We start from the raw sequence: 115,343 nt of genomic DNA on the forward strand, positions 1-115,343 counted from the left end.
CATCCACAATAAGGGTCGCGTCCGGCACCGCCCCGCGAATGGCCACCATCCGCTCGGTAATAAAGGTGTCGTCGAGTTTGATTTTCAGCAGCCTTGCGCCCTTCTCCCACAGCAGCGCGGCGTTACCCGCCATCTGCTCCGGCGCGCCTAACACCACGGTCTGGGCGGTGGTGTGCTGGTCCGGCAGCGTGACCTGTAAAAACGACTCCAGCGTCTCGCCCGCGCGGCGCGCGTCGAGATCCCAGAGAGCGCAGTCGATGGCGTTGCGCGCGGCACCCGCCGGCAGCAATTTCTGCAATCCGGCGCGATCGAGCCCGGCTTCGAGCTGCGGCACGACGGTCATGATTTGCGCCATCACCGAGGCCACGCTTTCGCCGTAGCGCGGATACGGCGTGCATTCGCCCACCGCCCGGACGCCCTCTTCTTCCAGCTCCACCACGACCACCACCGCCTCACTGCGGCTGCCACGGGCGATCACAAACGGCGAATGGAGCGGCCAGGCTTCCTGATACACTTTTACGCTTCTCATTATTTTCCTCGCAACGGGCTTTGCCTCAGTATAGCGACTGGAAAGTTAGCCTGCCGGGACAGTTTTTTATATTCATCCCCTGCGGGATCACATACACTAGCGGCGACGTTAACTATATGTAAACAGGAAGATAACTATGTCACAAATCGTCTATTTCCAGGGCAATCCGGTTTCCGTGGTGGGTCAGATCCCGCAGGCAGGCAGCAAAGCGGCGCCGTTCAGCCTGGTGGCAAAAGATCTGTCTGACGTGTCGCTGAGCCAGTTTGCCGGTAAGCGTAAAGTACTGAACATTTTCCCGAGCATCGACACCGGCGTTTGCGCGGCGTCCGTGCGCAAATTCAACCAGCTGGCGACCAGCATGGAAAACACCGTCGTGCTGTGCGTTTCCGCCGATCTGCCGTTCGCGCAGTCCCGCTTCTGCGGCGCGGAAGGCCTGAGCAATGTCATCACGCTCTCCACCCTACGTAACCCGGAATTCGCCAAAGAATACGGCGTGGGCATCGAAGAAGGCGCGCTGAAAGGTCTGACCGCTCGCGCGGTGCTGGTTCTGAACGAAAACGACGACGTGGTCTTCAGCGAGCTGGTGAATGAAATCACCCACGAGCCGAACTACGACGCGGCGCTCGACGCGCTGAAAGCGTAAATCGCTTCTTAAAAAAAGCCTCCGCATGCGGAGGCTTTTTTGTTTGCGGCGTTACTCTTCGCCCTTGCGCTGGCTTAAGCCATATTCGCGAAGCTTATTGGCGATGGCGGTATGCGAGACGCCCAGTCGCTTCGCGAGCTTGCGGGTACTCGGATAGCTGCGATAAAGCTGGGTCAGCACCGAACGTTCGAAACGGCGGGTGATATCGTCGAGCGAGCCTTCCATCGCCTCTTCGCCCACTGGCAGCGCGGCGGCGTCGAAATCCGGCAGCAGGATGTCCTGCGGGCGCAGTTCATAGCCGTCAAGCTGCGTGAGCGCGCGGTAGATGGCGTTCTTCAGCTGACGCACGTTGCCCGGCCAGCCGTAGCGGGTCAGCACCTGGCCGAGATCGCTGGCGAGTTTCGGGCGCGGCACGCCCTGTTCATCGGCAAAGCGCGCCACGAACATCTCCGTCAGCGGCATGATGTCCTGCGGGCGGTCGCGCAGCGGCGGCAGATTCAGCGTCAGCACATTGAGCCGGTAATAAAGATCTTCGCGAAACGCCCCTTTTTGCACCAGCTCCACAAGATTTTTCTGCGTCGCGCAGATCACACGCACATCCACATGCACCTCGTGTTCTTCGCCGACCCGACGGAATGTGCCGTCGTTAAGAAAGCGCAGCAGCTTGGCCTGCATGCGCGGCGACATCTCGCCGATTTCATCCAGCAGCACCGAGCCGCCACTGGCCTGTTCGAAGAAGCCTTTTTTCCCCTCATGGGCGTTGGCGTAAGCGCCCGGCGCGTGGCCGAACAGCTCGCTCTCCACCACATCTTCCGGGATCGACGCGCAGTTGAGCGCCAGATAGGGTTTATCGGCGCGCGGGCTGGCCAGGTGGCAGGCGTGCGCCAGCAAGTCTTTACCGGTGCCGGTGTCGCCGGTGATGAGCAGCGGCGCGTTCAGCATCGCCAGTTTGCGCGCCTGATCCACCACCTGTTTCATGCGCGGGCTGACCGCGATGATATGGCTGAACGCGTGGAGATCGAGGCTGGTCAGGTTCTGAAGCTGGCGGCCCATGCGCACGGTTGAACGCAGCATCGCGACGGCGCCGGTCAGCACGCTGGCGCCGCTCTCTTCTTCCAGATGCACCGGCGTGATTTCGAGTACAAAATCCTGGCCGTTAATCACCACATGCTCGGTATGCGACTCTGCAGGACTGCTCTCCAGCCAGCGCTGAAAGTTGAAACCGCTGATAAGACTTGCGGCGTTATGGTTGCGCAGGCGCGCTTCATTCTGGCCGAACAGCGCGCAGCTCGCCGGGTTGGCCAGCTCGATTTTGCTTTTCATATCCACCGAGAACACCGGCTCCGGCAGCGCTTCCAGCAGGGCGCTCAGCGAACGGTGTTCGCGCTCGGACGGCATCCACGGCACGGTGCGCACGTCGGTGACGCCGGGAATGCGACGGATTTCCGCCATCAGGCTGCTGAAGGCGTCAAATTCCAGCGTAGAGAAATTGAGATAAATTCGCCCGATCGGGTCGATTTCGATACCGCGTAAATCGATACTGCGCAGCACCAGGAGATCGAGCAACTCACGGGTCAGACCGAGGCGGTCTTCACAAAACACTTCAAGACGCATGGCAGCACCTTCACGCATTGATCCAACGAATGGCGAGATGATACTTCAGTTGCCGCAACCGGGGGAGTGGTCTGTCAACAAAAATTGACAGAGTGCGGAAAAATGCGGCGCCATGCTGTAAACCTGAGCAGGCATGACGCCGTTGGGGTTACTCTTCGCGCTCGCGCTTCTGTTTTTGCAGCGTGGCTTTAACTTCACTTAACAGCTGGCGGCGGAAATCGCCCAGGCGCGGCTTGTCGTCTTCCGTCCAGGGCAGCGGGCGGCACAGCTCCATCGCCTTCACGCCAAGACGCGCGGTCAGCAGCCCGGCGCCCAGCCCCTGCGCCACGCGCGCGGAGACGCGCGCGGCAAGATCCTGTGACATCCAGTCGAGCCCCACTTCGCGCACCATCTCGCTCGCGCCCGCAAAGGCCATATTCAGCAGCACCAGACGAAACAGACGAATACGACTGTAATAGCCAAGCTCAATGCCGTAGATCGCCGCGATGCGGTTGACCAGGCGCAGGTTGCGCCAGGCGATAAACGCCATATCCACCAGCGCCAGCGGGCTGACCGCAATCATCAGCGTCGATTCCGCCGCCGAGCGGCTGATGGCGCTGCGGGCCTGGCTATCCAGCACCGGCTGGACGATATGCGCGTAGAGCGTTACCACTTCGCGATCGCTGTGGGTTTCATGAATCGCGGCGCGCCAGCGCGCCAGCGCCGGGTGCCCCTGCGTCAGCCCCGCCTGGCTCGCCAGCTTTTCGCAAAACGCGCGCGCCTTGCCGCTGCCGTGGCTCGCCAGCAGTTCGCGCGCCTCGTCGCGCTCCTCCGCGCGTTCGCGCAGGCGATACAACCTTCGCCATTCGCTCGCAAGCGCCCCGACGCCTGCCGCCACAATCAACCCACCGGCGACGCAGCCGCCGAGCGCTATCCAGTCGCGCGTGTACCAGGCGTTTGCCGCCCACTGGACGCCCTGCGCCACGACGCTCACCCCAAACAGGCCAAGCCCCGCGACAACCATACGCCGCCACAGGCTGCGCCGGGGTTTCAGCGCGTTCTCCACGACGCGCTCGGGCGCGTCTATGGTCAACGCCTCTTCCTCCATGGCCGGCACAAACGCCTGCGCCTCGTCAAAGGCCTGGGTGGAACGAAGCGTCGGGCCCTCTTCCAGGCGCAGCGGTTCGTCAAATTCGCGGCGCGGTTTTATCTCGCTCATCGCAGCTTATCTCCTGTTAAAAATTCCAGCACCGCGTCGAGACGGATATGCGGCAGCGGCCGGTCGACGTCCATGACGCGCGGGCGAAACGCTTCAAACTGAAAGCCCTGCTGCTCCCAGAATGCGCTGCCCGGCAGCCGCGCCGGTACATCGCCGGGGTAAATAGTCAGGGGCGCGCCGTCGCTTAAGCGGTTGCCGCGCAGCGCCGGCACGCTTTCGCCGCGGCTCTCCACCATGCCGCTTTCCGTCGCCTGTATCGAGGCGATGCCCATGCAGTCCATCTCAATGCCTTCAAACGCGGCGTTCTGCCACGCCTCCTGCACCAATTGCGAGAGCAGCGATACCAGATTCGCATGCTGATCGTGCGTGACGTGATCCGCTTTGGTGGCGGCGAACAGCAGTTTGTCGATCACCGGGGAAAAGAGACGGCGGAACAGCGTCCGCTGACCGTAATGAAAGCTTTGCATCAGTTGCGTCAGCGCGAGACGCATATCATTAAACGCCTGCGGCCCGCTATTGAGCGGCTGAAGACAATCCACCAGCACAATCTGACGATCGAAACGCACGAAGTGCTCCCGGTAGAAGCCTTTCACGACGTTTTCGCAGTAGTAGCGGTAGCGCTCGCGCAGCATCCCGATATTGGTCTGTTTACCCGCCTGCGCCAGTTTTGTCTCGCCTACCTCATCGACGCCGGACCACGGGAAGAACTGCAACACTGGCGCGCCGGCCAGATCGCCCGGCAGCACAAAACGGCCCGGCTGGATAAAGTGCAGCCCTTCGCGTTTGCACTGCATCAGGTAGTCGGTCCACGCCTCCGCTATCTCCGCCAGCCTTTTTTCATCGCCCGGCGCCAGCGGATCGAGCCCTTCGCACAAACTGCGCCAGCGCTGCGCCCAGACCGCTCTGTCGCCCTGCAGCAGGCCCGTCATCTGGCGCGACCAGCTCAGGTAGTCCTGCGCCAGCATCGGCAGGTCGAGCAACCATTCGCCAGGGTAATCGACAATATCGAGATAGAGCGTGGAGGTATCTTTGAAGTGGCGCAGCAGCGATTCGCGCGAACGATAGCGCAGCGCGAGGCGGATTTCACTCACGCCGCGCGTCGGCGTCGGCCAGGCGGGCGGCGTGCCATAGAGCTGGGCCAGCCCTTCGTCATAGGTAAAGCGGGCGACGCCCATATCCTGCTGCGGCACGCGACGCACGCCGAGCAGGCGCTCTTCGCGCACCGGCGAAAAGAGCGGCAGCCGCGCTCCGCTGTTCACAGAAAGCAGCTGATTCACCAGCGCGGTGATAAACGCGGTTTTCCCGCTGCGGCTAAGCCCCGTTACGGCGAGGCGCAAATGCCTGTCGACGCTGCGGTTCATCAGCGCCTGCATTTCATTCTGAAGCTGTTTAATCATTTCCCTGCCCGATGCGTTGATATTCTCTGATGATAACAGTAAGGCCCAACGGCGGCGATTCAAGCGCCGCTGACGCCGATTTACAAAAACGTGGCGCATGGACAGTGCGTCGGGGCTTCAGTAAGATAATTTTGTTGAAGCGATGTGATGGAGCACGGGAATGTCCCCGACCATTTACGATATTGCCCGCGCGGCGAATGTGTCCAAATCGACGGTGTCGCGCGTGCTGAATCATCAGACCAATATTTCCGACGCCGCGCGCGAGCGGGTGTTAAAAGCCATCGAAGAGTTAAATTATCAGCCGAATAAAATGGCGCGCGCGCTCACCTCTTCCGGTTTCGACGCCATTATGGTGATTTCCACGCGCTCGACGAAAACCACGGCGGGTAATCCTTTTTTCTCTGAAGTGCTGCACGCGATAATGGCGCGCGCGGAAGAGACAGGCTTCGACGTTATTCTCCAGACCTCCCGGAATAGCGACGATGATTTACAGAAGTGTTTAACGCGCATTCGTCAGAAAATGATTAAAGGGATTATTATGCTGAGCGCGCCGGCGGATGAAACTTTTTTCGCGAAGCTCGATGAATGCGGAATTCCGGTGGTGGTCATCGGTAATGTCGCGGGGAATTACCGGCATATCGCGTCGGTCGATACCGATAATTATCACGACAGCATCGCGCTGACCGATTCGCTTATCGGAAGAGGCTGTCAGCGCATCGCCTGCCTGCACGCGCCGCTGGATTATCACGTCTCGGTCGACCGGCTGGCCGGGTTTCGCGCAAGCCTCGCCAGGCATCAGCGGCCTGACGACGCCGCGCTTATCGTGGACGGCGGTTATACCCAGGAGAGCGCGCTGGATGCGGCGCGCCGCCTGCTGGCGCTTCCCGAACCGCCCGATGCGGTCTTCGCTACCGACAGCCTGAAATTAATGAGCGTCTACCGCGCCGCCGCCGAGCGCGGCATCGCTATCCCGGATGCGCTGACGGTCGTCGGCTACAGCAACGAAACGCTCTCTTTCCTGCTCGCTCCGCCGCCCGGCGGTATTAACGTCCCCACGCGGCAACTGGGGGACGTCAGCAGCGCGTTGCTATTCTCCCGTATCGCCGGTGAGCCTGTTCCGGCCCGCACGTTAATTCCTACAACGATAAACTGAAATAATAAGCTCCGCCTGACGCGGAGCTTATTTTTCACCGGTATAACACTCAGGCTATCGCGGCTTCCGTCTCGCTGTCGAAGACGTGGCATTTATCCATATCAAAAGCAATATTAATACGCTGGTCGGCCTGATAATCTTTATCCGCGCCTGCGCGCACCACCATTTCATGACCGCCCACGGTGGCATAAAGCATAAATTCCGCGCCGGTTAATTCCGCGACGGTAATTTTCGCTTCGATGGCGTCATCGCCAGTGGCGCCAGGAAAAATATCCTCCGGGCGAATGCCTAATACCACCGCTTTACGCTGGTAGCCGCTGTCATTAAGCCGCGCGAGTTTATTTACCGGCAGCGGCAGTTTCAGCGTTTCCGTCACGAAATACTCGCCGTCGATCGCGCCACGAATAAAATTCATCGCGGGCGAGCCGATAAAACCGGCCACAAACATATTCGCCGGATGGTTATAGACCTCTTTCGGCGCGCCGACCTGCTGCACAATGCCGTCTTTCATAATGACAATCCGCGTCGCCATCGTCATCGCTTCGGTCTGATCGTGAGTCACGTATATCATGGTGGTGTTGAGCTTCTGGTGCAGCTTGCTGATCTCGGCGCGCATCTGGACGCGCAGTTTAGCGTCGAGATTCGAGAGCGGTTCATCCATCAGGAAGACGCCCGCCTCGCGGACAATCGCGCGTCCCAGCGCCACGCGCTGGCGCTGGCCGCCGGAAAGCGCGCCCGGTTTGCGCTTCAGGTACTCTTTCAGCCCGAGGATCTGCGCCGCCCAGGCGACGCGCTCTTCAATAATCGCAGGCGCCACCTTTTGCATTTTCAGCCCGAACGCCATGTTGTCATAGACAGTCATATGCGGATACAGCGCGTAGTTCTGGAACACCATTGCGATATTGCGCGCTTTAGCGGGCACGTCGTTCATCCGCACGCCGTCAATCAGCAAATCGCCGCCGCTGATGGCCTCAAGGCCCGCGATCATGCGCAGCGTGGTGGATTTGCCGCAGCCTGACGGCCCGACGAAAACAATAAACTCTTTATCGGCAATCTCCAGATTGAAGTCTTTAACGACGTGAACCTGGTTGTCATAAATCTTCTGAATGTGTTGAAGAGAGAGCTGAGCCATAATCTGTCCTTGTTGTCAGCACGCCGCGGCGCGCTGTTGTTGATTCCAGAGCGCGTGTAGCCGCGGCCAGGTGAGCTGCGCGGTGTTATCCAGCCGCAACTGCGCGCCGCAAAGCCCTTCGCCGATGCCCACGGCTGTCATGCCGCAGGCATTGATAGCATCAATGCCCGCCTGCGCATCCTCCACGCCGATACAGCGCGCCGCCGCCACACCCAGGCCCGCGCAGGCGGCGAGAAAAATCTCCGGGTCGGGCTTGGAGCGCGTCAGCCTTGCAGCGTCGGCGCAGAAGTCGAACTGTGCGGCAAGGCCCAGCGCCTGCAAAATCGCCGGCGCGTTGAGCGACACCGAGGCCAGCCCGATGCCGATGCCCCGCTCGCGAAGCGACGCCAGCAGCGAGGCGATGCCCGGCAAGATCGACTGCGGCGTCAGCGTGCGTAATGACGCCACGTAAAGCGCGTTTTTGCGCGCCGCGAGCGCCGCTTTCTCCGCCTCGCTGAATACTCCCGCCTTTCCGCCCCGGGCGAGAATGCGCTCCAGCGAGCCCATCCGGCTGATGCCCTTAAGCTGCTGATTAAACTGCTCGTCGATAGCGATCCCCACCTCTGCCGCCACCTGCCGCCAGGCGACAAAGTGCAGGTGGGCGGTGTCGGTAATCACGCCATCGAGATCGAAAATCACCGCGTCCGGTTTCATGTTGCCTCCCTGCATGGGCTGTCAGACAGGCTGAACGTCCGTTCGCCGTTGATGTCCACCGCCGTATCGTTGATAAACAGCCTTACCGCGTGATCGCTGCTGACCGTCAGCGCGTCGTGAGTTATGACCAAATGAAGCTGCCGCCCCTGCCAGCAGAAGGGAAACGCCAGCCGGCGCCACTGCGGTGGAAGTGACGGCGTCACATGAAGTTCGGCCGCTTTGACGCTGATGCCGGCGAACCCCTGCACCGCGCCGAGCCAGATGGCGCCGGTCGCTGCCGCATGAATGCCGTCGTCGCTGCTGTGCGGCGCGTCGCCGAGATCGATGTCGCAACCCGCGCGCCAGAAACGATACGCCTCATCGCGTCGCCCACAGCGGGCCGCCACGATGCCGTGAATGGCTTTACTGAGCGAGGAGTCATGAATGGTGCGCGGCTCGTAGTAGTCGAGATTCGCAGCCGCCGTCGCGTTATCGAACCGCCACGGCAGCATGTAGAGCAGCATCACGACATCCGCCTGCTTAAGGATCTGCATCTCGTTCACTTCCGCCCGCGAGTAATCGAGCAGCACCGACTGGCTGCCCGCGCTCGCGCGGTAGCGCGTAAGATCGATAGTCGGCTTACTGAAGAACGTGTCGTCCTGCGGGATCACGCCGTCCGCGCGCGCGCCGGGCAGATACAGCCGCGCGAGAAAATCGTCGCACTGCGCGGTAAACGCGTCGTCGGGCACGCCGAGGCGACGGCGGACACCCTGCGCCAGCGCGACGTTGTGGTGCGCCAGATAGCTGGTGTAAGCGTTGTTATTTACGTGCTCGGTGTATTCATCCGGGCCGATGACATCGTGCAGCTCCAGCCGCCCGTTAACGTCCCGCGTGCGGCTCAGCCAGAAGCGCGCGGTCTCCTCCAGCAGTTCGCGGCCTTCCTGCGCCATAAAGGCGTCGTCGCCCGTCGCCTGCCAGTACGCCGCTACCGCCCAGGCGATATCCGCCACCAGATGATGCTCGGCAAGGGCAGACGCCACCTTCTGGCGCAGGCCGGTGCGGATGTTGATCGCCGCGAATTCGGGCGTCTCTTCCTCGCCGCTGCGCGCGCTCTCCCACGGGAACAGCGCCCCCTGCCAGCCGCCGCGCGCGGCTTTGCGCCTGGCGCCCGCGAGATTCAGCCAGCGGTAGCGCAGCAGCTGGCGCGCGACAGCGGGCGCGGTATGCAGATGAAACGGCAGGAGGAAGACTTCGGTATCCCAGAACACGTGCCCTTTATAGCCTTCGCCGGTTAAACCTTTGGCGGCGATGCTGCTGCGCTCGTCGTGGCGCGGCGTCATGGCGCGCAAGTGATAGAGCGCGAAATCGAGCGCCTGCTGATCCTGCCTGCAATCGCTTTCGACCTCGACGCGCGCCTGTCGCCACCAGAGACGACGGGCCGCTGAAGACTCCGCCATCAGCGCGTCGTAACCCAATGTGGCGCATTCACGCAGCGTTGCCAGCGCCGCTGCCGCCGCATTATCATCCGGCGCGTCAGGCGACGCGCTGACCCAGGCGCACTTCTCAAGCGTAAAGCATTCGCCTTTCGCGAGCGTCTGCTGGCTGTGCTGCAACAGCCGACGGTTTTTGGCCGAAAAGCTCACCTGCGCCTGCGGGCTCACCCGACAGGCGCAGCCCAGCGTTACATCCGAGACGTTATCGAGCGTGCGGTACCGCGCCTGAAGGTAGCTGTTCTCAAATACACGCAGCTCTCGCTCCGCCAGGTGCTGACGCCCGCTGTTGGTCTGGGTGGCGTCGATGCCGGTCGCCACGCGCACCGTGGCCGGGCCGTCGTGCGGCGTAATGGCGAGCCGCAGGCAGAACAGCCCGGGTCGCGTATCCGAGACAAAACGCTCGCTTTTCAACGTAAAACGCTGGCCGTGTGGCGAACGCCACTCGACGATGCGCGCAAGCTCCCCGCTCGCAAAGCTAAGTTCACGGCGGTAGCTCAGGATCTCGCCACTCAGCAGACTAAAAATGTCGCCGTTAAGCTCAATCTCCATACCCACCAGATCCGGCAGATTGACCAGCTCCGTGGTTTCGCCCTCGCCTGCCCGGTGGTAAAGCCCGGCGAAAAACATACCGCGCGTCTGGGTGGTATAGGCCTCTTCATGGGTGGCGCGTATACCCAGCGCGCCGTTGCCGGCGGCCATCAGCGTGGCGTATTTATTGTGGTAATGCGGATCGAAGCGCGCCTCGACCAGCGTGGTTAATGAATTCATAGCTCAACACACTTCCCTGTTTCTGCCGCCTGATAGATGGCCGCCACCAGCCGCTGGATCTGCCAGCCCTGCTCGCCGTCGGCAATGGGTGTGCGTTTGCCCTGCACACGGTCAAGAAACGCTTCCATGCTGCGCTGGTGACGCCGGTCATCCGCCTTTTCGCGCTGCATTAACGTCAGCAGCTCGCCATCGCAGTCCTGATAAATGTGCGCCGGAAAGAGCGTCGCGCCCGCTTTATCGCCGCAAAATTCGACGTTCATCAGCGACTGCGGCGCGATGTTGAGCGCAAACGAGGTTTCCAGCCGCAGAATATTGCCGCTGGCGAATTCCATCGTGGCGAACAGCGCGTCCTCCACCGTGTACTGCTGCGGGTCCCAGCGGCCAAACTGACCGCTGCTTTTGGTCGTGCCGAGTTTCTGAAACGTGTGCGCCGTCACGCGCGATACCCGCGGAAACCCGAGCACAAACAGCGCGGCATCCAGCATATGAATGCCGATGTCGATAAGCGGCCCGCCGCCCTGCAGCGCTTTGTTGGTAAACACGCCCCAGCCCGGCACGCCGCAGCGCCGCAGCGCCCGCGCGTTGGTGACATACACGTCGCCGAGCGTGCCGCTTGCTACCTGTTCGCGCAGCAGTTGGGTATCGCGCGCGAAACGATGATGAAAATCGTAGGCCAGCACTTTACCGGCCCGCCGGGCGGCCAGACGCATCTCGTCCGCCTGTTCGGGCGTCATGGCGGGCGGTTTTTCACACATCACATGACACCCCGCCGCCAGCGCCTGCATCACATGCTCATGATGAAAGCGATTCGGCGAACAGACGCTGACGATATCGGGACGCGCCTCTGACAGCAGCGTGGCGACATCCGTGAAAACGTGCCTGATGGCGTGGCGTTCTGCGAACGCCTGCGCCTGTTCAGGGCGGCTGTCACAGACAGCCGCCAGTTGCACCTCTTCACGCGTGCGGTAAAACGAGGCATGAACGGTATCCGCCACCTGACCGGCGCCGATAATGGCGACCTTCAGCGGCGAGGATTGATGAGCACTCATTTCGCACGCCGCCTCTTAACACTGACGCAGGAAGTCGAGCGACTGCCGGTAGGCCTGCGCCGGGTCATCGGCCCGGATGCGGCACTCATAGACGACGTAGCCGTTATAGCCGTCGGCGCGCAGCTGGTCGAACGCGCTGCGAAAATCGATCGCCCCGCTGCCCGGCTGGTAGCGGTGATTGTCCGCAATATGGACGTGGCCTAAGAGATCGCGGTTATTGTGGAACGCCTTGCAGAGGTTATCTTCCTCGATATTCATGTGGTAAAAATCGCCGATGATGTTGACGTGCTTCAGGCCGCCGTCAACGATATAGCGCCGCGCGTCGGCGAGCGTGTTGATCATGTGATCCTGATAGCGGTTGAGCGGCTCAAGGAAAACCGTGGTGCCGGTACGCGCCGCCACCTCGTCGAGATAGCGCAGCGAATCGCTGACCGCTTTTCTGTCGCCCGCCAGGCTTCGCGGCGATGTCATCGGCGGCAGGCGGAAGGTGAACATCCCCCAGGCCGCAGGCACCACAATCCCTTTGCCGCCCACCTCCGCCAGCGCCTCCAGAATGCGGGCGATCTGTGAAAGCCCGTTCAGACGGCGCTCCTCGATAAAGTCGCCAATCCAGCCGTCGTAGCCGCCGCAGGCGCTCGTCACCGGCAGGCCGGTCTCCTGAATCGCGGCTTTAACCTCCGCGAGGTTATCCACCAGCAGCTTGCCGTCGATCTCATAGCCGTCAAAGCCCATCGCTTTGATGTAACGGAATTTCTCCAGAATATTTTCCGGGAAAAAGGCCTGATTTTGCGTTGCGATTTTCATTGTTGTTTCATCCGTGAATTAAAAAGTGACGCCCATTTTGATGCTCAGTTCCGGGTGCTGGTCGACATACTTCATGTAGCTCTCCGCGCTCTGCGCGAAAGGCACGACCGGGTCAATCAGATCCTCGCAGTTGAGATAGCCGTTCATCAGCAGTTCCCAGCAGGTCTCTTCGATACGCTTGCGGCTCCAGCGCGGGTAGTCCGGGTTCGGCTCGCTACAGGCGCGCGAGAAGACAATTTTGGCGTTGTTGAAGTGCGCTTCGCGCCCGAAGTTGAGGCTGGTAAACGGCTTGGCGAACGCCACATAAGAAATCGTGCCGCCGTAGGCGATACCGCGCAGCGCGGCCTGGAGCGCGTCGGCGTTGCCGCTGGTTTCGATAATGACGTCCGCGCCCTGTTTGCCGGTGAGCTTTTTAATTTCCAGCCCGATGTCCGCGCCAATGGGATTAAAGGTGGTGTCCGCGCCGTGACGGCGCGCGATGGCGCAGCGGTGCTCGATAGGATCGACGCCGATGACCACCGACGCGCCCGCTTTTTTCGCCAGCTGTACGGCGATCTGCCCGATGGCGCCAAGCCCCACTACCACCACGAAATCGCCGACCCGCACGTTACCGTCGCGCACGCCGCTCATGGCGAACTGCGCCGGGTCATAGCAGACGGCGTTTTTCCAGCTACCGCCCTGCGGCATTTTGCGAAGCTTATAGTTATCCACGGCGTTGACGATGACCGTTTCCATCAGCGGGCCATAGGTGCAGACCATATCGCCCACGGCATAACCGGCGACGCTTGCGCCGCGCTCGATAATCTCGCCCACCACCATATTGCCGAGCTGGAATTTGCCGAACTCAATGCCGCGCGGCGCGCCCTCCGGGCGCGGCGTAAAGAGCTGCCATTCGCTGGAAAACGCTTCATCGATAAACGGACTGGCCGCGCGAAAATCCACCACTTCGGTGCCGTGTTTCGGCGCGCCGAAGCGCACGCGGATTTTTACTTCGTTATCCGCGACTGCACGGTCCTGATACTCCACCAGCGCCGCCACGCGCGGCGCCTGAGCCACTAATTTTTTCATTACTATCTCCCTGAAAATGACCCGGTCAGCCCTTAACGCCGCCGTCGGTCAAGCCACTTTTTATGAAACGTTCGGAAAGCGCGTACATCACGACCACCGGCAGCGCCGTCACCAGCGAGGCCGCCATCATGCGTCCCCAGATATAGTCCGGCGTGCTGAAGAGCGTGTTCAGCCCGACCGGCAGCGTGAAGTTCGAGGCGCTGGAAAGGAAAATCGAGGCGAAGAGGTAGTCGTTCCACGCCACCATAAAGCAGTAGACGAACACCGAGACCAGACCGGAAACCGCCAGCGGCACGGTGATGCGAAAGATGATTTGCAGACGGTTTAAGCCATCCATCATCGCCGCCTCTTCGATTTCATCAGGAATCGTGTCGAAGTAGCTTTTCAGCATGAACACGGCGGTCGGCAGCGTCTGGGTCACCATCGTCACGATAATGGCGAGCTGCGTGTCGTAGATGCCAAGCGCGGTGATGATTTTGAACAGCGGCACCACCAGCAGAATGCCGGAGAACATATAGACCGTGTAAAAGCTGGCGTTGATGGTCATGCGGCCCTTAAAGCGCAGCTTTGACAGCGCATAGGCCCCGAGAATCCCGATAAACACCGCGACGCCGGAGGACACCACCGACACCACCAGGCTGTTGCGAAAATAGGTGACGAACGGAAAGATCAGCGGGTTGAAGATGTCGACATAGTGCTCCAGCGTCCAGTGCTGCGGGAATAGCGTCGGATGCAGCGAAATCGCCTCTTTCGGGCTTTTGAACGAGGTCATCAGCATCACAAAGAAAGGCAGCAGCGTGACAATCAGAAACAGCGCCAGCCCGAGATAAAACCCGGCGCGCCGTGCAAAGCGTTTATTTGTTGCCATGGAGATTCACCCGTTTTCTGGTAATCAGGATCACTGCGAAAATGATGATGAACAGCACGACGGAGATCGCCGCCGCTTTACCGAGGTCATTGAACGCAAAGGCGGTTTTGTAGAGGTAGACGCCCAGGATATCGACTTTGGTGGTCAGCAGATAAACGTCGGCGAACATGTAGAACATCCAGATCGTGCGCAGCGTCACGACGGTCGCCAGTACCGGCATGATGGCGGGCAGCGTCACGATACGAAACCGCTGCCAGGCGCTCGCGCCGTCCATCTCCGCCGCCTCGTAGAGCGATTTGTCGATAGTCTGCAAAATCGCCAGAAACGAGATAAAGGCGTAGGGGAAGTAGCGCCAGACGGCGAACAGCACCACCAGCGCGAAGCTGCTGGAAGGGTTGTCGAACCACAGCGGCGCCTGGTCGTAAAGATGCAGCAGATCGCCCGCGACCCAGTTCACAACGCCATAGCCGTTGTTGAACATATATTTCCAGGCGAACACCAGCGAAATAGATGGCGTAACGTAGGAGAGGATCACCAGCGAGCGCGCGGTTTTGCGAAAGTGGAATTCGCGGTTAAAGAAAATCGCCACCGCCAGCCCCAGCGCGGTGCTGCCCGCCACCACCAGCGCCGTGTACCAGCAGGTCATCCACAACGAATGCCAGAAGCCCGGATCGCTGAGAATTTTGAGGTAGTTCTCAAGCCCGATGAATTGCGACGGCAGGCGCGGGTTGAGCGGCAGACGTAAAAAACTGATTTCGATATTCGACAGCATCGGCCAGGCCACCAGGCCGCCCAGCAACAGTAGGCTGGGGGCCAGGAGGAGCATGGCGAATGGCATATCAGAACCACCTGAAGTTAACTTCTTCATGAGAGCCATTTCCTGCGTCGGGTTTACGGTCTGGCGACCAGTTCATCAAGGCGTTTTTGCCCGTTCACGAGCGCCGCCTCCGGCGACTTGCCGCCGACCGTGACGCTGTTGACCATTTCGTTGATGACGCCAGAGCCGGTCACGTCACCCATACGGGTGAAGTTTTTGTCGCCGACCGAGCCGAAAACCTGCACGTTGGGGAATTGCGCGATAAGCTCGCGGGTGAGCCCGCCAAACGCTTTAATCACCGGGTTCTGTTGATAGACGGGCGTTTCCACCACCGCCTTGTTGACCGGCAGCGCCGCGCCCGGCGACATCAGCACCCAGTCAGCGGCGTTTTCCGCCTGCTCCATAAAGACCACGAATTTCTTCGCCGCTTCGGTCTCTTCTTCGCGCTGCCCGGCCGTGAGGGTGAGCGAGGTCAGCATCCCGTAGGCGGCGGCGGATTTTTTGGTCGGCACGACAAACCCGAGATCCTGCGGGTCGCCTTCTTTAAACACCGCAGGAAGAATGTAAGTGGAATAGATAGCCATCGGCGCGGTGCCGTTCATGAACGCGTCTTTGATTTCCATGACGTCGTTTGAGCCTGGCATGGAGAGCGAGGCGAGTTCCCGATAGTACTCCAGCGCCTCGCGCATTTCGGGCGTGTTGAGTGTGATGTTGCCGCTGGCGTCAAAGGCGTTCGCGCCGTTGGAGAGCGCGAACTGCGAAAACGCCTGTTCGGTCATGACGCTTTCGGCGGTCGGCAGCGCGATGCCATATTTTTTCTCGGACGGTTTATTCAAAAGCGTCGCGGCGTTCAGCAGCGACTGCCAGTCCTGCGGCGCGCCGAGGCCCACCTCCGCCAGACGCGATTTGTGATACCAGACGCCGCCAAGCCAGGCGCTGATGGGCACACCGGTCCAGGCCGTGCCGTCTTCAGTGCGCACAATACGCAGCACGCCGTCAAAGAACTGGTTCTCACCCACCTGCGCCACGGCGGCTTTGATGGCTTCGCGATCGAGCAATTGCTCTTTATCCATGACTTTGGCGTAGTCGTGACTGATTTCAATCACCTCCGGCAGCGCGCCGGAGCGCGCGAGCGTGGTGACTTTGGTGTTGTACGCGTCTTCTTCGACCGGCACCTGTTTCACGGTGATCCCCGGATTCGCTTTTTCAAAGCGCTCGATAAGCCGCGTAATCACCGCCTGGCGCTCCTGCTCCACCGACGAATGCATAAATTCGATGGCGACATTCTCTTTTTTCTTGTCGTCACAGCCTGACATCAGGGCGCAGGCAACCAGTGCTGAAACCAGCACAATATTATTGTTTCGCATATTCAGTCCTTTCAGGCTTTACTAAGCCACATTGCTTGCCACGGGGCGAGAGTGAGCGAGGCGGTATTTATCGTCGCGCCGGTGATTAATTCACGACAGCCGCAGGCGTCATAAGCAATAACCTGCGTTTTATCGCTGATATTAAAAAGCGCAATTATTGTCGAGCCATTTTCCGCGGAACGAATAATTTCCAGCACCGCATCATTAATACAATCAGCGACAAAGGCGCTGTCGGGATGAAACGCGGCGTGCTGGCGGCGCAGCGTAATAAGTTCGCCGAGCTGTTTCCAGGTGTCGTGACGTAAATTTCCTTCGGCCTGTAACGCCGCGTTTATTTCCGCTTCGGTATATTTTTGACGATTAATAGCACGATTATAGCCAAGACGCGCGACGCCCTCTTCGTCATTACGCGAGCCGAGAATACTTTGAATATAGATCGCCGGGACGCCGGGAAAGGTTAATAGCAGCGCGTGGGCCAGCAGAAAACGCGCGAGGCGCGTCGCGTCGTCGTCATGTCGCGCGCTGAGCGCATCCATATAGGTGACGTTGACTTCATAGGGGCTGCGGGTGCCGTCCGGGTTATTTTTCCAGTTAACGCGCGCGCCTTCGGCCTGAAGACCGTCCACCAGCCGTAAAATATCGGCTTCGGGGAGAATGCCGCGCAGCGGATTAAGACCGATGCCGTCATGCGAGGCCAGGAAATTAAACCAGGTGGTTTCACCGATACGCGCTTCACTTAATCCCTGCGCCCACCGGCAAAGCGTGCGGGCATTTTGGGTATGAATGGCGTGCAGCACCAGCGGCGGCAGCGGGAACTGATAGACCATCTGCGCCTCATCGAAACCGTTGCCAAGGTACGCGATATTATCTTTATGCGGCACGTTGGTTTCGGTGATGATCACGGTACCCGGCGCCACCACATCGGCGATAGCGCGAAACAGCTTCACTAACAGGTGTGTTTTTTCCAGATGGATGCAGCTCGTTCCGGGTGTTTTCCACATAAACCCGACGGCGTCGAGGCGGACATACTGCGCGCCTTCACGCAGGTAATGCAGCAGGACATCCACCATCGCCAGCAGTACGACCGGATTCGCGAAATTGAGGTCAATCTGATCTTCGCTAAAGGTGGTCCAGAGATGGCACACGCGTCCGTTCTGCATCGTAAACGGCGTTAATAGCGGCAGCGCCCGCGGCCGGGTGACGGCGGATAAATCGGTGCCGGGATCGACATTGATAAAGAAATCTTCATAGCCCGGTTTTTGCGCCAGATAATCCGCAAACCATTCGCTTTGCGCGGAAATATGGTTGCAAACGAAGTCAAACATAAGCCGCGCATGGGCACTAAGCCTGGCGATATCGGGCCAGTCGCCGCACTGCGGGTCAACGCGGTGGTAATCCACCACGGAAAACCCGTCGTCGGACGACCAGGGATAAAACGGTAAAAGATGAATATGTGAGAAATACGGCTGTAGCCAGGTTTCAAAAAAACGCTGAAAGGTCGCGAGGCGTTTTTCACCCGGCGCGCTGAACTGATCGGCATAGGTAATTAATACCACGTCCGTTTCATCCCACCCTTTTTTACGTTGCGCGGTAATTTCATTGCGCGTTTGTAAAATATGATTTTCAAGCGCGCTCAAATGCGCCTGATTAAATGCATCGCCATAAATTCGCGTAACCAGGTTTTTAATTACGCCGAAATTTATCGCGGAGGTTGTTATTTTTTCCATTGATAACATTTCCATGGTAGCGGTCCCACGGAGAAAGGCTACCCCTGGCAAATAGAGGTGTCAACGCGCGAAAAATTTGGTTTTAGGAATAAAACCCGGTTTCCGGAAATCAGTGTGAGTAATTGTGAAGTAGCGCAAAAAAAGCCAGAAATAAAAAAGCCCGAGAGGCTCGGGCTATTTACGGGAGGGTTTAGTGATATAACGCGCCGAGACGCGTTTCGCGAGCCGGTTTAACAGCGGCTCAAGCGCAAACGCCAGCGCGATTTTAAGCGGTCGGCGGGCGACGGATTTCACCGCCCAACCGGCAAACCCTGCCGGGCCGTAACGCAGCGCGGTCATCAGCGCCAGTTTGCCGGCGATTTTCAGGCCGGGCTTCGCACGGCGGGAGACTCGTTGCCAACGGGTGGTGGAATTCATGGCGGCTCCTTTATAACCGGGGGCGCGGCCCCCTGATAAATACATTATAGCTGGCGGAAACGGCTGCGCAGCGAGAAGGCGTCCGACGTGACGTAACGCTCCATCGCCCGCAAACGCTGCTCGCCCGCGGCAAGCTCGGCGTCCACCGCATTCAGCAAGTCGCTGCTGGTCGGCGCGGCCTCCCCTTCCTGCGTCTCATCCAGCGGATCGAGCGCGAAGGTCAGCACGATATAGGCGACGATCGTGATAAAAAACAGCCCGAAGAGCATCGACAGCACGGTTATCAGACGGACCAGTTTGACCGGCACATCAAGATAGTGCGCGATACCGGCGCAAACGCCCTTCACCATCCCTTCGCGGGGAAGACGTCCCAGCTTTTTGCCGCTAAACGTACGCGTCATTATTGGTTTCTCCAGTTCGGGTGTTCGGCATCGAGAATTTGCTCCAGCGCGTGGATGCGTTCGCGCATACGCTGCGCTTCTTCATTTAACTGCGCCAGGCGCTGCTGCTCGCTCTGGGAGAGCGCGTCGCGCCCGCCGCGGTTGGTGTAGTGAAGCCAGAGCCAGACCGGCAACACAAACAGCACAAACAGCGTTAACGGAATAGCCAGAAACAGTGCACTCATGGGTTCTCCTTACGGGTCAATATTGCGACGGCAAGCTGCCGCCGCGCTCCTTGTCAACGCGGGCGATTATTCGCCGTCGCGCTGCTGCACTTTCGCTTTCAGCGCCGCCAGCTGTACGCTGATGTCATCATCGGCTTTCAGTTCGGCGAACTGCTGATCCAGCGATTTCTGCTTACCAAAACCGTGGCTTTCCGCTTCGGCTTCCATCTGATCGATACGACGCTCGAACGACTCGAAACGCGCCATCGCCTCATCGATTTTGCCGCTGTCGAGCTGACGGCGCACATCGCGCGAGGAAGACGCCGCCTGGTGGCGCAGGGTCAGCGCATGCTGACGCACGCGGGTTTCGCTGAGTTTGTTCTCAAGCTCGCCGATTTCCTGTTTCATCCGCGCCAGCGTTTCATCAAGCTGCGTCGCTTCTTCTTCCAGCACACGGATAATGTCGGTCAGTTTCTGTTTTTCGATAAGCGCCGCGCGGGCCAGATCGTCTTTATCTTTACGCAGCGCCAGTTCCGCTTTTTCCTGCCATTCGGCCTGCTGCGCGTTGGCCTGCTCAATGCGGCGCGCGATCTGTTTCTTTTCCGCCAGCGCGCGGGCTGAGGTTGAGCGTACTTCCACCAGCGTGTCTTCCATCTCCTGAATCATCAGGCGAACCAGTTTTTGCGGATCTTCCGCCTTCTCCAGCAGGGCGTTGATGTTGGCGTTCACGATGTCGGCAAAACGAGAAAAAATACCCATAATTTCATCCTCTACATGGTAAGACGGGCTAAGCCCTTGCTGTATGGCTTAATACAAACTCCGTGCCAGTTTTTTAATGCCTTGATTATAAAGGATAATGAAAATTTTGCCGTTAGTGCCTTCCAGGCTAGAGTAGTGATATACGCTACTAAGTGGTGAATTTCATCATGACAGAATACAAAGATAACCTGATTGGCGAGGCGAACCGGTTTCTTGAGGTGCTGGAACAAGTCTCACGAGTCGCGCCGCTCGATAAACCCGTGCTGATTATTGGCGAGCGCGGCACCGGCAAGGAACTTATCGCCCACCGCCTGCACTACCTGTCGCGCCGCTGGCAGGGGCCGTTTATCTCGCTCAACTGCGCGGCGCTGAATGAAAATCTGCTCGATTCCGAGCTGTTCGGCCATGAGGCCGGGGCGTTTACCGGCGCGCAGAAGCGCCACCCCGGCCGCTTTGAGCGCGCCGACGGCGGCACGCTGTTTCTGGATGAACTCGCCACCGCGCCGATGCTGGTGCAGGAAAAACTGCTAAGGGTGATTGAATATGGCGAGCTGGAGCGCGTCGGCGGTAGCCAGCCCTTGCAGGTGAACGTGCGTCTTATCTGCGCCACCAATGCCGATCTGCCGCAACTCGTCGAGGAAGAGAAGTTTCGCGCCGACCTGCTCGACCGGCTCGCCTTTGATGTGGTGTTGCTCCCCGCCCTTCGCGAGCGCGACAGCGATATCATGCTGCTGGCGGAGCAGTTCGCCATCCAGATGTGCCGCGAGCTGGGCCTGCCGCTCTTTCCGGGCTTTACCGAACGGGCGCGCGAGACGCTGCTCGGCTACCGGTGGCCCGGGAATATCCGCGAGCTGAAAAATGTGGTGGAGCGCTCGGTGTACCGTCACGCCAGCAGCGACGAGCCGGTGGATAATATTATTCTCGATCCGTTTCGCCGCGAGCAGGCGGAGATGCCGCCTGCGACGACGATCGATGCACAGACCAGCGGCCCGTCGCTGCCGCTGAACCTGCGCAAATGGCAGCATGACGAAGAAAAACGGCTGCTGGAAGCGAGCCTGCAGGCGGCGAAATATAACCAGAAACAGGCCGCGGAACTGCTGGGTTTAACCTATCACCAGCTGCGCGCGCTGCTGAAAAAACATGAAATTCGCTAAGGGCGGATACTTTTAACCCAAACGCCCGCAGAGTTTTTTACGCAGGGCGCGTAAGTGCGATACACTTTGCCTGGTGACTAAAACAACTCAAAAACTTATGCGCGGAATTCTCTCCTCCTTTTTAGCGACGCTCGGGCTACTGAGCGTACCGGCTTTTGCTGCGCTTCCCGCCGAATCGCCCGGCGATATTCGCCAGAGCGGATTTGTCTATTGCGTTAATGGCCAGGTTAATACCTTTAATCCCCAAAAAGTGGGGAGCGGGCTGACGGTCGATACGCTCGCCGCCCAGCTTTATGACCGGCTGCTGGATGTCGATCCTTATACCTATCGGCTGGTGCCGGAGCTTGCCGAAAGCTGGGAGACGCCGGATGACGGTATCACCTGGCGTTTTCGCCTGCGCCCGAACGTGCAGTTTCAGCACACCCGCTGGTTTACGCCCACGCGCGCGCTGAACGCCGACGACGTGGTGTTCAGCTTTCAGCGTATTATCGACCCGAAACACCCGTGGCATAACGTCAACGGCGGCAGCTATCCCTATTTCGACAGTCTCCAGTTCGCCGATAACGTCCGCAGCGTGCGCAAGCTGGATAACCGCACCGTGGAGTTTCGCTTACGCCAGCCGGACGCTTCCTTCTTATGGCATCTCGCCACGCATTACGCGTCGGTGATGTCGGCGGAGTATGCGGCGGCGCTTGAGCGCAGCGGCAATCAGGAGGAGCTGGATCGCGAGCCTGTCGGCACCGGGCCGTTCCGTCTCGGCGAGTATCGCGCCGGGCAGTACATTCGCCTGCTGCGCCACGACGCTTACTGGCGCGGCAAACCGCAGATGCCGCAGGTGGTTATCGATCTCGGCTCCGGCGGCACGGGGCGTCTGTCCAAGCTGCTGACCGGCGAGTGCGACGTGCTGGCCTGGCCTGCCGCGAGTCAGCTCACCAGCCTCAGGGACGATCCGCGCCTGCGCCTGACGCTGCGCCCCGGTATGAATATCGCCTATCTGGCGTTTAATACCCATAAAGCGCCGCTCGATAACCCGAAAGTGCGCCACGCCCTGGCGCTGGCCATTAATAACCAGCGTCTGATGCAGTCTATCTATTACGGCACGGCGGAAACCGCCGCGTCGATTCTGCCGCGCGCCTCCTGGGCGTATGACAACAACGCGAAAATCACCGAATACAACCCGGATAAAGCGCGCGCGCAGCTGAAAGCGCTGGGGCTTGAAAACCTGACGCTGAAGCTGTGGGTGCCCACCAGCTCCCAGGCCTGGAACCCGAGCCCGCTCAAAACGGCCGAACTGTTGCAGGCGGATCTGGCGCAGGTGGGCGTGACGGTGGATATCGTCCCGGTGGAGGGCCGTTTTCAGGAGGCCCGTCTGATGGACATGAACCACGATTTAACGCTCGCTGGCTGGTCGACGGACAGTAACGATCCGGACAGTTTCTTCCGGCCGCTGCTAAGCTGCGCGGCTATTCGGTCGCAAACCAACTACGCCCACTGGTGCGATCGCGATTTTGACGGCGTGCTGCAGTCGGCCCTCTCCTCGCAGCAGCTGGCGTACCGGATTGAAGCCTATACCCGCGCGCAGACGATCCTGGCGGAACAGTTGCCGGTGCTGCCGCTGGCGTCATCGCTGCGGCTGCAGGCGTATCGTTACGATATGAAAGGCCTGGTATTGAGCCCGTTCGGCAACGCCTCGTTCGCGGGCGTCTCGCGCGAACCCACTGAGGACAAACAGCCATGATTATCTTTACCCTGCGTCGTCTGGTGCTGCTGGTTATCACGCTGTTTTTCCTGACCATCGTCGGCTTCTGCCTGAGCTATTTCACGCCGCACGCGCCGCTCCAGGGCGCCTCGCTCTGGAATGCCTGGCTGTTCTGGTGTGACAGCGTGCTGCACTGGGATTTCGGCGTCTCCAGCATTAACGGCCAGTTGATCTCCACGCAGCTGCGTGAGGTGTTCCCGGCCACGATGGAGCTCTGCGTGCTGGCGTTCGGCCTGGCGCTGCTGGTGGGCATTCCGGTCGGCATGGCGGCGGGCATTCTGCGCGGTAAATGGCAGGATAAGCTTATCAGCGCCGTGGCCCTGCTCGGTTTTTCGATTCCGGTGTTCTGGCTGGCGCTGCTTTTCACCCTCTTCTTTTCACTGACGCTCGGCTGGTTCCCGGTCTCCGGGCGCTTCGATCTGCTGTATGAAGTGAAAACGGTGACCGGTTTCGCGCTGATTGACGCCTGGCTTTCTGACTCGCCGTGGCGTCACGAGATGATTTTAAGCGCGCTGCGCCACATGGTGCTGCCGGTGCTGACGCTCGCCGTCGCGCCGACCACCGAAGTGATCCGTCTGGTGCGCGTCAGCACCGTGGAGATCCTGGAGCGCAACTACATCAAAGCGGCATCCACGCGCGGGCTGTCACGCCTGACGATTCTGCGCCGCCATGTGCTGCATAACGCCCTGCCGCCGGTGATCCCGCGTCTGGGGCTGCAATTCTCCACCATGCTGACCCTCGCGATGATCACCGAAATGGTCTTTAGCTGGCCAGGGCTTGGCCGCTGGCTGATTAACGCCATTCGCCAGCAGGACTACGCCGCGATCTCCGCAGGCGTGATGGTTGTCGGGTCGCTGGTGATTCTGGTGAACGTGATTTCGGATATTCTGGGCGCGCTGGCGAACCCGCTGAAACATAAGGAATGGTATGCCTTACGATAGCGTCTATCGCGAAAAACGCCCGCCGGGCGCGCTGCGCACCGTCTGGCGCAAATTCTACGGCGACACCGTCGCGATGGTGGGCCTGTACGGCTGTGCGGGTCTGGTGCTGTTATGCGTGTTCGGCAGGCTGTTCGCGCCCTACGGCATCGATCAACAATTTCTCGGTTACCAGCTGCTGCCGCCGTCATGGTCGCGCTATGGCGAAGTTTCGTTCTTCCTCGGCACCGACGATTTAGGGCGCGATCTGTTAAGCCGTCTTCTGAGCGGCGCGGCCCCAACCATCGGCGGCGCGTTCGTGGTGACGCTCGCCGCGACCGTCTGCGGGCTGGTGCTGGGCGTACTGGCGGGCGCCACCCACGGGCTGCGCTCGGCGGTGCTCAATCATGTGCTCGACACGCTGCTCTCTATTCCGTCCCTGCTGCTGGCGATTATTGTGGTCGCCTTCGCGGGGCCGCAGCTCAGCCATGCGATGCTGGCCGTCTGGCTGGCGCTGGTGCCGCGCATGGTGCGCTCGGTATACAGCATGGTGCATGACGAACTGGAAAAAGAGTATGTCATCGCCGCGCGGCTGGATGGCGCGACCACCTTTAATATTCTGTGGTTCGCCGTGCTGCCTAACACCGCTTCGGTGCTGGTCGGCGAAATCACCCGCGCGCTGTCGATTGCCATTCTCGATATCGCGGCGCTCGGTTTTCTCGATCTCGGCGCGCAGCTCCCTTCGCCCGAATGGGGCGCGATGCTCGGCGACGCGCTGGAACTGATATATGTCGCCCCCTGGACGGTGATGCTGCCGGGCGCTGCCATCATGATTAGCGTATTGCTGGTGAATTTACTGGGCGACGGTATTCGTCGCGCCATCGACGCGGGGGTGGAATAATGCCGCTGCTGGATATCCGTAATCTGACGATTGAATTTAAAACCAGCGAAGGCTGGGTGAAAGCCGTGGACCGCGTGAGCCTGAGTCTGCCGGAAGGCGACATTCGCGGGCTGGTGGGCGAATCGGGCTCCGGTAAGAGCCTGATTGCGAAAGCGATCTGCGGAGTGACGAAAGACAACTGGCGCATCACCGCCGACCGTATGCGCTTTGACGATATCGACCTGCTGCGCCTCTCGCCGCGCGAGCGCCGCCGTCTGGTGGGCCATAACGTGTCGATGATTTTTCAGGAGCCGCAATCCTGTCTCGATCCGTCCGAGAAAATTGGCCGCCAGCTGATGCAAAACATCCCCGGCTGGACGTACAAAGGCCGCTGGTGGCAGCGTTTTGGCTGGCGCAAGCGCCGGGCCATCGAGCTGCTGCATCGCGTCGGGATCAAAGATCACAAAGACGCCATGCGCAGCTTCCCCTATGAGCTGACGGAAGGCGAATGCCAGAAGGTGATGATCGCGATTGCGCTCGCCAACCAGCCGCGTCTGTTGATTGCCGATGAGCCGACCAACGCGATGGAGCCGACCACCCAGGCGCAGATTTTCCGCTTGCTCTCGCGGCTGAATCAGAATAACAACACGACGATTCTGCTTATCAGCCACGATTTGCAGATGCTGAGCCAGTGGGCCGACCGCATCGACGTGCTTTACTGCGGGCAGACGGTGGAGACCGCGCCGAGCGAGGAGCTGATCTCCACCCCGCACCACCCTTACACCCAGGCGCTGATCCGCGCGATCCCGGATTTCGGCAGCGCGATGCCGCATAAAAGCCGTCTCAATACGCTGCCGGGCGCGATCCCGCTGCTTGAGCATCTACCGATTGGCTGCCGCCTCGGGCCGCGCTGCCCGTATGCCCAGCGCAAGTGCATCGAAACCCCGCGTCTCGACGGGCCGAAAAATCATCTTTTCGCCTGCCATTTCCCGCTGAACATGGAGAGAGAGTGAAATGGTGGAAACGCTGTTGCAGGTTCGCAACCTGAGTAAAACCTATCGCTACCGCACCGGCTGGTTTCGCCGCCAGACCGTCGAGGCGGTGAAGCCGCTGAGCTTTACCCTGCGCGAACGCCAGACGCTGGCTATCATCGGCGAGAATGGCTCCGGCAAATCCACGCTCGCCAAAATGCTGGCCGGCATGGTCGCGCCGACCACAGGCGATCTGGTGATTGACGATCACCCCCTGACGTTTGGCGATTATTCGTTTCGCAGCCAGCGGATCCGCATGATTTTTCAGGACCCGTCGACGTCGCTCAACCCGCGCCAGCGTATTTCGCAGATTCTCGACTTCCCGCTGCGGCTCAATACCGATCTGGAGCCGGAAGCCCGCGCGAAACGCATTAAAGAGACGCTGCGCATGGTCGGCCTGCTGCCCGATCACGTCAGCTACTATCCGCATATGCTGGCGCCGGGTCAGAAGCAGCGCCTGGGCCTCGCGCGCGCGCTGATCCTGCGCCCGAAGGTGATTATCGCCGACGAAGCGCTGGCGTCGCTCGATATGTCGATGCGTTCGCAGTTAATCAACCTGATGCTGGAATTACAGGAAAAACAGGGTATCTCTTATATTTATGTGACCCAGCACATCGGCATGATGAAACACATCAGCGATCAGGTGATGGTGATGCATCAGGGCGAAGTGGTGGAGCGCGGCAGCACGGCCGATGTCCTCGCCTCGCCGCTGCACGATTTAACCAAACGGCTTATCGCCAGTCATTTCGGCGAAGCCTTAACCGCCGACGCCTGGCGGAAAGACCGCTAATCCGCCATCTGTAGTGGTCGGATTAACTCCTCCGGCGAGTCATGCTAGAATCGCCGCGTTTTAACGACGGCTGGCGTTTTCGGCCTGCCGCCATAACAATGACGATAAGGATTAAAAGCTATGGGTTTTCTTACCGGTAAGCGCATTCTGGTGACTGGCGTAGCCAGCAAACTGTCCATCGCGTACGGTATCGCACAGGCAATGCACCGTGAAGGGGCTGAACTGGCGTTCACCTACCAGAACGACAAGCTGAAAGGCCGCGTGGAAGAGTTTGCCGCTCAACTGGACTCCAGCATCGTGCTGCCGTGTGACGTTGCGGAAGATGAAAGCATCGACGCGCTGTTCACCGAGCTTGCCAAAGTCTGGCCGAAATTTGACGGTTTCGTACACTCCATCGGTTTCGCGCCGGCCGATCAGCTGGACGGCGACTACGTTAACGCCGTGACCCGTGAAGGCTTCAAAATCGCGCACGACATCAGCGCATACAGCTTTGTGGCAATGGCGAAAGCGTGCCGTTCTATGCTGAACCCGAACGCGGCGCTGCTGACCCTCTCCTACCTGGGCGCAGAGCGTGCTATCCCGAACTACAACGTGATGGGTCTGGCGAAAGCGTCTCTGGAAGCCAACGTACGCTACATGGCGAACGCGATGGGTCCGGAAGGCGTGCGCGTTAACGCCATCTCCGCAGGCCCGATCCGCACGCTGGCGGCTTCCGGCATTAAAGATTTCCGTAAGATGCTGGCGCACTGCGAAGCGGTCACCCCGATCCGCCGCACCGTCACCATCGAAGACGTGGGTAACTCCGCGGCGTTCCTGTGTTCCGATCTCTCCGGCGGTATCACCGGCGAAGTGGTTCACGTTGACGGCGGTTTCAGCATCGCTGCGATGAATGAGCTGGAACTGAAATAATCTTCCGGTTTCTCGCCAAAGGGCAGGTTTTCAACCTGCCCTTTTTATTTATGCCTTTCTGATATTTGTTATCACCGAACAATCTTTTATCGCCGTGACGTGTTACGCCAGGATAGTCGTGCGTGACCTGCCCGGCGCCGCGTATTGTTTCCGCCGTTCCGGGCGCTCATTTTCAGACAAGGAACGACCATGGAACAACGCCGCCTTACCGGCAAAAGCCACTGGTATCATGAAACCCAGTCCAGCCTCTGTCCGGCAGATCCGCTGCCGTTAGTTCCCGAAGCCGCAAAGGTGGAGGACCGTTTTCTGCTCGACCTGCCGCTGGACGACATGAACATCGCCGCCCATGCGCCCTGGTGCGACGCCGCGCGTGCGCTTATCCCTTCCCTGCTGCCTGATAAACACGACGTCACCCGCCTTCATACGCTCAGCGTCTATGACCGCCTCAGCGCCGCGCTGACCGTGGCTCAGGTCTGCGGCGTGCAGCGGCTGTGCAACCATTACGCCGCCCGTCTGGCGCCGGAGCCGGGGCCGGATTCCTCGCGGGAAAGCAACCGTCGCCTGACGCTGCTCACACAGACGGCTCGCCAGCTCGCCAGCCAGCCGACGCTGATTGACAGCGCGGCGCGCACGCAGCTGGAAGACGCCGGGCTCTCGGTGTATGACATCGTCACCTTTACGCAGATTATCGGTTTCGTGGGCTTTCAGGCCCGCGCGGTGGCGCTGTTACAGGCGCAGCCCGGCCAGCCGGCGCGCTGGCTGCCGGGCATCGACATGCAACAGGACGCGCCCGCCTCGCTTTTCACCGCGTCCGAATCGCGCTGGCAGCCCGATCTCCCGGCGCTCGAAATGGGCTGGGCCAGTCCCGAACAACAGGCCGCCTATAACGCGGCGCTTGACGAACCGTTGCTGCAACCGCTGCTCTCTCTGCTGGCCCATGACGCAAGCGCGTTACAGGGCCTCGCCGCCCTGCTCGCCACGCTGCAAAGGCCGGAGGACGCGGCTGACGCGGCGCTGGCGGCGCTGGTATCCGCGCGCATTAACGGCAGCGCCAGCTGTTTTGACGAGGCCGCGCTGCGCCTGCGCGCCGAGCCAGGCCTTGCGGATGCGGCGCGCAACGGCGAACGGGCGCTGCTCGCCTGGAGCCATAATCACCCGAGAGCGCGCGCCATTATCCAGGCGATGCAGATGCTGACCCGCGCGCCCGCGCGGTTTGGTCACGCGCAGCTTGAGCCGCTGATTGAGGCTGGTTTCGCTCCGCAGACGGCGCTACGCCTGCTCGCTTTCGGCAGCGCCTGCGGCTGGGTAAACCGTCTGCGGCTCGGTCTTGGCGTCGCCGCGTAGCCCGCGGCGGCCTAAAGAGCGCTTGCCGGGAGGCGCGCAATCGCGTAAAACTGTCAGCCGCTCTTTTGGCCACGAAAATTCGACACTATGTTTCAGGATAACCCGCTGCTTGCGCAGCTTAAACAGCAACTGCATTCCCAGACGCCGCGCGCCGAAGGGGTAGTAAAAGCCACGGAAAAAGGTTTTGGTTTCCTTGAGGTTGACGCGCAGAAAAGTTACTTCATTCCGCCTCCGCAGATGAAGAAAGTGATGCACGGCGATCGCGTCATTGCCGTTATCCATACGGAAAAGGAAAAAGAATCCGCCGAGCCCGAAGAGCTTATCGAACCCTTCCTGACCCGCTTTGTGGGCCGGGTGCAAAAGAAAGACGATCGTCTCTCTATCGTTCCCGATCATCCGCTGCTGAAAGACGCCATCCCGTGCCGCGCTGAACGCGGCGTCAGCCATGATTTTCAGAATGGCGACTGGGCGGTGGCGGAGATGCGCCGTCATCCGCTGAAAGGCGATCGCGGCTTCTACGCGGAACTGACCCAGTTTATTACCTTCGGCGACGACCATTTCGTGCCGTGGTGGGTGACGCTTGCCCGCCACAATCTTGAGCGCGAAGCGCCGGACGGCGTGGCGACCGAAATGCTGGATGAAAACCTGACGCGTGAAGATTTAACCGCGCTCGATTTCGTCACTATCGACAGCGCCAGCACCGAAGATATGGACGATGCGCTGTATGTCGAAGCGCTGGAGGGCGACCGCCTGCAGCTGACCGTCGCGATTGCCGATCCGACCGCGTGGATCGCCGAAGGCAGCAAGCTCGACAACATCGCCAAAGTGCGCGCGTTCACCAACTACCTGCCGGGCTTTAACATCCCGATGCTGCCGCGCGAGCTTTCCGACGATCTCTGCTCGCTGCGCGAAGGCGAACAGCGCCCGGCGCTGGTCTGCCGCATGATTATCGACGCCGACGGCGCTATCAGCGACGACATTCACTTCTTCGCAGCGACCATCGAATCGAAAGCCAAACTGGCGTATGACGATGTCTCTGACTGGCTGGAAGAAAAAGGCGACTGGCAGCCGGGCAGCGAGGCGATTGCCGCGCAGATCCGCCTGCTGCAGCAGATTTGCCAGCGCCGCAGCGCCTGGCGTACCGAACATGCGCTGGTGTTTAAAGACCGCCCGGATTACCGCTTTGTGCTTGGCGAAAAAGGCGAAGTGCTGGATATCGTGGCCGAGCCGCGCCGTATCGCTAACCGTATCGTTGAAGAATCGATGATTGCCGCGAACATCTGCGCCGCGCGCGTGCTGCGCGACAAGCTGGGCTTCGGCGTGTATAACGTGCACGCAGGCTTCGACCCGGCCAGCACCGAACAGCTGGCGACGCTGCTGCAAAGCCACGGCATGCATGTGGATGCGAACGACGTGCTGACCCTGCCAGGCTTCTGCAAGCTGCGCCGCGAACTCGACGCGCAGCCGTCCGGCTTCCTCGACAGCCGCATCCGCCGTTTCCAGTCGTTTGCGGAAATCAGCACCGAGCCGGGCCCGCACTTCGGCCTGGGCCTCGAAGCATACGCGACCTGGACTTCGCCGATCCGTAAATATGGCGATATGGTTAACCACCGTCTGCTGAAAGCCATCATTAAAGGCGAAAGCGCGTCACGTCCGCAGGAAGCGTCCACCGTACAGATGGCCGAGCGCCGTCGTCTCAACCGCATGGCGGAGCGAGACGTGGGCGACTGGTTGTATGCCCGTTTCCTGAAAGACAAAGCCGGCACCGATACCCGCTTCGCGGCGGAAATTATCGATGTCAGCCGCGGCGGCATGCGCGTGCGTCTGGTGGATAACGGCGCGGTCGCCTTTATTCCTGCGCCGTTCCTGCACGCGGTGCGCGATGAGCTGGTCTGCAGCCAGGAAAACGGCACCGTACAGATCAAAGGCGAAACCGTCTATAAAGTGACCGATGTTATCGACGTGACCATCGCCGAAGTGCGTATGGAAACCCGCAGCGTGATCGCACGCCCGGTCGCCTGACCCTCCACTCCCCGGCCCCGCCGGGGAGTGCTTCTTCTCCCCCGTCTCGTCTTCCCCTCTGTGTGAGCGCGCACAATTTTCCCGTCTCACTTGGGCATTTTTCTAAAAAACGATCACACTAACAGAGTGCGTCGTAATTTAACGCTTTGAGAATTAAGCGAAATGGCCGTGGCCGCACCGGGTTTGCCGCCTTCGCCAACAATATATTCCCGTAAAAACAAACGTTTTGCCTGTTATTGCCGGCAGAGTCCGGCTGTGCCGTTTGCGCAGCGCCTGGTGTGGGTTCGGGAGAGAGCATGAAAGACGACCTGGAGAATAATCTGCTGTACCGCTACTGCGGCGCCACCAGCCCTTTCTGGCGCCTGCCGCTGGACAGCAACGCGTTGCAGCTTGCCGCCAGCGAAGAGGCCGTCACCAGCCATGTGGTGCCGCTGACGCCGGAACAGGCCGCGCAGATCCGTACCATGAGTGTGATTACCTCAAGCGTCACGCTGTCGTTATCGCTGTTTGGCGAACCGGTGCCGGTGCATCTGGTGGGGCGCAAAGTCTCCCGCAAAGAGTGGGCGGGCACGGCGTCGGCGTGGCACGACACCACCTCGGTGGCGCGCGATCTGGTGCAAGGACTCTCCTTCGCCGAACAGGTGGTGTCTGAAGCCAATTCGGTCATCGTGATCCTCGATCGCCACGGCAATATCCAGCGCTTCAACCGGCTGAGCGAAGAATATACGGGCCTGAAAGAGCAGGAAGTGATCGGGCAGAATGTCTTTAAGCTGTTTATGACGCCCGCCGAAGCATCTGCCTCGCGGCGCAATATCACCGGTTTTTTCCGCAACGGCAGCTCCTATGAAGTCGAACGCTGGATCAAGACGCGCAAAGGCCAGCGGCTGTTTCTGTTTCGCAATAAGTTTGTCCACAGCGGCAGCGGGCGCAACGAAATTTTCCTGATTTGCTCCGGCACCGATATCACCGAGGAGCGCCGCGCGCAGGAGCGCCTGCGCGTGCTTGCCAATACCGACGCCATTACCGGCCTGCCCAACCGCAACGCTATCCATGAAATGATCAGCGACGCCATCGCTAAACGCGGCGACACGCAGGTGGGCATCGTTTATCTCGATCTCGATAATTTTAAAAAGGTTAACGATGCCTACGGGCATATGTTTGGCGACCAGTTACTCCAGGCGGTGTCGCTCGCCATTCTGAGCTGTCTTGAGAAAGATCAGGTGCTGGCGCGCCTCGGCGGCGATGAGTTTATCGTGATGGCGACCGATACGTCGCAGGCGGCGCTGGAGGCGATGTCGTCGCGGATCATCTCCCGACTAAAGCATCCGTTTCGTATCGGGCTGATTGAAGTCTATACCGGTTGCTCACTCGGCATTGCCCTCGCGCCTCAGCATGGCGACGACCGCGAGAGCGTCATCCGCAACGCCGACACGGCGATGTATAACGCCAAAGAGAATGGGCGCGGCAAATTCTGCGTCTTTTGTCCGGAGATGAACCAGCGGGTGTTTGAGTATCTCTGGCTTGATACCAACCTGCGCAAGGCGCTGGAGAAGAATCAGCTGGTGATTCACTATCAGCCGAAAATAGCGGCGGATGGCGTGGTGGATAGCCTGGAAGCGCTGGTGCGCTGGCAGTCGCCGGAGCGGGGGCTGATCCCGCCGCTCGATTTTATCTCTTATGCCGAAGAGTCCGGACTCATCGTGCCGCTCGGGCGCTGGGTGATGCTGGACGTGGTGCGCCAGGTGGCGAAGTGGCGCGATGCGGGCATACTGTTGCGGGTCGCGGTGAATGTGTCGGCGCGCCAGCTTGCCGACCAGACGCTGATAAGCGATCTGCGCCAGGCGCTTGCCGATATGCATTTTACTTGCAGCCCTATTGACGTAGAGATCACCGAAAGCTGCCTGATTGAAAACGCCGAGCTGGCGCTGTCGGTGATCAACGAGTTCAGCGCGCTGGGCGCGCAGGTGCATCTGGACGATTTCGGCACCGGGTATTCATCCCTCTCGCAGCTGGCGCGTTTCCCGCTGGATGCCATTAAACTCGATCAAAGCTTCGTGCGCGATATTCATAAGCAGCCGGTATCGCAGTCGCTCGTGCACGCCATCGTCGCGGTGGCGAAAGCGCTCGATTTGCAGGTGATCGCTGAGGGCGTCGAAAGCGAAGAGGAAGATGCGTTTCTGACGCAAAACGGCGTCGATCAGCGCCAGGGGTTTCTGTTCGCCCGCCCGATGACCGCCAGCGATCTTGAACGCTGGTATCAACGCTATCGCGCCGGGAAACAGACGCCGTAAACGGCGTCTGAGGTGATGGCCGTTAGCCTGCTTTACGCAGCGCCGCGGCGGTATGGCGGTTTTGTAGCTGGATCAGGCGCTCCATATAGCCCACATCTTTCGGCTCCAGGCTGAACGCTGCGTCCACCCAGTCTTCGGTGATTTCCATCAGCTCGTTACGCGAGAGGCGCAGCACGCGCTGGCGCGCCCGGAGCATCGCCCTCACCCCGTTCAGCCGCGGTTTGAGGGTGTCGATAAACGTCCTCGTCGCCACAAACCCCTGGCCTGGCTCAAAGAGCTGATCCACCAGCCCCTGTGGCTGATACCACTCGGCGGTGTGAGATTCGCCCTGCCAGATAAGCTCCTCGGCAAGGCGCATCCCGGCGCGGCGCGTCACCAGCGAATAGCCGCCCATGCCGGGGAAGAGATTAAACGCAATCTCCGGGAACCCCATGCGGGCGTCGCGCTGGGCCAGAACAAAATGGTGCGCCAGCGCCGCTTCGAAACCGCCGCCGAGCGCGCTGCCTTCTACCATCGCAAGGCTAATGGCGCCGCAGTCAAATCCGCGCGAGGCGGCGTGTACGCAGTCCACGCAGGCGCGGGCATAGGCGCGCAGCGCTTCGCGTTTGCCGTTGCGAATGCAGTCGACGAAAAACTGTAAATCGCCGCCGGTGTTATACATGCCGGGGACCAGCGAGCCGGTGACCCAGAAATCCACCTCCAGCCTGGCCTCCTGCACCAGATAGCTGAGGTTCATGATCTCTTCGATAAGAACATGGTTAAAACACGGACGCGGCTGGGCCCGCAGCATCATCCAGATAATGCGGCGTTCTTCCTCGTAAAACCCGGAAAGCTGAGTAAAACGCGCTGTATCGGTAAAGAGTTTGCAGGTCGATTGGTTGAATACTGACATAGTCTTTCCTCATGTAAGTTAACGCGTTATGCGCAGGATCAGACTAATTCACAGCCGCGTTTCGCACGGGAAGCCGGCCTGTTTTATAACCATAATTTATCTTTTAAAGCGAAATGATTGATTCTGGCGGCGTATTAAGAGAGCCGCCCGCTTCTCTTTGACGCCGCTTTTCTGCATCATGGGCCTGTACCAACCGTAAAAAGGAAGCATTATGCCGACAGTAAATCCGCAGCAGCTGGCTGACCGTATCGATACCGTTCTGGATATTCTGGTGGCGGGCGATTACCACTCCGCCATCCATAACCTGGAAATTCTGAAGGCGGAACTGCTGGCGCAGGGCCAGCAGGGAGAGGAGCCGGGGGAGAAAAAAGAGAAGGCGCCCTGGGAGATCTGACGCCTTAAGCGCTTACAGGCTGAGCGTGCCGAACGCCTGCTGCCATTCGCGCCCGAAACCCTCAACCGCCGCCGCGACCGCGGGCGTATTGAGCAACTGATCGGCGACATCCACGGGCAGCGTAATCGACTGGCACCCGGCGAGCAGACAGCCAAGCGCCTGCTGCGGCGTGCGAAAGCTCGCCGCCAGCACTTTTGACTGCGACGCGTGCAGCGTCAGCAGTTCCTGCAATTCACTGACCGTCGCCACACCGTCACCGCCCTGCGCATCCAGGCGATTGACATAAGGCGCGATATATTCCGCCCCCGCCAGCGCCGCCATCAGCCCCTGCATCGCGCCGTACACCGCCGTGCCAAGCAGCGGAATCCCGGACGGTTTAAGGATTTTCATCGCCGCGAGCCCCGCAGGCGTGACCGGAATTTTCACCACCAGCCCCGGCGCCCGCTGCGCCAGCAGTTCCGCCTCCCGAACCATCTGCGCCGTGTCTGACGCCACGACCTGCGCAAAAAGTTTGCCTTCACCGTTCAGCGCCTCCTGCAACGCGGGAAGCAGATCCCAGAGTTTCACGCCCGCGCGCGCCACAATGGAAGGGTTCGTGGTGACGCCCTGTAGCGGCAGAATATTCGCCAGACGTTTAACAGCCGCGACATCCGCGGTGTCGAGATACAGTTCCATAACGACTCCTGTTTTGAGCAAGTTAACATTGCCGCCATCTTAAATCAGCCGGTGCGGATAAAGCTGATCGCCGTCAATAAAACTTTCATTCGAAAGTAAGATCATTTTCTAATGAAACAACACGAGCATAACGACGATGATCTTTAACCTGCAACGCTATTCCACGCATGACGGGCCGGGCATTCGAACCGTCGTCTTCCTGAAAGGCTGTTCGCTCGGCTGCCGCTGGTGCCAGAACCCGGAAAGCCGTCGCCGCCAGCGCGACGTACTGTTTGACGAGCGGCTGTGCCTGAGCGGCTGCGATCTCTGCGAGCGCACCTGCCCGCAGGCGATTCATCGCAATGGCGAGACCGTCGTGATTGACCGTGCGGCGCTGGATGACGCCGCGCTCGATGCGCTCACCGACTGCTGCCCCACGCAGGCGCTGAGCGTCTGTGGCGAATCCCGAAGCCTCGAGACGATCATGGACACCGTGCTGCGCGATCGTCCCTTCTACGCCCGCAGCGGCGGCGGTATCACGCTTTCCGGCGGCGAGCCGTTCATGCAGCCGGAGATGGCGAAAATGCTGTTACAGCGCAGCCGTGAAGCGGGCATCCATACGGCGGTGGAATCGTGTTTGCATGTGCCGTGGAAGCATATCGCCCCGTCGCTGCCGTTTCTTGATCTTCTTTTGGCTGACTTAAAGCATGTCGACCCTGAGCGTTTTCACGCCTGGACCGACGGCAGCGCTGAACGTGTGCTGGATAATTTCCGGCGGCTGGCCGCGGCGGGCGTGAAGATGACGATCCGCGTCCCGCTGATCCCCGGTTTTAACGCTGATAAAGCTTCCATTCGCGCTATCACGGATTTCGCGGCCGATGAAACCGGCGCCCGCGACATTCATTTTCTGCCCTACCACACCCTTGGCATCAATAAGTACCGCCTGCTGGACTGGCCCTATCTGGCACCCGCAACGCCGCTCGACGAACCGGCGCTGCTGGCGTTTGCCGAAGATTACGCCCGCCAGAAAGGGCTCACCGCATGGATAAGAGGATAACCATCATGACTGAACTCAATCTCGCTTTTCTCCCCGAGCGCATCAAAGCCCACAAAGCGGCGCTGGTGCAAATCGTGCGTCCGCCGGTCTGTACTGAGCGCGCGCAGCACTACACCGCAATGTACCAGCAGCATCAGGATAAACCGCTGCCGGTACGCCGCGCGCTGGCGCTGGCGCATCACCTGGCGAACCGCACTATCTGGATCAAACATGACGAGCTGATCGTCGGCAATCAGGCAAGTCAGGTGCGCGCGGCTCCGTTTTTCCCGGAATATACCGTCAGCTGGATTGAGAAAGAGATTGACGATCTCGCCGACCGCCCCGGCGCCGGGTTCTCCGTCAGCCCGCAGGATAAAACCGTGATGCATGAAATCTGCCCGTGGTGGCGCGGCCAGACGGTGCAGGATCGCTGCTACGGCATGTTTACCGATGAGCAAAAAGAACTGCTGGCGTCGGGCATTATCAAAGCGGAAGGCAATATGACCTCCGGCGACGCGCATCTGGCGGTGAATTTCCCGCTGCTGCTGGAAAAAGGTCTCGACGGCCTGCGAGCCAAAGTGGCGGAGCGCCGCGCGCGTCTGCTGCTGACCGATCAGGGCGATCTGCATAAAGAGCAGTTCCTGAAAGCGATCGACATTACTTTTAGCGCGCTCAGCGAGCATATCCGGCGCTTCGCGGCGCTCGCTTCACAAATGGCGCAGGAGGAAAAACGCCCGGCGCGTCGCGATGAGTTGCTCGCCATTGCCGCTAACTGCGCGCATATCGCGCACCAGCCGCCTGCGTCTTTCTGGCAGGCGTTACAGCTCTGCTATTTTGTGCAGCTGGTGTTGCAGATTGAGTCCAATGGACATTCCGTATCGTTTGGCCGCCTCGATCAATATCTCTATCCCTGGTATCGCCGCGATGTCGAACTTGAACAGACGCTGGAGCGCGAGCGCGCCATCGAACTGTTGCAGAGCTGCTGGCTGAAGCTGCTGGAGGTCAACAAAATCCGTTCCGGATCGCATTCAAAAGCCTCTGCAGGCAGCCCGCTCTACCAGAACGTCACGATTGGCGGACAACGTCTGCTTAACGGCGAGCCGGTGGACGCGGTCAACCCGCTCTCGTGGGCGGTGCTGGAATCGTGCGGTCGGCTGCGCTCCACCCAGCCGAACCTCAGCGTGCGTTACCACGCCGGAATGAGTAATGAATTCCTCGACGCCTGCGTCCAGGTGATCCGCTGCGGCTTCGGGATGCCTGCGTTTAACAACGATGAAATAGTCATCGACGAATTTATTAAGCTTGGGGTCAGCCGCGAAGACGCCTATGACTACGCGGCCATTGGCTGCATTGAAACGGCGGTCGGCGGGAAATGGGGTTATCGCTGCACCGGCATGAGCTTTATTAACTTCGCCCGCGTGATGCTGGCGGCGCTGGAAGGCGGTCGCGACGCGACGACCGGTAAAGTTTTCCTGCCGCAGGAAAAGGCGCTCTCCGCCGGCAATTTCAGCCACTTCAGCGAAGTGATGGACGCCTGGGATAACCAGATCCGCTACTACACCCGCAAATCGATTGAAATTGAATGCGTGGTGGATACTGTTCTTGAAGAGAACGCGCACGATATTCTCTGCTCGGCGCTGGTCGATGACTGCATTGAGCGCGGCAAGAGCATTAAGCAAGGCGGCGCGAAATATGACTGGGTATCCGGGTTGCAGGTGGGGATCGCCAACCTCGGCAACAGTCTCGCCGCGGTGCGCAGGCTGGTGTTCGAACAGAGCGTGGTGACGCAGCCGCAGCTGGCGCAGGCGCTGAATAACGATTTTGAAGGGCTGACCGGCGAACAGCTGCGCCAGCGACTGATCAACAGCGCCCCGAAATATGGCAATGACGATGACGATGTCGATCTGTTGCTGGCGCGCGCGTACCAGACGTACATCGACGAGCTGAAGCAGTATCACAATACCCGCTTCGGGCACGGCCCGATCGGCGGCACTTACTACGCGGGTACGTCGTCTATCTCCGCGAACGTGCCTTTTGGCGCGGCGACGATGGCGACGCCGGACGGACGCAAGGCCAGAACGCCGCTGGCGGAAGGCGCAAGCCCGGCGTCAGGCACTGACCGTCTGGGGCCAACGGCGGTGATTAACTCGGTCGGAAAACTGCCGGTGGCGAAAATACTTGGCGGCGTGCTGTTGAATCAGAAGCTTAACCCGTCCACACTGGATAACTTACGCGATCGCCAGAAACTGATGCAGATGCTGCGCACTTTCTTTGAAGTGCATAAGGGATGGCACGTTCAGTACAACATTGTCTCGCGTGAAACCCTGCTGGACGCCAAAGCACACCCGGATAAGTATCGCGATCTGGTCGTGCGCGTGGCGGGTTACTCCGCGTTCTTTACGGCCTTATCCCCTGATGCGCAGGATGATATTATCGCCCGTACCGAACATACGCTTTAAATGAAACCGCGGTGGCGTCACGCCACCGCGCATAACGATGCAGATATGAACTCCCGACAACAAATCATTTTACAGATGGTGATTGACCGCGGCCGCATGAGCGTGGCGGATCTATCAAAAATCACCGGCGTTTCTGAAGTCACCATTCGTCAGGATCTGAACCTCCTTGAAAAGCAGAGCTATCTGCGCCGCACCCACGGGTTCGCCGTGCCGCTCGACAGCGACGATGTAGAAACCCGGATGATGAACAATTTCGCGCTCAAGCGCAGGCTCGCGGATTTCGCCTGCTCGCTCGTGAATGACGGCGAAACGGTGTTTATCGAAAACGGCAGTACCAACGCCCTGCTGGCGCGGGCGCTGGCTGAACAAAAGAAGGTGACGCTTATCACCGTAAGCAGCTTTATCGCCCATCTGCTGAAAGAAACCTCGTGTGAAATTATTCTGCTCGGCGGTATCTACCAGAAGAAAAGCGAAACCATGGTCGGCCCGCTGACGCGCCAGTACATTTCGCAGGTGCACTTCAGTAAAGCGTTTATCGGGATTGACGGCTGGTCGCCTGAGACGGGCTTTACCGGTCGCGACATGATGCGCGCCGACGTGGTGAACGCGGTGCTGGAAAAAGGCAGCGAGGCCATTATTCTCACCGACAGCAGTAAGTTCGGCGCGGTACATCCCTATACGCTCGGCCCGGTTTCGCGCTTTAACCGGGTGATTACCGATGACGGCCTGAATGGCGCCGCCCGTGACGTCCTCGCCGCCTCCGGCCTGACGCTGGATATTATTTCGCCCTTTCCTGCCTGAAGCTTTGCTGGCGCGTCGACACGGCGCGCCTTCGCTTGAGACTATTCTCAGCCTCAATTAAGACTTTTTACCTGTCTGAATTCGCTGAAGAAATTAAAATTAACCTCAGCGATATTACTGAGTGTTGATTGTCACCTGCGTGATTCTTTATTCCGTATCGCTGCACCGTTTCACGAACTGGCGCTTTAAGCGGCGATTTAGCCACTATACTTAAAGTGAACAGCCTTTCCGTGAATCAATTATTCAGGAGAAAGTATTATGTCATTAAATTACAAAAAAGTAGCCGCGGCAGTGCTGGCCGTTACTCTGGTAGCTTCTCTGAGCGCATGCTCTAACTGGTCTAAACGTGACCGCAATACCGCTATCGGCGCGGGTGCAGGTGCAATCGGCGGCTCCGTGCTGACTGACGGCAGCGCGCTCGGCACCCTCGGCGGCGCAGCGGTAGGCGGTATTATCGGTCATCAGGTTGATTAATCTGCGGCCCGCAAAAGCATAACGCTTTGACGTATTACTCGCATCACCGAATAATTACAGGTCTGGCTATACCGCAGTAAACATAACAAAATAGCCACGGCGTTTTCGCCGTGGCTAACAATTACCCGCCCGCCAGTTTAACTTTCATTCCTTTCGCTTCCAGCAGACTTTTTATTAAGTCCCTTTTATCGCCCTGTATTTCTATTACGCCATCTTTGACCGCGCCGCCACAGCCGCATTTTTTCTTAAGCTCGGCCGCGAGACTATTTAACGTCGCGTCGTCAGCGTCAATGCCGGTGATAAGGCATACGCCTTTCCCTTTGCGGCCGCTGGTCTGGCGCTGGATACGCACCACACCGTCGCCTTTCGGGCGCGCGGGCGCAGCTTTGGGCTCGTCGATGCGCCCGGTTTCCGTCGAATAGACCAGACGGCTGTTATTATCGTTCATTATCCCTCCTGCTTCAGAGACGCCAGAATATCCCGCAACGCCTGCGCCGGGTTAGCCGCGCGGGTGATGGGACGTCCGATAACCATATAGTCGACGCCCGCCTCTTGCGCCTCGGCAGGCGTCATAATACGGCGCTGATCGCCCGCGTCGCTGCCGGCCGGACGAATGCCGGGGGTGACCAGTTTAAATTCGCGCCCGAACGTCGCTTTAAAACGCACGGCCTCATGGGCGGAACAGACCACGCCGTCAAGACCGCACTGCCGGGTGAGGCGCGCGAGACGCTCCGCCTGCTCTGCCGGGCTGAGAGTAATGCCGAGCCCCTGTAAATCTTCCGCTTCCATACTGGTCAGCACCGTCACCGCAATCAGTAACGGCGCGTCGTTGCCAAACGAGGCCAGCGCCTCTTTCGCCGCCGTCATCATGCGCGCGCCGCCGCCCGCGTGCACATTCACCATCCAGACGCCAAGCTCCGCCGCCGCCGCAACGGCGCGCGCGGTAGTATTCGGGATATCGTGAAATTTCAGATCCAGAAAGACGTCAAAGCCGCGCGAAATCAGATCGCGCACCAGCTGCGGCCCGAAGAGCGTGAACATCTCTTTGCCGACTTTCAGACGGCAATCGCGCGGATCGATGCCATCCACAAAGGCCAGCGCGCTGTCGCGGTTGTCGTAATCGAGCGCGACGACGACGGGGGAATGAGTTACAGAATGAGAGGATGAGGCAAATGATGTCATGACCAGACCTTCTGACAGGCGCACCGGCGTGGCGCGGGATTGATAAACGGCAAGCATTCTACCCGCCGTCCGCCGAAATTTACAGGCAAGATCGCCCTGCCAGGCGGCCTTCTGGCCGTTAACGCGCTGTCGCCACGGCAGATGAACATAAATTCAAAAGTATGTTGTAACTAAATTGCGCGTTAAGCATAGCCGCGATGGTATGTGCGGCAGGGACTGAGAATAAATTACTGGCCGTCAAGGCCGCGGATAGGCTTAATCGTCGACCAGGCGCGGCACGACGGGCAGTGCCAGTAGAGCGTGAAAGCGGTAAAGCCGCACTTCTGGCAGCGATAGCGCGGCTTGGTGCGCACCTGTTCGCCCACCATATCGCGCAGCACCATCAGGCTCTCTTTCGCGCGCCCTTCTTCCGCCTCGTGCAGATGGTAATCCATCAGCCGGTGAAAGACGCGCATGGTCGGGTGGCGCTGTAGCTGGCGCGTGATATAGACCTGCGCGCTGTCCGCGCCTTCGCGTTGCTCAAGCACCTGCGCAAGCATCAGTTCCGCTTCGGCGCCGGTGTTTTCTTCCACGCAGCGTTTAAGGAATTCGGCCCATTCGTCGGGTTTACCGAGCTGCTGATAGCAGACCTGGAGCATCTCCAGCGTTTCGCTCACCAGTTCGCGATCCTGGCTGATGACTTTCTCCAGCGTCTCGACGGCGTGCGCATAATCGCCGCGCGTCATAAAAATGCGCCCCATCATAATGGAGACGCGCGCGCTGTTGCGATCCGCCGACGCGCCCTTTTTCAGGAGCGACATGGCGCGATCCATATCTTCATTGCTCATCGCCTGGAGCGCCAGCTCGCAGTAAAAATGGGCGATTTCGACGCGCTGATGCTCTTTGCCGAGCTTAACCAGCCGTTCGGCGGCATCGATGGCTTTCTGCCAGTCGCTGGTGGCCTGATAGATTTGCAGCAGTTGCTGAAGCGCGCCGATGCGGAAATCGGTTTCGTCCACCAACTGGTTGAACATGTCTTCGGCGCGATCGTAGAGCCCGGCGGCCATGTAATCGCGGCCGAGCTGCTGAACGGCGAGCAGGCGCTGATCGTAGGTGAGCGACGCGCTTTCCATCAGCGACTGGTGAATGCGGATAGCCCGGTCCACCTCGCCGCGCGAGCGGAAGAGGTTACCAAGCGTCAGGTGGGCTTCAACGGTGCCGGTATCTTCCTTGAGCATTTCAAGGAACAGATCCACCGCTTTATCCTGCTGATTGGACAGCAGAAAGTTCACGCCTGCGACGTAATCGCGTGACAGACGGTTCGCTTCCTGCTCTTTGTCCTGTTGCGCACTTCTGCGGCCCATGTACCAGCCATACGCAGCGGCGACAGGCAACAGCAGAAACAACAACTCCAGCATAGAGGGTTAATCCTTAACAGCAGGCGCGGCGGCGTTTGCCGGAACCGGCTCTGCGGGCGCGAGTTGCTGCTCAAGGCGTTTCACTTTACGTTCGGCGCGCGCCAGTTGCAGGCGAACACGCAGCCAGAACAGTCCACAGATGATCCAGCCGATGATAAAACCTGCGCCGAATAAGGTCGCCAGCAGCGTAGAGATCCGATAGTCGCCCTGCGCCAGCAGGAAGTTAAAGGTGACCTGTTGATCGTTTTGCGCGCCCAGCGTGACGGAAACGACGAAAATCGCTAATACCACTAAAAAAATAATCAGATATTTCACATGACATCCCGTATGTGTTTTGTGCGACCAATGTCCCGGCCTCGGCTCAACGCGCTATACGTTATCATTTCCACCCTTTGCGTGAAATGATAAAGCGCCGGGACATCCTTTATAAATAGGGGCGGAACGGCGAAACTCAAGCCGCCGTCACTCTTCTGTCTCGCGCCGGGCGATTTCCACTTTCTCTTCCACCGGCGGCGTAAGCGGGCCACAGAGACGCTGCGCAAGCCAGGCGGCGATGGTCACCAGCAACCAGGAGAGCAGCGTGGCGACCACCAGATCCCGCGGCCAGTGCATGCCGAGCAGCATTCGGCTGCCCATCACGCCGACGGCCCAGAGCGTCAGCACCGCAAGCGTAATGGTTCGCCTGCGCGGCCAGAGCAGCCCGAATCCCAGCATCGCCCAGCTTGCGGCAAACATGGTGTGCCCGGACGGAAACGCGAATCCGGTCTCTTTTTGCCAGTGTTTGCGCAGCCAGGCCGGGATATCGGTTTCGTTCTGCAACTGCGCTTTCACCAGCGCCCCTCTTTCCTTGCGCTTTAAATTGTAGAACTCGTCAACCGGGATGTTACGGTTTTTTTCAAGCCAGATAACAAACGGGCGCGGTTCCTGAACTTTTTCTTTAATCAGCGACTTAGACCACTGCCCCGCCATAATGACGACGCCCAGAATCGCAAACAGCATCAGCGCCGGACGCAGCCGAAAACGCAGACACCACAAGAACCAGCCGCACAGCAAAACGTGAGTAATGATGCCCCAAGGCTGAGTGACCGTTTCTGTCATCCAGAACAGCGCCTTAAGCCACAGCGAGCCGCCGCCCGGTTGCCACTGCCAGCCTGAGATCCAGACGGTCAAGGGCATGATGAGCAACAGCGCGGCGCCGACCGCGGTTCGTTTCGCAATTGCCAGCATGTTCTCTCCTTTTTCCTGAAGTCCTTCAAGAATAACCGAAAATCGCGCATGGCAGGATAGTTAACTATTGATGCGATTGATATTGAGAGCACGACTGAGTGAGGCGAACCCTGCCGGGATGTGGCAAAATAGTGAATAACGACAGAAAGCCAACAGACTGGCAGGCGCCTGCGGGCGTTCATAATATCCGGAGAATCACATGCAGCTTAAACGTGTGGCAGAAGCCAAACTGCCAACCCCATGGGGCGATTTCCTGATGGTGGGTTTTGAAGAACTGGCCACCGGACAGGATCACGTAGCCCTGGTATTTGGTGATATTACCGGTGCGGATCCGGTGCTGGCGCGCGTCCACTCTGAGTGTCTGACCGGCGACGCGCTGTTCAGCCTGCGCTGCGATTGCGGCTTCCAGCTGGAAGCGGCGCTGTCGCACATTGCGGAAGCCGGGCGCGGCGTGCTCCTCTATCATCGCCAGGAGGGGCGCAACATCGGTCTGCTGAATAAAATCCGCGCCTATGCCTTGCAGGATCAGGGCTACGATACCGTTGAAGCGAACCACCAGCTCGGCTTTGCCGCCGACGAGCGCGATTTCACGCTGTGCGCGGATATGTTTAAGCTGCTGGGCGTGGATGAAGTGCGCCTGCTGACCAATAACCCGCGCAAGGTTGAAATTTTGACCGAAGCGGGGATTAATATCGTCGAGCGCGTGCCGCTTATCGTCGGGCGTAACCCGAAAAACGAGCACTATCTCGATACCAAAGCCGCCAAGATGGGGCATCTGCTCTCCGGTAACTAACCGGCGTCATAAAAAAGGCCTGCAAACGCAGGCCTTTTTGTTGCACCGTATGCCTCGTCTTTAGCGCAGCATGTTACGGATGACGTAGTGCAGAATACCGTCGTTACGGTAATAGGTCATCTCATTACCGGTATCGATGCGGCAGAGGCACTCCAGTATTTCGGTTGAGCCATCGGCACGCGTCAGCGTGACCGGCACCGTGCCGCCCGGCGTAAGCGACTGCAGATTACCGATATCCAGCGTCTCGTCGCCGGTCAGTCCCAGCGTTTTGCGCGTCACGCCCTGCGGGAATTCCAGCGGCAGGATCCCCATCCCGATCAGGTTAGAGCGGTGGATTCGCTCAAACGACTCGGCAATCACCACGCGAATACCGAGCAGACGCGGGCCTTTGGCCGCCCAGTCGCGGCTGGAGCCCGAGCCGTACTCTTTCCCGGCGATGACCGCAAGCGGCGTTCCCTGCTCCTGGTAACGCATGGCGGCATCGTAAATCGACATCACCTCGTTACCCGGAATAAGACGCGTCATGCCGCCTTCCACGCCCGGTACCATTTCGTTACGAATGCGAATATTGGCGAAAGTGCCGCGCATCATCACTTCATGGTTGCCGCGTCGCGAGCCGTAGGAGTTAAAGTCGGCGCGCTCCACCCCATGACTTTGCAGATAACGCCCGGCGGGGCTGTCCGCCTTGATGCTGCCCGCCGGCGAGATATGGTCGGTGGTGACGGAATCGCCCAGCATCGCGAGAATGCGCGCGCCGTGGATATCCTGCACTGGCGCCGGCTCGGAAAGCATCTCATCGAAAAATGGCGACAGGCGAATATAGGTGGAGTCGTTCTGCCAGTCGTAGGTGTCTGACGCCTGAACCTGAATGGAACGCCACTCTTCGGTTCCTTCAAAAACTTCCGCGTACTCCTTGCGAAACATATCGGTGGAGACTTCCTGCACCGCCCGGGCGATCTCCTGACCAGTCGGCCAGATATCCTTCAGATAGACCGGATCGCCTTTGCGATCGTGGCCAAGAGGATCGGTCGCGAGGTTAATATTCATATTCCCCGCCAGCGCATACGCCACCACCAGCGGCGGCGACGCCAGCCAGTTGGTTTTCACCAGCGGGTGAATGCGCCCTTCAAAGTTACGGTTGCCCGAAAGCACCGCGCCAACCGTCAGATCGCCTTTTTTAATCGCCTGCTCGATAGGCTCCGGCAACGGCCCGGAGTTACCAATACAGGTGGTGCAGCCATACCCGACCAGGTTAAAGCCCAGTTCGTCGAGCCACGGGGTCAGCTTCGCATGAGCCAGATAATCGGAGACGACTTTTGAGCCGGGCGCCAGCGACGCTTTCACCCACGGCTGCCGCTTAAGCCCCAACTGCACGGCTTTTTTCGCCAGCAGGCCCGCCGCCATCAGCACGCTCGGGTTAGAAGTGTTAGTACAGGAGGTAATCGCGGCAATCACCACTGCGCCGTCCGGCAGTTCATACTGATGCCCGTTCAGCGTATACCCAATCGAGTGCAGATCTTTTTTCGGCGAATTAACTTCAAGCTCAGTACTGGCGGCGAAGGCCTTCGGCACGTCGCCCAGACTTACGCGATCCTGCGGACGTTTCGGCCCGGCGATACTGGCTTCTACGGTGCCCATGTCAAGCTCAAGCGTGCTGGTAAACACCGGCTCGTCGCCAGGGTTACGCCACATGCCCTGCGCTTTGGCATACGCCTCTACCAGCGCCACCTGCTCTTCGCTGCGTCCGCTCAGACGTAAATAGCCCAGCGTCACATCATCAATCGGGAAAAAGCCGCAGGTCGCGCCATATTCCGGCGCCATGTTGGCAATCGTCGCGCGGTCTGCCAGCGGGAGCGTATCCAGCCCGTCGCCAAAGAATTCGACAAATTTTCCGACCACGCCATGTTTACGCAGCATTTGCGTGACCGTCAGCACCAGGTCGGTAGCGGTAATGCCTTCGCTGAGCTTGCCGGTGAGACGAAAACCGACGACATCCGGGATCAGCATCGATACGGGCTGGCCGAGCATCGCCGCTTCGGCTTCGATACCGCCGACGCCCCAGCCGAGCACGCCAAGGCCGTTAATCATCGTGGTGTGGGAGTCTGTGCCGACGAGCGTATCGGGATAAGCCACCATCACGCCATCCTGGAGTTCGCTCCAGACGGTTTTACCCAGATACTCAAGGTTAACCTGGTGACAGATGCCGGTGCCCGGCGGGACCACGCTGAAGCGACTGAACGCCTGCTGGCCCCAGCGCAGGAACGCATAACGCTCGTGGTTGCGCTCCATCTCCAGGCGCACATTCTCTTCAAACGCATTATCGTCGCCGAAGTGGTCGACAGTCACAGAGTGGTCGATGACCAGATCGACCGATGAGAGCGGGTTCACTTTCGAGACGTCTCCACCGAGACGCTTCACCGCTTCGCGCATGGCCGCGAGATCCACCACCGCCGGAACGCCGGTGAAATCCTGCATCAATACACGCGCAGGACGATACGCGATTTCGCGATCGGCATGCGCGTTTTCAAGCCAGCCCGCCAGCGCCTGGATATCTTCAAGCGTGACGGTCTCGCCATCCTGCCAGCGCAGCAGGTTTTCAAGTAACACTTTCAGTGATTTGGGTAACCGCGCGATATCGCCCAACTCCCGGGCGGCTTTCGGCAGGCTGTAGTAGTGATAGGTTTTATCCTGCGCCTGTAATGTATCCTTGCTGGCTTCGCGTAGGGTCGACGACATAGCTCCTCCTTCAGTCCTGAGATAGCGATGCCCCGATTGTTATCAGGGTCTGTATTAAAGATAACACAAACATGTCGTAACGATTTGATAACAACCCGAATCGCTAAAAGTGAAGGAGAAGAGAGGGGAAAAACAAAGCGCCCGGCTGGAGCCGGGCGCAGAGGAATCAGTGAGCAAGCATCCAGACAAGCTGACACCAGAACAAGGAGGAAACTGTAAATACGCCAATCCATGACCAGTATTTGAGCGTGAGCTGATTATTCATACCTGTTACACCAATAATTAATACCGTTGATCAATCTGGCGCTTGCCAGCGTTGTAAAGATTGCTGTGTGTAATTTTTCTCGCTGTGTTTACAACGAGAACAGATAAATTTAGGTTAAATTAAATTCTTGTTTTTTATTATCAACGCCATTCAGCGTTTATTGTTTTTGTGATCGTCTTCAGAAAATAAAGCGATAAAATCTTGTTGCTCTTTTGTTAGCTTCCAGCCTGTCGGAAGGGTCAAAAAACCCCCTTTTGAGCTGTTTTCGTGCCTGTCATCTGGTTGACATATTGGCGAGCGAGTGAAAGCGTGCTGTTGTAAAGCCATGCTTAACCCCAAAATGTCCACACCAGAAGCGCAATCCCAATCCAGAACAGGGTTGAGATGCCGAACACCGCCAGCCACGCTTTACGCTTAAGATCGGGATCTCTTTGCGAATCGTCGCTTTCTGATGGCATTGCTAACCTCGTACAATCGACATTGCTTATCATATGGACACCAAACAATTGGCAGAAGTAATCATCAGTTGAGATAAATCCTAAATAAAAACCAGCCAAAAATCCAGCACCTTTACGATCATTTTTGGAGAAAATATTCAATCTTTTGACGTGAAATAAATTATTGAAGTTGTGAATTTGCGTAGCTGAGAATTATTTCCTACTTTTGTCGTGACGAGACGACACCTTATCCGCATCTTCTGTATGGATAAGCGCGATAATAATTTCACTTAGTACGAATGATTATGTTTTTAATTTGAATAAAGAAGGGGAAAATCAGCGTACCTTTGCACCAGTGGAAAGGTACGCGCAGGGATTATTTGGCAGGTAATTTGATATCTTTAAACATCGCTTCAATATCTTCATTCGAACGCAGCGCTACCGCGGCATCCACCACATCACGCGTTAAATGCGGCGCAAAACGCTGAATAAAATCATACATGTAACTACGCAGGAAAGTACTGCGGCGAAAACCAATCTTTGTGGTGCTGTGGCTGAAAATGTCATGCGCGTCGAGACGCACGAGGTCCGGATCAGAGACCGGATCCACGGCCATGCTGGCAATCACCCCTACCCCTAACCCTAATCTGACGTAAGTTTTGATCACATCGGCATCGGTGGCGGTAAAAACAATACGTGGCGTCAGTCCGGCCCGATTAAACGCGGTATCGAGTTCCGAGCGGCCCGTAAAGCCGAAGGTGTATGTGACCAGCGGATATTGCGCCAGCTCCTCAATATTCACGCTCTCCCTGGACGCCAGCGGATGATCAGGCGTGACGACTATCGAGCGGTTCCAGTGGTAGCACGGCAGCATCACCAGATCATCATAGAGATGCAGCGCTTCGGTCGCGATAGCGAAATCTGCGTTGCCTTTGGAGACCGCTTCAGCAATCTGCGTGGGAGACCCCTGATGCATATGCAGCGACACGCGCGGGTAACGCTCGATAAAGCCTTTAATCACCCCAGGCAGCGCGTAACGCGCCTGTGTATGCGTGGTGGCGACATACAGCGAGCCTTTATCAGGCCATGTGTGCTCGCCCGCCACCGATTTAATTGCATCGACTTTGGAGAGGACTTCGCGTGCGATACGGATAATTTCCTGGCCGGCGGGCGTCACCTGCGTCAGATGTTTGCCGCTGCGGGCAAATATCTGAATTCCCAGTTCATCTTCCAGCATACGCACCTGCTTACTGATGCCGGGCTGCGACGTATAAAGCCCTTCCGCCGTAGATGAGACATTCAGGTTATGGTTCACCACCTCAACGATATAGCGTAACTGCTGTAGTTTCATAACTGACCATCCAGAATCAGCGCCTGCGCGCAGGCTTAAGACGATTTGATAATAAAAAAGGAAGATACTATAACCGGGCAGGCTTTTATAGCTTATGTGTATAGTTCAGTGAAAAAAATAATAAGGTCGTTATAAACGCAAAAAGGCCAGCTCAGGCTGGCCTTTGTTTTTGCACGCGTCAGGCTTACTTTTTGCCTTCGGCCCACTTGCCGTCAACATAAAACGCTGACCAGCCGGTGGCTTTCCCGTCTTTCTCAGACGCCACGTACTGCTGTTTGGTTTTACGGCTGAAGCGAACCACCGCCGGGTTGCCTTCCGGATCCTGCGCAGGCGCATCCGCCAGATAACGCAGTTTTTCCGGCAGACGATCGCGGAAGCGTTGCAGCTCTTCCACCAGCGGCGCGCGGGTTTCACGCGATTTCGGGAAGGTGTTCGCCGCCAGGAACACGCCAGCAGCGCCGTCACGCAGGACGAAGTAAGCATCCGACTTCTCGCACGGCAATTCTGGCAGCGGCACCGGATCTTCCTTCGGCGGCGCAACTTCGCCGTTACGCAGGATCTTACGGGTGTTTTTACAGTCGTCGTTGGTGCAGGCCATGTACTTACCGAAACGCCCCATCTTCAGGTGCATTTCAGAACCGCATTTCTCACACTCAACCACCGGGCCGTCATAACCCTTGATGCGGAATTCGCCCTCTTCGACTTCGTAGCCGTCGCAGGTCGGGTTGTTGCCGCACACATGCAGTTTGCGCTTCGGATCGATGAGGTAGCTGTCCATCGCCGTACCGCACTTCTGGCAGCGACGTTTGGCGCGCAGCGCGTTGGTTTCCGCGTCGTCGCCTTCCAGCACGTTCAGCACTTCGTTTTCCGGCACCAGGTTAATGGTGGTTTTGCAGCGCTCTTTCGGCGACAGCGCGTAACCGGAGCAGCCCAGAAATACGCCTGTGCTGGCCGTGCGGATGCCCATCGGGCGGCCGCAGGTCGGGCAATCGATGCTGGTCAGCACCATCTGGTTCGGGCGCATACCGCCTTCTTCAGGATCTTTTTCGGCGGTATCCAGCTGTCTTGAGAAATCGTCGAAGAAGGTGTCCAGCACCGCGCGCCACTCAGCCTCATGGTTGGCCACCTGATCGAGCGAATCTTCCATCTGCGCGGTGAAGTCGAAGTTCATCAGCTCAGGGAAATTTTCTTCCAGACGATCGGTGACGATTTCACCCATTTTTTCAGCATAGAAGCGACGGTTCTCCACACGCACATAACCGCGATCCTGAATGGTCGAGATAATAGACGCATAGGTAGACGGACGGCCGATACCGCGTTTTTCGAGCTCTTTCACCAGCGACGCTTCGCTAAAGCGCGCAGGCGGCTTGGTGAAGTGCTGCGCAGGCGTCAGTTCAACCAGAGAAAGTTTATCGCCCTGATTCACGGCTGGCAGCGTGCGGTCTTCATCGCCCTTACGCAGCGCCGGCATCACTCTGGTCCAGCCGTCGAAGCGCAGGATGCGGCCGCGCGCTTTAAGGCGGAAATCGCCTGCGGCGACGGTCAGCGTCGTGGAATCGTACTGCGCTGGCGTCATCTGACAGGCGACGAACTGGCGCCAGATCAGCTGATAGAGTTTCTGCGCGTCGTTCTCCATATCCTTCAGCGATTCCGCCAGCACGCTGACGTCCGAAGGACGAATCGCTTCGTGCGCTTCCTGAGAGTTCTCTTTGCTGGCGTACTGGTTCGGGTTCTCCGGCAGATATTTCTTGCCGAATTCCTCGCCGATGTAGCTACGCACCATGCTGACCGCGTCCTGACTCAGGTTGGTGGAGTCGGTACGCATATAAGTGATGTACCCTGCTTCGTAGAGACGCTGGGCCATCATCATGGTTTTCTTCACGCCAAAGCCCAGACGGGTGCTCGCCGCCTGCTGGAGCGTGGAGGTAATAAAAGGCGCGCCCGGTTTGCTGCTGGTCGGCTTATCTTCACGCTCGATAACCTGATAGCTCGCCGCTTTCAGCAACGCTACCGCCGCTTCGGTATCCTGACGGTTTACCGGGCGGAACGGTTTATCTTTGTGATGCGTAACCTGTACGCTGAGCTGATCGCTTTTCGGCGTTGAGAGCAGCGCGTCCACTTCCCAGAATTCTTCCGGCACAAACGCTTTGATTTCACGCTCGCGCTCGACCACCAGACGCACCGCCACGGACTGCACGCGGCCTGCGGACAGCCCACGGGCGATTTTTTTCCACAGCAGCGGGGAGACCATATACCCCACCACGCGGTCCATAAAGCGGCGCGCCTGCTGCGCGTTGACGCGATCGATATTCAGCTCGCCCGGCTTTTCAAACGCCTGGCGGATCGCATTTTTGGTAATCTCGTTAAACACCACGCGGCTGTAGCGCGTCTCATCGCCGCCGATCACTTCCCGCAGGTGCCAGGCGATGGCTTCCCCTTCGCGGTCAAGGTCGGTTGCGAGATAGATATGGTCTGCTTTTTCAGCCAGCGATTTCAGCTCGGAAACCACTTTCTCTTTGCCGGGCAGCACTTCGTATTGCGCTTCCCAGTTATGCCAGGGATCGACGCCCATGCGATTGACTAACGCGCCGCGTTCATCTTTTTTGACTTTTTTAGCCGGTTTCGTCGGGGCGGATTCAGCGCTTTTTTTAGGGGCGGAGCCACTGGTCGGCAAATCCCGGATGTGACCGACGCTGGATTTCACCACGTAGTCTTTACCGAGATATTTGTTGATCGTTTTGGCTTTTGCCGGGGACTCAACGATGACGAGAGCTTTACCCATATTCACCTTTACCTGATTTGATTCTTCCAGAATACGTCGCACGTTGATTCGCCGTCACTGGCGACAAGCCTCGTATATTGTGGCCATCGCAAAGCTTATCAACCCCTTAATCCATCACCAGGCGCGGTTCACGCTACTACCGGTGGCTGAGTCGTCAGGTTTATCGTGCAAATGCGCTACAGCACGACGGAAGTTCGGTCGAATGTCAAGCAATTCTGTTGCCAGATTTGCGAAAGCGTCACACTCTACCTGATAAAATTCGTTACGCAACTTTATTAGCATGCAAAAGTGATTAACGCCACCAGCGAACCTTTTTGAAAAGCCCTTTGAACCGCAGGGAAAATTTGCCCATGACACCCAGTGAGACGTACACTATCCCCCTGTCAGTAAGGAGATGATTATGCAAGAGATAACTCAGCCTATCGATCGCGCCACGCTGCTGGCGCAGGCCAATAAAATGATCCGCGAGCATGAAGACTATATTGCCGGTATGGTGGCCACCGACGTTGAGCAAAAAAATGGCGTACTCGTCTTTCGCGGCGAATATTTTATGGACGAACAAGGCTTGCCAACGGCGAAAACCACGGCGGTATTTAATATGTTTAAATACCTGGCGCATCAGCTTTCCGAGAAATATCACCTGCTGCCTTAAAAGCGCTCGCGACGTTGATGACAGCGTCATCATGAAGCCAGAAAAAAAGCGAGGTTTGACGCCTCGCTTTTTTATTTGCCTTACAGCAGCGGTTTCTGTCCACGCTGCCACCAGCGCAACAGCAGGCGATCCAGGCTCTGCGCGGCGCTGCCGGTAAAGCGGTCCATCAGCCGTTTACGCTGCAGATAACGCAGGCTGACGACCTCACGCTCCTGCATGCGCGCAATGATCAGATCGTCGCTGGTGCTGATTTCGTCCACCAGACCTTTCTCTTTAGCCTGCACACCATACCAGTGCTCGCCGGTCGCGACCGCTTCAATATCCAGCGAAGGACGCATGCTGTGCACAAATTCTTTGAAGAGATGGTGCGTTTCGTTGAGGTCTTCGCGGAATTTCTCACGCCCCTCTTCGGTGTTCTCGCCAAGCAGCGTCAGCGTGCGCTTGTACTGCCCGGCGGTGTGCAGTTCGATATCGATATCGTTGCGCTTCAGCAGGCGGTTGAAGTTCGGGATCTGCGCGACCACGCCGATTGAGCCGATGATGGCGAACGGCGCCGCCACGATGTTATTCGCCACGCAGGCCATCATATACCCGCCGCTGGCGGCGACTTTATCGACCGCGATAGTCAACGGGATCTGGCGCTCGCGCAGGCGCTGGAGTTGCGATGCGGCAAGCCCGTAACCGTGCACTACGCCGCCTGGGCTTTCCAGGCGCAGCAGGACTTCATCGGCAGGTTTTGCGACAGCCAGCACGGCGGTCACTTCTTCACGCAGCGCGCTGACTTCATGGGCATCGATACTGCCTTTAAAGTCGAGCACATAGAGCGTGGGTTTGCCGGCAGGCGCCGCTTCGCCGCGCTTTGCGCGCGCTTTAGCGGCTTTCGCCTCCAGCTTGTTTTTCTTTTTCTGGTTCTTATGCCACTGCTTGTGCTGATGAGGCTCGAGGAGCGCGGCAGCCACCTCTTCCTTCATTTCTTTATAGTCTTCTCCGAGCCGCGTGACGCGTAGCTCGCCGCGCTGGGCTTTTTTCCGCTGCGTCAGGTTGGCGATAAGCGCGATGACGATAGCGATCGCCACGACGACCGTGACGATTTTGGCTAAAAACAGTCCATACTCTGCAAGTAAATTCACTTCTCCACCTTTTATTCAGGCATGACTCGGGCGTTAGTGTAACTGAGCCCCGGGCTCGCGTCTTGTAACAAAGCGAAACTGTGCGAGACCTCTCGCTGAAGATTTCTTTACCGATGAAACAGTTGCAAATGAGGTTGCGACAGCGCAACCCTCCCGCCGCCCGATTGAAATACGCGAAGGATTAAGGCATAAAGCGTTTTTACCCGATGCGAAGCGAAGCCTGGCGGCACGCCGTTTCGCCCCTGCAAGGAGTGACCCGTGCACTATCAACCTCAACGCGATTTGCTGCAAAACCGAATCATTCTTGTCACCGGCGCCAGCGACGGCATTGGCCGCGAGGCGGCGCTGACTTACGCCCGTTACGGCGCGCACGTCCTGCTACTTGGGCGCAGCGAAGAGAAACTGCGCGGCGTCGCCCGTGAAATCGAACAGGAAGGCCTTGCCCGGGCGCACTGGTTTACCCTGGATTACGCCACCGCGACCCCCGAAGCGTGCCAGCGTCTTGCTGAGGCAATCGGCGAACAGGTACCTCGCCTCGACGGCGTGCTGCATAACGCGGGCGTGCTCGGCGACATCGTTCCGATGGATCAGCAAAATCCGGCGGTCTGGAGCGAAGTGATGCAGGTGAACGTTAACGTCACCTTCTTTTTAACGCAGGCGCTGTTGCCGTTGCTGCTGAAATCAGAGGCCGGCTCGCTGGTGTTCACCACCTCAAGCGTCGGTCGTCAGGGCCGGGCTAACTGGGGCGCTTACGCCGTCTCAAAATTCGCGACCGAAGGCATGATGCAGGTGCTCGCCGAAGAATATCAAAGCCGCCAGTTGCGCGTGAACTGCATCAATCCTGGCGGCACGCGCACTAAAATGCGCGCCAGCGCGTTCCCGACCGAAGATCCCGATAAGCTGAAAACACCGGCCGATCTCATGCCGCTCTACCTGTGGCTGATGGGCGACGACAGCCGCCGGAAAACCGGTATTAGCTTTGACGTCCAGCCAGGACGTAAACCGGGGATAGCCGAATGAGCGATGAACGTTACCAGCAGCGCCAGCAGCGCGTGAAAGAGAAAGTCGAAGCGCGCGTCGCGGCCGCCCAGGATGAGCGCGGCATCGTGATCGTCTTTACCGGCAACGGCAAGGGCAAAACCACCGCCGCTTTCGGCACCGTCACGCGCGCGGTCGGCCACGGCAAAAAAGCGGCGGTCATACAGTTTATCAAAGGTGAATGGCCGAACGGCGAGCGCAACCTGCTGGAGCCGCACGGCGTTGAGTTTCAGGTGATGGCGACCGGTTTTACCTGGGACACGCAGAACCGTGAAAGCGATACCGCGGCCTGTCAGGCCGTGTGGCAGCATGGCAAACGGATGCTGGCTGACGCCTCGCTCGATCTCGTGGTGCTGGATGAGCTCACCTATATGGTGGCTTATGATTATCTGGCGCTGGAGGACGTGCTGACGGCGCTGCGTGAGCGCCCGGCGCATCAGACGGTGATTATTACCGGTCGCGGTTGCCACCGCGATATCCTGGACTATGCCGATACGGTGAGCGAGCTGCGCCCGGTGAAACACGCCTTTGACGCAGGCATTAAAGCGCAGATCGGTATCGATTATTAACGCGCACTTTGATTCGCTGCCATAAAAAAACCACCTGCATAGCAGGTGGCATTGATAACGCCCCGTAGGGCGTACTCAAAGCCCTGACAAAAAATCTCGACCTGTTCTGAAAGATTTAAATCCAAAGACGATAAGGCAAAGCCAAAACCTGTTGCTGACCCCCTTCACAGGAGGTGGTGTTCATGCAGGGATAAAAAAGGCGGGTGCGCTCACGCTTACCCGCCCTACATAAAAAAACGCCCTCATCAGAGGGCGTTTTTCTTAGTTGCCGCGACCGCCGCCGGAGCGACGGTTACCGCCGCTGTTCGGCCGACCGCTGCTGCTGCCTGGACGGCCACTACCGCTGTTCGGACGACCGCTGCCGGTGGCGCGAGCGCCGCCCGGACGCGCATTACCGCTGGCGCGCGAGGTGTTATTACCCGCGCGGCTATTTTCTGCGGGACGCGCGCTGCCTGCCGGACGCGCAGCGCCCGCCTGCCCCTGGCCCTGGCCCTGACGCGCTGGCGCGCCCTGACGTGAGGCGCCCGCCGTCTGGCTGTGGCGTTTCACGGCACGACGAATCTGATTCGCCTTCATGCGGCGACGATCTTTCTCCACCGCCACTTTGCTTGCAGTTTCCGGCTCAAGACCCACCAGCTCGCGCAGGTAGTTGGTCTGCGCCAGATCAAGCTCGGTCCAGCCGCCGCGCGGCAGGCCTTTCGGCAGCGGGATATCGCCGTAACGCACGCGAATAAGGCGGCTTACCTGCACGCCGACCGCTTCCCAGAGGCGACGCACTTCACGGTTGCGCCCTTCGGTCAGCGTCACGTTGTACCACTGGTTGATGCCTTCGCCGCCGCTAAAACGAATGGTTTTAAACGCCGCCGGGCCGTCTTCAAGCTGAACGCCGCGCGCCAGTTCGCGAACTTTATTGTCATCCACCTGGCCGAACACGCGCACCGCATACTCGCGCTCAACTTCCTGGCTCGGGTGCATCAGGCGGTTCGCCAGTTCACCATCGGTGGTAAACAGCAGCAGGCCGCAGGTGTTCACGTCAAGACGTCCTACCGCAATCCAGCGCGCGCCGCGCAGTTTCGGCAGACGATCAAAGACGGTCGGACGGCCTTCCGGATCGCTGCGCGTACACAGCTCGCCTTCCGGTTTGTAATAGGCCAGTACGCGGCAAATCTGCTCTACAGACTCTTTTACCGAGATGAGATGGCCGTCGATACGAATTTTCAGCGCGGGCGTGACGTCAACGCGATCGCCTAAGGTGGCGATTTTGCCATCGACACTGACGCGACCGGCTTCGATCATGGCTTCGATTTCACGGCGGGAGCCATGACCGGCTCGCGCCAGCACTTTTTGTAACTTTTCGCTCATGGAGCTTCCTTCAGGTGTCGCCTTCCCAGGCGTCGAACAGGATAACCGGGCTGGGGCGCGCCAGCATGTGACCGCCCCCCGATTTCAGGCCGCGTAGTATAGCGGTAAGCCCTCTTACAGGAAAGGCTTAACGTCGCCCACGCCCTCACGCAGCACGACCGGCGCATCGTCAGTCAGATCGACCACCGTGGTGGGCTGCTGGCCGAGATAACCGCCATGAATAATCAAATCCACCTGCTTTTCCAGGCGGTCTTTAATTTCATCCGGATCGGATTCGGTAAACTCGCTCCCCGGCAGCATCAGCGATGTCGAGAGCATCGGCTCATCGAGCGCCTCAAGGAGCGCGAGCGCAATCGGGTTTGACGGCACGCGCAGCCCGATGGTTTTACGCTTCTCCTGCAACAGACGGCGCGGCACCTCTTTCGTCCCTTTAAGAATAAACGTGTAGTTGCCCGGCGTGTTGTTTTTGATAAGACGGAACGCGACGTTATCGACATACGAATAGGTCGACAGCTCCGAGAGATCGCGGCACATCAGCGTGAAGTTATGGCCGTCCGGTAGATCGCGGATGCGGCAGATGCGCTCCATCGCGCCTTTATCTTCGAGCTTACAACCAAGCGCATAGCCGGAGTCGGTCGGATAAACGATAACGCCGCCTTTACGCACGATCTCCACCGCCTGTTTGATAAGACGCGGCTGCGGGTTGTCCGGATGGATATAGAAAAATTGACTCATACTGCCCTCTCTTTACTCAGTTCCGGCGGCCAGCGGTGCCAGACGGGCGTTAACCCTTCCGGCAGCCGTAGCCTGCGGCCCAGTTCAATCCACGGGCACGGCTGATGAAAATCAGAGCCCTGCGACGCCAGCAGACCAAACTGCCCGGCGTAGCTTGCCAGCTGGTTGCGCTCATTGGGCGCCTGCTGGCACTGGGCCACTTCCATCGCGTCGCCGCCCGCCGCAGCGAACTGGTTTAACAGGCGCTTAAGCCATTTAGCGCTGAGCTGATAGCGTCCGGGATGGGCTATCACCGCCTGTCCGCCAGAATGATGAATCACATCAATAGCTTGTTCTATTGTACACCACTGGGGAGGAACGTAACCGGTTTTCCCGCGCGCCAGATAGTGTTTGAAGACGTTCGCCATGTTGGTGGCGCGTCCGTCCTCAATGAGAAAACGCGCGAAATGCCCGCGGGTGACGACGCCGCCGTCCGCCAGACGCCGCGCGCCTTCCAGCGCCCCCGGAATGCGCGCTTTCTCCAGCCGCTCGGCGATCATCTCGGCGCGCTGCATGCGGCGCTGCGCCTGACCGTTGAGAAACGCGACCATTTCAGGGTGCGTAATGTCAATGCCCAGTCCGACGATATGAATTTCGTGGTTTTCCCAGAGCGTGGAAATTTCGACGCCGTCAATGAGCCGCAGCGCCAGGCCCGCGCGTTCAATTTCCTGGTGCGCGGCCGGCAGGCCCGTCGTGGTGTCGTGATCGGTTATCGCGAGCGTATGAATGCCCATTTCAACGGCGCGGTGTACCAGTTGTTCTGGAGTCAGCAGGCCGTCAGATGCCGTTGTATGGCTGTGCAGATCGTAAATAATGGCTAATTCAGGTTCGCTCAAAACGGCTCCCGTGGCTATGGTCTTTTATATCGTCCTCTTCATCATAACGGTTTGTGGAAATTATCAAAAATCAGTGTTGACATTCTCGCCATGAACCAGTTAACTAGTACGCAAGTTCACACGAAGAAGGTATCTGATAATGACTCACATTTTTTCTCTGCATGGCTGGTGGCGTACCTCCTGATCCCGGGCGGTGTCTTCACGTATGCGCAAGCAATCAGATACCAGGCCCGCTCACCGCGGGCTTTTTTTTGAACACAAAACAGAGATACAGACCATGCAAACAGACAAACCGGCACTCGAACTGCTTACCTGCGACGGCCTTTATCGCGAAAACCCGACCGCGGTGTTCCATCAGCTCTGCGGCGACCGCCCGGCGACGCTACTGCTGGAATCAGCGGATATCGACAGCAAAGACGATCTGAAAAGCCTGCTGCTGGTGGACAGCGCGCTGCGCATCACCGCCTTTGGTGACACTGTCACGGTTGAGGCGCTGAGCGCCAATGGCGCGTCCCTGCTTGCGCTGCTGGATAACGCCCTGCCGGAGACGGTCACCGTTGAAACCCGCCCGCAGGGACGCACGCTGCGCTTCCCGCCGGTGAGCGCGCTGCTGGACGAAGATGAACGTCTGCGTTCGCTGTCGGTGTTTGACGCGTTCCGCCTGTTGCAGGAGCTGGTGACGCTGCCGCAGGACGAGCGCGAAGCGATGTTCTTCGGCGGGCTGTTTGCCTATGACCTGGTCGCCGGGTTTGAAGAGCTGCCGCCGCTTGCGCACAACAATAGCTGCCCGGATTACTGCTTTTATCTCGCCGAAACGCTGCTGATTATCGATCACCAGACGCGCACCACCCGCATTCAGGCGAGCCTGTTTACGCCGGATGACGCGGAAAAAGCCCGCCTGAACCAGCGCCTCGCGCAGATCCAACTGCAACTCCAGGAGCCGCCCGCGCCGCTGCCGGTAGAAAGCGTGCCGCAGATGCAGTGCGAATGCAGCCAGAGCGATGAAGAGTACGGCGCAGTCGTGCGCGAGATGCAAAAGGCGATTCGCGCTGGCGAGATTTTTCAGGTGGTGCCGTCGCGCCGCTTCAGCCTGCCCTGCCCGTCGCCGCTCGCGGCCTATGACACGCTGAAAAAGAGCAACCCCAGCCCCTATATGTTTTTCATGCAGGACAGCGATTTCGCGCTCTTCGGCGCGTCGCCGGAAAGCTCGCTGAAATATGACGCGCAGTCCCGCCAGATTGAAATCTACCCGATAGCCGGCACCCGCCCGCGCGGCCGCCGTGCGGACGGCTCGCTGGACCGCGATCTCGACAGCCGCATTGAGCTTGAAATGCGCACCGACCATAAAGAGCTCTCAGAACACCTGATGCTGGTGGATCTGGCGCGCAACGATCTGGCGCGTATCTGTACGCCGGGCAGCCGCTATGTGGCGGATTTAACCAAAGTGGACCGCTATTCGTTCGTTATGCATCTGGTCTCCCGCGTGGTCGGCGAACTGCGCCGCGATCTCGATGTGCTGCACGCCTACCGCGCCTGCATGAATATGGGCACGCTGAGCGGCGCGCCGAAAGTGCGCGCGATGCAGCTTATCGCGCAAGCGGAAGGCCAGCGTCGCGGCAGCTACGGCGGCGCGGTCGGGTATTTCACCGCTCATGGCGATCTCGATACCTGCATTGTGATCCGCTCGGCGTGGGTGGAGAACGGCATCGCCACGGTACAGGCGGGCGCGGGCGTGGTGCTCGACTCCGTCCCGCAATCCGAAGCTGACGAAACCCGTAATAAAGCCCGCGCGGTACTACGCGCCATCGCCGCTGCCCATCACGCACAGGAGACTTTCTGATGGCCGACATTCTGCTGCTCGATAATATCGACTCCTTTACCTACAACCTGGCGGATCAGCTGCGCGCGAACGGGCATAACGTGGTTATCTACCGTAACCATATCCCGGCACAGACGCTGATTGAGCGCCTCGCCACCATGGACAACCCGGTGCTGATGCTTTCACCCGGCCCCGGCGCGCCGTCAGACGCGGGCTGTATGCCGGAGCTGTTAACCCGCCTGCGCGGCAAACTGCCGATTATCGGCATCTGCCTTGGCCATCAGGCTATCGTCGAAGCCTACGGCGGCTATGTCGGCCAGGCGGGCGAAATTCTGCATGGCAAAGCCTCCAGCATTGAACATGACGGCCAGGCGATGTTCAGCGGTCTGATGAATCCGCTGCCGGTGGCGCGCTACCACTCGCTGGTGGGCAGCGATATTCCGGCCGGGCTGACGGTGAACGCGCACTTTAACGGCATGGTGATGGCCGTGCGTCACGACGCCGATCGCGTCTGCGGTTTTCAGTTTCACCCGGAATCGATTCTGACCACGCAAGGCGCTCGCCTGCTGGAGCAGACGCTCGCCTGGGCGCTGACCCGCGCCGAGCAGCAAAACAGCGTCCAGCCGATCCTGGAAAAACTCTATCAGGCCGAGGTGCTGAGCCGCGAGGAGAGCCACCAGCTTTTCAGCGCGGTGGTGCGCGGCGAGCTGAAACCCGAACAACTGGCCGCCGCGCTGGTGAGTATGAAAGTGCGCGGCGAACATCCGGTTGAGATTGCCGGAGCCGCCAGCGCCCTGCTGGAAAACGCCGCGCCGTTCCCGCGCCCGGATTACGCCTTTGCGGATATCGTCGGCACCGGCGGCGACGGCAGCAACAGTATTAATATCTCCACCGCCAGCGCCTTTGTGGCCGCCGCGGTGGGGCTGAAAGTCGCCAAGCATGGCAACCGCAGCGTCTCCAGCCGCTCGGGGTCGTCGGATCTGCTGGCCGCGTTCGGTATTAATCTTGAGATGAACGCCGACGCGTCGCGCAAGGCGCTGGATGAACTCGGCGTCTGCTTTCTGTTCGCGCCGAAATACCACACCGGGTTTCGTCACGCCATGCCGGTGCGCCAGCAGCTGAAAACCCGCACGCTGTTTAACGTGCTGGGGCCGCTGATTAACCCGGCGCATCCGCCGCTGGCGCTGATTGGCGTCTATAGCCCGGAACTGGTGCTGCCGATTGCCGAAACGCTGCGGGTGCTGGGCTATCAGCGCGCGGCCGTGGTGCACAGCGGCGGTATGGATGAGGTGTCGCTGCACGCGCCGACGCAAGTGGCGGAGCTGCGCGACGGTGAGATCCGCAGCTATCAGCTTCTGGCTGCGGATTTCGGCCTTGAGCCCTACGAGCAGGCGGATCTGGCTGGCGGCACGCCGGAAGAAAACCGTGACATTCTCAGCCGCCTGTTACAAGGTAAAGGCGAGCGTGCTCACGAGGCCGCCGTGGCCGCCAATGTCGCCATGCTGATGCGTCTGCACGGCGAAGAGGATTTACAGGCCAACGCACGTAAAGTGCTGGCGGTGTTGCGCAGCGGCGCCGCTTATGACCGTGTTACCGCACTGGCAGCAAGAGGATAAGAGATGGAAACCGTTTTAGCGAAAATCGTCGCGGATAAAGCGCTGTGGGTGGAAGCCCGCAAGGCACAACAGCCGCTGGCGAGCTTTCAGAATGATGTCGTGCCGAGCACGCGCCGCTTTTATGACGCGCTGCGTGGCGCCCGCACCGTTTTTATCCTGGAGTGCAAAAAGGCGTCGCCGTCCAAAGGCGTGATCCGCAGCGATTTCGACCCGGCGCGCATCGCAGGCGTGTACAAACACCACGCCTCGGCGATCTCGGTGCTGACCGATGAGAAATATTTCCAGGGCAGCTTCGATTTTCTGCCTATCGTCAGCGCTGTCGCCCACCAGCCGGTGCTGTGCAAAGACTTTATTATCGACCCGTACCAGATTTACCTGGCGCGCTTTTACCAGGCGGACGCCTGCCTGCTGATGCTCTCGGTGCTGGACGATGACCAGTACCGCCAGCTCGCGGCGGTGGCGCACAGTCTCGGCATGGGCGTGCTGACCGAAGTGAGCAATGAAGAGGAGCTGGAGCGCGCCCTGCGCCTTGAGGCGAAAGTGGTCGGCATTAATAACCGCGACCTGCGCGATCTCTCCATCGATTTGAACCGCACCCGCGAACTGGCGCCGCGTCTGGGTCACGGCGTGACGGTGATTAGCGAATCCGGCATTCATACTTACGGCCAGGTGCGCGAACTGAGCCGCTTCGCCAACGGCTTTCTGATTGGCTCCGCGCTGATGGAGCATGACGATTTGGAAACCGCGGTGCGTCAGGTGTTGCTTGGCGAAAATAAGGTCTGCGGCCTGACCCGCCCGGAGGACGCGCAGAGCGCCCTGCAGGCGGGCGCGGTCTTCGGCGGCCTGATTTTTGTCGGCTCGTCGCCGCGAGCCGTCACCGATGAACAGGCGCGTGCGGTAATTAACGCCGCCCCGCTGCGCTATGTCGGCGTCTTCCGTGACGCGCCGGTGGAGGATGTGGTCGCGAAAGCCAACGCCTTTTCCCTTGCCGCCGTCCAGTTGCACGGCGACGAAGACCAGACCTATATCAGCGCCCTGCGCGCCAGCCTGCCGGAAACGACCGCTATCTGGAAAGCGCAGAGCGTCAGCCATGTGTTGCCGCCGCGTAATCTGCAGTACGTAGATCGCTACGTGCTGGATAACGGCCAGGGCGGTAGCGGCCAGCGCTTCGACTGGTCACTGCTCGAAGGACAGACGCTGGACAACGTGATGCTGGCGGGCGGTCTCGGCGCGGATAATTGCGTGCAGGCCGCCCAGCTCGGCTGCGCGGGACTCGATTTTAACTCCGGGGTGGAGAGCGCGCCGGGCATCAAAGACAGCGACAAACTGGCGGCAGTATTCAGAACCCTGCGGGCTTACTAAAGGAAGGCAATAATGAGCACACTGTTAAACCCCTATTTTGGCGAATTTGGCGGCATGTATGTGCCGCAGATCCTGATGCCCGCCCTACGTCAGCTGGAAGAGGCGTTCGTCAGCGCCCAGAGCGACGCGGGATTTCAGGCGCAGTTTACCGACCTGCTGAAGAACTACGCCGGACGCCCGACGGCGCTGACCAAATGTCAGAACCTCACCGAAGGCACCCGCACCACGCTCTATCTCAAGCGTGAAGATCTGCTGCACGGCGGTGCGCATAAAACCAACCAGGTGTTAGGACAGGCGCTGCTTGCCAAACGCATGGGCAAAACCGAAATTATCGCCGAAACCGGCGCAGGCCAGCACGGCGTGGCGTCAGCGCTGGCGAGCGCCCTGCTCGGCCTGAAGTGCCGCATCTATATGGGCGCGAAAGATGTCGAGCGCCAGTCGCCAAACGTGTTCCGCATGAAGCTGATGGGCGCGGAAGTCATTCCGGTCTACAGCGGCTCGGCGACGCTGAAAGACGCCTGCAACGAGGCGCTTCGCGACTGGTCCGGCAGCTATGACCGCGCGCACTATATGCTCGGCACCGCCGCAGGCCCGCACCCGTTCCCGACTATCGTGCGTGAATTCCAGCGCATGATCGGCGAAGAGACGCGCGCGCAGATCATGGAAAAAGAAGGCCGTCTGCCGGATGCCGTGATCGCCTGCGTCGGCGGCGGCTCCAACGCCATCGGCATGTTCGCGGATTTCATTAACGAAACGAGCGTCGGCCTGATTGGCGTCGAGCCTGCCGGCCACGGCATCGAAACCGGCGAACATGGCGCGCCGCTCAAGCACGGCCGCGTGGGGATCTACTTCGGCATGAAGGCGCCGATGATGCAGACGGATGATGGCCAGATTGAAGAGTCTTACTCTATCTCCGCCGGTCTCGATTTCCCGTCCGTCGGGCCGCAGCATGCGTACCTGAACAGCACCGGGCGCGCGGAATATGTCTCGATTACCGATAACGAAGCGCTGGAAGCCTTTAAAACGCTCTGCCGTCAGGAAGGGATCATCCCGGCGCTGGAATCGTCCCACGCCCTCGCCCATGCGCTGAAAATGATGCGCGCGGACCCGGAGAAAGAGCAGTTGCTGGTCGTCAACCTGTCCGGGCGCGGCGATAAAGATATCTTCACCGTTCACGATATTTTCAAAGCACGAGGGGAAATGTAATGGAGCGTTATCAGCAGCTGTTTGACCGCCTGGCAGCCCGTAAGGAAGGCGCGTTTGTTCCCTTTGTGACGCTGGGCGACCCGTCGCCTGAGCAGTCGTTGCAGATTATCGACGCGCTGGTGGAAGGCGGCGCCGACGCGCTGGAGCTCGGCATTCCTTTCTCCGATCCGCTGGCGGATGGCCCGACGATTCAGAGCGCCACGCTGCGCGCGTTCGCTTCTGGCACCACGCCGGATCAGTGCTTTGAAATGCTGGCCGCGGTGCGCCAGAAATACCCGGATCTACCCATCGGGCTGTTAATGTACGCCAATCTGGTGTTCAGCCGCGGCGTGGATGAGTTCTATGCCCGCTGCGCCGCCGTGGGGGTCGATTCGGTGCTGGTGGCCGACGTGCCGGTGGAAGAATCCGCCCCGTTCCGCCAGGCGGCGATGCGCCACAATGTCGCGCCGATTTTCATCTGCCCGCCGAACGCCGATGACGATCTGCTGCGCCAGATTGCCTCTTACGGCCGTGGTTATACCTATTTGCTTTCACGCGCAGGCGTCACAGGGGCGGAAAACCGCGCCGCGCTGCCGCTGAACCATCTGATTGATAAGCTGACCGAATACCACGCCGCGCCGCCGTTGCAGGGTTTCGGGATCTCTGAGCCTGCACAGGTGAAAGCCGCCATTGAGGCTGGCGCCGCGGGCGCGATCTCCGGCTCGGCGATCGTGAAGATCATCGAGAACAACCTCAACGATCGCGCGGCGATGCTGGAGGCGCTGAAAACGTTTGTCCGCCAGCTGAAAGCCGCCAGTTTGCCGGCATAACCGCTTTCTTTCGAAAAAAAAAGCGCGAGCTCTCGCGCTTTTTATTTCCCTGAATATCAGGGACATCCCGTTTTTCATTCACAATTTCCCCGTCGAGTCCAGCATTACGATCGCGTTTTGAGCAAAATCTTAAGGCAGGCGTCGCATTCCTGACCAAAACTTATTCTCATGACAACGAAGCCCGGCCGCAATTGCAGGCCCGCCGGAAAGGAGACGGCAGGTTTCGGTGACAGAAAGCGTTGGAGCCACATACAGCGGCGCAGACGCCGCCCCGGAAGGATCGCCGGAGGAGGATGTGGCAACTGACTTCAGACCATAAACCGCGTGAAAACGTAACGCGCAATCGCAGCCAGAACGGTCTGGCTGGATTACGGGAAAGGGTGGAGGTGAAGATGATTAACCAGCATATGATGAATAAAGCTCGCCGCGCAGCACGCGAAGCGTTAACCAAACGAAACGCCCGCAAATGGGATGAAGCCAACCGCATTATGCGCCAGGCTGCCGCCAGCGCATTCAACTGAGGCGCGGAGCTTCAGGATGTTAAGTGCAGCAAGATGCGAGACGCCGGTTTTCCGCTTCACCCGGCAGCAATAAAAAAACCAACCCGTCGAGGTTGGTTTTTTTATTGCTGAGAAACGCGAGGGCGTTGCCTCAGAAACGGTAGCCCGCCGAGAACATAAAGACCCACGGGTCGAGACGCGTATCGATATTCTGCTGCTGGCCGCCTGCCTTGAATTTCACGGTGGTGTCGATATCCATGTACCAGACGGACATGTTAATCAGCCAGTCTTTATTCACCATGTAATCCAGACCCACCTGACCCGCCGCGCCCCAGGAGTCGTCAACGCTCAGATCGCTTAAGCCGCTTTTTTTACCGGTATCGTTGAAGTCTTCGTCAAAGAACGTGGTGTAGTTAATGCCCGCGCCAATATACGGGCGCACTTTGCTTTGCGAATCGCCGAAATACCACTGCGCCATTAAGGTGGGCGGCAGTTGATGCACCGTCGCGAGATCGCCCGTCGGGCCGAGGCCCACTTTATGACGGAACGGCGTTGCCGCCAGCAGTTCCACGCCGATATTGTCGGTCGCCATATAAGTAAAGGTCAGGCCGAGCTGAGTATTGTTGTTGACCTTAAAGCCGCCCATGCCCAGCACGTTATCAGAGCCTTCTGACGGACGTACGGTCGCCGTACCGGCGCGCATAAAGAACTCGCCCGCTTCATGCGCAGAGGCCATACCCGAAAAACAACCCGCTAATGCCAGCGCCACGATAAGTTTTTTCATTCCCGTTTCCCTTTTGTGGTTTTATTTGCCGGGTGAATATACTCACTACGAGTTAAGAAGTGATCCAACACAGATCACATTCGGGCCGCTAATTTAACATTCATTGATCTGAATTAATTTTTGCCACCCTTGCTGCTTCGATGAATTTGATTTCAGGTCAATTTTTCCCTTTTCACGGCTTAAAAATATATCTCTCGTCCCCTCTTGAAAGTCGTTCCTGCCGGGAATAATTTAGCTTCTTCACAATGTTGAAACGATGCGTTGTTTAGTTGCAGGTGAATGATGAGCGATCTGAACCCGTGCATGACGTGCGGAGCCTGTTGTGCTTATTTTCGTGTCTCTTTCTACTGGGCCGAAGCGGATGACGCGGGCGGCCTTGTCCCGGCGGCGCTTACCGAGCCGCTCACCCCTTTTCTGCGCTGCATGAGCGGCACCAACCAGAAGCAGAGCCGCTGCGTGGCGCTGGAAGGTACGCCTGGCGAGGCGGTGCGCTGTACGGTGTATGAAAACCGGCCGTCGCCCTGCCGTGAGTTCGCCATGTCTGGCGAGGGCGGCGTCATCAATGAGGCGTGCAATCGCGCCCGCGCCCGTTACGGCCTGCCGCCGCTTCCTGACAATTCCTTACCCGCCGCGCCGCTTTACAGCGCTGCCACTGCGCCATCATCCAGGGTACAATTGCCGGCGGAATAATATCTGCCAACCCAAGGAGAGTGCATGTCTATCACGGCAAAATCCGTTTACCGTGACACGGGTAATTTTTTCCGCAATCAGCTCGTAACCATCCTGCTGATTGCGCTGCTTTGCGCCTTTATTTCTATGATTCTCGGCCACGCCTTTACGCCTGACGCGGATCAGCTGGCGATTCTCAGCGAGGGCGACGCGCTGAGCAATAGCGCCAGCCTTTTCGAACTGGTGCAGAACATGACGCCGGAGCAGCAGCAGGTTCTGCTGAAAGCCTCAGCGGCGTCGACGTTCTCCGGCATGTTCGGCAATACCCTGCTGGTGGGCGGCGTGCTGCTGCTTATTCAGGCGGTCTCTGCCGGGCAGAACGTCAGCGCGCTGCGCGCTATCGGCGCCTCCGCCCCGTTGCTGCCGCGCCTGTTTATCCTTATCTTCCTGACCACTTTTCTGGTGCAGATGGGTATCCTGCTGGTTGTGGTGCCGGGCGTGATCCTCGCGATCCTGCTCTCTCTGGCGCCGGTGATGCTGGCGCAGGATAAAGCCGGGATTTTCGGCGCGATGCGTAACAGCATGCGTCTTGCGTGGCGCAATATGCGTCTGGTCGCGCCGGCGGTGCTGGTGTGGCTGCTGGCCCGCACCGCCCTGCTGCTGTTCGCGCCCGCGTTTGCCGCGCTGACGCCGCAAATCGGCGCGGTTGTCGCGGGAACGCTGAGCAACCTGCTGACCGCGCTGCTCCTCATTTATCTCTTCCGGTTGTATATGCTTATCCGGGAATAACCCTTTTTGCCCGCGGCGATGGTCGCTCGCGGGCCTTCTTACGGAACCGATGTATGAAGCAGTTACTCGATTTTTTGCCGCTGATCGTCTTTTTTGTCGTCTATAAATTGCATGACATTTTCTGGGCGACGGCGGCGCTGATCGTCGCCACCGCGCTCGCGGTGATCTATAGCTGGTACAAATACCGCAAGGTCGAAAAAATGACGCTGGTGACCTTTGTGCTGGTCGCAGTATTCGGCGGGCTGACTATCTATTTCCACAACGCGGAATTCATTAAGTGGAAGGTGACTATCATTTACGCGCTTTTTGCAGGCGCGCTGCTGATTGGCCAGTGGGTAATGAAAAAGCCGCTGATCCAGAGCATGCTGGGCAAAGAGATCACGCTGCCGCCGCACGCCTGGTCGCGCCTTAATATCGCCTGGGCGCTCTTTTTCATCTTCTGCGGTCTGCTGAATATTTACGTCGCGTTCTGGCTTCCGGAAGCGGTATGGATGAATTTCAAAGTGTTTGGCATCCCTGGCCTGACGCTGGTTTTCACCCTGCTGAGCGGTGTTTACATCTACCGCCATATGCCGCAGGAAGAGAAATAACCGCCCTTCCGCTTTGCTGAAAACAACGCCCCGTGGTTAACGCCCGGGGCGTTTTTTTTTGCGCTTTCGCCCCTTAATCCCTCCCCTTTTTTAAGCCAATACAGCCACCTGCGCAATGATGAAGCAATTGTGGAGAAATGATGGAGAATCCCGATCTCGTGTTGTAATGATAATTATTATCATTATCATGCGGGCAGGTGATTACATTTCTACACATAATGGAATAATTGATAATGTTTGAAAAAAAACATGGCATTCGCAGACCCCTTGCGCTGGCGGTAGCCTCTCTTCTCGGTAGCGGAGCTGGTGTGGCGCAGGCGGCGGAAATGAACGACGGCGACGTAATGGTGGTTCAGGCAACGGCCGAACAGGCGCTGAAACAGCAGCCCGGCGTCTCCATTATCACCGCTGATGACATCGAGAAAGACCCGCCTGTGAATGACCTTTCAGACATTATTCGTAAAATGCCCGGTGTAAACCTGACCGGCAACAGCGCCAGCGGCAGCCGCGGCAATAACCGCCAGATCGACATTCGCGGCATGGGCCCGGAAAACACCTTAATCCTGGTCGACGGCGTCCCGGTCAGCTCGCGCAATTCCGTACGCTATAGCTGGCGCGGCGAGCGCGACACGCGCGGCGATACCAACTGGGTGCCGGCGGAAATGGTCGAGCGAATCGAAGTGCTGCGCGGCCCGGCGGCGGCGCGTTACGGCAGCGGCGCGGCGGGCGGCGTGGTGAATATCATCACCAAACGCCCGACGAATGACTGGCACGGCTCACTGTCGCTTTTTACTAACCAGCCGGAAAACGACAAAGAAGGCGCGACACGCCGCGCGAATTTCAGCCTGAGCGGCCCGCTGGCGGGCGATGCGCTGACGATGCGCCTGTACGGCAATATCAATAAAACCGACGCCGACGATTACGATATCAATACCGCGCAGAACGGCTCTTACGCCGCCGGGCGCGAAGGCGTGCGCAACAAAGACATCAACAGCGTTATCTCCTGGAAAATCACCCCGGAGCAGATCCTGGATTTCGAATATGGCTACAGCCGCCAGGGCAATATTTATGCGGGCGACACGCAGAACAGCAACAGTAACGCCAGCCCCAACGGCCTTGTTCCGTCGCTTTACGGCCACGAAACCAACCGGATGTATCGCCAGAGCTACGGCATTACCCATAACGGCATCTGGGACTGGGGCCAGTCGAAAACCGGTTTTTATTACGAAAAAACCAACAATACCCGCCTTCAGGAGGGCACCACGGGCCGCGTCGAAGGCATGATCACCAACGAAAAATACAGCACCAGCCGTCTGGAAAATTATCGCGCCACCAGTGAAATCAACGTACCGCTGACGCTGCTGGTGGATCAAACGGTCACGCTCGGCGCCGAATGGGATCGCGAGGAGCTTAACGATCCGGCTTCCATGCAGGCCACCAATGCCAGTGGCACGACCATTGGCGACATCTCCGGCGACGCCGCCTCGCGCAGCAGTAAAAACAGCGCCACGACGGGCGCGGTCTGGTTCGAAGATAATATCGACCTGCTGCCCGGCACCGCGGTTATTCCGGGGCTGCGCTACGATCACCACAACCAGTTTGGCGGCAACTGGAGCCCGAGCCTGAACGTTTCTCAGGAGCTTGGCGACAACGTGAAGCTGAAAGCCGGTATCGCGCGCGCCTTTAAAGCGCCAAACCTGTATCAGTCGAGCAAAGGCTATCTGCTCTCCACGCGTGGCAACGGCTGCCCGATTGGCGTGAGCGGCAGCTGCTATCTGCTCGGCAATGACGATCTGAAGCCGGAAATCAGCATCAACAAAGAGGTGGGACTGGAATACACCAAAGACGGTTTTGACGCGGGCCTGACGTGGTTCCGTAACGACTACCGCAACAAAATCGTTTCCGGCGATCGCGTGGTGGGCATCGCCTCTAATGGCAACAATATTTTGCGCTGGGAAAACGGTGGTAAAGCCGTGGTCGAAGGGCTGGAAGGCAACCTGACGATTCCGGTGGTGAAAGACGCGCTAAACTGGCGCACCAACGCCACGTATATGATCAAGTCGGAGATGAAAAAGAACGGCAACCCGCTGTCGGTTATCCCGAAATATACCGTGAACACTATGCTCGACTGGCAGGTGACTGACAAGCTCTCCACCAACCTGAACTGGACCTTCTACGGTCGCCAGAAGCCGCGCCAGGCGGCGGAAATTCGTCTCGAAGACGGAGGCAATCTGTCCCGTAAAGAAGTCGGCGCGTATTCTATCGTCGGCGTGGGCGTTAACTATGCGCTGACGAAAGATCTGCGTCTTAACGGCGGCGTCAGCAACCTGTTCGATAAAACGCTGTATCGCGAAAACGAAGGCGCTTCCACCTACAACGAACCGGGCCGCGCCTACTACGCCGGTGTGACGATGTCATTCTGATAAGAGCCGGGGAGGTTCGCGCCTCCCCTTCCACCACAGCAAGATAACCCCGCTTTTCCCGTTTTTTCCAGCCTTCACCCACCCGCAACCGGTGTTATTATACCGTCGCTTCGCGCCCTTCAGGCCGCAGGCAATTCACTGATAACACTAGCTGAGAAGCCCCATGACGACAGAGCAAACCACTCCTCAAGGTGAACTGGTTTTACGTACCCTGGCGATGCCCGCCGATACCAACGCCAATGGCGATATTTTTGGCGGCTGGCTGATGGCCCAGATGGACATTGGCGGCGCGATCCTTGCCAAGGAGATAGCCCATGGCCGCGTGGTGACGGTACGCGTCGACGGTATGACGTTCCTGCGCCCGGTCGCGGTTGGCGATGTGGTGTGCTGTTACGCCCGTTGCGTGAAGCGCGGCAACACGTCGGTGACGATTAATATTGAAGTGTGGGTGAAAAAGGTCTCTTCCGAGCCGCTTGGCCAGCGCTACCGCGCGACCGAAGCGCTGTTCATCTATGTCGCGGTCGATGACGACGGCAAACCGCGCCCGCTTCCGCCGGTGGCGTGATGGCATAAAAAAGCCAGAGACAATGCTCTGGCTTTGTTCACATGCCGCGTTACTGCATGGTAGCGCCGCCATTGATGCGGAACACGATATTCACAATCAGTCCCGTGCTGGGCTTACCGGCTTCGTAGCGCCATTTGCGCATCGCCTGTTTCACTTCGCGCTCAAACATATTGGCGGGTTTAGCGGACAGGATCTGCACATTTTCCACGCTGCCGTCTGGTGCGACGTCAAATTTCACGCGAACCTGCCCTTCCATTCGCAGCGCATAAGCGCGCGCCGGGTATTGCGGCTGGTTGCGGCTTAACGCGCGCGGGCCGGCGGGCGCGACATTCGCGGGCGCGGCGGGTGCCGGGCGCGACGCGGTCGCGGTGGTGCGCGTCGGCGTATTATTCTCAAACGGCGACGCCGGGCGCGGCTCAGCCGGTTTCACTTCCCGCTTCGGCGCCTCTTCCACTTTTTTAACTGGCTTAGGTTTCGGCTTCGGTTTGGGTTTCGGCTTCGGTTTTTCGATAACGACCGGTGCTTCTTTCGGCGGCTCCGGTACAACCTCTGGTTCCGGCTCAGGCTCGGCGACAGGCGCCGGGGGCGGCTGTACGACTTCAGGCTTCGGCGGCTCCAGCGATTCAGGGGCGACCATCGTTACGGAAATCGGCTGCGATGGTGCAGGCATCTCAACCACCTGATTTGCCGAGGTATAAAGCACCGCCGCCGCCACAATGGCGCCGTGGATCGCGACGGAGAGCAGCGTCGGCCACGGAAAACGGCGAGGCATATCAAGGGTCATTGAAGTCATAGTCGTTTCACTGAATGAATGAGAGCTTAATTTTAAATGCAAATAGCAATCATATTCAACAACTCAGCCCGGTTCCGGGCGGTTTCTCTGGCGAACCGCTGAAAATTCCCGCCTTGATGTTAAGGATTTAACAGGCTGTTTAACTTTGCGTTGCACACCTGACAGCTTTCACCTACCGTTATTTACCTTGCCGTTTCATAAAAAGGAGTCCGACATGCTTTATGTCATCTACGCGGAAGATGTGGCTGATTCACTGGACAAGCGTCAGTCGGTGCGCCCTGCGCATCTGGCGCGTTTACAGCTGTTACGCGATGAAGGTCGTCTGCTGACCGCAGGGCCAATGCCTGCGGTTGACAGCAACGATCCGGGTGCGGCGGGATTCACCGGTTCAACGGTGATTGCGGAGTTCGCCTCGCTTGAAGAGGCGCAGGCCTGGGCTGAAGCAGACCCGTATATCGCCGCGGGCGTCTATAAAACCGTCGCGGTGAAGCCTTATAAAAAAGTATTCTGACCGCGGCCGACAGGCTGCGTAGTGCAAAGGGCATTCACCACAGGTGTGCCCTTTTTTTGCGCGGTCATTTTACCTTTCGCGGCGTTATTTGCCGCTCTGCACCAGGTGCAGCACCGTTGCCGGGGCAGGATTGCGCGTGCTATGGCCTTTATGGGACGTCACAAACTGACGTGCCGCCTCGCAGGCGGAGACGCTCTCAGGCAGGCGCTGGCTGACGGTCACGGCTTCTTTAGCAAAGCCGAAGATTCCACTCGTTAATGTTCTGTCTTCAATGGTTCTGGGTCGTGCGCCGCAGGCTCCCTTGCGTAACAAAAATTTATGGATTTCTGTCAGAAATTCCTCTTGCTTAGTCATAAACGCTCCAGCAGTCACGGATGAAATTTGCACCTGTAGGAATACAAGCTGTCGATGGAGATAATCTAACCTGGCCTGACCAGAAACAATCGCCGGAAATAACATTAAAAAGGCTTCATTTTACATAAGAGCAATTATCACCGGCGGGAATACACCATATATTACAATTTGTGAATTTATGTTAAGTTTAGAAAAGTATTTTAAGTTATTGATAGGAAAATGATTATTCCGTTTTCATCAGCATAATCCCAGACAGCCAATATTTAAATTGAGCTCACGCAGGCTGGCGATTTCTTATACCAGAATATTCCTAATTTTATTTAAACCCATTAGCGCGACGCGGGAAGTCGCTTCGCAAAATTTATCTTAACGACGGGAAGCGTAATGCGGCGAACAAAAGAGGATTTTGCCGTAATTCGGATGGCGGTACTGCGGGTGAACCAGGAGGCTGTCAGAAGGGATATTTCGGGGCACCGCGGGCGGTGCCCTTTCACTACGTTTAGCGATCGTGGATGGCGAACAGCAACGAATTGCGCTGACGATTCACAAGACATTTTCTGATAGCGTGAATTCGCATATTGCGTCGGGATTGTGCTTCCAGCCAGCGAGCTTTACGTCGTTGAGACTGTCGCTGCATACGCCAGCGCCCAACTTCGGTTCTACTACGCCTCATTTCTGATACTCTTGACTGAAACAGAACCGTCATTATAGCCCCTTCCCGCCCGCAGACCAGCCCTTTTCTGACAGGTTCTTATTGGAGCGCGACAGGGTTGTGCGTAAACTCTTAACGATACGCTTTTTAAAGGATTTTTAAACTATGACCACCTTCTACACGGTAGTGAGTTGGCTGATCATTCTGGGATACTGGCTACTCATCGCGGGCGTCACGCTGCGCATCCTGATGAAACGTCGCGCCGTCCCGTCCGCCATGGCCTGGCTGCTTGTCATTTATATTCTGCCGCTGGTAGGCATCGTCGCGTATTTGTCTGTCGGGGAACTGCACCTGGGTAAACGCCGCGCCGAGCGCGCCCGCGCCATGTGGCCGTCGACCGCGAAATGGCTTAGCGATCTTAAAGCCTGTAAACATATTTTCGCCGAAGAAAACAGCGCGGTGGCGAGCGCCCTGTTTCAGCTTTGCGAACGCCGTCAGGGCATCGCGGGCGTTAAGGGCAACCAGCTGCAACTGCTGACCTCCTCCGACGACGTAATGCAGGCGCTGATCCGCGATATCCAGCTCGCGCGCCATAATATCGAGATGGTCTTTTATATCTGGCAGCCCGGCGGAATGGCCGATCAGGTCGCCGAATCGCTGATGGCGGCGGCCCGGCGTGGCGTGCACTGCCGCCTGATGCTCGATTCCGCGGGCAGCGTCGCGTTCTTTCGCAGCCCCTGGGCCGGCATGATGCGTAACGCGGGTATCGAAGTCGTCGAAGCGCTGAAGGTTAACCTGATGCGTGTGTTCCTGCGCCGCATGGACCTGCGCCAGCACCGCAAAATGATCATGATCGACAACTATATTGCTTACACCGGCAGTATGAATATGGTCGACCCGCGCTACTTCAAGCAGGACGCGGGCGTCGGCCAGTGGGTGGATTTGATGGCGCGTATGGAAGGGCCGGTCGCCACCGCGATGGGCGTCGTCTACTCCTGCGACTGGGAGATTGAAACCGGCAAACGCCTGCTGCCGCCCCCGCCGGACGCCAATGTTATGCCGTTTGAGCAGGCCAGCGGGCACACTATCCATACCATCGCCTCCGGGCCTGGCTTCCCGGAAGACCTTATTCATCAGGCGCTGCTGACCTCGGTGTATGCGGCGCGTGAATATCTGATTATGACCACGCCCTACTTCGTGCCGAGCGACGACCTGCTGCACGCCATCTGTACGGCGGCGCAGCGCGGCGTGGACGTCAGTATTATTTTGCCACGTAAGAATGACTCCCTGCTGGTGGGCTGGGCGAGCCGCGCATTCTTCAGCGAGCTGCTGGCGGCGGGCGTGAAAATTTACCAGTTCGAAGGCGGACTGCTGCATACCAAAAGCGTGCTGGTCGATGGCGAGCTAAGCCTGGTCGGCACCGTCAATCTGGATATGCGCAGCCTGTGGCTTAACTTTGAAATTACGCTGGTTATCGACGACGCCGGTTTTGGCGCCGATCTGGCTGAAGTGCAGGATGATTATATCTCCCGTTCGCGCCTGCTGGATGCGCGCCTGTGGGTAAAACGTCCGTTCTGGCAGCGCGTGGTGGAGCGACTGTTTTACTTCTTCAGCCCGTTGCTGTAAAACGTGCCCAACATCATTTACTGGGGTAGTCACGATGGAAATGGATCTGAATAACCGCCTGACGGAAGACGAAACGCTCGAACAGGCTTACGATATTTTTCTGGAGCTGGCGGCGGACAATCTCGATCCGGCGGATATCATTCTGTTTAATTTACAGTTTGAAGAACGCGGCGGCGCGGAGCTGTTCGATCCGTCCGAAGAGTGGCTTTCGCATGTCGATTACGATCTGAACCCGGATTTCTTCTCGGAAGTCGTTATTGGCCTTGCGGAGAAAGACGGCGATGAAATTACCGACGTCTTCGCCCGCGTGCTGCTGTGCCGCGAAAAAGATCACAAGCTGTGCCACATTCTGTGGCGTGAGTAACCGCAACCGGCGCGGCTTTTCGCCGCGCTATGGCTTCCCGCCCGTCACCTTCACTCCGCACGCCTGACAATAATTCGCCTGCTTCTGATATTTCGCCCCGCAGGCCGGGCAGCGCCGCGCCTCTTTTTTCTCCGCCAGCGCGTTGGTCATCTGCGAGGTAATAATGCCGGTCGGAATGGCAATCACCGAATAGCCAATCAGAATGAGCAGCGAGGCCACCGCGCGGCCGCCTGCGGTATGCGGCGTAATATCGCCATATCCGACCGTCGTCACCGTCACCACCGCCCAGTAGACTGAGGTGCCAAGCGTATTAAAGCCGCTGGATGCCCCTTCAATGCCATACATCAGCGCGCCGGCAATGACCATGACAATAGAAATAAACGCGTAAAAGACAATGAGCTGATGGCGGGCGTTGACAATCGCCTGCCACAGCATGCTGGTCGATGACATCATGCGCAGCAGCTTCAGGATCCTTAGCACACGCACAGCGCGTAAGGCTCGCCAGATAAAGAGATAGTTAAGGCCCAGTTCCGGCCAGAGCCACAGCACATAGAGCGGCAACGTCGTCGCCAGATCGATAAGGCCCCAGAAGCTCAGCGCATAGCGCGCCGGATTCGGCCAGACCAGCAGGCGCAGCAGATATTCCACCGTAAAGACGCCCGTAATGCCTATCTCCAGCAGGACGAAGATATGCCATTCGTCATAAGAGAGATGATACTGCGTGCCGATGCCGGACTCGATAAAAACGACGATGACGCTGAAGAGCGCGAACAGCCCGCACAACGCTTCAAAGCGCCGGCCGCTGCGTTGATGCTGATCGAAAAGGAAATGGTAGGCGCGCTGACGATATTCGGTTATCCGTGACACGTTGTCCTCGCTAAAGAAAAGGGCTGGCACCTGCCAGCCCTTGCGATTATAACGGGTCCACCTTCAGGCAGGAAACCGCGTGGCGGAAACTGCCCTCCAGCACCGGCCGCGTCTGGGCGCATTCCGGCCCGGCCATCGGGCAGCGCGTGCGGAATACGCAGCCTGACGGCGGATTGATAGGCGACGGCAGCTCGCCTTCCAGCAGCTGAATGGTTTTGTTTTTTTCGAGATCCGGGTCCGGGATCGGCACCGCCGACATCAGCGCGCGGGTATAAGGGTGCAGCGGATGATGGTAAACCTCATCATAGGTGCCAAGCTCCACCGCGTGTCCCAGATACATCACCAGCACGCGATCGGAAATGTGCTTCACCACGGCGAGATCGTGGGCGATAAAAATCAGCGACAACCCCATCTCACGCTGCAGTTTCTGCAGCAGGTTCACCACCTGCGCCTGAATCGACACGTCGAGCGCGGAGACCGGTTCGTCGCAGATAATCAGCTTCGGCTCCAGGATCAGCGCGCGGGCGATGCCGATACGCTGGCACTGGCCGCCGGAAAATTCATGCGGGTATCGGTTAACCAGGTTCGGCAGCAGGCCCACTTTCATCATCATCGCTTTGACGCGATCGCGCACTTCCTGGCGCGGCATTTTCGGATGATAAGTACGCAGCGGCTCGGCGATGATATCGCCAATGGTCATACGCGGGTTGAGCGAGGCCAGCGGATCCTGAAAAATCATCTGGATGTCGCTGCGCACGTCGCGCCACTCTTCCTGCTTCATGCCCATCAGATCTTTGCCAAGCCACGCCACGCGGCCGCTGGTGGCTTTCACCAGGCCAATTATGGCGCGCGCGAAGGTGGATTTTCCGCAGCCGGATTCCCCCACCACGCCCAGCGTTTCGCCTTCATACAGACGCAGCGTCACGCCATCGACCGCTTTTAACGTTTTGGCCGGCTGCCAGAACCACTGCTTGCCATCTTTAATATCGAAATGCACCTTGAGATCGGCCACTTCGAGCAGAACTTTTCTCTCTTCAGCTACGGTGCTCATTTCAGCTCCTCCACCGGTTTAAAGCAGGCGCGCAGGCGGCCAGGGGCGAACGCTTCCAGCGGCGGCGTCGTGCTGCAGATTTCCATCGCGTGCGGGCAGCGCGGCTGGAACGGACAGCCTTTCGGCAGGCGCAGGAGGTTTGGCGGATTGCCAGGAATGGTGAGCAGAGATTCGCCTTCCGCATCGAGACGCGGGACAGCGTTAAGCAGACCGATAGAATACGGGTGCGCCGGATCGTAGAACACATCGCGCGCTGCGCCATATTCCATGGTGCGGCCCGCGTACATCACCAGCACTTTATTACAGATGCCCGCGACCACGCCGAGGTCGTGGGTGATCATAATAATAGCGGTGTTGAATTCACGCTTAAGCTCGTTCAGAAGCGTCATGATCTGCGCCTGGACGGTCACGTCGAGCGCGGTGGTCGGCTCATCGGCGATGAGCAGCTTAGGACGGCACAGCAGCGCCATCGCGATCATTACGCGCTGGCGCATACCGCCGGAGAATTCGTGCGGGTACATCCGCATGCGCTTGCGCGCTTCCGGCATTTTGACCGCGTCCAGCATCCGTACCGACTCTTCAAACGCTTCGGCTTTGCTCATGCTTTTATGCAGCATCAGCACTTCCATCAGTTGCTCGCCGACGCGCATATACGGGTTTAGCGAGGTCATCGGATCCTGGAAAATCATCGAAATCTGCTCGGCGCGCAGGCGGTTTAGCTCGCGCTCCGGCAGGTTGAGGATTTCACGACCGTTGAACTTCGCCGAACCGCCAATGCGGCCATTGGCGGCGAGTAAGCCCATCAGCGCGAACGCCGTCTGGGATTTGCCGGAGCCGGATTCGCCGACGATGCCGAGCGTTTCGCCGGCGCGCAGGCTGAAGTTCAGGTCGTTGACGGCGGTGACATCGCCGTCAGGCGTCGCGAAAGTGACGCGTAAATCTTTAACGTCAAGCAGCGTCGCTTGAGACGCCGCGGTCTGTTGCGGCGCAGAGAGTTCAATGGTGCTCATGGCGGCACTCCTTAACGATCTTTCGGGTCGAGGGCATCACGCAGGCCATCGCCGATAAAGTTAAAACAAAACAGGGTGACCACCAGGAAACCCGCCGGGAAGAGCAGCAGCCAGGGCGACACTTCCATGGAGTTGGCGCCATCGCTCAGCAGCGCGCCCCAGGAGCTGAGCGGCTCCTGCGTACCGAGGCCGAGGAAGCTTAAGAAGGATTCAAACAGGATCATGCTGGGCACCAGCAGCGAGGCGTAAACCACCACCACGCCCAGCACGTTCGGCACGATATGACGCACTACGATATTGGCCGTCGACACGCCGCCCACCTGAGCTGCTTCGATGAACTCTTTGCGTTTCAGGCTCAGCGTCTGGCCGCGCACGATACGCGCCATATCAAGCCATGAGACCATCCCGATAGCGACGAAAATCAGCAGGATGTTCTGACCGAAAAAGGTCACCAGCAGAATGACGAAGAACATGAACGGGAAGGAGTTAAGGATCTCCAGCAGACGCATCATCACCGAGTCCACTTTGCCGCCGAGATAGCCGGAAAGCGAACCGTAGAGCGTACCGACGATCACCGCCACCAGCGCCGCCGCAACGCCCACCATCAGCGAGATACGACCGCCGATAGCGACACGCACCAGCAGGTCGCGGCCTGAGGAGTCGGTGCCGAACCAGTGGCCCGATTCGGTATCGGGTGGCGCGGACATCATGCCCCAGTCGGTATCGAAATAGCTGAACTGCGACAGCATCGGCGCGAGGGTCACGAAGAGCGCGATCAGCGCCAGCACAATCAGGCTCGCCACCGCCGCGCGGTTATGCATAAAGCGACGGCGGGCGTCCTGCCACAGGCTACGTCCTTCTACTTCCAGTTTTTCACTGAAGTTTTCCAGCGCCTCGCTGTTTTTCTTACTCAACATCATGGCGTACTCCAGTGTCAGTAACGAATTTTCGGATCGATAACGGCATACAGCACATCGACGATCGCGTTAAACAGAATGGTCAGCGCGCCGACCAGAATCGTCAGGCTCAGCACCAGCGAGTAATCGCGGTTCAGCGCGCCGTTGACGAACAGCTGGCCTATGCCCGGCAGGCCATAGATGGTTTCGATAACCATCGAGCCGGTGATGATGCCGACAAACGCAGGCCCCATATAGGAGAGCACCGGCAGCAGCGCAGGCTTCAGCGCGTGACGCAGAATAATGCGGCGCATCGGCAGCCCTTTAGCGCGGGCGGTACGAATAAAGTTGGAGTGCAGCACTTCAATCATCGAACCGCGGGTGATACGCGCGATACTGGCGATATACGCCAGCGACAGCGCGACCATCGGCAGGATCATGAATTTCAGCGCCCCGCCGTTCCAGCCGCCGCCCGGCAGCCAGTGCAGCGTGATCGCGAAGATCATCACCAGCAGCGGCGCGACCACGAAACTCGGTATGACCACGCCGGTCATCGCCACCCCCATGACGGCGAAATCCCACTTCGTATTTTGCTTGAGCGCGGCCATAACCCCCGCCGCCACGCCTAAAATAACGGCCAGCAAAAACGCCGCGGCGCCTAATTTTGCGGAAACCGGAAAGCTGGAAGCCACCAGATCGTTAACCGAATAGTCCTTATATTTAAAGGACGGACCGAAATCACCTTTCGCCAGCTGCTTCAGATAATTGAAGTACTGGGTCATGATGGGGTCGTTAAGATGATATTTCGCCTCGATATTCGCCATGACTTCCGGCGGCAGATTACGTTCGCCGGTAAAAGGACTGCCCGGCGCGAGACGCATCATAAAGAAGGAGATAGTAATCAGAATAAACAGCGTCGGAATCGCTTCCAGACAGCGACGTAAAATAAATTTCAACATTGCCCGTACCTTCTGGCGTGTGCCTTTGACTCACGGAAAAATAAGACACAGTGGGGCAGAAGATCCTGCCCCACGAATTGCCATTAATGTTTGATAATATACAGGTTTTTAACGTAGACATTATCCAGCGGGTCTTTACCGGTGTAACCACCGACCCACGGTTTCACCAGGCGGGCGTTCACGTAGTAATAAACCGGAACGATGACGGAATCTTTATCCAGCTGCTGCTCCGCTTTATTGTAGAGCTCGCTGCGCTGGCTTTCGTCGCTTACCTGCAGCGTCTCCTGCATCACTTTATCGAACGCGTCGCTCTTATAATGCGAGGTGTTGTTTGAGCTGTTGGACAGCATGGTGTTCAGGAAGGACGTCGGTTCGTTGTAATCCGCACACCAGCCCGCACGCGCCACGTCAAAGTTGCCCTGATGACGGGTATCCAGGAAGGTTTTCCACTCCTGGTTTTCCAGCTTCACGTTCACGCCCAGGTTTTTCTTCCAGATGGACGCGGCCGCGATGGCCAGTTTTTTATGCAGATCGGAGGTGTTGTACAGCAGATCGAACGTCAGCGGCTTGTCAGCGGTATAGCCCGCTTCAGCCAGCAGTTTTTTCGCTTCGGCGTTACGCTGTTCCTGGGTCATCTTGAACCAGGCCGGTTCGGTGAATTTCGCGCCATCGGTATACGGCGGGGTGTAACCATAGGCCGGGAGGTCGCCCTGATTTTTCACCTTATGTACGATGATATCGCGATCCAGACCCAGCTTCAGCGCGGTACGGACGCGCGGATCGTTAAACGGCGCTTTCTGGTTGTTGATTTCGTAGTAGTAGGTGCACAGGTACGGGTCGACGTGCACTTCTTTCGGAATCTCTTTTTTCAGCTTCTGGAACAGTTCAATCGGCATGTTGTTATAAGTCATGTCGATTTCGCCGCTGCGGTAGCGGTTAACATCCGTCACTTCAGAAGAGATAGGCAGATAAGTCACTTCATTGATAACGGTTTTCGCGTTATCCCAGTAGTTGGCGTTGCGCTCAAGCACGATGCGCTCGTTCACCACCCAGGATTTCAGTTTGTACGCGCCGTTGGAAACGATGTTGGCCGGCTGGGTCCATTTCTCGCCAAATTTCTCAACGACGGCTTTCGGCACCGGAGACATGGAGGAGTGAACCAGCAACTTGTAGAAATACGGGACCGGCTCGCTCAGGGTGACTTCAAGCGTGTGGTCGTCGATCGCTTTTACACCAAGATCGGTGGCTGGTTTTTTACCGGCGATGATGTCGTCGATATTGGTAATATGGCCGTACTGCAGATAGCTTTCATACGGAGAAGCGGTTTTCGGATCGGCCAGGCGCTGCCAGCTGTAAACGAAATCCTGCGCCGTGACCGGCTCGCCGTTGGACCATTTCGCGTCTTTACGCAGATGGAAGGTCCAGACTTTAAAATCTTTATTTTCCCACTTTTCGGCAACGCCCGCGCTCGGGTGGCCTTCTACGTCCGTGACCAGCAGACCTTCAAAGAGGTCGCGGTTGATGTTGGACTCCGGCACGCCTTCAATTTTATGCGGGTCAAGCGACTGTACTTCCGAACCGTTGTTGCGCACCAGCGTCTGTTTCTCCGCCAGTTGCACACCCGCAGGAATAGTCGCAGCCATTGCGTTACCCGCGATTAGCGCAGAAAGGATCCCCGCTGCTACCAGACTTTTTTTTGTGATGATGGACATTGTGTTGGTACTCCACTCATTATTATTACTGACGAAAGTCAGCCCGTTCTCCCCTGATGGGGACCTGTGCAGCGCAGGAGCTTTCGCGTCTGCCAGGTGGTTTTCTTTTTTACAGCTTGCTATCACCGACTTTATTTATCACGGCCGCTCTCTGGCAGCCTGTCGTCGATTCTTTACTGCCCTTCCCTGTTTTAAGGACAGTTTCTTTGCGCGCTACCTGTCGAAGGAAAGCGCTTTCATACGAAAATCATTCTCGTCTGCTGATAATTCGCAGGCAAATGTTTTGCCGGAAAGTATCAAATGCGTGAATTGTGCGCCAATACAATTTACAAATTTGTTAACCGCTTCTCTTTTGTCGCGAAAGAAGTCGCACCGCCAACCCGGCAAAAAAGCGCGAAAGCTTTGCTTTTCTTTTTACCAATCAGCCAGTTAACCTGATTTCGCGCTAAAGATGTGCCGTGTCACTTCGCTCACAGCGCCTCACAACATAAAATTAACAATTGAACAAAAATTAGCACATTTATCTGTGGTGGCGATGAATTTACTAATATCATTTCGTTAAACCCGCATCAATACTCAAAGTATCATGTGATAAAAATAACAGACTGATTGCTTTATTTATGAACGCAGAGGATGTCACTGACACTGTAATTCATTGTTTTAATAATGCTTTGCCAGATATCAGATAAAGTTATGAAGAAAAAAGAGGAATGTAGGGCGTTATAGGAAATGCTAATAATAAAAGAAAAAAGCGAAGCTTCCGCTCCGCTTATACAGGGAAAGAAAACGACTAACTTACCAGACCCGGAAAGAGCGCTTTAATACCTGTCACAATAAATTCAATACCCAGCGCCATCAGCAACAGGCCCATGATACGGGTAATGACGTTGATGCCGGTCTGCCCGAGCAGACGAACCAGCCACGGCGCGAGGCGAAACACGCCCCAGCAACACGCGGCGAAAAGCGCAATCGCAACCGTAAAGCCCAGCATATATTGCCAGCTATGAAAACGGGTGCCCCAGACAATGGTCGAACTGATGGCCCCCGGCCCCGCCATCAGAGGCAGCGCCAGCGGCACCACGCCGATGCTTTCGCGAATCGCGGTTTCTGATTTCTCCTGCTTATTCTGTTTATCCTCGCCAAGTTTCCCGCTGATCATCGACATCGCGATAGTAACGACCAGAATGCCGCCCGCGATTCGGAAAGAGTCAATCGAGATGCCGAAAATCTGCAGAATGGCGTCGCCGAGAAACAGCGATGTCCAGAGAATGATGGCGACGGAAAGGTTGGCCGTCAGATTGGTTTTATTGCGCGCCGCCGCCGTCTGGTAGCTGGTCATACTGATAAAGACAGGAATGATGCCCACCGGGTTTACCAGCGCGAACAGGCCAATAAAGAATTTAAAAAACGTAGGCAAATCAAACAGCATCGAATTCAAGGTTAGCTCCGCAGATTGGTAAGGCAACGGCGTGCGTAATGTAATCCAAAACCCCTGCTTACGCTACGCCATTGCACCTTTATACATTCCTGATCTTACGCCCGTTTGACCGCGTCGACCTGTGTTATGCTTTTGTTGAGTTTATGGTAATTTAAGTTTCTACAACTGTAGCAAATATATTAACCATCGCTGAATTGCCGTTATAAGGGCTGCTGAAAGGAGTCAGCATGGGGTTAAATTGATTTAGATCACGCTTTTGATAACCAGAAGTGAGTATCTTGATGATGCCGCCAGGGAGTAAGACATTTCCCACAGAAATGTTTTCGGGCAAGGCTCTTTTAGTAAATCAGCGGGGGTTTAGGGTCGTTGTGCTGGTAAACCTGTCTGTAACGCGCGCTGTTTGGGGCTGACTATACTGTCGTTTCGAGCAGATGATTTACTAAAAGAGTTTAACATTATCAGGAGAGCATTATGGCTGTTACTAATGTCGCTGAACTAAACGCCCTCGTCGAGCGCGTCAAGAAAGCCCAGCGTGAATATGCCAACTTCACCCAAGAACAGGTTGACAAAATCTTCCGCGCCGCCGCTCTGGCCGCTGCAGATGCTCGAATCCCCCTCGCTAAAATGGCCGTTGCCGAATCCGGAATGGGTATCGTCGAAGATAAAGTGATCAAAAACCACTTTGCTTCTGAATATATCTACAACGCCTATAAAGATGAGAAGACCTGCGGCATCCTCGATGAAGATGACACCTTTGGTACTATCACCATCGCTGAACCTATCGGCATCATCTGCGGTATCGTTCCGACGACTAACCCGACCTCTACCGCCATCTTTAAATCGCTGATCAGCCTGAAAACCCGTAACGCGATCATCTTCTCCCCGCATCCGCGTGCGAAAGACGCGACGAATAAAGCAGCGGATATCGTGCTGCAAGCCGCCATCGCCGCCGGCGCGCCGAAAGACCTGATCGGCTGGATTGATCAGCCTTCCGTTGAACTGTCTAACGCGCTCATGCATCACCCGGATATCAACCTGATTCTGGCCACCGGTGGCCCGGGCATGGTGAAAGCAGCCTACAGCTCCGGTAAACCTGCTATCGGCGTAGGCGCCGGTAACACCCCGGTTGTTATCGACGAAACCGCCGATATCAAACGCGCCGTTGCTTCTATCCTGATGTCGAAAACCTTCGACAACGGCGTTATCTGCGCATCTGAACAGTCAGTTATCGTTGTTGATTCAGTCTATGACGCGGTGCGCGAACGTTTTGCGAGCCACGGCGGCTACCTGCTGCAGGGCGCTGAACTGAAAGCAGTTCAAAATATCATTCTGAAAAACGGCGGCCTGAACGCGGCTATCGTTGGTCAGCCGGCAGTGAAAATCGCGGAAATGGCAGGCATTAACGTGCCGTCCAGCACCAAGATTCTGATTGGCGAAGTCTCGCTGGTTGATGAAAGCGAGCCGTTCGCTCACGAGAAACTCTCTCCGACCCTTGCGATGTACCGCGCGAAAGATTTTGAAGATGCGGTAGAAAAAGCGGAAAAACTGGTCGCGATGGGCGGTATCGGCCACACCTCCTGCCTGTACACCGATCAGGATAACCAGCCGGCTCGCGTCACCTTCTTCGGCGACAAAATGAAAACCGCGCGTATTCTTATCAACACGCCGGCTTCTCAGGGTGGTATCGGGGATCTCTACAACTTCAAGCTGGCACCGTCTCTGACGCTGGGTTGCGGCTCATGGGGTGGTAACTCCATCTCTGAAAACGTTGGTCCTAAGCACCTGATCAACAAGAAAACCGTTGCTAAGCGAGCTGAAAACATGTTGTGGCATAAACTTCCGAAATCTATCTACTTCCGTCGCGGCTCACTGCCGATTGCGCTGGATGAAGTGATTACTGATGGTCACAAACGCGCCATGATCGTGACTGACCGCTTCCTGTTCAATAACGGTTACGCCGATCAGATCACCTCTGTGCTGAAAGCGGCTGGCGTTGAAACTGAAGTGTTCTTTGAAGTCGAAGCTGACCCGACGCTGAGCGTCGTACGCAAAGGCGCCGAGCTGATGAACTCCTTTAAACCGGACGTTATCATCGCGCTGGGCGGCGGTTCCCCGATGGATGCCGCGAAAATCATGTGGGTCATGTATGAACACCCGGAAACCCACTTCGAAGAGCTGGCGCTGCGCTTTATGGATATCCGTAAACGTATCTACAAGTTCCCGAAAATGGGCGTGAAAGCGAAAATGATCGCCGTCACCACCACCTCCGGTACCGGTTCTGAAGTGACACCGTTTGCAGTAGTTACCGACGACGAAACCGGCCAGAAATATCCGCTGGCGGACTACGCGCTGACCCCGGATATGGCGATTGTCGACGCCAACCTGGTGATGGACATGCCGAAATCGCTCTGCGCCTTTGGCGGCCTGGATGCGGTCACCCACGCGCTGGAAGCTTACGTTTCCGTACTGGCGTCTGAATTCTCCGATGGCCAGGCGCTGCAGGCACTGAAACTGCTGAAAGAAAACCTGCCGGCGTCCTACCATGAAGGTTCGAAAAACCCGGTAGCGCGTGAACGTGTACACAGCGCGGCCACCATCGCCGGTATCGCGTTTGCGAACGCCTTCCTGGGCGTGTGCCACTCTATGGCGCATAAACTGGGTTCACAGTTCCACATTCCGCACGGTCTGGCGAACGCCCTGCTGATCTCCAACGTTATCCGCTATAACGCGAACGATAACCCGACCAAGCAGACCGCGTTTAGCCAGTACGACCGTCCGCAGGCGCGTCGTCGTTATGCTGAAGTGGCTGACCATCTGGGTCTCTCCGCTCCGGGCGACCGTACCGCAGCGAAAATTGAGAAACTGCTGGCATGGCTGGAAAGCATCAAAGCTGAACTGGGTATTCCGAAATCTATCCGTGAAGCAGGCGTTCAGGAAGCTGACTTCCTGGCTAATGTCGACAAGCTCTCTGAAGATGCCTTCGATGACCAGTGTACTGGCGCTAACCCGCGTTATCCGCTGATCGCCGAGCTGAAACAGATTCTGCTGGATAGCTTCTACGGTCGCGAATATAAGGAAGGCGCAGAGGCAGTGAAAGCCGAAGCCGCTCCTGTCGCGAAAGCGGACAAAAAAGCGAAGAAAACCGTTTAAGGTTATTGTCTGAGCGTAAAAACCCGCCGCCTGGCGGGTTTTTTTTGCCTTCTGCAAACCAGGCTGATGAATTGATTGCGGCGGGACACAGAAGCGCGGCTCATGAATGCCGCCACGCTCCGTAATCTTAAGAAACAGCCTCTGCGCGCAACCCCGGCCTGATAAATACGGCTTACAGCACTACCTGTCACCGCACCAGCCCCATATGCAGACCTCCATAAAAAAGCCTCAGCGCGTCTCTGAGGCTTTTTCCGACAGGAAACGAGGAATCCCTGAAGAGCGCGCTTTAATGACCCTGCACCGCCTTTAAAGAGCCCTTCTCCAGCGCTTCTTTATAATGCTTACGGCACACCGAAACATAGCGCTCATTCCCGCCAATAACGACCTGTTCGCCTTCATTATAGGGCCGCCCCTCATGGTCAAGACGAAGCACCATACCCGCCTTACGACCGCAAAAGCAGACGGTTTTCAGTTCCACCAGTTTATCGGACCACGCCAGCAGATACTGACTTCCCCCAAAGAGTTCGCCACGGAAATCGGTGCGAAGACCATAACAGAGCACGGGAATATCCAGCTTGTCGACCACTTCAGAAAGCGCATAAACCTGCTCACGCGTTAAAAACTGGCTTTCATCCACCAGCACGCAATGAACCGGGGCTTCATGGTGGGCGTCGCGAATATCTTCGAATAAAGAGGTCTCAACATTATAAAGCCGTGCAGGCGAGGATAATCCTATACGGGAACTCACCTTGCCTGCGCCAAAACGATCGTCAATTTCCGCGGTATAAACCAGCGTACGCATTCCCCTTTCCTGGTAGTTATATGACGACTGGAGTAATGCTGTCGATTTACCGGCATTCATTGCCGAATAGTAGAAATAAAGTTGCGCCATCTGCTCGATAACCCTGGCTTAAGTGTTGGTACGTTGCCGCCAGTGTATCATATTCTCTGCGGCTGGCATGCAGCCGCCCAGGCCCGGTACGACATTTCTTATATAGCGATACGCGAAAGGAACAACGCTCAACACTTTGAAACAAATTGCCCCTGCTATTGTGGATAAAGTGTGGAGAGAACGCCCATTTTAGCCTGTTAATCTAATAGACGTGGCTTACTGACTATTCTAATAAGAACCTGTCCTGGGCCACTGAAGCATCCACTAATAGATAGGCCGGATATTTTTCATAGCCGATAATAATCCCTTAAAAAATGGTGTTTCTCTGGAGAATTGGCGCCTGATGCCGCACAGGATGGGCACATTTTACCCCGGTAACGTTGTGCGTCAGTTCAAGAAAAATTTAAGTGTCACTTTTTAAAATGCGCACAAATAATCCGATATTTTGACTTCCTTACATTTCGGCCTATTGCAGAACTGAATTTAAGGCTCTATTATTACCTCAACACACCACCCCATTATAAGTTTGAGATTACTACAATGAGCGAAGCACTTAAAATTCTGAACAACATCCGTACTCTTCGTGCACAGGCGAGAGAATGTACTCTGGAAACTCTGGAAGAGATGCTGGAGAAATTAGAAGTGGTTGTTAATGAGCGCCGTGAAGAAGAAAGCGCCGCCGCTGCGGAAATCGAAGAACGTACTCGTAAATTACAGCAGTACCGTGAAATGCTGATCGCTGACGGTATTGACCCGAATGAATTGCTGAACAGCATGTCTGCCGCTAAAACCGGTACTAAAGCTAAACGTGCTGCGCGCCCGGCTAAATATCGTTATACCGACGAAAACGGCGAAAGCAAAACCTGGACCGGCCAGGGCCGTACGCCTGCTGTGATCAAAAAAGCGATCGACGAGCAGGGTAAACAACTGGACGATTTCCTGATTAAGGATTAATTCCGTTCAGACAGTGCTTTTGGTGCTGTATAAAAAAATCCCGCCCTGGCGGGATTTTTGTTTTTAAGGCCCCTCACAACAAGCAAGAGGCGCTTAGCGGCAGTAGCCGCAGGAGTTACCCTTCGACGTTATAAAACGCTTTATACCACTCCACAAAGCGTTTCACGCCCTCTTCTACCGAGGTCTGCGGTTTAAAGCCAATCACCTTATACAGCGCGGACGTATCGGCACTCGTTTCAAGCACATCGCCTGGCTGCATCGGCAGCATATTTTTCTGGGCCTCTTTGCCGAGCGCTTTTTCCAGCGCGGAAATATAATCCATTAACGCAACGGGAGAACTGTTGCCGATATTATAAACACGGTATGGCGCGGAGCTGGTGGCCGGAGAGCCGTTTTCCACGGTCCACTGCGGGTCAGCCTGCGGAATAACATCCTGCAAACGAACAATCGCCTCAGCAATATCGTCGATATAAGTAAAATCGCGGCGCATCTGGCCATGATTATAAACATCGATGCTGCTGCCTTTGACAATCGCCTGAGTAAATTTAAACAGCGCCATATCCGGACGACCCCAGGGGCCATATACGGTGAAAAAACGCAACCCTGTCGTCGGCAGACCATACAGATGCGAATAAGTATGCGACATCAGCTCATTGGCTTTTTTAGTGGCCGCATATAAAGAGACCGGATGATCAACAGAATCGTCGGTGGAAAAAGGCATTTTACGGTTCAGCCCGTAAACGGAGCTGGAAGACGCGTATAATAAATGCTCAACTTTATGATGGCGGCAACCTTCCAGCACGTTTAAATGCCCCGTCAGGTTGGCATCCGCATAAGCATGAGGATTTTCCAGCGAATAACGTACGCCCGCCTGCGCAGCCAGATGAATGACGCGCTGCGGCTGGTGTTGGGCAAATAACGTTTCCATCGCCTGACGATCTGCCAGATCAATTTTTTCGAAATGAAACGCGGTGTGTTGTTTAAGAAGATTGAGGCGGGCGAGTTTGAGGTTGACGTCATAATAATCATTCAGGTTATCGATACCGATAACCTGGTGACCGGCTGCCAGCAGACGTTCGCTAACATGAAAACCAATAAAGCCTGCTGCGCCGGTAACCAGAAATTTCATACGATCCTCATTAATTATGCAATGTTAATGGATGCTCCACGGCCGATTGCATAATAAACAAAGCCGCGTTTGCTGAGCCTTGCCGGATCATACAGGTTACGGCCATCAAAGATAACCGGTTCTTTCAGGGAATTTTTGATGAAATCAAAATCCGGCGCGCGGAATGCCTGCCACTCGGTGCAGATAATCAACGCGTCCGCGCCCTGCAGCGCCGCTTCTTTGGTGCCCATCAAACGCAAATCCGCACGATGGCCGTAAATACGCTGGGTTTCATCCATCGCTTCCGGATCGTAAGCCTGTACGGTCGCGCCATGTTTCCACAGCTCTTCCATCAGCACGCGGCTGGAGGCTTCACGCATATCGTCGGTATTTGGTTTAAAGGAGAGGCCCCACAACGCGAAAGTTTTGCCTTGCAGATTGTCACCGAAATGGCGGCGAATAAACTCCGGCAGTTTCATCTTCTGATCGTTGTTGACGTCTTCAACCGCTTTCAGCAGACGCGGCACGTAGCCGATATGCTCAGCGGTACGGATCAGCGCCTGAACGTCTTTCGGGAAGCAGGAGCCGCCGTAGCCGCAGCCAGGGTAGATAAAGTGGTAGCCGATACGGGAATCGGAACCGATACCCTGACGCACTTTCTCGACATCCGCGCCCAGGCGTTCCGCCAGGTTTGAGATCTCGTTCATAAAGCTGATTTTGGTCGCCAGCATGCAGTTGGCGGCATATTTGGTCAGCTCGGCGCTGCGGATATCCATCAGGATCATACGATCGTGATTGCGGTTAAACGGCTCATAGAGTTCGCGCAACAGTTCGACCACGTCGTCGTTATCGGTACCGACCACGATACGCTCAGGGCGCATGCAGTCGGCGACCGCCGCCCCTTCCTTGAGGAATTCCGGGTTGGAAACCACATCGAACGGGAAATCCGCGCCGCGCGCTTTCAGCGTTTCGCTCATTACCTGACGCACTTTGTCGGCAGTACCCACCGGAACGGTGGATTTATCCAGCACGACTTTATGGCTGGTCATATGCTGGGCGATAGTGCGCGCCACAGCCGTGACATATTTCAGATCAGCGGAGCCGTCTTCGTCCGGCGGCGTACCCACGGCGATAAACTGCATTACGCCGTGGTTAACCCCTTCTGCGGCGTCGGTGCTGAAATGCAGACGCCCTTCTTCGTAGTTTTTCTTCACCAGCGGCGTCAGGCCGGGCTCATAGATCGGGATGAGACCCTTTTTCAGGTTTTCAACCTTGTTGGCGTCGACGTCGATACACATCACGTCATGCCCAACTTCCGCCAGTACAGCGGCCTGTACCAGCCCTACGTAGCCAATACCAAATACGGTTACTTTCATTACGTTGTCCCGGGTGATTAATTACTTCTTGTCGCCGACGGTGTCGTTAAGCCAGGCTTTAAATTCTTCACCCAGCGTATTGTGGCGAATTCCGTATTCCACAAAGGCCTGCATGTAACCCAGTTTGTTGCCGCAGTCGTGGCTTTTGCCTTTCATGTGGTAGGCTTCGACGGTTTCTTTATCCATCAGCATCGCGATGGAGTCGGTCAGCTGGATCTCATCACCCGCTCCCGGAGGGGTTTTCGCCAGCAGAGGCCAGATATCCGCGCCAAGCACATAACGACCGACAACCGCGAGGTTAGACGGCGCCACGTCGGCTTTCGGTTTCTCAACGATGCCCACCATCGGCACGCTGTCGCCCGCCTGCAGTTGCGCGCCCTGGCAATCCACCACGCCGTACGCGGTTACGTCTTCTACCGGCTCCACCATAATCTGGCTGCGGCCTGTTTCGTCGAAACGCTTAATCATTTCCGCCAGGTTGTCCTGGGAGAGATCGGATTCAAATTCATCGAGGATAACGTCCGGCAGGATCACCGCCACCGGCTCATTGCCGACGACCGGATGCGCGCACATTACCGCATGGCCCAGGCCTTTCGCGAGACCCTGACGCACCTGCATGATGGTCACATGCGGCGGGCAGATGGACTGCACTTCTTCCAGCAGCTGGCGCTTAACGCGTTTTTCCAGCATCGCTTCGAGTTCAAAGCTGGTATCGAAGTGGTTTTCGATGGAATTTTTTGAGGAGTGAGTGACCAGAACAATCTCAGTAATGCCGGCGGCAATACACTCATTAACGACATACTGAATTAACGGTTTATCCACCAGCGGCAGCATCTCTTTTGGAATCGCCTTCGTGGCCGGCAACATCCTGGTTCCTAATCCCGCAACCGGGATTACTGCTTTTTTCACTTTCGAATTAATGGCAGCCATTGAATATTCTCCTGGACTGTTCAAGTTTCACACTTGTTCGTCAATTAAAAACGCGTTCGAGTATATCAGTTAAAAAATGGGGAAAGAGTCTGAATACCCTTGCGTCATGGCAATTTAGGACAAATACGAAGAAAACTGACGCGATATTACCACCTGAGCAGATAGCCGAGAAAAGCTATCTGCATCAGATAAATCAAATGCTCATTCCGCAGACAACATGAGTCTTAAGCGGCCGCCTGCGCCCCAGACCTGGCACTGCCAGGACTCGCAACGCTGGCTGATTTGATTTAAGTAAGTATTACCCAGAGTGCCTAAAGGGACACCATTGCTGAGCTGAATTTGGTTATCTCCGGTATTTAACGTCGCGTTAAGACCCGCGGAGACTAATATGAGGTTTTTTAATTCGCTGTGGTAATAACCTACCAGTAAAGGAAACTGTCCATACAAATTCGCCTGGCGTAACAATTGGTTTACCTGCTTAAGTAAAGCCCCAAGCTCAGGTAAACGCTGGCGTTGTTGCGACAGCTGTTCCTGAAGTAATCCATTAAACAATGCGCGTAATAACAACGCGGCCAACACGCCATTGTCACCGGCGCGCGTCACATCGAGGCAATAAAACGCCAGATCGTTGTCGGAGATAGGCGCAATATCCAGCACCAGCCCCAGTTCATCGGCGGCGACCAGCTGGCGGTAATTCACGCGGCAATGCGACATCACCTGCTGTACCGGCGGCTGTAGCTCTTTGAGCAATTTCGCCGCGGCGTGAGGGTTATTGACCAGGGCGTCCCAGTCCTGGAACAGCCGCTCTTCTTCCTCGACGCGCGAATTAAACATATTGGGATAGAGACAGGCGTAAACGGTTTCACGCAACCGGTTAAAATCTTTGACGGGTTTTAGCAGCACGTCCTGCACGCCAAGGCGCAGCGCTTTGGCGATATCAGACATATTGTCCGTCGCGGAAATCACCAGAATCGGGGTTTGATTGCCGTCGTTGCGCAGACGCTCAATCAGCTTCAGGCCATTCATTCGCGGCATTTCCAGATCGCAAATCAGCAGATCTGGCGCGGCGTCGTGCATTTTCTCGAGCGCGTCAACGCCATCTTCGGCAAGATGCGTCTGCGCGCCCAGCGATGAAAGCCATGCGTCAAGCATCGAACGAAAAACGGCTTCATCTTCAACGATGAGGATCTGTTTGCCGGCTAATGGTTGCGTCATCTCTCCCCCCCTGAATGACTTGTTGCCAAGTTTGGCATGCTCAGGCGGGCTGTGCCTGTCAGAATTGCCCGAAGAATGTCAGCGCAACAGGAAGAAACATAACGCTTTTGCGCCTGGTGCAATGAAGCGAGGGTGATAGGGCCCTGTGACCAAAAGATAAACTGCAGCATGTGGATACTTTATTTTATACCTTTGTGTAAGGCTAAGCCTTGCTGTGTGTAGGTCTGCCCCGGCATCAGGCGCCGCGGGCGTAAAAGTCTGCATATCAGGCGGCGGCGTGGCATCAAGGCCGTCGCTCGGTTAACATAGTGCCGCTGTGGCGTTTAACGCCTTAATTTTGTCCTCAAGGAGAAATCGTGTCGCAACTTTGTCCTTGCGGTAGCGCTCTGGAGTATAGCCTATGTTGCCAGCCTTATCTTTCTGGTAACAAGAGCGCAGCCCTTGCATCACAACTTATGCGCTCTCGCTACTGCGCTTTCGTGATGAAAAATGCGGATTATCTGATAAAGACCTGGCATCCCGCCTGCCAGGCAGACAGCTTTCGAACCGATATCGAAGCGGGTTTTGCCCATACACAGTGGCTTGGCCTGACGATTTTTGAAGAAGCGCCTGGTCATACCGAAAGCGAAGCGTACGTCAGTTTCGTGGCGCGTTTCCAGGAAAATGGCAAATCCGGCGCGATTATTGAGCGTTCGCGTTTTCTGAACGAACAGGGCCGCTGGTACTATATCGACGGCGCCCGCCCGGTTTTTGGACGTAACGACCCCTGTCCCTGCGGCTCCGGGAAAAAATTTAAAAAGTGTTGCGGGCAATAATACCGCTGACTGACAACACACTGGCAAACCATCAACAGGATCACCCCTGCAATGCAAGCATTACAACGTAAAGTACTGCGCACCATCTGCCCGGATCAGAAAGGGCTCATCGCGCGCATCACCAATATTTGCTACAAGCACGAGCTGAACATTGTGCAGAACAATGAGTTCGTCGATCACCGCACCGGCCGCTTCTTTATGCGCACCGAGCTGGAAGGCATTTTCAATGACGCCACGCTGCTGGCCGACCTCGACAGCGCCCTGCCTGCGGGCTCCGTACGCGAACTGAACCCGGCCGGGCGCCGCCGCATCGTCATTCTGGTGACCAAAGAGGCGCACTGTCTCGGCGATTTGCTGATGAAAGCTAACTACGGCGGTCTGGATGTCGACATCGCCGCGGTTATCGGCAACCACGAGACGTTGCGTCCGTTGGTTGAGCGTTTCGATATTCCATTCGAGCTGGTGAGCCATGAAGGGCTGACCCGCGAAGCGCACGATAACCTGATGGCGGACGCCATCGCGGCGCACGAGCCGGATTACGTGGTGCTGGCGAAGTATATGCGCGTCCTGACGCCGGATTTTGTCGCCCGCTTCCCGAACAAGATTATCAATATTCACCACTCGTTCCTGCCGGCGTTCATCGGCGCACGTCCTTATCATCAGGCGTATGAGCGCGGCGTAAAAATCATCGGCGCGACCGCGCACTATGTGAATGACAATCTGGATGAAGGCCCAATCATTATGCAGGACGTGATCCATGTGGATCACACCTATACCGCGGAAGATATGATGCGCGCCGGACGCGACGTTGAGAAAAACGTGCTTAGCCGCGCGCTCTATCAGGTGCTGGCCCAGCGCGTGTTTGTTTACGGCAACCGGACGATTATTCTGTAAGTTATTGCCCGTTTCTGTTTAGGTTTAAAACGTTACGGGCAAAAAGTACGCAAACAATCGTTATTCACTAACGGAAGGCTTTACAGGGGCGCGACATTTGGTATGATGCGCCCCGCTTCCCGCAGCGGAGGCAGGCCAGTAAAAAGCATTACCCCGTGGTGGGGTTCCCGAGCGTACATCAGGGAGCTGACTGCAAATCTGCCGTCATCGACTTCGAAGGTTCGACTCGAGCGTAGTGAGAGAACGTTGCCGCAGGCAACGGACCGTAGGGTGAGTCGCGAAGCGACGAATAATCCTTCCTGACTACGATAATGCAAATAAAGCGTTTTACCCCGTGGTGGGGTTCCCGAGCGGCCAAAGGGAGCAGACTGTAAATCTGCCGTCATCGACTTCGAAGGTTCGAATCCTTCCCCCACCACCATCTCACGCAGTACCTCTACAATATGAATTACCCCGTGGTGGGGTTCCCGAGCGGCCAAAGGGAGCAGACTGTAAATCTGCCGTCACAGACTTCGAAGGTTCGAATCCTTCCCCCACCACCATCTCCTTTGAATATCTCCCCAGACTGATACACTCTCCTGCCTTGCATATGCTTTGAACCGGGGAAGGATGAGATCCTTCAACAAGGACTCGGGTCGAGCGATAACGAGAGATCAGGGCATTTGCCTTCAGCCGGTTTTCGCTCCGTGCGCCATATAAAAAATCAGGTACATGCCCGGCGCGCTTTCCACCTCCAGCGAGGTAAAGGTAAAAGAGTTAATCTGCCCGTGGATATCTATAATCGTCTTGTTTCCCGCCCCCACTTTTTTAACCTCATGACAGTTCCACATCGTGCGGAAATCAGCGCTTCTGGATAACAGATCGTCGATCACCTCTTCAAACGCCTGTGCCCGGTTGCTGGCGGCATAGTAAGAGCGAAACGCGGAAATCGTGTGCCTGGCGGCCTTATCCCAGTCGTGAATACGCGTGCGGTAATCCTCACACAGGAACATCAGCTTCAGGGAGTTGCGATCTTTTACGGGCATCACCGACCAGTCAAAGAAAAGCGTTCGGGCGGCCTCGTTCCAGTAAAGGATATCCATATTAGCCAGCCGGACGAAGGCCGGGTGAGGATGAAGCGCATCGACCATAGCGACCACTTCGGGGGGAAGCGCTGAATACACCTGATGAGTGCTGTTTTTACCAAAAATCAGCGCCTCAAGGTATTCCTGCTCGGCCGGTGAAAGCTGCAACACCTTTCCGATGCGCTGTATGGCGGCCGGCGAGATGCTTATCTCCCTGCCCTGTTCAAGCCAGGTATACCAGCTGACGCTTACCGCCGCCAGTTGCGCCACCTCTTCACGCCGCAGGCCCTTGACGCGCCGGTTCTGCACGCTGAAGCCATAGCGCTCAGGGTTCAGACGCGCCCGGTGGCGGGTCAAGAAATTTTTAACGTCGTCTCTGCGCAAACTCGCGGCTCCAGGGTATGACTCTCAGTCACAGGATAAATCGCCCCATTTTTCACAGACCGATCGTTGTTTAGTATCGCCGGCCAGATTACGACATCCAACCGGAGTAAAGCAAAGTATGTCTGTGCAGTCCTTCTCTGATGAGCAAAGAAACGCCTGGAGCCTGAAAAAAAGCGTCATGACAATGCTGACGGGGATGGTAACCCTGATTGTCGTTATGGGCATGGGTCGATTTTCGCTGACGCCTCAGATCCCGCTGATGATAGCAGACGGGCATTTAACCCTTTCCAGCGCCGGCATACTGGCCGCGATGAACTATATCGGCTATCTGGGCGGCGCCGTGCACGTCAGCCGGTTGAAAGCGCATCATGCGGTCTACCTGAAAACCGGTTTGCTGGTTACAGCGCTGGTGACCTTACTCTCCGGATTTACCACTAATTTTTCGCTGCAGTGTCTGTATCGCTTTGTGGCTGGCACAGGAGGCGCATGGGCGCTGATTATTGTCACATCATGGACGCAGTTGATGCTTGGCACTCACGGGGCGCCGCGCATGTCAGCCGCGGTCTTTACCGGACCGGGCGCCGGTATCACCCTGACAGGTTTGCTGGCCTGGGCTATGGCAGGCCATCATGTAAACGCTGAAGGCGCATGGATGGTGTATGGCGGCGTTGCAGTTGTCGGCGCAGCGCTGATATGGAAACAGCTTCCGGCGTCATTGCCTGTGCGTCAGACCCAGGCGCAGCCCGTAAGCATGAGCCGCGAGCTCAAAATCCTCCTGGCCGCTTATACGCTGGCAGGCTTTGGCTACATCCTGCCCGCGACCTTTCTCTCACAGATGGCGCGGGAGGTGTTCGCCGGAGGAGCGCTGGCGGCTTTTTTCTGGCCGTTGTTTGGCCTCTCCGCGGTCGCGGGCGTACTGCTGGTTATCCTGTTTGCCGCCCGCATTGACACGCGCAACACGCTTGCCCTGACGATGCTGCTGCAGGGGGCGGGCGTGGCCATGCCGGTCCTGATGCCGGGAGCCGCGGGTTTATTCATTGCCACGATCATGACCGGGCTGGGTTTTCTCTCGATTATGCAACTGACCATGAGGCTTGCCCGTCAGGTGACCACCGGACCGGTAGCAACAACGGTGGCCTTGCTGACCTCCGGCTATGCGACAGGCCAGCTTACGGGCCCGCTGATATCGTCGGCCAGCGTCCACCTGACGGGCTCACTCCAGCCAGCCTTACTTATTGCGGCGCTGGGATTAGCAAGCGCAGGCGTGATGATTCTTTTGGGTATCCGCTCACGCCGGGACGATCCGGCATAACCGGCACGGATGAAGCGCCATCAGCATCTTGCCCGCTGCGTTTTTACCAGAATCAGCAACAGCAGGCAGGTAGCGACAGCCGCTCCGAGGTTGTACAGCATCCCGGACACAAACGCACAGGCATACTGTCCGGCTTGTGGCAGAGACGTCGCCTCTGAAAGCGCGCCATGAAACAGGATGCCAACAACGGCGATGCCCAGCGCCGCGCCAACCTGCTGCACGGTCGATATCACGCCGGATGCCATGCCCGATTCCGCTTCGTCGACGAAACCCAGCACCAGGTTCAGTAAGGGCGTCATAATGTAACCCTGACCGGCGCCGATCATCATCAGCGCCGGGATCAGCGTCGCAAGTTTTAGTTCAGCGCCAGAAATTCCGACCTGCGCCATTAACACCCCGATAAAAACCGCATAGATGAGGCCGCCCCAAAACAGGGTCCGGGTTCCCTTTTTCGCCACCAGACGCGGCGCCGCCAGCGATGCCAGCACAAAGCCTACGCTACAGGGCGCAAACAGGCTTCCCGCCAGAAAAGGATCCAGCCCCATCCCCGTCTGCGCCAGTAAGGCAAAGCAGAGGAAAAATGAACTGGAGGTCGAGTAGACCAGCAGCACCAGTAACGTGCCCAGCGCAAACTGGCGCTTCGACATCAGACGCATATCAACCAGCAGCCACTTCCCTGCTCTGCGGCGTCGTTCCTGTTGCCGGTAAAAAAGCGCGAGCAACACCAGCGCCGCACCCGGCGACCACAAGCTCCACGCAGGCCAGCCCTGCGCCGGCCCCTCGATTAGCGGAACCAGTAACAGCGTCAGCCCGATGCTGACCAGCGCCACGCCCGTCCAGTCCAGCTGAGGCCTCTGCGGGGCGGTAGATTCGGGAATAGCGCGTGCCGCGAGAATGGCGATCGCCCCCACCGGTATATTGATGAGAAAAATGTTACGCCAGCTCAGCCCGAACAGATCGACATGTACCAGCCAACCGCCCAACACCTGACCGGCAATCGCGGCCAGGCCCAGCGTCATCCCCAGCAGGCCAAAGGCTTTGCGTCTGTCATCGCCCTCAAAGTTAACCCGAATGGAGGCATATACCTGCGGGAACAGCAGCGCCGCCGCCAGCCCCTGCAAGACACGGGCGCTGATAAGATAACCGATGCCGGGCGCCAGGCCGCAACACGCTGATGCCAGGGTAAAGCCCGCCATACCGATAATGAACAGCCGGCGGCGGCCGAACCGGTCGCCCAGCCGCCCGCCGGTAATCAGCAGCACGCCAAAAGCGAGTTCATACCCAGCGACGACGAGACTAATCTGCGCGAAATCCGCGCGCAGCCCGCTCTGAATGCCGGGAATGGCGACATTGACGACAAACAGATCGAAAATAGTGACGAACCCCGCGAGGAGGAGTACGGACAAACCTGCCCAGGGCGGCGCGGCGCGGGAGGCGCGTTTGGCCGGCATCGTAAAGGAGTGGAGTGATTTCATATCGCATATCCATTGTCTGAAGAATATGCGACGATTCTCACCGCCCTGTTAAACCATTACAATTTAACAGTTTATGCTATTACTTAAAGCAATGAGATAAGCGATGCGAACACTGAACCGAACGCGTACCGATCTGGCCGCCTTTCTGCGGGCGCAGCGGGAGCGCCTGTCACCCGCCGATGTCGGCCTTCCCAGCGGCACCCGACGCCGGACGCCGGGGCTTCGGCGTGAAGAGGTCGCGGCGCTGGCGGGCGTCGGCCTCACCTGGTACACCTGGCTTGAACAGGGCCGGGATATCGGGGTGTCGTCCACTTTTCTGGATAATCTGGCCCGGGTGCTGAAACTGGATGCCGCAGAACGTCGACACTTGTTTATGCTGGCGCATGAGCGCCCGCCGGCCGAGCCCGGTAAGACCTGGTGCGTGCTGCCGCCCCTGGTGCGGCGTCTGATGCATGACCTGCCGCACCCCGCGTTTGTGCTCAATCTGCGCTGGGACGTGCTGGGATTTAACGCCCCCGCCGATGCGCTGTTTCATTTCGCGCGTCATCAACCCGAGCGGCGTAACCTTCTCTGGCTTCTGTTCACCGATCCCGCTCTTCGGACGCGGGTGGTTGACTGGGAGGAACAGGCTCCGCTGATGCTCTCAAGCTTTCGCCGCGACTTCACGCGCGCCAGCCAAAGTACAGATATTCAGGAACTGGTCGATGAGCTGGAACATGTCTCGCCAGAGTTCAAAACCTGGTGGCGTCAGCACCACGTTCACGCGCCCTGCAACGGCGTTCGCCGTTTGCTGATAGAAGAAAACCCCGTGCCGTTCGAATTTACGTCTCTGACCGTGGATGAAGACCGGCATCTGAGGCTGGTGGTCTACGCGCGACAACAAGAGGCGACGCCCCCGTAAGCCGTAAGCGCGCTTGCCGCGTGGCTCAGAAAGAGAGAGGGACTCCCCTCTCTTCTATACCTTCGCCCGGCTACTCAGTAAGCAAACGGGGAATGTTGCTGCGCTTGTGTAAGAAATTGCATGGCATCCTCACCCGCCGCGGTGTACAGCGGCGCGTTTGGATCGCGAGCCACGGCAAAAATAGCATTCGCCACGTCATCGGCGTGCGTCACGGGCGAGTCGGCATTGCCTGCCTGGCGGATAAATTCATCCACCATTTTCCCATACGCCAGATCGTCACGCCCGCCAAAATACGCCCTGGCGTTTTCGCCAAATTTCGTTTCGGGCGAGCGCCCCGGTAACACCACATGAACGCGAATACCAAAGGGGCGAACCTCAAGGGCTAATGACTCGCTCCAGGCATTCAGCGCCGCTTTACTCGCCCGATAAACCCCAATCAGCGGCATCGCTTTGGTGGTGACAGAGGACGACACATTGATGATCACGCCTGACTGTCTCTCTCGCATCAGCGGGAGAAACGCCTGCGTTAATAACAGCGTGCCCAGAATATTGGTATTCATTAATTGCCGCGCGGTCGCAAGCGGCGTCAGTTCAACCGGGACCGGCGCGCCGACGCCTGCATTATTCACCAGCAGATCAATCGCGCCCGCTTTTTTCACGACCTCAGTGATGCTCTCTTCAGACGTGAGATCCAGCGGCAGGATAGTCAGCCGGTCACTTTCAGGGAAAAGCGTCGGATCCGGCGTTCTCATGGTGGCGATCACCTTCCAGCCTTTGTCTAAAAAAAGTTGTGCTGTGGCCAGCCCGAAACCTGAAGAGCATCCGGTAATCAGTGCAGTTGACATGGTTAATCCTCTCTGTTGGCAAGAGCGGCAATCATAGCCGTCGCCAGCTGGACAATATATAATCAAAAATCCGCTTAACTTTAGAGAGCGTCCAGTGGCAGATCCCTTAACCGATATTGTTACGTTACTCAATCCCAGGCCCACGCGTGCAAAACTCGTTGAGGGTGCAGGCCAGTGGCGTATTCTCCGCGAGTCTACGGGCGAGGCGTTTTACTGCGCCGTGCTGCAGGGCGAATGCCTGATGAGCATCAACGGTAAAGCTCCCCGATTGCTGGTTGCCGGTGATTTCATTCTGATCCCCGCCACATACACCTTTGAGACCACCAGCGCGGGCGCCGCGCCGCCCGCGGCTATCTCAATGCCAACCCTCCTCGGCGACGGGCACGTAAGAATTGGCGCAACGACGGGGCCGGCTGAGCTGCTGATGAATGTGGGTCATTGTGAATTCGACACGCCGGACAAAGCGCTTATCGTCGCGTTACTCCCGAACGCGATCCTGATTAAAGGACAACGCCGTTTCGTCACGCTCTTCGAACTCCTGCTGGATGAAAGCCGGGCCCGACGTCCGGGGCGTGACGTGGTCATGACGCATCTTTTGCAACTGTTGCTGGTTGAGTCGTTGCGAAGCGATCCGGAGCTCGCGAAAACGGCAGGTATTCTGCGCGGGTTACAACACGAAAAGATCGCCACCGCGCTGCATCTTATTCATGAAAAACCCGGCGCGGACTGGCAAATCGCGCAGCTCGCCCGTGAGTGCGCCATGTCCCGCTCCTCTTTTTTCGCCACCTTCAGCGAGATCGTCGGCATGTCTCCCATGCAATACCTGCTTTTCTGGCGCATGTCGCTTGCCAGAAAAGCCCTGATAAGCGGCCAGGAAAACGTCGAACAGATTGCGTTGCGAACAGGCTACCAGTCGGCGAGCGCGTTCAGCGTCGCCTTCGCGAAACACGCCGGCATGCCGCCGGGTGAATTTCGCCGCCGGAGCAGAACTGCGCGGTCGGTTCAGACAGCCCTGCACAAGGAGGAGCCGTTGACCTGATGATGGGCATCACCGGTCACAGCGTTTTTTAGCCCGGTGAAAATCAGGGAAAGAAAGAGAAGCGGGCAACGCCGTAACCGCCTGTAAAGCCGTAAAAAAAACGCCAGGCCCGACGGGACTGGCGTTTGGCGTTGCGGAAAAAACCTTAGCGACGCGCGCGCACCACCTGGTATCTGCGGGTCAGATACTCGACCGGCGCGCTCCAGACATGCACCAGGCGGGTGAACGGGAACACCAGGAACAGCGTCATACCGAGCACCAGATGCACGCGGTAGATAAACGCCACGCCGTCCAGATGCTCAGCCGCGCCGCTGCGGAACGTCACAATACTCTGCGCCCAGCCCACCAGCTTCATCATCTCGCTGCCGTCCATATGCTGTGCAGAGAACGGTATGGTGATAAGGCCGAGCGTACACTGCGTCAGCAGCAGCGCCAGGATCAGGATATCGGCGCCGGTGGAGGTCGCGCGCACGCGCGGGCTGAACAGGCGACGCTTCAGCAGCAGCAGGCCGCCAACGAGCGTCATCGCGCCGAAGATCCCGCCTGCGATCATCGCCAGTTGCTGTTTCACGGCAATCGGCAGGAACGATTCATACATCCAGTGCGGCGTCAGCATCCCGAACAGGTGGCCGAAGAAAATCCCGAGAATACCGAAATGAAACAGGTTTGAAGCCATATTCATCCCTTTGCGGTCCAGCATCTGGCTGGAGGCGGCGCGCCAGGTGTACTGCCCGTAGTCGTAACGCAGCCAGCTGCCCACCAGGAATACCGTACCGGCAATGTACGGGTAGATACTAAAGAAGAACATATTCAGGAAGTGCATTATTGCTGTCCTCCGGCAGAGATATTCAGATATTGCGGAGCGACCGCTCCGGCGAAGCGGCGCTGGTGCGCGGCGATGTCAGACTCGCCGCAGCCCTGGTCGGCGAAGAATTTCACCTGTTCTTCTTCCCAGACGGCGTCCAGCGCCTGCGGCGTGTCGTCGCGCGCCTCAGCGGCGATTTTCTCGCGCACGTTGCGGGTATCCACCTGCGTGTCGGACAGCGCCATCAGCAGATCAAACAGTACCGCGTAGCGGCTTTCGCGCTGCTGAAGACGCGCGCCGAGCAGCGCCAGGATCGGCGCGATATCCCGCAGGCCGTTGATGGCGTCCTGCGCCGGAAGCTGCGCCAGGTACTCCAGATAGAGCGGCAGATGGTCCGGCAGCTCGCGGCTGTCAAGCGTAAGCCCCGCGCGTTCATACTGCGCCAGCAGATCCACCATAGCCTGGCCGCGATCGCGCGATTCGCCATGCACATGCTCGAACAGCAGCAGCGAGGTGGCGCGACCGCGGTCGAACAGCTCGCCGTAAGCCGCCTGCGCATCCAGCAGATCTTCCTGCAGCAGATCGCGGATAAACACGCCCAGATGATGGGCGTTTTGCAGCGACAGATGTTGCGTCTCTGCCAGCGCGTCGAACAGCTCCTGCTGATGCTGCCACAGGGCAGCATCCGGGTACTCCAGCAGGCGGGAGATAATCAGCAGTTCGGTCATTGGCGCGGCTCCGTTTTCACCGTCACGTCGATAGCGTCGATGCGGCGGCTGTTGAACAGGTTGAATTTGCTGTCCGAACCGTGGCAGCCATCGCCAAAGCTAAAGCCGCAGCCGTTACGTTCCGGGAACGCGTCGCGCGCCAGCTCACGGTGGCTCGACGGCACCACGAAGCGGTCTTCGTAGTTCGCGATAGCCAGATAACGGTACATCTCCTGCGCCTGCGCTTCGGTCAGGCCCACCTCTTCCAGCGCGCGGGTATCGTTCACGCCGTCAACGGTTTCCGCACGTTTGTAGTGACGCATCGCGAGCATGCGTTTCAGCGCGAGCAGCACCGGCGCGGTATCGCCCGCGGTCAGCAGGTTCGCCAGGTACTGCACCGGAATACGCAGGCTGTCGACATCCGGCAGAATGCCGTTGCGGCCAAGCTCGCCCGCGTCGGCGGCAGACTGAATCGGCGACAGCGGCGGCACGTACCAGACCATCGGCAGCGTGCGGTATTCCGGGTGCAGCGGCAGCGCCAGCTTCCAGTCCATCGCCAGTTTCCACACCGGCGACTGCTGCGCCGCGTCAATCACGCTCTGCGGCACGCCATCTTTCAGCGCCTGCTCAATGACCGCCGGATCGTTCGGGTCGAGGAACACATCCAGCTGACGCTGGTAGAGATCGGTTTCATGCTCGGTGCTCGCCGCCTGTTCGATGGCGTCCGCGTCATACAGCAGCACGCCGAGGTAACGGATGCGGCCTACGCAGGTTTCGGAGCAGACTGTCGGCATCCCCGCTTCGATACGCGGATAGCAGAAGATGCACTTCTCGGATTTCCCGCTCTTCCAGTTGAAGTAGATTTTTTTGTACGGGCAGCCGGTGATGCACATGCGCCAGCCGCGGCATTTGTCCTGGTCGATCAGCACGATGCCGTCTTCTTCGCGCTTGTAAATCGCGCCGCTCGGGCAGGTCGCCACGCACGCCGGGTTCAGGCAGTGCTCGCACAGGCGCGGCAGATACATCATGAAGGTGTTTTCGAACTGGCCGTACATCGCCTTCTGCATGTTTTCGAAGTTCTTGTCCTGCGAACGCTTCTCGAACTCGCCGCCCAGGATCTCCTCCCAGTTCGGGCCGGTTTCGATTTTATTCATCCGCTGGCCGGTAATTTTCGAGCGCGGGCGGGCAATCGGCTGGTGTTTACCTTCCGGCGCGTTATGCAGATGCTGGTAGTCGAAGTCGAACGGCTCGTAGTAGTCGTCAATGCCCGGCAGATGCGGGTTGGCGAAAATTTTGCCCAGCAGCATCCCGCGGCCGCCCATACGCGGCTGCAGTTTGCCGTTGATTTTGCGCACCCAGCCGCCCTTCCATTTCTCCTGGTTTTCCCAGTCGTTCGGGAAGCCGACGCCCGGCTTGCTTTCGACGTTGTTGAACCAGGCGTATTCCATCCCTTCGCGGCTGGTCCAGACGTTTTTACAGGTCACCGAACAGGTGTGGCAGCCGATGCACTTATCAAGATTCAGCACCATGCCGACTTGTGAACGAATTTTCATTTTACGCTCTCCTGTTTCTGGTCGTTGCCTTCGCCGTCCAACCAGTCAATGTTCTTCATCTTACGTACCACCACAAACTCATCGCGGTTAGAGCCGACGGTGCCGTAGTAGTTAAAGCCGTAGGCCAGTTGCGCGTAGCCGCCAATCATATGGGTCGGTTTCGGGCTGATGCGGGTCACCGAGTTATGGATGCCGCCGCGCTGGCCGGTGATTTCCGACCCCGGAATATTCACGATGCGTTCCTGCGCGTGATACATCATCGTCATCCCGGCAGGCACACGCTGGCTCACCACCGCACGGGCGGTCAGCGCGCCGTTGGCGTTAAACACTTCAATCCAGTCGTTATCCGCAATGCCGAGATCTTTCGCGTCGTCCTCGCTCATCCAGACAATCGGGCCGCCGCGCGACAGCGTCAGCATCAGCAGGTTGTCGCTGTAGGTGGAGTGAATGCCCCATTTCTGGTGCGGCGTCAGGAAGTTCAGCGCCTTCTCCGGGTTGCCATTGGATTTCTGCCCCATCACGGCTTTCACCGAACGGGTATCGATCGGCGGGCGATACACCAGCAGGCTCTCGCCGAAATCGCGCATCCACGGGTGATCCTGATAGAGCTGCTGACGGCCAGAGAGCGTGCGCCACGGGATCAGCTCGTGAACGTTGGTATAACCGGCGTTGTAAGAAACATGCTCATCTTCAAGCCCGGACCAGGTGGGGCTGGAGATGATTTTGCGCGGCTGCGCCTGGATATCGCGGAAGCGAATCTTCTCGTCTTCTTTGTTCAGCGCGAGATGCGTATGGTCGCGGCCGGTGAATTCACTCAGCGCCGCCCAGGCTTTTACCGCCACCTGACCGTTGGTTTCCGGCGCGAGCGTTAAGATCATCTCGGCGGCGTCAATCGCGGTGTTCAGCATTGGCTGGCCTTTGGCCGGGCCGTCCTGCTTGGTGTAGTTAAGCTTGCGCAGCAGATCCATTTCGCTCCGGGTATTCCAGGAGATGCCCTTGCCGCCGTTGCCGATGGTGTCGAGCAGCGGGCCGATGGAGGTAAAGCGCTCATACGTCGCCGGGTAGTCGCGCTGCACCGCAATGATGTGCGGCGCGGTTTTGCCGGGGATCAGGTCGCATTCGCCTTTTTTCCAGTCTTTCACATCCAGCGGCTGCGCCAGTTCGGCGGCGGAGTCGTGCTGAATAGGCAGCGTGACGACGTCGGTTTCCACGCCGAGATGGCCAACGCACAGCTCAGAGAATTTCTTCGCGATGCCTTTGTAAATCTCCCAGTCGCTTTTGGATTCCCAGGCCGGGTCCACCGCGGCGGAAAGCGGATGAATAAACGGATGCATATCCGAAGTATTCATGTCGTCTTTCTCATACCAGGTGGCGGTCGGCAGCACGATATCGGAATAGAGACAGGTGCTGGAGAGACGGAAATCGAGCGTCACCACCAGATCCAGTTTGCCGTCGAGGCCGTTGTCCTGCCATTCGATCTCTTCGGGCTTCACGCCGCCCTGCTGGCCCAGATCTTTGCCCTGAATGCCGTTCTCGGTGCCGAGCAGGTATTTGAGCATGTACTCATGCCCTTTACCGGAAGAGCCAAGCAGGTTGGAGCGCCAGACGAACAGGTTGCGCGGGTGGTTTTTGCCGTTTTCCGGCTCTTCGGCCGCGAAGCGAATGTCGCCCGATTTCAGCGCGCTCACGGTGTAATCCACCGGGCTCATTCCGGCGGCGTCCGCCGCGGCTTTGATGCGCAGCGGGTTAGTGCCAAGCTGCGGCGCGGACGGCAGCCAGCCCATGCGCTCGGCGCGCACGTTAAAGTCGATCAGATGGCCGCTGTAGCGTGATTTATCCGCGAGCGGCGACAGCAGATCGTCGGTCGTCAGGGATTCATAGCGCCACTGGCTGGAGTGGTTATAGAAGAATGACGTGCTGTTCATATGACGCGGCGGACGGTTCCAGTCCAGCGCGAACGCCAGCGGCGTCCAGCCGGTTTGCGGACGCAGTTTCTCCTGGCCCACATAGTGCGCCCAGCCGCCGCCGCTCTGGCCGACGCAGCCGCAGAACACCAGCATATTGATAAGCCCACGGTAGTTCATGTCCATGTGATACCAGTGGTTCATACCGGCGCCGACGATGATCATCGAACGGCCATGCGTCTTGTCAGCGTTATCGGCAAACTCGCGGGCAGTACGAATAATCTGCGCGCGCGGCACGCCGGTCACCTGTTCGGCCCAGGCCGGGGTGTAGGCTTTCACATCGTCGTAGCTCGCCGCGCAGTTACCATCGCCAAGACCGCGATCCAGGCCGTAGTTGGCGAGCGTCAGGTCATAGACCGTCGCCACCAGCGCGCTGGAGCCGTCGGCAAGCTGCAGGCGTTTCACCGGCAGTTTATGCAGCAGGATGTTTTCAAGCTTCACGCTCTGGAAATGTTCGCTGCTTTCGCCGCCAAAATACGGGAAGCCAACCTCTGCCACCTCGTCGTGATGGCCCAGCAGCGAGAGGCGCAGTTCGGTCTCTTCGCCGGTGGCGCCATCGCGCTGCTCCAGGTTCCATTTGCCTTTTTCGCCCCAGCGGTAACCGATAGAGCCGTTCGGCGCGACCATATCGCCATCGCGGTTATCGAACGCGACGGTTTTCCATTCCGGGTTATTTTCCTGGCCCAGATTATCGACAAGATCCGAGGCGCGCAGCATACGGCCTGCGGCGTAGAAGCCGTCGCGCGCTTCGAGCATCACCAGCATCGGCATGTCGGTGTAGCGGCGAACGTAGTCGGTGAAATACTGGCTCGGTTTGTCGAGGTGGAATTCACGCAGCATGACGTGGCCCATCGCCAGCGCCATCGCGCTGTCGGTGCCCTGTTTCGGCGCCAGCCACAGGTCGCACAGTTTGGCGATTTCGGCGTAGTCCGGCGTGACCGCGACGGTTTTGGTGCCTTTATAGCGAACTTCAGTAAAGAAGTGGGCGTCCGGGGTACGGGTCTGCGGAACGTTAGAGCCCCAGGCGATGATGTAGCTGGAGTTATACCAGTCGGCGGATTCCGGCACGTCGGTTTGTTCGCCCCAGGTCATCGGCGAGGCGGGCGGCAGGTCGCAATACCAGTCGTAGAAGCTCAGGCAGGTACCGCCGATAAGCGACAGGTAACGCGCGCCGGAGGCGTAAGACACCATCGACATCGCCGGGATCGGCGAGAAGCCCGCGATGCGGTCGGGGCCGTAGGTTTTGGCGGTCCAGACGTTGGCCGCGGCGATAAGCTCATTCACTTCCTGCCAGGAGGAGCGCACAAAACCGCCGCGTCCGCGCGCCTGTTTGTAGCTTTTCGCCTTTTCGCTGTCTTGCATGATGGACGCCCAGGCGTTCACCGGATCGCTGTGCTGCGCTTTCGCTTCGCGCCACAGTTTGATCAGGCGTTTGCGCATCAGCGGATATTTCAGACGGTTGGCGCTGTAGAGATACCAGGAGTAGCTGGCCCCACGCGGGCAGCCGCGCGGCTCGTGGTTCGGCATATCGGGGCGGGTGCGCGGGTAGTCGGTCTGCTGGGTTTCCCAGGTGACGAGACCGTTTTTGACGTAAATCTTCCAGCTGCAGGAACCGGTGCAGTTAACGCCGTGGGTGGAGCGGACAATTTTGTCATGCTGCCAGCGTTGACGGTAACCCTCTTCCCAGTCCCGGTTCGTATCCAGAAGTTGTCCATGCCCATCGGCAAAGGTTTCGCCTTTCTGTTTGAAATAGCGGAACCTGTCCAGGAATTTACTCATCGGGGGTGTTCTCCTGTGTGGAGCCTGTTGGCTCTCTGGTCAAATCGACATTGGCTCAATGGACGGGACGGTAACGCGCGGATTAACCAGCAGAATTGACAACGATCAACGTGGTCTGGCTTAGAAAATGCCCGCCAGAACGCCAGTACCCCCAAAGGGTGATCTGACTAAATCAAACAACTCTTTGGATATATTATGTTTTTTACAAAAATGGCGTGTTTTTAAGCGGTTTCGGTTAACCGTCGGGTATTAAGGGGTAGTCTGAAAGTAACTGCTCTCCCCACCACGCTAATTTGCGGTTTTCCAGTGCGCCGTCCGCGCTGAAACGCTCGCGCCAACATAAAGTATGTTGTAACTAATTGAAGTATAAAAAAAGCGCGGCCAGGCCGCGCAAAGGATAACCAAAAGGTTAACCGGTTAGCGTGCTGATTTACGCCCGTACACGAGCCAGGTCAGCACCACGCAAACAATGTAAAACACCAGGAAGACTTTCATCGCGCCAGCCGGGGAGCCGGTGAGCGCCAGCGACGTACCGAAGGCTTTCGGGATAAAGAACCCGCCGATAGCGCCGATGGCGGAGATAAACCCGAGCGCCGCCGCGGTATCGGTCGCTGCTTCACGCATCGCCTGCTCATCGCTGCCGCCCGCCGCTTTCACGCGATCCATCGTCAGCTTGCGGAAAATCACCGAGATCATCTGGAAGGTCGAACCACTGCCGAGCCCGGCGGTCAGGAACAGCGCCAGGAACACGCCGAAGAACGCGGCGAAGTTGCCGCCGACGCCGCCTGACGGGAGCGTGACGAACAGCAGCGCGCTGAATACCGCCATCAGAATGAAGTTCACCAGCGTCACGCGCGTGCCGCCCAGACGGTCGGAAATCGCCCCGCCCGCCGAGCGCGCCAGCGCGCCGAGCAGCGGCCCGAAGAAGGCGAAGTGCATCACGTTCACCTGCGGGAACTGGGTTTTCGAGAGCATCGCAAAGCCCGCCGAGAAACCGATGAACGAGCCGAAAGTCGCGAGATAGAGCAGGCTCATCATCCACAGGTGGCCGCGCTTGAGCACCGGCAGTTGCGCCCGGAAAGAGGCTTTTGACGTCGCCAGATCGTTCATGCCAAACCAGGCCGCCAGCGTAAAGACCGCGAGGAACGGCACCCACACCCACGCGGCGTTTTCCAGATACAGGCGCGTGCCGTCATCCTGCGCCACGCCTTCGCTGCCGAACGCGGCGAAGATGGAGAGCGAAATCGCAAGCGGCGCCACCAGCTGCATCACGCTGACGCCCAGGTTGCCGAGACCGCCGTTAATGCCGAGCGCCCCGCCCTGTTTCTGTTTCGGGAAGAAAAAGCTGATGTTCGCCATGCTGGAGGCGAAGTTCGCCCCGGCAAAGCCGCACAGCAGTGAAATGATAATAAACGTGCCAAACGACGTGGAGGTATCCTGCACCGCGAAACCCAGCCACACGCACGGAATAATCAAAATGCCGGTGCTGAACGCCGTCCAGCGACGGCCGCCGAAAATCGGCACCATAAAGGAGTACGGCACGCGCAGCAGCGCGCCGGAGACCGACGGCAGCGCGGTCAGCATAAACAGCTGATCGGTGGTAAAACGAAAACCCACCTTATTCAGATTGACCGCCACCGCGCTGAACAACATCCAGACGCAGAAAGCGAGCAGCAGACAAGGCACGGAGATCCACAGATTACGACGAGCGGTATGCTGGCCGGTACGCTGCCAGAACTGATTATCCTCAGGTCGCCAGTCGGTAATCAACCCGCTTGTGGGACGTGCCGCAGCGGAAGAGTCACTCATAAACACCTCAAACATTAAGGGAATACTGCCGCCACGATAGAGCCTGCCCGCGCGCTTAAGTTGATGTAAATCAATGGATATACTCTCTGTAAGCTGCGCAAAAAATCGCCTTACCCCCCAGGGAGTAGAGTGAAACGCTAAAAAAAGTGTGGTTTTTCAGGCGCGGCGCGTGTCCGCATGCCCCTGGTTTACAATGGGTGACATGAATGGCAATAAAGGAGTAATCCACAGTGGGTATGGGTATACTCCGGGGGATAACTGAGAATAAGCCCCACGCCTGTCCCGACGCCGTGTTAAGGAGCGCGCATCGCCATGCTGAAACGACGCTTTTCCCCGCTGACGCTTGCCAATCAACTGGCGATTATCGTCCTGCTGCTCGCCGGTCTCGGCATGGGCGGCATGGCGCTGGCGGGCTGGCTGGCGCAGGGCGTTCAGGGCAGCGCGCACGCGATTAACAAAGCCGGTTCGCTGCGTATGCAGAGCTACCGTCTGCTGGCCGCCGTGCCGGTCGGCACGACCCGCACCGATATGTTTAACGAGATGGAACGCACCGCCTGGAGCGATGAACTTCAGCAGGCCGCCGTGCGCGACGGGCAGCAGGCGGCGCTGCTGGCGATCCAGCGCTACTGGCGTCAGCATCTGGCGCCCGCGCTGCGCGACGCCCGATCGCCGCAGGAGGTCAGCGCGCAGGTGGCGCAGTTTGTCGGCCAGATAGACGCGCTGGTCAGCGCGTTCGACAGCTCCACCGAACACCGTATCGCCCGGATAGTCATGCTGCAACGCGGCATGGCGCTGCTGATGGGGCTGTTACTGCTCTTCACCCTGCTGTGGCTGCGCCGCCGTCTGCTGCGCCCCTGGCGTCAGTTGCTCGACATCGCCCAGGCGGTCGGCCACCGCGATTTCAGCCAGCGCGCCAGCGTCTCCGGGCGCGATGAGATGGCAACCCTTGGCCATGCGCTTAACAGCATGTCGGCGGAGCTTGCCGAAAGCTACGCGAGCCTTGAACAGCGCGTGCAGGAGAAAACCGCCGGGCTTGAGCAGAAAAACCAGATCCTGTCGTTTTTGTGGGAGGCGAACCGCCGCCTGCACTCTGACGTCCCGCTGTGCGAGCGGCTGGCGCCGGTGCTGACGCGCCTGCAACATCTCACGCTATTGCGCGATATCGCGCTGCGCGTCTACGAAGTGGATGATGAAGAGCACTATCAGGAGTTTGTCTGGCAGCCGGACGAGCGCTGCGACGAAATCGGCTGTCATCTCTGCCCGCGCGACCTGTCCGCGCCGAGTGAAACCGGCACCACGCTGAAGTGGCGTCTGGGCGATCTCCACACGCAGTACGGGCTTCTGCTGGCGACGCTGCCCGCAGGCTGCCACCTGAGCCGCGACCAGCAGCAGATGATCGACACGCTGATGGAGCAACTCACCGCGACGCTGGCGCTGGAGCGTCAGCAGGAGCGCAAACAGCAGTTGCTGGTGATGGAAGAGCGCGCCGCCATCGCCCGCGAACTGCACGATTCTATCGCCCAGTCGCTCTCCTGCATGAAGATGCAGGTGAGCTGCCTGCAAATGCAGGGCGACGCGCTGCCGGAAGAGAGCCGGGAGCTGCTCGGCCAGATCCGCCACGAACTTAACGCCTCCTGGCGACAGCTACGCGAGCTGCTGACGACCTTCCGCTTGCAGCTGAACGAGCCGGGCCTGAAAGCGGCGCTGGTGGCGAGCTGTCAGGAATTCAGCGCGCGGCTCGGCTTCCCGGTGGCGCTTGATTATCAGCTCCCGCCGCGGCTGGTGCCGTCGCACCAGGCGATTCATCTGGTGCAGATTGCGCGCGAGGCGTTAAACAATGCGTTTAAGCATGCCGACGCGAGCGACATTCACGTCAGCGTCACGCTGCAGGAAGGCCAGGTGCGGCTGTGCGTGGCCGATAACGGCCGCGGCCTGCCGGATAACGCCGGGCGCACCAACCATTACGGCTTAATTATTATGCGCGACCGCGCCCAGAGTTTGCGCGGCGACTGTCAGGTACGGCGACGGACAGAAGGCGGCACCGAAGTGGTGGTGACCTTTATCCCCGATGCGCCGTTCTCATCCGTACCCGCTCTTCCAGAAGGAGAAGTTCATGAATAACCCGGAACCGGCAACCATTCTGCTGATAGACGACCACCCGATGCTGCGCAGCGGCGTAAAACAGCTGGTCAGCATGGCGCCCGCTATCACGGTGGTCGGCGAAGCCGGAAACGGCGAGCAAGGCATTGAAATGGCCGAAGCGCTCGACCCGGATCTGATCCTGCTCGATCTCAACATGCCCGGTATGAACGGCCTGGAAACGCTTGATAAGCTGCGTGAAAAAGCGCTCTCGGGCCGTGTGGTGGTGTTCAGCGTCTCCAACCATGAAGAAGACGTGGTCACGGCGCTCAAGCGCGGCGCGGACGGGTATCTGCTGAAAGATATGGAGCCGGAAGATCTGCTCAAGGCGCTGCAACAGGCGGCGGCAGGCGAAATGGTGTTAAGCGAAGCGTTAACGCCGGTGCTGGCGGCAAGCCTGCGCGCGAGCCGCGCGACCTCAGGCCGCGATGTCTCCCAGCTCACGCCGCGCGAGCGCGACATCCTCAAGCTCATCGCGCAGGGCCTGCCGAACAAAATGATCGCCCGCAAGCTCGATATCACCGAAAGCACCGTCAAAGTGCATGTGAAGCATCTGCTGAAAAAGATGAAGCTCAAATCGCGCGTCGAAGCGGCGGTCTGGGTACATCAGGAACGCATTTTCTAAGGAACAGGCGCCAGCAGTTCGTAGCGCGGATCGTCCTGCGGCAGCGTCTGTACCGGCGCCGACAGTTTCAGGGTTATCCAGTTTGACGTCACGCGCTGGCCCTGCTCATCCTCGACCGTCACCGACAGCCGCCAGCTGTTGCTGGCCCCCGGCGAGTTATCCCAGGCAGGCATAATCACCGTCCAGCCGTCGGCGCTGGCGCTGTCGAGCGGCGGCGTCAGGCTCAGCGCCTGGGTGTCGCCCTGCCAGGAGAGCTGGCGTATGCCGTGGCGGCTGCGCACCTGTAACTTCAGCGCCACGGTTTCGCCCGCGCTGAGATCCCAGGGCGGCGTCGCGAGGAACGCCGACAGCGTCTTACGCTGGCGAAACTCCATCACCGGCACGTTAGTGCGCTCCACACGGTCATACCGGCTGCCGCGCAGCGATCGTGAAGCCGCCACTTCGTCCGGCGACAGCTGCTTGTTCAGCGGCACCCCAAAACGATAATTGAGCTTCAGTCCCAGATCGTTCTGGCTCACGCCGCTCTCGCCCTGGCGGTGATGCGCGCTCACGGTGACGAGCGGCACTGGCGTATAGCTCAGCCCCACTTTCACCGCGACCGGGTTGTGATAACCGGTGCCGCTGTCAAACAACTCCACCTGATCGCCGAAATATTGCTCAAAGCTGACGCTGGTATTGATGTGCTGATAAAACGGCAGATACGCCTGCGCGGTGACGTCGTAACCGCGCGCCATGCGCTGCTCCAGCAGGCCAGCGCGGTGCTCCCAGCCGCCAAGCGGTTGATAATAGTTAGCGGAAAGGCGCAGATAGTCGCCCCACGCCTCCGCGCCGAACCCGGCGCGCGACGTATCGTCATCAAACAGGCGATCGTAAAAGGTGTTATAGCCAAGCAGCCAGTGTCCGGCGGTCCAGCGCTGGCCGATGCCCGCGTTGCCGACCAGCCCCTGGTTTTGCTGGCTGACGCCGACCTGACTCCAGGTGAGGTAGCGGTTATTGTCCTGCCAGGGCGTAAACAGCGAGCCGCTGCTGCCGTTAAAATTGCCCTCTTCATCCACCAGCAGATCCACCGTGGCGTTGCCCCAGGGCGACAGCAGGCTCTCAGCCTCGCTGGTAATGCTGCTGCTCACCGCGTCGCGCAGGCGGGTAAACGCGAAATGGCGCGCCTGCTGGCCGGGCGAGAGCTCGCTGTCGGTCTGGCTCGCTTCGCCAAAGGCTTTTAACACGCGGGCGAAATGCTTCTCCGCCGCGTTATTTTCGGGCGCGAGGCCGAGATCGGGCAGGTTATCGCCATTTTCATCGAAGGGGTTTTGCGCCTGGCGCACGTAGTCGTCGCTCTGGCTGGCCGGGTATGCCCGGACCGGCAGCAGCGCGGCGGTAACAACAGAGGGGAGGACAACAGATAACCACCGCATCACGGATGAATTTTTCTCTCCTGGGCCGGTTTTTCCGGAAAATGGATACATTCTTACAGTATACCATATCGGGTTTACCGCTCCCGACAAGCCCCGGCGCCCCTTTTAAGGATAATCCGCAGCCTGTTTGCGCGCGGTGCGCTACGCTTAACGTTCCCACCCTGCGTGAGACACGCTGATGAAAAAATCGCTGCTCGCTTGCCTGTTTGCTGTTGCCGCTGTTAACGCCGCCGCGTCTGACGACGGTATCTTCATGTTGCAGTCCCCGTCATTCGCCGATAACGGCATGATGGAGAAAAAATTCGCCGGTAACGCGAAGCAAAACCCGAACTGTACCGGCGAAAATCAGTCGCCTGCGCTGGTCTGGAGCCATGCGCCGCAGGGCACGACACGTTTCGCGCTGGTGGTGCACGA

General features: G+C 58.0%; 104 protein-coding genes, 2 tRNA genes, 1 other RNA gene, 1 pseudogene and 1 other annotated feature (2 of these 109 cut by a window edge). Of the genes and pseudogenes, 49 read left to right on the forward strand and 59 right to left on the reverse strand.

All coding sequences use genetic code 11. From position 1 onward, the window contains the following. Window positions 1-529, reverse strand: the 5' portion of a protein-coding gene (ycjG, locus tag AFK65_RS10805) for an L-Ala-D/L-Glu epimerase (RefSeq protein WP_038857070.1). 470 nt of this gene lie to the left of the window's left edge; 529 of the gene's 999 nt are visible here — the first part of the coding sequence; the start codon lies at window positions 527-529; the stop codon falls past the left edge of the window. 136 nt (window positions 530-665) lie between these two features. On the opposite strand from ycjG, the gene tpx reads away from it, so the two are divergent. Next, window positions 666-1,172: a thiol peroxidase gene (gene tpx / locus AFK65_RS10810; RefSeq protein WP_007698195.1), complete on the forward strand. Its 507-nt coding sequence runs from the start codon at window positions 666-668 to the stop codon at window positions 1,170-1,172. Window positions 1,173-1,223: 51 nt separating this feature from the next. Here the strand turns inward: tpx and tyrR are convergent, their stop codons facing one another. From tyrR to AFK65_RS10825, 3 genes are all read right to left on the reverse strand, one after another. Further along, the gene (tyrR, locus tag AFK65_RS10815) at window positions 1,224-2,786 is read right to left on the reverse strand and encodes a transcriptional regulator TyrR (RefSeq protein ID WP_007698198.1); all 1,563 of its coding nucleotides are present in this window, start codon (window positions 2,784-2,786) and stop codon (window positions 1,224-1,226) included. 148 nt (window positions 2,787-2,934) lie between these two features. Then, window positions 2,935-3,984, reverse strand: coding sequence for a YcjF family protein (locus AFK65_RS10820; RefSeq protein ID WP_038857069.1), 1,050 nt, complete (start codon window positions 3,982-3,984; stop codon window positions 2,935-2,937). Next, entirely contained in the window at window positions 3,981-5,378 is a 1,398-nt protein-coding gene (locus AFK65_RS10825) for a YcjX family GTP-binding protein (RefSeq protein ID WP_038857166.1), read from the reverse strand. The genes AFK65_RS10820 and AFK65_RS10825 overlap by 4 nt, the downstream gene beginning before the upstream one ends. Before the next feature lie 163 nt (window positions 5,379-5,541). Between AFK65_RS10825 and AFK65_RS10830 the strand changes: the two genes are divergently transcribed. After that, window positions 5,542-6,534, forward strand: coding sequence for a LacI family DNA-binding transcriptional regulator (locus AFK65_RS10830; RefSeq protein WP_038857068.1), 993 nt, complete (start codon window positions 5,542-5,544; stop codon window positions 6,532-6,534). A gap of 49 nt (window positions 6,535-6,583) precedes the next feature. Here AFK65_RS10830 and AFK65_RS10835 read toward each other — a convergent pair whose 3' ends face one another. The 14 genes from AFK65_RS10835 to pspA all read right to left on the reverse strand — a co-directional run bounded on the left by AFK65_RS10835 (window position 6,584) and on the right by pspA (window position 20,079). Further along, window positions 6,584-7,666 carry an ABC transporter ATP-binding protein gene (locus tag AFK65_RS10835; protein WP_038857067.1) on the reverse strand — a complete coding sequence of 361 codons (1,083 nt, stop codon included), beginning with the start codon at window positions 7,664-7,666 and terminating at the stop codon, window positions 6,584-6,586. A 15-nt stretch (window positions 7,667-7,681) separates the two neighbouring features. After that, window positions 7,682-8,359, reverse strand: coding sequence for a beta-phosphoglucomutase (gene pgmB, locus AFK65_RS10840; RefSeq protein ID WP_038857065.1), 678 nt, complete (start codon window positions 8,357-8,359; stop codon window positions 7,682-7,684). Continuing rightward, on the reverse strand, window positions 8,356-10,599 hold the full coding sequence (locus AFK65_RS10845; protein ID WP_038857064.1) for a glycoside hydrolase family 65 protein: 2,244 nt from the start codon (window positions 10,597-10,599) through the stop codon (window positions 8,356-8,358). Before AFK65_RS10845 ends, pgmB begins: the two co-directional genes overlap by 4 nt. After that, window positions 10,596-11,648, reverse strand: a complete 1,053-nt coding sequence (locus tag AFK65_RS10850; protein WP_038857063.1) for a Gfo/Idh/MocA family protein — start codon at window positions 11,646-11,648, stop codon at window positions 10,596-10,598. Before AFK65_RS10850 ends, AFK65_RS10845 begins: the two co-directional genes overlap by 4 nt. Before the next feature lie 15 nt (window positions 11,649-11,663). Further along, the gene (locus AFK65_RS10855) at window positions 11,664-12,452 is read right to left on the reverse strand and encodes a sugar phosphate isomerase/epimerase family protein (RefSeq protein ID WP_038857061.1); all 789 of its coding nucleotides are present in this window, start codon (window positions 12,450-12,452) and stop codon (window positions 11,664-11,666) included. Between the two features lie 18 nt (window positions 12,453-12,470). Next, window positions 12,471-13,520, reverse strand: coding sequence for a zinc-dependent alcohol dehydrogenase (locus AFK65_RS10860; protein ID WP_038857060.1), 1,050 nt, complete (start codon window positions 13,518-13,520; stop codon window positions 12,471-12,473). Between the two features lie 25 nt (window positions 13,521-13,545). Next, the gene (locus AFK65_RS10865; RefSeq protein ID WP_007698228.1) at window positions 13,546-14,388 is read right to left on the reverse strand and encodes a carbohydrate ABC transporter permease; all 843 of its coding nucleotides are present in this window, start codon (window positions 14,386-14,388) and stop codon (window positions 13,546-13,548) included. Next, window positions 14,375-15,256 carry a carbohydrate ABC transporter permease gene (locus tag AFK65_RS10870; protein ID WP_007698230.1) on the reverse strand — a complete coding sequence of 294 codons (882 nt, stop codon included), beginning with the start codon at window positions 15,254-15,256 and terminating at the stop codon, window positions 14,375-14,377. The genes AFK65_RS10865 and AFK65_RS10870 overlap by 14 nt, the downstream gene beginning before the upstream one ends. A 23-nt stretch (window positions 15,257-15,279) precedes the next feature. Continuing rightward, a complete protein-coding gene (locus AFK65_RS10875; protein WP_007698233.1) occupies window positions 15,280-16,572 on the reverse strand; it encodes an ABC transporter substrate-binding protein in 1,293 nt (430 codons plus the stop codon). Between the two features lie 11 nt (window positions 16,573-16,583). Continuing rightward, the gene (locus AFK65_RS10880; protein ID WP_007698236.1) at window positions 16,584-18,299 is read right to left on the reverse strand and encodes a sugar phosphorylase; all 1,716 of its coding nucleotides are present in this window, start codon (window positions 18,297-18,299) and stop codon (window positions 16,584-16,586) included. 174 nt (window positions 18,300-18,473) lie between these two features. After that, window positions 18,474-18,716: a phage shock protein PspD gene (pspD, locus tag AFK65_RS10885; protein WP_007698240.1), complete on the reverse strand. Its 243-nt coding sequence runs from the start codon at window positions 18,714-18,716 to the stop codon at window positions 18,474-18,476. 44 nt (window positions 18,717-18,760) lie between these two features. Next, window positions 18,761-19,117 (reverse strand): envelope stress response membrane protein PspC, encoded by a 357-nt coding sequence (pspC, locus tag AFK65_RS10890; RefSeq protein WP_004385365.1) that lies wholly within the window; start codon window positions 19,115-19,117, stop codon window positions 18,761-18,763. Beyond that, entirely contained in the window at window positions 19,117-19,341 is a 225-nt protein-coding gene (pspB, locus tag AFK65_RS10895; RefSeq protein WP_007698243.1) for an envelope stress response membrane protein PspB, read from the reverse strand. The genes pspC and pspB overlap by 1 nt, the downstream gene beginning before the upstream one ends. Window positions 19,342-19,407: 66 nt before the next feature. Next, window positions 19,408-20,079, reverse strand: a complete 672-nt coding sequence (gene pspA / locus AFK65_RS10900; protein ID WP_007698244.1) for a phage shock protein PspA — start codon at window positions 20,077-20,079, stop codon at window positions 19,408-19,410. A 152-nt stretch (window positions 20,080-20,231) separates the two neighbouring features. Between pspA and pspF the strand changes: the two genes are divergently transcribed. From pspF to pdeR, 10 genes are all read left to right on the forward strand, one after another. Next, window positions 20,232-21,233, forward strand: a complete 1,002-nt coding sequence (gene pspF / locus AFK65_RS10905; protein WP_162139046.1) for a phage shock protein operon transcriptional activator — start codon at window positions 20,232-20,234, stop codon at window positions 21,231-21,233. 97 nt (window positions 21,234-21,330) lie between these two features. Continuing rightward, window positions 21,331-22,971, forward strand: a complete 1,641-nt coding sequence (gene sapA / locus AFK65_RS10910) for an ABC transporter substrate-binding protein SapA (protein WP_038857057.1) — start codon at window positions 21,331-21,333, stop codon at window positions 22,969-22,971. Next, window positions 22,968-23,933, forward strand: a complete 966-nt coding sequence (gene sapB, locus AFK65_RS10915) for a putrescine export ABC transporter permease SapB (RefSeq protein WP_007698257.1) — start codon at window positions 22,968-22,970, stop codon at window positions 23,931-23,933. Before sapA ends, sapB begins: the two co-directional genes overlap by 4 nt. Continuing rightward, window positions 23,920-24,810, forward strand: coding sequence for a putrescine export ABC transporter permease SapC (sapC, locus tag AFK65_RS10920; protein WP_007698258.1), 891 nt, complete (start codon window positions 23,920-23,922; stop codon window positions 24,808-24,810). The genes sapB and sapC overlap by 14 nt, the downstream gene beginning before the upstream one ends. Next, on the forward strand, window positions 24,810-25,802 hold the full coding sequence (sapD, locus tag AFK65_RS10925; RefSeq protein ID WP_004385360.1) for a putrescine export ABC transporter ATP-binding protein SapD: 993 nt from the start codon (window positions 24,810-24,812) through the stop codon (window positions 25,800-25,802). The genes sapC and sapD overlap by 1 nt, the downstream gene beginning before the upstream one ends. Window position 25,803: 1 nt before the next feature. Beyond that, window positions 25,804-26,610 carry a putrescine export ABC transporter ATP-binding protein SapF gene (gene sapF, locus AFK65_RS10930; RefSeq protein WP_007698262.1) on the forward strand — a complete coding sequence of 269 codons (807 nt, stop codon included), beginning with the start codon at window positions 25,804-25,806 and terminating at the stop codon, window positions 26,608-26,610. Window positions 26,611-26,730: 120 nt separating this feature from the next. Further along, window positions 26,731-27,519, forward strand: coding sequence for an enoyl-ACP reductase FabI (gene fabI, locus AFK65_RS10935; protein ID WP_004385358.1), 789 nt, complete (start codon window positions 26,731-26,733; stop codon window positions 27,517-27,519). Between the two features lie 189 nt (window positions 27,520-27,708). Next, complete coding sequence (locus AFK65_RS10940) at window positions 27,709-28,863, forward strand: carboxymuconolactone decarboxylase family protein (protein ID WP_038857055.1); 1,155 nt, start codon at window positions 27,709-27,711, stop codon at window positions 28,861-28,863. Window positions 28,864-28,950: 87 nt separating this feature from the next. Next, window positions 28,951-30,885 (forward strand): exoribonuclease II, encoded by a 1,935-nt coding sequence (locus AFK65_RS10945; RefSeq protein ID WP_038857053.1) that lies wholly within the window; start codon window positions 28,951-28,953, stop codon window positions 30,883-30,885. A 296-nt stretch (window positions 30,886-31,181) separates the two neighbouring features. Next, on the forward strand, window positions 31,182-33,176 hold the full coding sequence (gene pdeR, locus AFK65_RS10950) for a cyclic di-GMP phosphodiesterase (protein ID WP_038857052.1): 1,995 nt from the start codon (window positions 31,182-31,184) through the stop codon (window positions 33,174-33,176). A 22-nt stretch (window positions 33,177-33,198) separates the two neighbouring features. On the opposite strand, the gene AFK65_RS10955 is transcribed toward pdeR, so the two are convergent. Further along, on the reverse strand, window positions 33,199-34,068 hold the full coding sequence (locus AFK65_RS10955) for a crotonase/enoyl-CoA hydratase family protein (RefSeq protein WP_038857049.1): 870 nt from the start codon (window positions 34,066-34,068) through the stop codon (window positions 33,199-33,201). Window positions 34,069-34,279: 211 nt separating this feature from the next. Here AFK65_RS10955 and AFK65_RS10960 point away from each other — a divergent pair, with 211 nt between their 5' ends. Next, window positions 34,280-34,462, forward strand: a complete 183-nt coding sequence (locus tag AFK65_RS10960; RefSeq protein WP_038857046.1) for a YciZ family protein — start codon at window positions 34,280-34,282, stop codon at window positions 34,460-34,462. Window positions 34,463-34,474: 12 nt separating this feature from the next. Here AFK65_RS10960 and fsa read toward each other — a convergent pair whose 3' ends face one another. Then, window positions 34,475-35,137, reverse strand: a complete 663-nt coding sequence (gene fsa / locus AFK65_RS10965) for a fructose-6-phosphate aldolase (RefSeq protein ID WP_007698304.1) — start codon at window positions 35,135-35,137, stop codon at window positions 34,475-34,477. A gap of 136 nt (window positions 35,138-35,273) precedes the next feature. Here fsa and AFK65_RS10970 point away from each other — a divergent pair, with 136 nt between their 5' ends. The 4 genes from AFK65_RS10970 (at window position 35,274) to osmB (ending at window position 39,886) form a co-directional block, all read left to right on the forward strand. Next, window positions 35,274-36,173 carry a glycyl-radical enzyme activating protein gene (locus AFK65_RS10970; protein ID WP_007698306.1) on the forward strand — a complete coding sequence of 300 codons (900 nt, stop codon included), beginning with the start codon at window positions 35,274-35,276 and terminating at the stop codon, window positions 36,171-36,173. Between the two features lie 5 nt (window positions 36,174-36,178). Beyond that, window positions 36,179-38,611 carry a formate C-acetyltransferase/glycerol dehydratase family glycyl radical enzyme gene (locus AFK65_RS10975; protein ID WP_038857042.1) on the forward strand — a complete coding sequence of 811 codons (2,433 nt, stop codon included), beginning with the start codon at window positions 36,179-36,181 and terminating at the stop codon, window positions 38,609-38,611. 45 nt (window positions 38,612-38,656) lie between these two features. After that, window positions 38,657-39,412, forward strand: a complete 756-nt coding sequence (gene yciT / locus AFK65_RS10980) for a DNA-binding transcriptional regulator YciT (protein ID WP_032805439.1) — start codon at window positions 38,657-38,659, stop codon at window positions 39,410-39,412. 258 nt (window positions 39,413-39,670) lie between these two features. Further along, window positions 39,671-39,886, forward strand: coding sequence for an osmotically-inducible lipoprotein OsmB (osmB, locus tag AFK65_RS10985; protein WP_007698318.1), 216 nt, complete (start codon window positions 39,671-39,673; stop codon window positions 39,884-39,886). A gap of 121 nt (window positions 39,887-40,007) precedes the next feature. Here osmB and yciH read toward each other — a convergent pair whose 3' ends face one another. From yciH to pgpB, 5 genes are all read right to left on the reverse strand, one after another. Continuing rightward, window positions 40,008-40,334: a stress response translation initiation inhibitor YciH gene (yciH, locus tag AFK65_RS10990; protein WP_007698321.1), complete on the reverse strand. Its 327-nt coding sequence runs from the start codon at window positions 40,332-40,334 to the stop codon at window positions 40,008-40,010. Beyond that, a complete protein-coding gene (gene pyrF, locus AFK65_RS10995; protein WP_144421414.1) occupies window positions 40,334-41,068 on the reverse strand; it encodes an orotidine-5'-phosphate decarboxylase in 735 nt (244 codons plus the stop codon). The genes yciH and pyrF overlap by 1 nt, the downstream gene beginning before the upstream one ends. Before the next feature lie 227 nt (window positions 41,069-41,295). Further along, window positions 41,296-42,465 (reverse strand): lipopolysaccharide assembly protein LapB, encoded by a 1,170-nt coding sequence (gene lapB, locus AFK65_RS11000; protein WP_007698323.1) that lies wholly within the window; start codon window positions 42,463-42,465, stop codon window positions 41,296-41,298. A 6-nt stretch (window positions 42,466-42,471) separates the two neighbouring features. Continuing rightward, window positions 42,472-42,780 carry a LapA family protein gene (locus tag AFK65_RS11005; protein WP_007698324.1) on the reverse strand — a complete coding sequence of 103 codons (309 nt, stop codon included), beginning with the start codon at window positions 42,778-42,780 and terminating at the stop codon, window positions 42,472-42,474. Window positions 42,781-42,927: 147 nt separating this feature from the next. After that, on the reverse strand, window positions 42,928-43,692 hold the full coding sequence (gene pgpB, locus AFK65_RS11010) for a phosphatidylglycerophosphatase B (protein ID WP_007698325.1): 765 nt from the start codon (window positions 43,690-43,692) through the stop codon (window positions 42,928-42,930). A 199-nt stretch (window positions 43,693-43,891) separates the two neighbouring features. On the opposite strand from pgpB, the gene ribA reads away from it, so the two are divergent. Then, on the forward strand, window positions 43,892-44,485 hold the full coding sequence (gene ribA, locus AFK65_RS11015; RefSeq protein WP_038857040.1) for a GTP cyclohydrolase II: 594 nt from the start codon (window positions 43,892-43,894) through the stop codon (window positions 44,483-44,485). A gap of 60 nt (window positions 44,486-44,545) precedes the next feature. Here ribA and acnA read toward each other — a convergent pair whose 3' ends face one another. From acnA to topA, 5 genes are all read right to left on the reverse strand, one after another. Then, window positions 44,546-47,221: an aconitate hydratase AcnA gene (gene acnA / locus AFK65_RS11020; protein WP_007698329.1), complete on the reverse strand. Its 2,676-nt coding sequence runs from the start codon at window positions 47,219-47,221 to the stop codon at window positions 44,546-44,548. 166 nt (window positions 47,222-47,387) lie between these two features. Then, on the reverse strand, window positions 47,388-47,486 hold the full coding sequence (gene ymiC, locus AFK65_RS22240; RefSeq protein WP_226993417.1) for a small membrane protein YmiC: 99 nt from the start codon (window positions 47,484-47,486) through the stop codon (window positions 47,388-47,390). A gap of 329 nt (window positions 47,487-47,815) precedes the next feature. Continuing rightward, window positions 47,816-47,944, reverse strand: a complete 129-nt coding sequence (locus AFK65_RS21050; RefSeq protein WP_007775505.1) for a YmiA family putative membrane protein — start codon at window positions 47,942-47,944, stop codon at window positions 47,816-47,818. A gap of 355 nt (window positions 47,945-48,299) precedes the next feature. Next, on the reverse strand, window positions 48,300-49,274 hold the full coding sequence (gene cysB / locus AFK65_RS11025; RefSeq protein ID WP_007698334.1) for an HTH-type transcriptional regulator CysB: 975 nt from the start codon (window positions 49,272-49,274) through the stop codon (window positions 48,300-48,302). Window positions 49,275-49,458: 184 nt separating this feature from the next. Next, window positions 49,459-52,056 (reverse strand): type I DNA topoisomerase, encoded by a 2,598-nt coding sequence (gene topA / locus AFK65_RS11030; protein ID WP_032805444.1) that lies wholly within the window; start codon window positions 52,054-52,056, stop codon window positions 49,459-49,461. A 400-nt stretch (window positions 52,057-52,456) separates the two neighbouring features. On the opposite strand from topA, the gene AFK65_RS11035 reads away from it, so the two are divergent. Then, complete coding sequence (locus AFK65_RS11035; RefSeq protein ID WP_007698338.1) at window positions 52,457-52,708, forward strand: YciN family protein; 252 nt, start codon at window positions 52,457-52,459, stop codon at window positions 52,706-52,708. Between the two features lie 80 nt (window positions 52,709-52,788). Here AFK65_RS11035 and sohB read toward each other — a convergent pair whose 3' ends face one another. Continuing rightward, window positions 52,789-53,838, reverse strand: a complete 1,050-nt coding sequence (sohB, locus tag AFK65_RS11040) for a protease SohB (RefSeq protein ID WP_038857038.1) — start codon at window positions 53,836-53,838, stop codon at window positions 52,789-52,791. A gap of 258 nt (window positions 53,839-54,096) precedes the next feature. On the opposite strand from sohB, the gene AFK65_RS11045 reads away from it, so the two are divergent. Together AFK65_RS11045 and cobO are read left to right on the forward strand one after the other, a co-directional pair. Continuing rightward, entirely contained in the window at window positions 54,097-54,858 is a 762-nt protein-coding gene (locus AFK65_RS11045) for a YciK family oxidoreductase (protein WP_038857037.1), read from the forward strand. Continuing rightward, a complete protein-coding gene (cobO, locus tag AFK65_RS11050) occupies window positions 54,855-55,445 on the forward strand; it encodes a cob(I)yrinic acid a,c-diamide adenosyltransferase (RefSeq protein WP_007698369.1) in 591 nt (196 codons plus the stop codon). Before AFK65_RS11045 ends, cobO begins: the two co-directional genes overlap by 4 nt. A gap of 489 nt (window positions 55,446-55,934) precedes the next feature. Here cobO and rluB read toward each other — a convergent pair. The 3 genes and pseudogenes from rluB to rnm all read right to left on the reverse strand — a co-directional run. Beyond that, window positions 55,935-56,807, reverse strand: a pseudogene (gene rluB, locus AFK65_RS11055) (23S rRNA pseudouridine(2605) synthase RluB); the annotation flags it as partial. Between the two features lie 114 nt (window positions 56,808-56,921). Then, window positions 56,922-57,542, reverse strand: a complete 621-nt coding sequence (locus AFK65_RS11060) for an L-threonylcarbamoyladenylate synthase (RefSeq protein ID WP_007681357.1) — start codon at window positions 57,540-57,542, stop codon at window positions 56,922-56,924. Continuing rightward, the gene (rnm, locus tag AFK65_RS11065; protein ID WP_007698371.1) at window positions 57,539-58,417 is read right to left on the reverse strand and encodes an RNase RNM; all 879 of its coding nucleotides are present in this window, start codon (window positions 58,415-58,417) and stop codon (window positions 57,539-57,541) included. Before rnm ends, AFK65_RS11060 begins: the two co-directional genes overlap by 4 nt. Before the next feature lie 139 nt (window positions 58,418-58,556). Between rnm and trpL the strand changes: the two genes are divergently transcribed. The 7 genes from trpL (at window position 58,557) to AFK65_RS11095 (ending at window position 65,750) form a co-directional block, all read left to right on the forward strand. Then, window positions 58,557-58,601, forward strand: a complete 45-nt coding sequence (gene trpL, locus AFK65_RS22435; RefSeq protein ID WP_108463469.1) for a trp operon leader peptide — start codon at window positions 58,557-58,559, stop codon at window positions 58,599-58,601. After that, window positions 58,578-58,670: a sequence feature (Trp leader region), on the forward strand. Its footprint overlaps the gene before it by 24 nt. Window positions 58,671-58,694: 24 nt before the next feature. Next, window positions 58,695-60,257, forward strand: a complete 1,563-nt coding sequence (locus AFK65_RS11070) for an anthranilate synthase component 1 (protein ID WP_038857033.1) — start codon at window positions 58,695-58,697, stop codon at window positions 60,255-60,257. After that, a complete protein-coding gene (gene trpD, locus AFK65_RS11075; protein ID WP_038857030.1) occupies window positions 60,257-61,852 on the forward strand; it encodes a bifunctional anthranilate synthase glutamate amidotransferase component TrpG/anthranilate phosphoribosyltransferase TrpD in 1,596 nt (531 codons plus the stop codon). Before AFK65_RS11070 ends, trpD begins: the two co-directional genes overlap by 1 nt. A gap of 3 nt (window positions 61,853-61,855) precedes the next feature. After that, window positions 61,856-63,214, forward strand: coding sequence for a bifunctional indole-3-glycerol-phosphate synthase TrpC/phosphoribosylanthranilate isomerase TrpF (gene trpCF, locus AFK65_RS11080; protein WP_038857028.1), 1,359 nt, complete (start codon window positions 61,856-61,858; stop codon window positions 63,212-63,214). A 12-nt stretch (window positions 63,215-63,226) separates the two neighbouring features. Further along, window positions 63,227-64,420 carry a tryptophan synthase subunit beta gene (trpB, locus tag AFK65_RS11085; protein ID WP_007698388.1) on the forward strand — a complete coding sequence of 398 codons (1,194 nt, stop codon included), beginning with the start codon at window positions 63,227-63,229 and terminating at the stop codon, window positions 64,418-64,420. After that, the gene (gene trpA / locus AFK65_RS11090) at window positions 64,420-65,229 is read left to right on the forward strand and encodes a tryptophan synthase subunit alpha (RefSeq protein ID WP_038857026.1); all 810 of its coding nucleotides are present in this window, start codon (window positions 64,420-64,422) and stop codon (window positions 65,227-65,229) included. The genes trpB and trpA overlap by 1 nt, the downstream gene beginning before the upstream one ends. A 293-nt stretch (window positions 65,230-65,522) precedes the next feature. Next, window positions 65,523-65,750 carry a hypothetical protein gene (locus AFK65_RS11095; RefSeq protein ID WP_007698390.1) on the forward strand — a complete coding sequence of 76 codons (228 nt, stop codon included), beginning with the start codon at window positions 65,523-65,525 and terminating at the stop codon, window positions 65,748-65,750. Between the two features lie 130 nt (window positions 65,751-65,880). Here the strand turns inward: AFK65_RS11095 and ompW are convergent, their stop codons facing one another. Further along, window positions 65,881-66,513 (reverse strand): outer membrane protein OmpW, encoded by a 633-nt coding sequence (gene ompW, locus AFK65_RS11100; protein ID WP_007698394.1) that lies wholly within the window; start codon window positions 66,511-66,513, stop codon window positions 65,881-65,883. Window positions 66,514-66,795: 282 nt separating this feature from the next. Between ompW and AFK65_RS11105 the strand changes: the two genes are divergently transcribed. From AFK65_RS11105 to yciA, 5 genes are all read left to right on the forward strand, one after another. After that, complete coding sequence (locus AFK65_RS11105; protein ID WP_007698399.1) at window positions 66,796-67,203, forward strand: YkgJ family cysteine cluster protein; 408 nt, start codon at window positions 66,796-66,798, stop codon at window positions 67,201-67,203. A gap of 24 nt (window positions 67,204-67,227) precedes the next feature. Further along, window positions 67,228-67,971, forward strand: coding sequence for a YciC family protein (locus tag AFK65_RS11110; protein WP_007698401.1), 744 nt, complete (start codon window positions 67,228-67,230; stop codon window positions 67,969-67,971). 53 nt (window positions 67,972-68,024) lie between these two features. After that, a complete protein-coding gene (locus AFK65_RS11115; protein ID WP_007698402.1) occupies window positions 68,025-68,561 on the forward strand; it encodes a septation protein A in 537 nt (178 codons plus the stop codon). Window positions 68,562-68,794: 233 nt separating this feature from the next. Then, window positions 68,795-70,984: a TonB-dependent siderophore receptor gene (locus AFK65_RS11120; RefSeq protein WP_007698404.1), complete on the forward strand. Its 2,190-nt coding sequence runs from the start codon at window positions 68,795-68,797 to the stop codon at window positions 70,982-70,984. Window positions 70,985-71,147: 163 nt separating this feature from the next. Then, complete coding sequence (gene yciA, locus AFK65_RS11125) at window positions 71,148-71,549, forward strand: acyl-CoA thioester hydrolase YciA (RefSeq protein WP_007698407.1); 402 nt, start codon at window positions 71,148-71,150, stop codon at window positions 71,547-71,549. Between the two features lie 49 nt (window positions 71,550-71,598). Here the strand turns inward: yciA and tonB are convergent, their stop codons facing one another. After that, window positions 71,599-72,333 (reverse strand): TonB system transport protein TonB, encoded by a 735-nt coding sequence (gene tonB, locus AFK65_RS11130; protein ID WP_032804663.1) that lies wholly within the window; start codon window positions 72,331-72,333, stop codon window positions 71,599-71,601. Between the two features lie 223 nt (window positions 72,334-72,556). On the opposite strand from tonB, the gene AFK65_RS11135 reads away from it, so the two are divergent. Next, window positions 72,557-72,853: a YciI family protein gene (locus tag AFK65_RS11135; protein ID WP_007698412.1), complete on the forward strand. Its 297-nt coding sequence runs from the start codon at window positions 72,557-72,559 to the stop codon at window positions 72,851-72,853. 84 nt (window positions 72,854-72,937) lie between these two features. On the opposite strand, the gene AFK65_RS11140 is transcribed toward AFK65_RS11135, so the two are convergent. Together AFK65_RS11140 and AFK65_RS21055 are read right to left on the reverse strand one after the other, a co-directional pair. Next, window positions 72,938-73,207, reverse strand: coding sequence for a hypothetical protein (locus AFK65_RS11140; RefSeq protein WP_007698414.1), 270 nt, complete (start codon window positions 73,205-73,207; stop codon window positions 72,938-72,940). A gap of 499 nt (window positions 73,208-73,706) precedes the next feature. Beyond that, on the reverse strand, window positions 73,707-73,880 hold the full coding sequence (locus tag AFK65_RS21055; protein ID WP_100207185.1) for a YciY family protein: 174 nt from the start codon (window positions 73,878-73,880) through the stop codon (window positions 73,707-73,709). 144 nt (window positions 73,881-74,024) lie between these two features. Between AFK65_RS21055 and cls the strand changes: the two genes are divergently transcribed. After that, window positions 74,025-75,485, forward strand: coding sequence for a cardiolipin synthase (gene cls / locus AFK65_RS11145; protein WP_007698419.1), 1,461 nt, complete (start codon window positions 74,025-74,027; stop codon window positions 75,483-75,485). Between the two features lie 34 nt (window positions 75,486-75,519). Continuing rightward, window positions 75,520-75,849 (forward strand): HI1450 family dsDNA-mimic protein, encoded by a 330-nt coding sequence (locus AFK65_RS11150; RefSeq protein WP_004385008.1) that lies wholly within the window; start codon window positions 75,520-75,522, stop codon window positions 75,847-75,849. A gap of 27 nt (window positions 75,850-75,876) precedes the next feature. On the opposite strand, the gene AFK65_RS11155 is transcribed toward AFK65_RS11150, so the two are convergent. From AFK65_RS11155 to AFK65_RS11190, 7 genes are all read right to left on the reverse strand, one after another. Then, complete coding sequence (locus AFK65_RS11155; protein WP_038857163.1) at window positions 75,877-76,716, reverse strand: ion transporter; 840 nt, start codon at window positions 76,714-76,716, stop codon at window positions 75,877-75,879. 46 nt (window positions 76,717-76,762) lie between these two features. Continuing rightward, window positions 76,763-77,767, reverse strand: coding sequence for a murein tripeptide/oligopeptide ABC transporter ATP binding protein OppF (gene oppF, locus AFK65_RS11160; protein ID WP_007698422.1), 1,005 nt, complete (start codon window positions 77,765-77,767; stop codon window positions 76,763-76,765). After that, window positions 77,764-78,777, reverse strand: a complete 1,014-nt coding sequence (gene oppD, locus AFK65_RS11165) for an ABC transporter ATP-binding protein (protein ID WP_038857024.1) — start codon at window positions 78,775-78,777, stop codon at window positions 77,764-77,766. Before oppD ends, oppF begins: the two co-directional genes overlap by 4 nt. Window positions 78,778-78,788: 11 nt before the next feature. Beyond that, window positions 78,789-79,697: an oligopeptide ABC transporter permease OppC gene (gene oppC / locus AFK65_RS11170; protein WP_004385004.1), complete on the reverse strand. Its 909-nt coding sequence runs from the start codon at window positions 79,695-79,697 to the stop codon at window positions 78,789-78,791. A gap of 14 nt (window positions 79,698-79,711) precedes the next feature. Continuing rightward, window positions 79,712-80,632 carry an oligopeptide ABC transporter permease OppB gene (oppB, locus tag AFK65_RS11175; protein ID WP_004385003.1) on the reverse strand — a complete coding sequence of 307 codons (921 nt, stop codon included), beginning with the start codon at window positions 80,630-80,632 and terminating at the stop codon, window positions 79,712-79,714. Window positions 80,633-80,715: 83 nt separating this feature from the next. Next, window positions 80,716-82,344, reverse strand: coding sequence for an oligopeptide ABC transporter substrate-binding protein OppA (oppA, locus tag AFK65_RS11180; RefSeq protein ID WP_007698428.1), 1,629 nt, complete (start codon window positions 82,342-82,344; stop codon window positions 80,716-80,718). A 790-nt stretch (window positions 82,345-83,134) separates the two neighbouring features. Continuing rightward, window positions 83,135-83,773: a YchE family NAAT transporter gene (locus AFK65_RS11190; protein ID WP_032804668.1), complete on the reverse strand. Its 639-nt coding sequence runs from the start codon at window positions 83,771-83,773 to the stop codon at window positions 83,135-83,137. Between the two features lie 480 nt (window positions 83,774-84,253). On the opposite strand from AFK65_RS11190, the gene adhE reads away from it, so the two are divergent. Beyond that, window positions 84,254-86,932, forward strand: a complete 2,679-nt coding sequence (gene adhE / locus AFK65_RS11195; protein WP_038857023.1) for a bifunctional acetaldehyde-CoA/alcohol dehydrogenase — start codon at window positions 84,254-84,256, stop codon at window positions 86,930-86,932. Between the two features lie 286 nt (window positions 86,933-87,218). Here the strand turns inward: adhE and tdk are convergent, their stop codons facing one another. Next, window positions 87,219-87,824, reverse strand: a complete 606-nt coding sequence (gene tdk / locus AFK65_RS11200) for a thymidine kinase (protein ID WP_007698442.1) — start codon at window positions 87,822-87,824, stop codon at window positions 87,219-87,221. Between the two features lie 540 nt (window positions 87,825-88,364). Between tdk and hns the strand changes: the two genes are divergently transcribed. Beyond that, window positions 88,365-88,778: a histone-like nucleoid-structuring protein H-NS gene (gene hns / locus AFK65_RS11205; protein WP_007679581.1), complete on the forward strand. Its 414-nt coding sequence runs from the start codon at window positions 88,365-88,367 to the stop codon at window positions 88,776-88,778. A gap of 115 nt (window positions 88,779-88,893) precedes the next feature. Here hns and AFK65_RS11210 read toward each other — a convergent pair whose 3' ends face one another. From AFK65_RS11210 to rssB, 4 genes are all read right to left on the reverse strand, one after another. Continuing rightward, window positions 88,894-89,907 carry an NAD-dependent epimerase gene (locus AFK65_RS11210; protein WP_038857019.1) on the reverse strand — a complete coding sequence of 338 codons (1,014 nt, stop codon included), beginning with the start codon at window positions 89,905-89,907 and terminating at the stop codon, window positions 88,894-88,896. Between the two features lie 14 nt (window positions 89,908-89,921). Continuing rightward, window positions 89,922-91,262 carry a UDP-glucose dehydrogenase family protein gene (locus tag AFK65_RS11215; protein ID WP_007698476.1) on the reverse strand — a complete coding sequence of 447 codons (1,341 nt, stop codon included), beginning with the start codon at window positions 91,260-91,262 and terminating at the stop codon, window positions 89,922-89,924. Between the two features lie 21 nt (window positions 91,263-91,283). Next, entirely contained in the window at window positions 91,284-92,192 is a 909-nt protein-coding gene (gene galU, locus AFK65_RS11220) for a UTP--glucose-1-phosphate uridylyltransferase GalU (protein WP_007698477.1), read from the reverse strand. A gap of 201 nt (window positions 92,193-92,393) precedes the next feature. After that, window positions 92,394-93,407, reverse strand: coding sequence for a two-component system response regulator RssB (gene rssB, locus AFK65_RS11225; RefSeq protein WP_007775600.1), 1,014 nt, complete (start codon window positions 93,405-93,407; stop codon window positions 92,394-92,396). A 356-nt stretch (window positions 93,408-93,763) separates the two neighbouring features. On the opposite strand from rssB, the gene AFK65_RS11230 reads away from it, so the two are divergent. From AFK65_RS11230 to AFK65_RS11245, 5 genes are all read left to right on the forward strand, one after another. Next, window positions 93,764-94,222, forward strand: a complete 459-nt coding sequence (locus AFK65_RS11230) for a YchJ family protein (protein WP_071602510.1) — start codon at window positions 93,764-93,766, stop codon at window positions 94,220-94,222. A 51-nt stretch (window positions 94,223-94,273) separates the two neighbouring features. Continuing rightward, window positions 94,274-95,116 (forward strand): formyltetrahydrofolate deformylase, encoded by an 843-nt coding sequence (gene purU / locus AFK65_RS11235; RefSeq protein ID WP_007698482.1) that lies wholly within the window; start codon window positions 94,274-94,276, stop codon window positions 95,114-95,116. A 168-nt stretch (window positions 95,117-95,284) separates the two neighbouring features. After that, window positions 95,285-95,425, forward strand: a non-coding RNA gene (locus AFK65_RS21065) — RtT sRNA. A 27-nt stretch (window positions 95,426-95,452) separates the two neighbouring features. Continuing rightward, a tRNA-Tyr gene (locus AFK65_RS11240) sits at window positions 95,453-95,537 on the forward strand. A gap of 36 nt (window positions 95,538-95,573) precedes the next feature. Then, window positions 95,574-95,658 (forward strand) — tRNA-Tyr (locus AFK65_RS11245). Window positions 95,659-95,784: 126 nt separating this feature from the next. Here AFK65_RS11245 and AFK65_RS11250 read toward each other — a convergent pair. Then, window positions 95,785-96,564: a helix-turn-helix transcriptional regulator gene (locus tag AFK65_RS11250; protein WP_007698486.1), complete on the reverse strand. Its 780-nt coding sequence runs from the start codon at window positions 96,562-96,564 to the stop codon at window positions 95,785-95,787. 118 nt (window positions 96,565-96,682) lie between these two features. Here AFK65_RS11250 and AFK65_RS11255 point away from each other — a divergent pair, with 118 nt between their 5' ends. Further along, window positions 96,683-97,876: a YbfB/YjiJ family MFS transporter gene (locus AFK65_RS11255; RefSeq protein WP_007698487.1), complete on the forward strand. Its 1,194-nt coding sequence runs from the start codon at window positions 96,683-96,685 to the stop codon at window positions 97,874-97,876. A gap of 20 nt (window positions 97,877-97,896) precedes the next feature. On the opposite strand, the gene AFK65_RS11260 is transcribed toward AFK65_RS11255, so the two are convergent. After that, window positions 97,897-99,351, reverse strand: a complete 1,455-nt coding sequence (locus tag AFK65_RS11260) for an MFS transporter (RefSeq protein ID WP_007698489.1) — start codon at window positions 99,349-99,351, stop codon at window positions 97,897-97,899. A 103-nt stretch (window positions 99,352-99,454) separates the two neighbouring features. On the opposite strand from AFK65_RS11260, the gene AFK65_RS11265 reads away from it, so the two are divergent. Then, a complete protein-coding gene (locus AFK65_RS11265; RefSeq protein WP_038857015.1) occupies window positions 99,455-100,252 on the forward strand; it encodes a helix-turn-helix transcriptional regulator in 798 nt (265 codons plus the stop codon). 74 nt (window positions 100,253-100,326) lie between these two features. Here the strand turns inward: AFK65_RS11265 and AFK65_RS11270 are convergent, their stop codons facing one another. Beyond that, window positions 100,327-101,097 (reverse strand): SDR family oxidoreductase, encoded by a 771-nt coding sequence (locus AFK65_RS11270; protein ID WP_007698494.1) that lies wholly within the window; start codon window positions 101,095-101,097, stop codon window positions 100,327-100,329. A 94-nt stretch (window positions 101,098-101,191) separates the two neighbouring features. Between AFK65_RS11270 and AFK65_RS11275 the strand changes: the two genes are divergently transcribed. Continuing rightward, window positions 101,192-102,136: an AraC family transcriptional regulator gene (locus AFK65_RS11275; protein WP_038857013.1), complete on the forward strand. Its 945-nt coding sequence runs from the start codon at window positions 101,192-101,194 to the stop codon at window positions 102,134-102,136. 145 nt (window positions 102,137-102,281) lie between these two features. Here the strand turns inward: AFK65_RS11275 and narI are convergent, their stop codons facing one another. The 5 genes from narI to AFK65_RS11300 all read right to left on the reverse strand — a co-directional run bounded on the left by narI (window position 102,282) and on the right by AFK65_RS11300 (window position 110,753). Next, window positions 102,282-102,959 carry a respiratory nitrate reductase subunit gamma gene (narI, locus tag AFK65_RS11280; RefSeq protein WP_007698498.1) on the reverse strand — a complete coding sequence of 226 codons (678 nt, stop codon included), beginning with the start codon at window positions 102,957-102,959 and terminating at the stop codon, window positions 102,282-102,284. Then, a complete protein-coding gene (narJ, locus tag AFK65_RS11285) occupies window positions 102,959-103,669 on the reverse strand; it encodes a nitrate reductase molybdenum cofactor assembly chaperone (RefSeq protein ID WP_038857012.1) in 711 nt (236 codons plus the stop codon). The genes narI and narJ overlap by 1 nt, the downstream gene beginning before the upstream one ends. Further along, window positions 103,666-105,201, reverse strand: coding sequence for a nitrate reductase subunit beta (narH, locus tag AFK65_RS11290; RefSeq protein WP_038857009.1), 1,536 nt, complete (start codon window positions 105,199-105,201; stop codon window positions 103,666-103,668). Before narH ends, narJ begins: the two co-directional genes overlap by 4 nt. Continuing rightward, a complete protein-coding gene (locus AFK65_RS11295) occupies window positions 105,198-108,944 on the reverse strand; it encodes a nitrate reductase subunit alpha (protein ID WP_038857007.1) in 3,747 nt (1,248 codons plus the stop codon). Before AFK65_RS11295 ends, narH begins: the two co-directional genes overlap by 4 nt. Window positions 108,945-109,361: 417 nt before the next feature. After that, entirely contained in the window at window positions 109,362-110,753 is a 1,392-nt protein-coding gene (locus AFK65_RS11300) for a NarK family nitrate/nitrite MFS transporter (RefSeq protein ID WP_115185119.1), read from the reverse strand. A gap of 312 nt (window positions 110,754-111,065) precedes the next feature. On the opposite strand from AFK65_RS11300, the gene narX reads away from it, so the two are divergent. Continuing rightward, window positions 111,066-112,874, forward strand: a complete 1,809-nt coding sequence (gene narX, locus AFK65_RS11305) for a nitrate/nitrite two-component system sensor histidine kinase NarX (protein ID WP_038857003.1) — start codon at window positions 111,066-111,068, stop codon at window positions 112,872-112,874. Continuing rightward, the gene (narL, locus tag AFK65_RS11310) at window positions 112,867-113,517 is read left to right on the forward strand and encodes a two-component system response regulator NarL (RefSeq protein ID WP_007698510.1); all 651 of its coding nucleotides are present in this window, start codon (window positions 112,867-112,869) and stop codon (window positions 113,515-113,517) included. Before narX ends, narL begins: the two co-directional genes overlap by 8 nt. Here the strand turns inward: narL and AFK65_RS11315 are convergent. After that, the gene (locus AFK65_RS11315; protein WP_007698512.1) at window positions 113,514-114,929 is read right to left on the reverse strand and encodes a YchO/YchP family invasin; all 1,416 of its coding nucleotides are present in this window, start codon (window positions 114,927-114,929) and stop codon (window positions 113,514-113,516) included. The two genes, narL and AFK65_RS11315, sit on opposite strands and share 4 nt — an antisense overlap. Before the next feature lie 178 nt (window positions 114,930-115,107). On the opposite strand from AFK65_RS11315, the gene AFK65_RS11320 reads away from it, so the two are divergent. Continuing rightward, window positions 115,108-115,343: the beginning of a YbhB/YbcL family Raf kinase inhibitor-like protein gene (locus AFK65_RS11320; protein WP_038857000.1), read on the forward strand. Its footprint extends 313 nt past the window's final position; the window shows 236 of its 549 coding nt (coding positions 1-236); its start codon is at window positions 115,108-115,110; the stop codon falls past the right edge of the window.

Source organism: Cronobacter universalis NCTC 9529 (assembly GCF_001277175.1).
Taxonomy (GTDB): domain Bacteria; phylum Pseudomonadota; class Gammaproteobacteria; order Enterobacterales; family Enterobacteriaceae; genus Cronobacter; species Cronobacter universalis.

Bases quoted from the DNA above. Each gene is read 5' to 3' on its own strand.
- narL (WP_007698510.1), top strand. From the start codon at position 112,867: ATGAATAACCCGGAACCGGCAACCATTCTGCTGATAGACGACCACCCG.
- acnA (WP_007698329.1), bottom strand. From the start codon at position 47,221: ATGTCGTCGACCCTACGCGAAGCCAGCAAGGATACATTACAGGCGCAG.
- cls (WP_007698419.1), top strand. From the start codon at position 74,025: ATGACCACCTTCTACACGGTAGTGAGTTGGCTGATCATTCTGGGATAC.
- AFK65_RS10875 (WP_007698233.1), bottom strand. From the start codon at position 16,572: ATGCGAAACAATAATATTGTGCTGGTTTCAGCACTGGTTGCCTGCGCC.
- tpx (WP_007698195.1), top strand. From the start codon at position 666: ATGTCACAAATCGTCTATTTCCAGGGCAATCCGGTTTCCGTGGTGGGT.
- ymiC (WP_226993417.1), bottom strand. From the start codon at position 47,486: ATGAATAATCAGCTCACGCTCAAATACTGGTCATGGATTGGCGTATTT.
- trpCF (WP_038857028.1), top strand. From the start codon at position 61,856: ATGGAAACCGTTTTAGCGAAAATCGTCGCGGATAAAGCGCTGTGGGTG.
- pyrF (WP_144421414.1), bottom strand. From the start codon at position 41,068: ATGACATCATTTGCCTCATCCTCTCATTCTGTAACTCATTCCCCCGTC.
- trpA (WP_038857026.1), top strand. From the start codon at position 64,420: ATGGAGCGTTATCAGCAGCTGTTTGACCGCCTGGCAGCCCGTAAGGAA.
- AFK65_RS10835 (WP_038857067.1), bottom strand. From the start codon at position 7,666: ATGGCTCAGCTCTCTCTTCAACACATTCAGAAGATTTATGACAACCAG.
- AFK65_RS11120 (WP_007698404.1), top strand. From the start codon at position 68,795: ATGTTTGAAAAAAAACATGGCATTCGCAGACCCCTTGCGCTGGCGGTA.
- pspA (WP_007698244.1), bottom strand. From the start codon at position 20,079: ATGGGTATTTTTTCTCGTTTTGCCGACATCGTGAACGCCAACATCAAC.
- pspD (WP_007698240.1), bottom strand. From the start codon at position 18,716: ATGAATTCCACCACCCGTTGGCAACGAGTCTCCCGCCGTGCGAAGCCC.
- sapF (WP_007698262.1), top strand. From the start codon at position 25,804: ATGGTGGAAACGCTGTTGCAGGTTCGCAACCTGAGTAAAACCTATCGC.
- oppF (WP_007698422.1), bottom strand. From the start codon at position 77,767: ATGAGCACCGTAGCTGAAGAGAGAAAAGTTCTGCTCGAAGTGGCCGAT.
- AFK65_RS10940 (WP_038857055.1), top strand. From the start codon at position 27,709: ATGGAACAACGCCGCCTTACCGGCAAAAGCCACTGGTATCATGAAACC.
- AFK65_RS11270 (WP_007698494.1), bottom strand. From the start codon at position 101,097: ATGTCAACTGCACTGATTACCGGATGCTCTTCAGGTTTCGGGCTGGCC.
- AFK65_RS11190 (WP_032804668.1), bottom strand. From the start codon at position 83,773: ATGCTGTTTGATTTGCCTACGTTTTTTAAATTCTTTATTGGCCTGTTC.
- AFK65_RS10970 (WP_007698306.1), top strand. From the start codon at position 35,274: ATGATCTTTAACCTGCAACGCTATTCCACGCATGACGGGCCGGGCATT.
- AFK65_RS21050 (WP_007775505.1), bottom strand. From the start codon at position 47,944: ATGCCATCAGAAAGCGACGATTCGCAAAGAGATCCCGATCTTAAGCGT.
- cysB (WP_007698334.1), bottom strand. From the start codon at position 49,274: ATGAAACTACAGCAGTTACGCTATATCGTTGAGGTGGTGAACCATAAC.
- cobO (WP_007698369.1), top strand. From the start codon at position 54,855: ATGAGCGATGAACGTTACCAGCAGCGCCAGCAGCGCGTGAAAGAGAAA.
- narX (WP_038857003.1), top strand. From the start codon at position 111,066: ATGCTGAAACGACGCTTTTCCCCGCTGACGCTTGCCAATCAACTGGCG.
- AFK65_RS11210 (WP_038857019.1), bottom strand. From the start codon at position 89,907: ATGAAATTTCTGGTTACCGGCGCAGCAGGCTTTATTGGTTTTCATGTT.
- sapC (WP_007698258.1), top strand. From the start codon at position 23,920: ATGCCTTACGATAGCGTCTATCGCGAAAAACGCCCGCCGGGCGCGCTG.
- AFK65_RS10845 (WP_038857064.1), bottom strand. From the start codon at position 10,599: ATGAATTCATTAACCACGCTGGTCGAGGCGCGCTTCGATCCGCATTAC.
- adhE (WP_038857023.1), top strand. From the start codon at position 84,254: ATGGCTGTTACTAATGTCGCTGAACTAAACGCCCTCGTCGAGCGCGTC.
- AFK65_RS11035 (WP_007698338.1), top strand. From the start codon at position 52,457: ATGCAAGAGATAACTCAGCCTATCGATCGCGCCACGCTGCTGGCGCAG.
- AFK65_RS11060 (WP_007681357.1), bottom strand. From the start codon at position 57,542: ATGAGTCAATTTTTCTATATCCATCCGGACAACCCGCAGCCGCGTCTT.
- yciA (WP_007698407.1), top strand. From the start codon at position 71,148: ATGACGACAGAGCAAACCACTCCTCAAGGTGAACTGGTTTTACGTACC.
- AFK65_RS11315 (WP_007698512.1), bottom strand. From the start codon at position 114,929: ATGCGGTGGTTATCTGTTGTCCTCCCCTCTGTTGTTACCGCCGCGCTG.
- yciT (WP_032805439.1), top strand. From the start codon at position 38,657: ATGAACTCCCGACAACAAATCATTTTACAGATGGTGATTGACCGCGGC.
- AFK65_RS11140 (WP_007698414.1), bottom strand. From the start codon at position 73,207: ATGACTAAGCAAGAGGAATTTCTGACAGAAATCCATAAATTTTTGTTA.
- ompW (WP_007698394.1), bottom strand. From the start codon at position 66,513: ATGAAAAAACTTATCGTGGCGCTGGCATTAGCGGGTTGTTTTTCGGGT.
- AFK65_RS11110 (WP_007698401.1), top strand. From the start codon at position 67,228: ATGTCTATCACGGCAAAATCCGTTTACCGTGACACGGGTAATTTTTTC.
- pgpB (WP_007698325.1), bottom strand. From the start codon at position 43,692: ATGCTGGCAATTGCGAAACGAACCGCGGTCGGCGCCGCGCTGTTGCTC.
- pspB (WP_007698243.1), bottom strand. From the start codon at position 19,341: ATGAGTGCACTGTTTCTGGCTATTCCGTTAACGCTGTTTGTGCTGTTT.
- AFK65_RS10960 (WP_038857046.1), top strand. From the start codon at position 34,280: ATGCCGACAGTAAATCCGCAGCAGCTGGCTGACCGTATCGATACCGTT.
- sapA (WP_038857057.1), top strand. From the start codon at position 21,331: ATGCGCGGAATTCTCTCCTCCTTTTTAGCGACGCTCGGGCTACTGAGC.
- AFK65_RS11115 (WP_007698402.1), top strand. From the start codon at position 68,025: ATGAAGCAGTTACTCGATTTTTTGCCGCTGATCGTCTTTTTTGTCGTC.
- AFK65_RS21055 (WP_100207185.1), bottom strand. From the start codon at position 73,880: ATGAGGCGTAGTAGAACCGAAGTTGGGCGCTGGCGTATGCAGCGACAG.
- AFK65_RS10945 (WP_038857053.1), top strand. From the start codon at position 28,951: ATGTTTCAGGATAACCCGCTGCTTGCGCAGCTTAAACAGCAACTGCAT.
- narJ (WP_038857012.1), bottom strand. From the start codon at position 103,669: ATGACCGAACTGCTGATTATCTCCCGCCTGCTGGAGTACCCGGATGCT.
- fsa (WP_007698304.1), bottom strand. From the start codon at position 35,137: ATGGAACTGTATCTCGACACCGCGGATGTCGCGGCTGTTAAACGTCTG.
- oppB (WP_004385003.1), bottom strand. From the start codon at position 80,632: ATGTTGAAATTTATTTTACGTCGCTGTCTGGAAGCGATTCCGACGCTG.
- hns (WP_007679581.1), top strand. From the start codon at position 88,365: ATGAGCGAAGCACTTAAAATTCTGAACAACATCCGTACTCTTCGTGCA.
- oppC (WP_004385004.1), bottom strand. From the start codon at position 79,697: ATGATGTTGAGTAAGAAAAACAGCGAGGCGCTGGAAAACTTCAGTGAA.
- galU (WP_007698477.1), bottom strand. From the start codon at position 92,192: ATGGCTGCCATTAATTCGAAAGTGAAAAAAGCAGTAATCCCGGTTGCG.
- AFK65_RS10955 (WP_038857049.1), bottom strand. From the start codon at position 34,068: ATGTCAGTATTCAACCAATCGACCTGCAAACTCTTTACCGATACAGCG.
- sapB (WP_007698257.1), top strand. From the start codon at position 22,968: ATGATTATCTTTACCCTGCGTCGTCTGGTGCTGCTGGTTATCACGCTG.
- AFK65_RS11070 (WP_038857033.1), top strand. From the start codon at position 58,695: ATGCAAACAGACAAACCGGCACTCGAACTGCTTACCTGCGACGGCCTT.
- yciH (WP_007698321.1), bottom strand. From the start codon at position 40,334: ATGAACGATAATAACAGCCGTCTGGTCTATTCGACGGAAACCGGGCGC.
- AFK65_RS10975 (WP_038857042.1), top strand. From the start codon at position 36,179: ATGACTGAACTCAATCTCGCTTTTCTCCCCGAGCGCATCAAAGCCCAC.
- rssB (WP_007775600.1), bottom strand. From the start codon at position 93,407: ATGACGCAACCATTAGCCGGCAAACAGATCCTCATCGTTGAAGATGAA.
- ribA (WP_038857040.1), top strand. From the start codon at position 43,892: ATGCAGCTTAAACGTGTGGCAGAAGCCAAACTGCCAACCCCATGGGGC.
- pgmB (WP_038857065.1), bottom strand. From the start codon at position 8,359: ATGAAACCGGACGCGGTGATTTTCGATCTCGATGGCGTGATTACCGAC.
- AFK65_RS11265 (WP_038857015.1), top strand. From the start codon at position 99,455: ATGCGAACACTGAACCGAACGCGTACCGATCTGGCCGCCTTTCTGCGG.
- AFK65_RS10855 (WP_038857061.1), bottom strand. From the start codon at position 12,452: ATGAAAATCGCAACGCAAAATCAGGCCTTTTTCCCGGAAAATATTCTG.
- tonB (WP_032804663.1), bottom strand. From the start codon at position 72,333: ATGACCCTTGATATGCCTCGCCGTTTTCCGTGGCCGACGCTGCTCTCC.
- AFK65_RS10820 (WP_038857069.1), bottom strand. From the start codon at position 3,984: ATGAGCGAGATAAAACCGCGCCGCGAATTTGACGAACCGCTGCGCCTG.
- AFK65_RS11255 (WP_007698487.1), top strand. From the start codon at position 96,683: ATGTCTGTGCAGTCCTTCTCTGATGAGCAAAGAAACGCCTGGAGCCTG.
- AFK65_RS11135 (WP_007698412.1), top strand. From the start codon at position 72,557: ATGCTTTATGTCATCTACGCGGAAGATGTGGCTGATTCACTGGACAAG.
- AFK65_RS11215 (WP_007698476.1), bottom strand. From the start codon at position 91,262: ATGAAAGTAACCGTATTTGGTATTGGCTACGTAGGGCTGGTACAGGCC.
- pspC (WP_004385365.1), bottom strand. From the start codon at position 19,117: ATGACGCGTACGTTTAGCGGCAAAAAGCTGGGACGTCTTCCCCGCGAA.
- AFK65_RS10830 (WP_038857068.1), top strand. From the start codon at position 5,542: ATGTCCCCGACCATTTACGATATTGCCCGCGCGGCGAATGTGTCCAAA.
- purU (WP_007698482.1), top strand. From the start codon at position 94,274: ATGCAAGCATTACAACGTAAAGTACTGCGCACCATCTGCCCGGATCAG.
- tdk (WP_007698442.1), bottom strand. From the start codon at position 87,824: ATGGCGCAACTTTATTTCTACTATTCGGCAATGAATGCCGGTAAATCG.
- AFK65_RS11295 (WP_038857007.1), bottom strand. From the start codon at position 108,944: ATGAGTAAATTCCTGGACAGGTTCCGCTATTTCAAACAGAAAGGCGAA.
- topA (WP_032805444.1), bottom strand. From the start codon at position 52,056: ATGGGTAAAGCTCTCGTCATCGTTGAGTCCCCGGCAAAAGCCAAAACG.
- AFK65_RS10880 (WP_007698236.1), bottom strand. From the start codon at position 18,299: ATGGAAAAAATAACAACCTCCGCGATAAATTTCGGCGTAATTAAAAAC.
- AFK65_RS11300 (WP_115185119.1), bottom strand. From the start codon at position 110,753: ATGAGTGACTCTTCCGCTGCGGCACGTCCCACAAGCGGGTTGATTACC.
- narH (WP_038857009.1), bottom strand. From the start codon at position 105,201: ATGAAAATTCGTTCACAAGTCGGCATGGTGCTGAATCTTGATAAGTGC.
- AFK65_RS11260 (WP_007698489.1), bottom strand. From the start codon at position 99,351: ATGAAATCACTCCACTCCTTTACGATGCCGGCCAAACGCGCCTCCCGC.
- AFK65_RS10860 (WP_038857060.1), bottom strand. From the start codon at position 13,520: ATGAAAAAATTAGTGGCTCAGGCGCCGCGCGTGGCGGCGCTGGTGGAG.
- narI (WP_007698498.1), bottom strand. From the start codon at position 102,959: ATGCACTTCCTGAATATGTTCTTCTTTAGTATCTACCCGTACATTGCC.
- AFK65_RS11150 (WP_004385008.1), top strand. From the start codon at position 75,520: ATGGAAATGGATCTGAATAACCGCCTGACGGAAGACGAAACGCTCGAA.
- AFK65_RS11095 (WP_007698390.1), top strand. From the start codon at position 65,523: ATGTGGCAACTGACTTCAGACCATAAACCGCGTGAAAACGTAACGCGC.
- tyrR (WP_007698198.1), bottom strand. From the start codon at position 2,786: ATGCGTCTTGAAGTGTTTTGTGAAGACCGCCTCGGTCTGACCCGTGAG.
- lapB (WP_007698323.1), bottom strand. From the start codon at position 42,465: ATGCTGGAGTTGTTGTTTCTGCTGTTGCCTGTCGCCGCTGCGTATGGC.
- trpB (WP_007698388.1), top strand. From the start codon at position 63,227: ATGAGCACACTGTTAAACCCCTATTTTGGCGAATTTGGCGGCATGTAT.
- oppA (WP_007698428.1), bottom strand. From the start codon at position 82,344: ATGTCCATCATCACAAAAAAAAGTCTGGTAGCAGCGGGGATCCTTTCT.
- osmB (WP_007698318.1), top strand. From the start codon at position 39,671: ATGTCATTAAATTACAAAAAAGTAGCCGCGGCAGTGCTGGCCGTTACT.
- AFK65_RS10870 (WP_007698230.1), bottom strand. From the start codon at position 15,256: ATGAAGAAGTTAACTTCAGGTGGTTCTGATATGCCATTCGCCATGCTC.
- trpD (WP_038857030.1), top strand. From the start codon at position 60,257: ATGGCCGACATTCTGCTGCTCGATAATATCGACTCCTTTACCTACAAC.
- pdeR (WP_038857052.1), top strand. From the start codon at position 31,182: ATGAAAGACGACCTGGAGAATAATCTGCTGTACCGCTACTGCGGCGCC.
- AFK65_RS10850 (WP_038857063.1), bottom strand. From the start codon at position 11,648: ATGAGTGCTCATCAATCCTCGCCGCTGAAGGTCGCCATTATCGGCGCC.
- fabI (WP_004385358.1), top strand. From the start codon at position 26,731: ATGGGTTTTCTTACCGGTAAGCGCATTCTGGTGACTGGCGTAGCCAGC.
- AFK65_RS10865 (WP_007698228.1), bottom strand. From the start codon at position 14,388: ATGGCAACAAATAAACGCTTTGCACGGCGCGCCGGGTTTTATCTCGGG.
- sapD (WP_004385360.1), top strand. From the start codon at position 24,810: ATGCCGCTGCTGGATATCCGTAATCTGACGATTGAATTTAAAACCAGC.
- oppD (WP_038857024.1), bottom strand. From the start codon at position 78,777: ATGAGCACCATTGAACTCTCTGCGCCGCAACAGACCGCGGCGTCTCAA.
- AFK65_RS11105 (WP_007698399.1), top strand. From the start codon at position 66,796: ATGAGCGATCTGAACCCGTGCATGACGTGCGGAGCCTGTTGTGCTTAT.